The following is a 115343-nucleotide window of genomic DNA, read 5'->3' on the forward strand; positions in this document are numbered from 1 at the left end:
TCTCGCCGGCGACAAAGGCTATGACGACCAATCTCTCCGGGACGCCCTCCGATCAGAGGGCGTCCGACCCCTGCTGCGTCACCGGTTGTTCGCTGCGTACGATCACGCGCACAACGCACGGTTGGACAGCGGGCTATACGGCCAGCGCTGGATGGCCGAGACTGCCTTTTCGGCCATCAAGCGTCGATTCGGCCCCGCTGTCCACCCTCGCGCTTGGTACCGCGAGTTCCGCGAGCTCGTGTTGACCGCCGCAGTCTACAACCTCGAACAGGCTCTCAAACAGTGATCCCCACGCCGTCATCGGATTCAACAAAGCAGTGTGAGACTGTAACCACGTCTATTGTTGAATCGATTGCTGACCACAAAGGCATCGACTCAGGTGAGTTGGATATTGTACTTGCGGATTATATTGAACCGGATGCTGTGAAACAACTCGCAAGACACAGCGACAACAGCTGGAGGCTTCAATTTGAACTATCAACACATCGCGTGACTGTAAGGGGTGATGGTGGAGTCCTCGTCGATGGGCAACTCGAACACAATTGGGTGTCCGATTGAGCCATAGGCAGCTCTCATCGACCGGCTGTTTCAGGCGAAAGTATATCTGAAGAATAGGATTTCAACAGAGCCAACAACCCACAACGGTCACGGATAACTGAGTCCTGACGGCTTCGTCGTTTGAGCGCGTGAGTAATCCGTGGCAAACACCCACACTTACATTGGCGCCGGCCGATCACATGGTTGACGATAATCAAAATGTATCGTTACTCCGCGTACGATCTGCGACTTCGATCTGAGTTCGAGCTACCGGAACTCTCAGAGATCGACTTGGATGAAGCTGAACCGGACGTTGAGATCGTTCGAGGGGCCGTCGAACACGTGCCGGAGAACGTGGAGGGGACCGGTGGACGCCGGATCACCGCTGCTCCGGAGGCCGTCCGATTAACGTACGACTCTATCGGATCGTTCCTGGTCGAAGGGGGAACCCGAATCGTATGTGACCCAGTAGATACGAATGCGGGGGAGAGAGAGTTCTTCCGACGACTGATAGAAAACGAACTACTCGGTCTCGTACTCTACCAGCGCGATCACCTCGTGCTTCACGGGAGCGCCGTCTCGGTAGATGGTCAAGCGGTGATATTCATCGGTCCGAGAGGGGCGGGTAAATCCACCACTGCTGCGGCGTTCGGCGCCGAGGGCCACTCCGTGCTAGAAGATGATGTCGTCGCGATTCGTTTTAACGATAACGGGCCGATAGTGGTTCCCGGAGTTCCACAGCTCCGGTTAAAATCGGACGCGGCAGCAGCCCTCGACGTCCAACAAACGACGAAACCATCGGAAGAGTCGTGGTACGAAAAACATCTCCTTCATGTCGAGACGACCTCGGAACCGGTCCCGTTACGAGGCTGTTATCTCTTGGTAGATGGAGAAACGTGCGCGTTCGACTCGGTCCCGGTTCGTGAGCAGATTCTGAGCCTGATCGCACAGACACACGCTCGCGGACTCCTCTCAGACACCAATCGCTCGCCGATTCATTTCGACCAGTGTTCACGGTTTATCGAAGCCGTTCCAGTCCGCAAGTTGAAACGACCACGCGACCATCGACGATTACAATCAGCCGTTGATTTAGTCGTTAAAGACGTGAAAAATGCTTGAAATATGAGAAAGAGAGACTGAGTCAGCGGCAGACATCAGATGAAAGTTGGTTTCGGAACGATACTTTTGTTGGTCACACTTGACCGGCCTCAAGGGGCGTCTATTACCGACCCCACAATCTGGCCGTTGGTGTCGTCAGTGTACTGGTCTTCGCTTAATCCATCCTTGTTGAGGTCTTGAGTGACAACTTCTACCGACCCGTACTCAGTGACCTCGGGTGAGCCGTATTGTTGCCCAGACATCACGATACATACACTGCTTTGATATTATTTATAATTGTGGGCAAAAGGCGGTAAGTGTAGATTCGCTCCATCGTACAACATGACATCGCAATACACCAAGTTCGCCATCCGTGGCCGCTGATAGAAGGGAGGATTTACATTACCGGTTTCGGGCGCGATCTGTTCCAGTAGATAGGCGCGAAATCGAGTAAAATATACAAAACCGTGTCAGGCCGAGAGACACGGTTTCAGACTGAGTTTCGGAGAACTCCTTACGCCGGGACGATCGACCCGACTAGGGGAGTGGTTTCACTGTACTGGTCCGTCTCGTTACCTTCCTTGTTCGACTGTTCGGTTATCGCTTCAACTGACCCGTACTCCGTAACACGGGGGGAGTCGTAACGATTTGTGGACTGGTTGTCAGCCATCACCAAAGTATGGTACACTGTCATTAACTTAAAAGTGGTGAATATATATCTGACGCCGGTGAGACGATTCTTCAACCTCATTGAGTGTACAACGATGAATAAGGTGAAATATGATAGATATCAGCCATGTGGGGTAACAGGCGGCCCGTGTGAAGTTTTCGAGTCGACATCGCCGAGAGTTTCGAGCCAGTTGGTGAGCGAAAGCATCCGGAACAGCGCCCGAACGTCGTGAGTGTCCGCCTCGTCGGGGAATCTACTGAATGCCGCCTGAAGCTCGGTCGTGTTCAGATACGGTTCCAGTTCGGTCGGATCCGCGATCGCTCGTTCGAGGTCGGCCCGCTCGAGTGACAGCGAGTTTTCGACGGCCTCGCTCATGTCGGTCTTCCACTGACGAGTTCTGATTTTCTCTGGGAGGATATCAGAAAGCGAGCGGCGGACGATCGAGCGCGTCCATCCGTCTGATAGCTGCTGGGACGGTGGCATCGCGAGAGAAAATTCAACGAGCCGCTTATCTGTGAACGGGTAGCGAGGTTCGAGTCCGAAGGCGGCGAACGCGAGGTCGGTCGTCTCCAGACTCGCCGGTATCATTCCGTACAGCAACGACCGACGCTGCCGACGCCGGGCCGTCTCCCTGAGGACGGATCCCTCGTCACCGGCGTCCCGGAGTCGGTCCTGAAGGGCGACTCGATCGACGAATTCGGGATCAAGAGTCGGATTATCAGGCTCGTAAACGCCTCCGTATCCGTGAAATCTCGAATAGACGTGTCGCACCGCGTCCGGAACGAGCGGCTTCACCGCGTGGTGGAAAAGGACCCGGTGCGGAGCCACGTCAAGCATTTCGGCCATCGCGCGCGTCTCGCGACGGAGGTGCCGCCACCGCCCCGTGCGGAGTAACTCCGCGAAGAGCCCGAGTCCGTAGCCGGTCGCGCTGTCTCCGAGCGCACCTTCGAGCAGTACATCGACTCCCTCCCTATCGGCACGCTTGACGCGTTCCCAGATAGCGTGGTGCATCGTGTCATGTGGCGGGAGATCGTAGTGGTCGAACATCTGCTCTCGGTCCTCGAAGAGTCCGACATCGTCGAGGAAAACGTAGTGTGGAGAGAAACCCGGCTTCGTTGTGACCGACTCGATGAACTCCCGCTCGTCGGCCGACGGAATCTCGTCGTACACGTTCGAAAACGTGTGAAGCGGCTCCTGGGTCGAAAGCAGTTCCCGGGTTGTGACCGTGATCGACGAAGAGTCGAGCCCGCCGCTGAGCGAGGTACCAACGGTCCCACTCGACCGGAGGCGGCAGTCGACCGCCTGTTCGAACAGCTCGCGGAACCGGCGTTCGTAGGCCGCGTCCGATTCGAGCGTGACGGTCCGCGTCGGATCGAGGTCCCAGTACTGCCATTCGTCAACGCTGTCTGTACGAACCGTCGTCGCGTGTGCGGGAGGGAGCCGGCGCAGCGACTGGTAGTACGCGCGCTCCTTGTCGTGAAACGTGCCTTCGAGGAAGTCCCCGATCTTCACCTCGTCGACTGCCGGAGAAACGAACGGGAGCGCGAGGAGCGCTTTCATTTCGGAAGCGGCAGCGAACACCTCATCGCCCGGGTAAACGTAGAATGGTTTGACGCCGAACCTGTCGCGCGCACAGAATGCGACTCCGTCGTTTGCGTCCCAGATGACGAAGGCGAACGACCCGATCAGGTGCTCCGAGCAGCGTGTCCCCCACCGCCGGTACGCCGCCAACAACAAGTGGCTGTCCGGGACTTGTCCACGCTCGTCGGTGATGTCGAGCGTCTCGAACAGTTCCGCGCGATTGTCGAGTCGGACGTCACCAGCGACAGTGAGGCTTCCGTCCCTGTACGGTTGGTCGTCGAACCGGGACTCGGGCGTCGACTGAAGTTGCTGGTGGCCGAGTGCAACGCCGTCGTCGTACCAGGCTCCGCTTCCGTCGGGTCCGCGATGACTGATAGTGGACAGCATCGTGCGAAGGTCGTCAGGGGCGTACTCACCGCCGCCGCGATCGAACAGCGCAACAAACCCACTCATACTCGATCCACCATCTCTAACGAGGGAAGCGGCTCGTACCGGGACAGATTCTCTAGGTCACCAATCAACACATCGTCTCGGAGTTCGAGCCAACTGTGTGCCTTCATTTCGGTGTCCGTCGCCTTTGTAACGCCAATCCTGTGTTCCGGCGTGAAGCCGTAGAGCCGAAGCAGGGCTTCTGCGGTCAACGAACGCATCAAACAGGTGCGATCCCCGGGGACTTGACGGTCCGCCGCGTCGACGGCCGAGACGACCCGCTCGGCAGCGGGATTACCGGGAACGAACAGGGAGGCCGGGCCACACAATCGTAATAGGGAGTGTCTAATCCGAGAGAACGACCCGATTATGAACCCGATAGAAACCGAAACGAGCAGTAGGGCCGAGAGAGCTACTCTCAGCTGATCGCCGGGGCGTGACGACAGAAAAGCCCGGAAAGTGCGGTATCGTCTCATATATTATGATGTGTCGAGCCGGACGAGGTCCTTCTCAGCGAGGTCGACGAGCAGATCCTCAACGTCGCTTCGGCAGTGACTGTATTCCACGTCGTAGTTCTCAGCAACTGTCCGGCAGAGCTCCTCGACCGATCGTGGCTCTTCGAGCAGTTCCCAGACGAATGTCGCGACCTCGTTGAGCCCGTAATACTTCCCGATGTCCTGATGGAGGATCACCGTCTCACCGTCGATCGTCGTTGAGAGGGCGCTCTCGACGGCAACTGCCGTTGTCGACGTCGGCAACGTGTTTGAACTCATATTGGACTTGTGAGAGGTATTTCGTGGAGTATAATAAATCCCGAGACCGTCTGTAGGTCGACCGATCAGTTGACGCCGGATTATGTTTAAAACAACCATTTAAGTGATGTTTAACGTTCAACGTCGGACTGATCCACGGGAGATCATCAAATATCACGCGGAAGCGGTGCTATCGACGCGCGATCCGTTTGATCGTGCTGACACAAAGGTGACAAGGTCGAGTGAGATAGTACAGTCGGTGGAATCGAGGGGGGAGCGGGAGCCACTGGTAATCAGCCTTTCGCGGTGCCAGAACTTCGTTGACGGCGTCGGTAACCGATCCCCGCAAGTTGTCGTTCAGGAATGCCGCGGTCGTGATTGGTTCCAAAAACGTCAGGTCCGCCATCGGGTCTGCCCGTAGCATGGCAACGGTTCGGCGCGCGCCCACAGAACACAGTCGCGACGACTCCAGTTCAGATCGGACCGGATCCGGAACTGACAGTCCGGTTAGCTCGGTGACGACGGAGACTCCGTACAGCACTGCGTTCAACCAGTGATACTGCCTTGCTCGCGTCGTCACCGCCTCCCAGTCGATCTCTCGTTCGCCGGCCAGTACCAAGGCGACATCGTACACCCACGAGAGTTGTCGCCAGCCGTGTTTGGTGCCATGAACGAGCAGCAGCAAGGCGCGGTCCTCGGGAGAGAGGGCCGGAACAGTGCGTCCGGCAAGGTCGGTCGGAGTCCGACGGTCCAGGAGGTCTGCGAAGATGCTGTGGTCCGATCTGCGTCCACCGATGAAACCGAACCGAAGCTCGACGGGGAGACCGCCGTCGCGATCGACGAACCGGAATTCTTTCCCCCAGCGGAACACCGTTCCGTTGACGAGCGTCTCGACAGGTATATCGGAGAAGTTTGTCCGTTCGTAACCGTGCCGTTCGAGTAGCTCCGCGGCTGAACGAACATCATCTGGGGCGACGAGTAGGTCAAGATCACCGAACGACCGGTCTCCGATAGACCCGTACGCCGCTTCTGCTAGGATCGGGCCTTTATACGGAGTTGCTTCGATGTCGTTCGATTCGAACAGGTCGATGATGTCACACAGTTGTCTACTATGCCGGAGGTTTTCGATCGAGTTCCGGCGGTGCTGAGCGTCCAGCGTTTCGTCGATAGATCGGGGATGGTCCACCGCCACGCTTTCAAGTGTCCGTCGGAGGGGTGAGTGGAGACGGTGCCGCGAAGCGAGTTCGAGTATTACCTCCCAATCCGGAAGATCGTTGCCGATTTCTCGGAGTCGATCCGCTACCGCGTCCGGGTCGCCGACCCGTTCAAGAAGTCCGAATACGAACTCCGTCTCGGAAGTCGGTGTCTCTGTCATCAGTCTATATTACAGATTCAGTGCGTACGAGCACCCGTGAGCGGTGTCAGAGATGTGAACAAGGAATTTTCCGTTCATTGCTCTTGACCGTGCGCGAACCATACACAGTCGAGGTATCCCGGTGCGAACGTGACAGACATCTCACGTCAGTAGTTGTTTGTACTAATGATAAACGTTCTCCAAGATTGGAACGAACGTGTGGCCGGAGAATACTTCTACCATCCCGTCGTCATATTGAGGTATATGGAGGTTACTGCTCGCAAAAAGTTGTCCGCAGTCCGCGATGCCGCGCAGTTTCGTCCTCGACTCGGGGTTGTAATCGTCGTCTTGAGTCTCATAACGGCGCTTCTCGAAGGTATCGGCCTGGGATTCCTGCTCCCGATCATCGAGATTACGCAGTCATCAACGGCACCGAGTGACACGGAAGGTCTCCTCGGAACGTTCGTGCGTATATATTCGCTCATCGGACTACCGTTCACACTCGAGTATCTCATTCTCGGCGTGGGCGGCGTCATGGGCGTGCGATTCGGATTGAGCTTCCTCACAGCGTGGCTCCGAGCGATCCTCGGACGCGGATATCAGCGTCACCTACGCAAGGAACTGTTCGATGCGCTGATGTACGGACCGATAGAGTACATCGATCGCCACGGGTCAGACGACCTGTTGAACAGCCTAGTCACAGAGACGAACCGGTCTGCCGGGATCGCCATGGCAGTGTTCAACCTCGTCGAAATACTGTTACGAGGAACGATTTACTTACTCGTCGCCGCGGTGCTGGCGCCGATGCTGACGTTGATTGCCGTCGTCGCCCTAGGAACGAGCACACTGGCCGTGAGATACGGGCTCGAACCCGCGTACACGGCCGGGGATGACGTCGCGGATGCCAACGAGCGATTCCAAACGATCGCACAGACGAGCACCCAGGGAATGCGAGACGTTCGCCTGTTCAATATGCGTCCGTCGTTGGTCGATCGAATGCAGAATGTGTTGGATGACTACGTTCGTGACAGCGTCAGGTTACAGCGGAACCAAGCCGGATTAAAAAACCTCAACCAGTTCACGAACGCAGTTGTCGTCTTCGGCCTCGTCTACGTCGGATTTCAGTACACTCCGCTCTCGTTAGGAGAACTCGGCGTCTTCCTTTTTGCCGTCTTTCGACTATCACCGGTCGTTAACCGGATCAATACGATGACCTATCAGCTGGACGGTCAGCTTCCACACTTCCTCCGCGTACAGTCCCGGATACAAGACCTGCGTGAGATGGAAGTTCCGGACGCAGGCGGTGACAAGCCCGTTAGTGCCGTTCAGGAGGTCACGTTTGACACCGTCTCGTTCGCCTACGAAGACGAACGAGTGCTCGACGGTGTTTCATTTAGCGTCAAAAAGGGAGAGAAGATTGCCCTTGTTGGCCCGTCAGGTGCTGGAAAGTCAACAATCGTCTCGTTGTTAGGTCGGCTTCAGACGCCGGACTCAGGTGGAATTCTTGGGGAGGATACTCCGATCAACGAGTTCGACATCGGACAGTGGCGCGAGCGACTCGCAGTCGTCCGCCAAGACCCGTTCCTGTTCGACGACACCCTCATCGAAAACGTGAAAATCGGCAATCAGGACGCGACGCGTCGGGAAGTCGAGCGGGCGTGCGAGATTGCGCAGGTGACCGAGTTCCTCTCGGAACTCCCGGACGGATACGACACGGAACTCGGCGAGGACGGGACGCGGCTCTCGGGGGGCCAGAAACAGCGGGTCGCCATCGCACGAGCCCTGCTCAAGGACGCCGACGTCCTCGTCCTCGACGAGGCGACGAGCGAGCTCGATTCGAACATCGAACGCGACGTGTACGAGGGGATCAGCGACCGAGAAAGCGAGTACGCGACGATCAGTATCGCCCACGATCTGTCGACAATCGACGACGCGGACCGGATATACACACTCGTCGACGGAAGCATCACGGAGGACGGGACCCACGAGCAACTCCTATCTGACGACGGAACATACGCGGAGCTGTACGCCACACAGACGTAGCAAGCGAATCAAAAACAAACAAAAAGTTTGACAAATGTTACACAAAAAATGCGTTTATTCGGTACACTCATCAGACTGTACACAGAGCAACGAGTATGTGTAGTATTACCACAGATCAGAGTATTCCACTCGATGCGATTCCGTTACGGCCAGACAGCGTTCTCACGCTCGTTGACGATGACGGCATAATCAAGTACAGTAACGCCTCAGTGGAACGTGTCCTCGAGTACGACCGAGACGAGTTGGTAGGCGAGCACTTCACGGGACACATACACCCGGACGACTGTGACCGGGTATCTGAGATGCTTCAAGCGCTTACTAAAGAACAGAATCAGAACAATAAGTCAGTCGAGTACCGACATAGGAAGAGGGACGGAACGTACGAGCGGCTCAAATCTGTCGGGTCGCCGCAGCCAGTCGCTGAGGGATGGTACCTGATACGTACGAGCGAGGCCGCAGATCAGGGGAAGACTGACGCGGACATTGAGGCGAGAGAGGAATTCGACAAGTTTGCCAAGGTGGTGAGTCACGACCTCAGAAATCCGCTAAACGTGGCCTCAGGTCACGTCGAGCTGCTGTACAATGACATAGCCGACCAAGACGTAGACTACCGTCAGCGGCTCAAGAAAGTGATGTGTGCTCACGATCGGATGGAAACGCTCATTGAGAACCTCTTGACGCTAGCCCGAAGTGGAAAAGAGATCAATGCCGCACAGTGGATAGCGTTCGATTCGTTGTGTCAGCGGTGTTGGCAGAACGTGTCGACTGCGAACGCACAGCTCGTTATCAAGTTCGACGGAGAAGTCCGAGCCGATCCGTCTCGGCTCCAACAGCTCGTCGAAAACCTCATTCGGAACGCCATCGAACACGGCGGAGAGGATGTAACGGTGACGATCGGCGAGACAGGCGACGGTGACGCATTTTACGTCGCCGACGACGGTACAGGGATTCCAGAAGCGATGGAGGATCAGGTGTTCCAAAACGGTTTCTCAACGGTTTCCGACGGAACCGGATTCGGTCTCGCGATCGTGAGCGAGATCGCTGACGCACACGGGTGGAAGGTTGAGGTGGCGGAGAGTCAGAACGGCGGCGCTAGATTCGATGTCACTAACGTTGACATCCGATAACACGCCTAGCGATACAGCAGAGCTGAACGACAGCCGGAAAACGAGGATAGCGGAGTGTACCGAATGCCGTCGATCGCTCGCTAGGCCGCTGAAACCGTGTCGTCGACCGCGCTCATGAAGAACGCGTTGAACACGGTTTGAACGCCGAGAATCATCACCGTGAGCGCGATAACGTGGCCAGGGGTCGCAGCAAAGAGGGCGATACTGCCCGTGGCCCACTGGATCGCACCCCAAGTGAGATACAGCGCGCCGACCGTGAACGCGGCCAAGCCGACCGTCGAAAGCCGTTCGAGGTTCATCCGGCGGATGACGGTCTCGGTGACGACGTCGTTGGGTCGCTGGATCGGATCGCTCGCCAGGGTGGCGAAGACGCCCATGTTCGCGGCCTGGTACCCGACAAGCACGAGCAACGAGCCGGTGATCGCTGCCGTGGTTCCGAGTGAGACGCCGCCGAGCGTGACACCGGTAGTTCCGGATAGCAACAGCGAGACCCCGGCGAGCCCGAGAACGGCGCCGGGGAGCGAAAACAGATAGTTCGGTGCGTTCAACAGCATGAACCGGACGTGCCGCCACCCGTCGCGGAAGCTCTCTAAGGTGGCTTCGCCCTCGCGTTCGTGATACGTGATCGGGATTTCTTTAATCGTAAGATCTCGCGCGCCCGCGTCCATGATCATCTCAGAAGCGAACTCCATCCCTGTCGTCTCAAGATCGAGGTCGTCGAGGACGTCGGCGTGAAACGCCCGGAATCCGGAGTGTGCGTCGCTTACACCCGCGCCGTAGAACACGTTCAGGAACTTCGTCAACAGCGGGTTCCCGACGTATTCGTGGAGTGCCGGCATAGCGCCGTCCTTGATGTCGCCCTCCAAGCGGCTCCCCATGACCATGTCGGCGTCGCCCTCAACGACTTGTTCCAGTAGTCGCGGGAACTGTTCGAAGTCGTACGTGGTGTCGGCGTCACCGATAATGATGTATTCGCCGCGACAACGCGCGAAGGCGTACCGATAGGCGTAGCCGTAGCCGGGTTCATCGGGCTCGACGACGACTGCGCCCTCTTCTCGCGCAATGTCGGGAGTACGGTCCGTCGAGTCGTCGCTGATAACGACTTCTGTGCGATACCCTGACTGGCGGACCGCAGCTTTGACGAGGTCGATACATTCAGCGACGCCTTCCTCCTCGTTCATTGTTGGCATGACGACGCTGACCGTCGGGTCCACGTCGGCGTCTGGCCCGACAAGAAGCGACTCCGGCTCCCCGGGCTGCTGTACTGGGTCTACTGACTGCGTTCCTCGTGCGTCTGTCGACGTCATTACCTTGGTTTAGTTGCTGCTGCGTTCGTGACACATGGGAGCGGCGCCGTCAGCCGGTATCGGGAGCGTGTCCACCGCCGGTCGGATCGGCTTTTATTGGTCCAATCACAGGCGAACGGGTCACAGTCCATGCGAGTCTATCACTATGGTATCTGCCAAGACTTGTATAAAAATATTTGTAATAAACCAACCAATCTGTTGGTATGTGCCGGATATATAATCTACTAGACTGCTATTTGGACAAATATGGAGTAACTAATCGGTGATGCGACGACGACAGCTGTTGGCCGTGGTTGTCGTGGTCACGATGGGAGCTACGAGAATTGAAGTCATATCTGTCGCTGGATACGGTGCGGGTGGCGGGTACGGAGAAGGCGGGTACGGAGTGTGATACAACCGCGACGAGCGGTTTGTAGTCCAGTCCCGGTCAGCAACGTTATCGGTGAGTAAGAAGGGGACAGTAGAGGCTACTGCGTGACGAGATACGGTTCACAGACGCGGTGGACGCCCTCCTCGAACGGGATCCGGGGCTCCCAGCCCGTTCCCTCGCGGATCCGGGAGATGTCGGCACACGTGTCGTGGACGTAATTGTTCAGCGGGATCGGTTCGTACTCGGGTTCGACAGAAGTACCGAGCACGTCGTTGATCAGCTCGACCATCTCGTTGAACGAGTACGGGTCGCCGGTGCCGAGGTTGTACACGCCCGCGAGGTCGTGGTCCGCGGCCGCCTCGAGCCCGCGAACGATGTCGTCGACGTGGGTGAAATCGCGGGTCTGGGAGCCGTCGCCCCATAGCACCGGTGATTCGCCGGCCGCGATCTTGTCCGCGAACTGCGAGACAGTGTTCGCGTACTCGCCTTTGTGTTCCTCGTTACCATTGTACCCCTGATAGACGGAGAAGAACCGCATACCGGCGAGCGAGAGTCCGTCGTAGAAGTTGTTGTAGTACTCGGCGTATCGCTCGCGGCCGAGCATCGACGCGTCGTAGCCGGTCGCCGCGTCGAGGTCCATATCCTCGGGGCTCGGCTCAGTCCGGCTGCCGTACGCCGATGAGGTCGAGGCGTACACAATCGTCTCACAGCCGTCTTCGTACGCCTGTTCGACGACGTTTACGAACCCCTCGATGTTGACGCGGGCGCCCTCGCGCGGGTTCTCCTCGAGCATCTGCCGGGAGGAGAGTGCGGCGAGATGGAAGACGACATCGACATCCGTCGGTAGTCCCTCGTCGAGCACGTCCGCCTCGACGTACTCGACGCCTTGGTCGAGGTTGGCGGGCGTTCCGAGGTAGCCGTTATCGAGGGCGACGACATCGTTATCTAACGCGAGGGTATTCGCGAGGTTCGAACCGATGAATCCTGCTCCGCCGGTGACGAGAACGCGGTGATTTTCCATACACGTTACGCAGTACGCTACCGGGCATAAAAATCTAGTGCGCTCAACGGCGTTGACCGGCGGTATTGGCGACCGTGAGGGTGACTGAAGATCGTCCATTGCGCCTGCGCGAGTGGTGGGTTCACAATCGTGTTGGCGAACACGTCGGTTTGTACCTCGTTCGTCGGCTGATTATTACGCCAAATAAAAGACCAGATGTTAGAAACATCCGCACATACAAGATAAACAACCATTACAGACATAGTGGCGTAAACTAGTGTGAACCGTTAGCAACTGTTCGCTGTCTAACTGACTCATAGTCATTACGGTTATACCGATGTAAATGTAGGATTGTAAACTGAACGAGATGGGAAAAACGGCGTTCGCTTCGGCCAGTATGGGTAACGACCGAGGGGGCTACCGGTTCAAACGGCGGATCGGACAAGGGACACGGATCCGCTGGAACGGGTCGCGAGTTCGGGGTCAGCTCACGGTCCCGATACGGCCGTTTGTGTGGCCCGACAAGTGTCAACGAGTACGGCACCAATTACTCCACAGAGAGAGGTGTAAGACGGGAGAAGGTCGACCGCTGGCGGGGAGCCAGGTTACATGTAGCCGAGATCGCGCAGCCGCTCCATCAGGTCCTCTTTGTCCTGGGCACGTCCGGCTCGTTCGGTCGTGTTCTGTAGGTCCTGCTTCCATGCGGGGACGCTCTCAGTTTTTTCCGTACTGACTTCGCTGCCGAGCGATCGGAAGCCGGCGAAGTACTTCGGCGAGATGGGAATCTCGGCCTGACTGACGCCGTCCGGAAGGTCGTCGTCGGTGTCGGGGACGTACCCGTCGTCGGGGAACGCTGCGACCGTATCGGGGACGACGTAGCTCCAGAACACGTCCCAGACGTCCGCCTCGTCGAACTGAAGAATCGGCTGGATCCTGTCGTGCGGTGGGTAGATCTCTGGGTCATGCCGCGGCGAGAAGAACGTCTCGTCAGCGCGTGCGTCCTGTTCGTCCCACCGGATCCCCGAAATGACGCCGTCGATGTCGTACTCCTCCAAGGCGTCGTTCAGGGCGACTGTCTTCAGTAGGTGGTTACCGACGTACGTGTCGAGGAGAAACGGGAACGTGTCCTCCTCGTATTCGAGGATGTCTCGAACGTGGTGTTTGTTGTGGTCCGAAAGGGCCGACACCGGAATCTCGTCGCCGGGCGTGAGCCCGTGTTTCTCGGCGTACGCGCCGACGTCCTCGTTGCGCGCGAACACGAGGTCGATATCCCATTCATTGGCCCAGTGTGAGACGAAGTCGATGATCTCGTCGAAGTGCTGGTAGTGGTCGATGAAGACCGCGGTGGGCTTTTCGTAACCGTACTTCTCAGCGACTTGGTTGATGAAGTACAGCGTGAGCGTGGAGTCTTTCCCCCCGGTCCACATCACCGCGGGGTTGTCGTACTCCTCGAGCCCGGTCTTGGTGACCTCGATCGCCTTCTCGATTTTGTGCTGGAGCGACGGATAGTCGGCCGGATCTTCGCCTTCACCGTCGGTGTACGATACGTCGACGTCCGTCGGCGTGTCGGCTGCCATACGACCGGTGATTTCACCGAAATAAAAAGAGTCTTTCCGTGTTTGAACACTCACATGTAACCCCAATTTTTACGCGTTTAGACAGAAGATAGGAACACAATGAATGATCTGTTGATTGGTGGAGTGTTTCTCGCTACGTTTGTTGGAATAAATATCGGGGGATCATCGACTGGTGTGGCGTTCGGACCAGCGATCGGCGCAAACGCGGTGACGCGGGTCGGTGCCGGCGTGTTGATGAGCGTAAGCGCGATCATCGGCGGGTGGACTGTCGGTCGCAACGTCGTGACGACCGTGGGGAACGATATCGTCGCGGCCCCCGTGTTTAGCCTCTCGGCCGGATTCGTCGTGTTAGCGTGTATCGGCATGACGCTGCTCGTCGCGAACGTTCTCGGGATCCCTACGTCAACGTCGATGGTCGCGGTTGGCGCGATGGTCGGGATGGGGATTGGCAGCGTCGGCGTGAAGTGGGAGGTACTCGTTCGGATCGCTCGGTGGTGGATCGTTGCGCCGGTGATCGCGTTCGGGACAGCGGCAGCGATCGGCCGGTGGAAGTATGACGAGATTGCGGCGCGCGTCGGGGTCACCGAGCCGACGACGAGTCCGGTGACGCTGGATTGGACGGACGGGAAGCCGAGGCTCCAAGTCGCTGACGGCGCGACGCGTTCGGACGTCGTCTCGACGGTGCTGCTCCTGGTGATCGCGTGTTACATGGGCTTTTCCGCGGGGGCAAGCAACGTCGCGAACGCCGTGGCGCCGCTCGTCGGTAGCGGGGTGGTCTCACTCGATATCGCACTCCTTGTCGCGGTCGGGGCCATCTCGTTTGGCGCCTTCACGATCGCCCGCCGAACCATGGCGACAGTCGGGAGCGACCTAACCGACTTACCGATGACGGCCGCCGTCGTCGTGGCGGTCATCGGTGCGACGATCACGACCGGCCTATCGTACCTCGGGATTCCGGCCAGTCTCGCGTTATCGACGGTAACGGCGATCATCGGGTTGGGATGGGGGCGGGCGCAACGGGGAAAATCGAGAGTCGCGCCATCGCCGCCGGCCACTCGTGAAGAGACGGTTCGGTGCGAGAAGCCACCCTCCTACGCAGTTCACCCCTCGGCGGTGACGCTGTTCCGCGGCTCGATGGTCGCACGAGTTCTCGCTGTGTGGATGATCGCGCCGCTCGCAGCCGGGACGGCAGCTCTTGCCCTCACGGTCTCGGTATTATAAATCCGTAAGCCGTGCGCGCGGCGGAGTGAAATACCTGACACATACACAAGACTATTTATTACCGGGTCTATGGCTTGCGGTATGGGACTTTTCGATAAACTCGGGGGCGGCTCGGACGAGCGTGTGGTTTTTCTCGGGATCGACGGCGTACCGTACGGGCTTATTGAGGAACATCCCGATGTATTTCCGAACCTCACTGAGATTGCCGAATCTGGGAGCGGCGGACAGATTTCGAGTATCGTCCCGCCCGAATCGAGCGCCTGCTGGCCGACGTTGACCACCGGAACGAACCCTGGGAAGACTGGTGTCTACGGATTTCAAGACCGTAGCTCGGGGAGTTATGACACGTACGTGCCGATGGGAAGCCACGTCAACGGCCCGCGTGTGTGGGACTTGGTGACGGACGAGGGGCGAGACGCGTCTGTGTTTAACGTCCCGGTGACGTTCCCGCCGTCCTCGCGGATTCAGCGACACGTGTCCGGCTTCTTGTCGCCCTCGGTCGAGGAGGCGTCCAGCGACGCCGACATCCAACGGGCTATCGAGGGGTTCGGGTATCAGGTCGACGTGAACGCGAAGCTCGGACATGACGACGACAAGTCGGCGTTCATCGCCGACGCCGAAAAGACGATTTCCGCCCGACACAAGACTTTCCGGCATTTCCTACAAAAAGACGATTGGGACCTCTTTTTCGGGGTGTACATGACCACGGACCGGGTGAACCACTTCCTGTTTGGCGATTACGCGACCGATGGAGAGTACGCCGACGAGTTCCTCGAGTTCTATCAGACCCTCGACGCGTACATCGGCGAGATTCGGCAGCTGATCGACCCAGAGACGACCTTGATCGTCGCGTCCGATCACGGGTTCACTCACCTGACGCACGAAGTGTACCTCAACAAGTGGCTCGAAGAAGATGGCTGGCTCGAATACGCGACCGAAGACCACGAGGAACTGGGAGACATCGACGAAGCGACGCGGGCGTATTCGCTAATTCCCGGCCGTCTCTTCTTGAACATGGAAGGGCGGGAACCAGACGGAGCGGTTCCGAAAACCGAGTACGAGAGCGTCCGTAACGACCTCATCGCCGACCTCGAATCGCTAACGGGGCCAGACGGGCGTCAGGTCTGTCGGAAGATCGTTCGCGGTGAGGACGCGTTCAGTGGTGACAATACGGATATCGCTCCGGATCTGGTTGTGATTCCAGCAGACGGCTACGATCTGAAGGCCGGATTCACCGACAAAGATGAGGTGTTTGCGACGGGGCCTCGAAACGGAATGCACAAGTTTGAGAATGCGTGTCTGTTTTCGACGAGCGCGGATCTTGATCTGACGGACGTCGATCTGCTCGATATCGCCCCGACAATCCTAGACCTGATGGACATCGACGCCGATACTGAGCGATTAGACGGGACATCGTTGGTCGCGTAAGTCGTGAAAATCGCACTCAGACCGCTCAAGAATGAGAGTGATAGCAACAAGATCAGACGGAACATGAGACCTAACAGGTTGTATCGAATACGACGAACGATCAGGGTAACGTTCCGAAACTCGCGAGAGAGATGTTTTGTACCCGAAGTATTATACAATAAGACGAGAGATATGGAGAACATGGCCGAAAAAGCAGATGTCCCGCGTTGTAAATGCGGCAAAGTGCTAGGCCGGGGGATCTCTGCGCGGAGCCTCTGCGCCGAGTGCCGCTTACAGAAGGAGACACCGCGATAAGAGATGTCACACGCGTCGGCCGAGTACCGTCAGTCGGTGTGCCACTCGCCAGTGGCCGCAACCCGACCGTTTCGTGCGACCGAAGTACCGAGCCCCGATGCCGCCGCCAAGGGGACACGTCGCGGCTTCCAGCGTCTGTGTCGGAGTCGACAGACCCTCATACGTCCTCGAGAGTGGTCAAAAAGATGAGTGGAGACGGCAGCGAAAAGCAACTCGGCACCCTTGCTTCGATAACGGCAGGGATCGAGGCGACACGGACGGAGATCAGGAGCGTCGGGATTCAGACCAGCAGCGAGCTGTATGAGGCGCAGGTGCGTCTCGCGATTCCGTTAGATCGGGTAAACAACCTCGACAGGGCTCGTATCGATGCCGACAACGCTGAGTTCGTCGAGAACGAGCTCCAGTGGGAGATGACAATAGAGATCGAAAGTGTTGGCCAAACAAATCTCGAGACATCACGGTCAGTGTCAGGGGTCCGAGGCGGGAGAGAAGACCCTGTAGATGCGGACACAGGGCCGACAGACGGAACCAAAACGCAGGCGCCCACACCTCCGGTTAACAACGAAGGGCAAAACGGCGATACAGAAGACGCCAAGACGCCACCGACAGTAACAGTCGGGTCCCAATCAAAAACTGAGCCGAATGGCGAGAAAGCAGGAGACTCCGAGGTGCACGACGAGATCCCGGAGTATCAGGATCCGGAGCGACTCGCGGCCGTGTATGATGAAAACGCGACGTTTGAGGAAATGCGAAAAAAACTCGGTGTCGACGTGACGGCACAGACAGTCCGTAAGTATATGATAAAACACGGGATCCACGAGCCGGAGCCGCGACCCGATCGGTTGCTTGAGACGATCCGCGCATCCGAACTTGAACTCATGAACAGCGACGAGGACCGGCGGCCGAGTGAGTCGGATGAGGCGACAAATACGGACGGAAAATCGAAATGAAGTAACTTGAGCTCGTGTTGTTGTTGCGGGTGGCGCAGATAGGTCCAAAGCGCAGCAAAATACCAGTATCTGTGGAAAAAACAGATATTCTGCCCATTTGTGTTCATAAAAGCAAAGTTTACTAGTGATACAAAGCACGGGATAGCGTATGCCAAGTGAACTGTTCAGGCAAGTGTTCTTACTACTAATCGGGTTGATCGTTGGGGCCACGCTAGTAAGCTTCTTCAATACACAGACAGATCTGATGGTTAGTTGGTGTCTCATATTAACCGCCCACAGAGACAGTTATCAGCGGCAGAGAGAAGAGTTGGTGGCAGTCAACGTGTTCCGGTAACGCAACTCGCGCTAAGTCATCTCCGAGACGAGTTCTTGAGTCGCACGGCGAACCGACTCGTGGCTCGACAGTGACGGTTCCCAGCCGAGAGCTGAGAGCTTTTCAATCGAGAGCCGCATTTTCGGGACATCACCCGTCCAACCGCGGTCTCCACCCGTGTGCGAGTACGTCGGATCGAGGTCCAACTCGTCGGCGACGATATCCGCGATTTCCGTGACCGAGGTTGTCGCGCGAGTGCCGAGATTATACGTGTTAAGATCACCGGAGGAGGTTTCGATAACATGTTGGATCGCGTCGACGCACTCGGTGACGTGGAGGTAGGATTTCTCCTGCCGGCCGTTACCCAAGATCGTTAGTTCGGACGGGTCGTCAATTAGCTTCTCAATGAAGTCCGGAATCACGTTCCCGCGCTGGTGTGGACCGACGATATTCGCGAACCGAAACACCCAGACCGTGAAATCATATGAGTGCGCGTACGTCGAGAGCAACGCTTCGTCGGCCAGTTTCGATGACCCGTAGATAGAGATGGGTTCCAGCGGCGCGTAGTCTTCCGGCGTCGGTCGAGGAGCCTCTCCGTACACCGTCGAGGACGAGGTGAACGCGATGTTCGAGACGCCGACGTCCTCCATCCGTTCGAGAACGTTGTACGTCATCTCAGTGTTCTCTTCGAACAGCTTCCGGTCTTCGTCGTAGTTCGTATCCGTGTACGCCGCGAAATGAAACACGATATCGATCGCTTCAGTCAGGACCTGCGCGACAGCTTGCGGATCAGTGAGATCTGCTTGGATGAACTCAGCGCCGTCAGGAACTCTCGCTCGGTCACCTTTCGAGAGATCGTCGACAACCCGTACTGACGCCCCGTTCGCTACGAGTTCGGTCGCGAGATGGCTACCAATGAGCCCTGCGCCACCCGTGACAAGCACAGTCGCGTCTGCGAGTTCCATATTATCGAGTCGGAACAAGCCGATAAATAAGTTTGGAGGTTGTCACAAGCAGCGCCGCGGCGGATGCGTAGTTCACATATCCAACACGGGCTTCGTCGTCATTTCCTCACAGGACAGTTGTATCGCCTTGGCTTGTGCACGAGAGAGCTTATGCGCAGCTTCAGACGAGGTCACCCACATGAAATCCGTATGTTCCTGGCTTAGTTTGACGCGTCGTTGGTTAGTGTTAGAAACGTAGTAGACCCCGAATCGGTCGTTGTTCTGATCGTTAATCCAAGAGTTAGCGAGTAGAATGTCTTCAATATCGATTGAGAGTGAGGTTTCTTCGTGAACCTCGCGACGCAGTCCTTCTGAAACGCCTTCGTATGAGCTTAGTCGGCCACCAGGCAGTTCCCAGTTATTATCTGAATTACGTTGAAGTATGAGAATGTCATCAGAAGAATCGAAGATCACACTACGAACACTCACGCTGGGCTTCAGAAGCTGTTCAGTCATAGCTTTTTTCATGGGAACAACCACATATAAAGATTTGTTTTGTATAGCAGTCCACGCGCGACGGTAATCAAATACAACGAGTCATTCAACATCACCGTACATTAGTGATAGTCGCGTCAGTGAGGCGCCTGTGATGGTTATACGAACAGTTATTGAGAAATATGACGACTTCTAGTACATTATTGTATTATTATTTGTTCACGTAAAACGGGTTATCTCGATCGCTGTTATTATGTTCGCTTGGTAATTGAATATTAATATTTTTATTTTTCTGTGGATATGTTAACGTTCTTTTATTTAGAGCGGGTGAAAGTATTGCCTATAGATAAAAACCGACATAAGTATAGAGCCGACGAATACATCTCATCACCAATTCGTAAACTAAACGATCTGTAGAGATATTTTAGCTTTTTTCGAGTCTATCATTATAATTTACAAAATTCAACAAGCTAATACGAAAACACATTATCGTCTTTTCCCTATACATATTAAATACTACATTATATTCTAAAGATATTTAGTTTGATATAATTCGGAGCACAGCTTTGGTGTGAATCGGTGATGGTGCGGTGACAGAGTGGTTCACAGCCATTTTATTAATTGTGTTATTTTACTCATGGCAACTGGATTGGTGTATGAACGATCTAACAGGGTTTCAGCGCGATACGTTATACGTGATCGCCGGGCTTGATGATCCGCATGGACTCGCAATAAAAGACGAACTAGAGGAGTACTACGCGAGCGAGATCAACCCCGGACAACTGTACCCGAACCTCGACGCCCTGATCGAGAAAGGGCTCGTCGAGAAGAGTCAAAAAGATGGTCGAACAAACGAGTATGCGTTAGCTCACAAGGGGACTCGCGAGATAGAGGAACGAACCAAATGGAAGAGTGACTACATTGAAATCGACGGCTAGGTGGTGAATCGAGTGGCGGCAACAGCGAAACAATCGCGACCTCCTCCCTACCCTACTCGCTCGCCGCGTTCATAGCCCGCACCTTGAACAGGGGGCCTTAGCGCCTATTTTCAGGAGAGGGGTAAGGAAGATATCACGGTGGATTTTCTTCGTCATTGGCCCCCTCGAATGCTCTGTAGGTACAGTCGTATCGTCACCGCTGGAGATACGCGCGTCACAAGGCTGGTCTCAGACACAGCAATACATGACAATTCGACGGGACGGCTTGGAGCATCAGTGGTGAATGGGAATGGCGGCGCAGTGCATTAGGTTTCTGATGGCAGTCGAACCGAATATTTCGGTCTCGGTCATCGATGTTGCGGCGTAGTTTCGGGTGAGACTCCATCGGAGGTCAATCCGCGCGGTTGACGCCGCTCCGACCCCGTCCGATAGTTCACCTGAGAGTGTTTGTGAGTTGAGCTGGTTGTTTAATGACGCCGCCTGGACCAGCAACTCAAACCACAAACAGGTCTCGTATTTTCCGTAGGGGCCCGGCATCGATAGGGCCAAATGCCTCAGACTGTTCGTCTGGTTTGATATGGTGAGGGGGTCTCAGTCGTCAGTCAGACGACAATGGATGTATCGCCGGTGCCAACGTCATTTCTGTCCGTGCCTGTAAGGTGACCAGTTTGACTTACCTCACCAATTGCGAGGGGTGCTTGTGCGAGCGCGAGTTTGCGTCGGGTCGTTTGCCATTCTGTGAGGAGCGCCCCGTAGTCGCTGTCAGCGTCGTCGATGTCCAGCTCCCAGGCGAACTCTTCGGATGAATCAACCCCGTTTCCTTCGGGCCACGCCTGAATCTGTGTCTTCATATCAGCGATGCCGGACGCGTCTCCTCGGGTGTCCGTTCCGCGAGTAGCGACTGGGCGTGTTCAGTGACGATAGCCGTTTCCGACCGTCGGTAGTGCGTCGTCTGACCCTCTTGCGTCTCTATCACCTCTCCGGCGCTCTCAGGCGTCAGCAGGTGCTTTCGCGCCGTGGTTGGTGAGACGTGGGCACGCTCCGTATTTGTGCTACAGACAACGGATCGTACACTCGTTCAGATGGCGTCGTCTTCTCAACCCACTCCTCTTCGACGACGTCGGTCACGTCTCGGTGTTCGGCGCCGCCATCCAAGCTCACTCGGTGGAGCGGGGACGGCTCATCGGACATTACCTGCCTGATCCAGGGTATGGAGGACGATCCACAGCAGTTTTAACCAACAGTCATCTGTGAGACGGTCGTTCTGTTGGTTAATACGCTTTCGAGGGTTCAGATAATAAACTCAGAAAGGGCCCTAGAAACAGGGTTGACAGAGCGAATCCGCGAGAGTACGCTGCTTCTGACAAGGCGACCTCAATTTCCCGAAATTCGGAACTGACACGCCGGCGATTATACAGATAGGCTAACTACGTGGGCGACGTCTCGAGCGGCTCGACGCAACTCGATCTCCGGACACCATACTCGACTGTCTTCAAGATGCTATCAGGCGCCTCCATCAGATCGTCGGAGGGAATCGTGTCTCTAAGTCGCTGGAGGGGTATACGCAAAACACCCGGAACGTGAAGCAGTCTCGCGATCAGGGTATCGCTGTCCATCCAGGACAAGAGATCGAGTACGTAGTCGTCGACGACAAGAAGAGCTCACGAGGCCGGGTTGCGTTGGCTCACGAGGAAGTCGAGTCGTACGATGCGTCGTACTACGGACGCGACTCGTCAGAGCTGTCGAGAGTGTGCTGTCACCGCTCGGGCGGGATCGCTCGAAGGTGTGTCGAGAGCGTGTAGACACACGAATACCGGAGCTGACGGTGTTCGCGAATAGCGAGTTGGATTAACCAACAGACCACTACATAATCGAATCTGTTGGTTAATTCTGAGCTGGCGCCCAAAAGACACCGTGAGACCTTGTGAACTGTTGAACGCGAACAGTTTGAGGACCTCATTTGAGAGACACCCCTCTATCGATGTGTTCTGTAGACGATTTCGGTCATAGCTGATGTCCGTTCTTCACTTTTGTTCTGCTGTCTATGTCTCAATGGCACGCCACAAGGTGCGCGACGTGGTCTAATCGCAAAACGGCACACGAAGGACTGTTCACTTCTTTCCGAACAGCGAGGGGACCGTCTTCTAACGGTAGCAGCTCGATGGGACACACACCCCTCTATCGATGTGTTCTAACTGAGGAGGCCGGAAGAGTCAGATAGTCGATTTTATTCTACAAACCACGGTTTTGGTGAATCACACGGATAGAGTCTCTCTATGCCCGGATAACCGAAGTCATACCGATAGATTCTTGACGTTATCTGAAGGACGCAATTGTCGCTCGTCCGAACACATCGAACACATCGATAGAGGGGTGTGTGTGTTTGTGTAAATAGAATAAGAGAAGAGAAGAGAAAGAGGACTCATAATAGACAGAGTAGAAGACAATGAGAACGTTTCTTCTTTGTTCTAAGCCGATACGAGAACTGCTTCGCCGGTTTGGCCCAGACGTTGACCCAACGAACCCCCCACCCCGTGAATACATCGAACACATCGATAGAGGGGTGTGTGTGTTCGAGCGTGTTTTGCGAAACACATCGTCACTGGCTATCGCCGGTTAACCCATTATCATGACTACTACGCAGGTAATACGGTATCACAGGTTTCACACGGCTGATCACACTTCGATAGAGGTGGGGAACCTTTTTGATAGAGGCGGGTATCGATTGACCCATGGGCACTGACGACTCCGATGATCCCGCAGAGAACCCGGGACCGTCGGAGGACGAGTTGACGGCTCAAGCTGAGCTGTCGAATGTGTCGGAGTCAGATTCTTCGCGACAGTCTTCGTCCTCTCACGTCACAAATGGTGACTCACAACCCCAAGACGAGGGCGACTCAGAGGAGTCATCACAGTCGATCGAGGATATGCTCCTCGAGTTCGACGACCAGGATGGGCTGATTCGGGACCGAGCGCTCCTCGATCCGAATTACGTTGTCGAAGAGGACCGGATCGTGGGCCGCGACGAGCAACTGCAAGAAGTCACCAAAATGCTTCGTGTCGCGCTCGGTGATAACCGTCCGCCAAATCTGTTTCTCTATGGGCCTTCTGGGACCGGAAAATCCCTGATTACAAAGGCTGTCTGTCATAATATCAGCCGTATTTGTGAGAGCCGCGACATCCAGTTTGGAACCATCGAGGTGAATTGCCAGGACTTAGACACTCTCGGCATCGCCGTGTATGAGCTCGTTCAGCAAGCTGCTGACGCGGCGGGTGTCCCTGTCGAAGTGCCGAAACACGGCGTGGCGACGAAAGAGAAATGGGATGAACTCTACCGAATCGTCAACGAACACTTCGATTCCGTTGTGTTTGTCCTCGATGAACTGGATATGCTCGTCGGTCGCCGGGACAAACAAGAGCCTGCGTTTTCACGACTGCTGTATCAGCTGTCCCGGGCTGGGGCAAACGACGAGTTGAACGCGTACATCTCGGTCGTTGCGATTTCAAACGACACGAAAATGATGGAGTCTGTCGGGAGTCGTGCCGTCAGTTCGTTTACCCCCGAAGACGTCCATTTTGACGATTACGACGCGAACCAACTCCAAGCAATTCTTCGACGGCGTCAGGATGCGTTCCATGACGACGTCGTCGACGATGACGTGATTCCACTCGCAGCGGCATTCGCAGCACAGACGCATGGTGACGCCCGGAAGGCGATCGATCTCATGCGGGTCGCCGGCGAATTAGCTGAACGCGAGGCCGACACTCGTGTTCGCGAAAAGCACGTCCGTACCGCACAGGAAAAAGTCGAAAAGAACCGGGTATTAGAGGTCGTTCGCGGTATCAGCACACAAAAAAAGCTCTGTCTGTACGCAACCGCGGCAGTTGCGTCTCAAACCGATGGGGGGACCGCCAGGAGTACGACCGGCTATCGTGTGTATCAGTATCTGACCGACGCTATTGGAGCCGATCAGTACCACCAAGAAACGTACGTGAATAAGATGAAAGAGCTCACGACGTATTCGCTGGTCGACTTCGAGCGGCGGAGTCACGGTCCCAGCTCCGGTATGTTCCTCGAGTTCCAATTTGGAGAACGACCCGAGACGATTCTCGAAACCCTACGAGAAGACTCGCGTATTGAAGGGATTTCTGAGGATGAAGTCAGCTCTGTCGTCAAAGCGCAGATTCGGAATCAGACGTAGTTGAGATTTTAGCGATATTACAGGGAGCCGTCCGCTTCATATTCCTTTTTCAAGATACTTTCTGAGTGTATCGCTGCCCCAGCTAATCATCTGTTCCCATTAGTCTCCGCACACCCCTCTATCGATGTGTTCGATGTGTCCGCGATTAAATTACGCTCTCCTTCATTTGACGTTTTCTACGAGTCCCCGTATACACCCCTCTATCGATGTGTATCAGGTGGCTGTTATCAGGTCACAATTGACAACTGAGTAATTTATACCCGATGATCTAATACGTTTCTATCGATCACCGTATACACCCCTCTATCGATGTGTGATCCGCCGTTAGAGGCGTTGAAATGAGCATATTTGAAAGATGAATATCCAGTGCTAATTAGCGTCAGCGGCTCCTGTTGACTCAGGTAACTGACACGCCAACCGCTTGCTCAGCACCCCTATCGATGTGTTCGCGAAGCCTAGATCTCGTCAACACCCCTCTATCGATGTGTTTGATGGAACGGTCGTTTAATCACACTCTCTATCGAAGCATAGCTAATGGACATCAAGGCTAATCGTTCGGGTTGACTGGCCCCTTATATTGAGAGCGGATTTTTTGACCGTCTCGCCACTGCCAGTAGTAGTAGCGGTTGTCATTGATCTCTTTGATTGTTATTGTGGCCTTCGACGGGACGTCGTCCGGAAGATCGTCGCGACGTTCCTCGCTCTCATCGTCATCCGACTCTTCTTCAATGGGGCCCTCGCGTGCCTTGTGCGCTGCCAGCGCCTCAACATAGCGTGCGACGTGCTGGAGTTGTTCAGGCGAGTAACCGTTGAGTGTGTTAACCATCTCCGTCGAGAGGTCAGATGGTGGTGTCGGTGGATTGTGGGACATCAGCGGTCGCCTCGTGTTAACCAACAGGGCATGTATCGACATAGATTTGTTGGTTAATTAGATATCAATCCGCTACGCTAGAGAGTACGAACAGTAATGTATCGCAAGTAGAACGATTCATTAGATAGTGTCGGAACAGAGCACGTTCTCGTACTTGACCATCTCTTCGAACTTATGGGCGATAGTGTCGCAGATCGGCTGGAACGTCTCTTCAACGGCCAGGGGTTGCGTCATTCTAGGAACTTCCGACCCTTTCGGGTCAGACCGTAGAGTTCCTATGGGGAGCCCTGTCGAGGTCCGCCGGTAACTACGCATGAATCTCGATGACGAACTCGCACATCGCGTCACCACGCGCTGCTGAGGCGAGTCCATCGTGACTGTTTCCGTCGGGGAGACGAGGGTCGGACACATTCAACACAATCTAGGCAGCACCAGCGCTGTCTCCACAACTCGTTGGCGGTGGGTCTCAGCTTCGGCGGCGGAGGCTTCACGCCAGGTATCGCGGTCGCCAGCGTTGAGCAGCTGGTAAAGCTCTGAACGAAGCGTGAAAACCTCAGAAATAAGCTGCTCCTGCCGATTAAACAGCGTCTGATTGTCCCCGACGATCTCCCAGACAGTACGGTCCGTCGCCCGTTTTGCGGCCCATAGAGTCGGTTCCCACTTACGATCCCACGTGTCCTCGACTCCGTCCCATTCCGAGACATCAAAATGAACGTCCGCACGGCTGGATTTCTGTTCTATCCTAGTTCGCAGTTCTGCCTCGCTCTCACACTCGGTGAAGACCGAACCACAATCGACTAGCCATTCGTAGTCAGACACCGACTCCTTCGCCACGCAACCTTTCCAGGCAGTAATGACACGGGTTTCATCCCCTTTCGTGTCGATGGCCTCGGCTGGCAGACTCCGCGTGACGATCGCCGAATCGGCTTGGAGGTCTCGACTGAGATTGATTCGTAATTTTTTGTTAACAGCGGCTAGGTCACCAAGTTTCTCGACCAAATCATCGCAGGCCGAACGAACAGAGGGGTCAAACTCTGATCGCTTGGAGTCGGAAAGACTTGTCCAATAGAATTGATTCTCTCCCTCCCATTCACGGATGCTACTATCGAGCCGGTCAAGTTCGCTGATCAGTTCACGCTGGCCCCGGTCGCGTGGTTCGCCGTTGGTGGGCCGGGAATCTGTTGAGAGGAATAGCGGCTGGGACAGAAATTGGATGATTGGTGCCAGAATCGTGAGCAGGCCGCCTGCAAACCCGAGCTGGCCAGAGGTCAGTCCAAGGATACCGCTCACCCCAGATGTCAACGCAATTAAAATAGCGGCCAGGCCAATAATCACGAGGGGAAACACGGACGGTTTTAACCGTGATTGGTCGCCAGTCATTACACTCTCCTATGACAGCCCCATTGTTTGCCGGGTCAAAACTACGATGAACAGAATAATAAACACAATTCCCACGAGCGACTCGAGGCTCGCCAGCAATCGTGCCGTTTGGGTGGTCGCAACCAGCCCGCTCTCCGTTCCCGCGAACGTAGAGAGACTGAAAATGAGCGCATCGAGCGGCTCACCCGTGGTTCCGCCTGCCCCCACCGAAGTCACGGTGGCAGCACTGTCCGCGATCCCGCCAAGCAAGTAGTATACACCTGCGAAGAGGTAGATTACGACGAAGCCGCTATAGAGCACCCGAATTGGCCGTTCGCCATACCCGGTAATCGACCCGCTTAAGAACAGCGCGAAGTACCGGTACATGTGAGTGATGCGTTCCCGTAGTACAGTCGCCTCATGGGCTCGTGTAAATTCGGCTCGCCGTTGGGCGCTTTTTGCCCGAAATCGAAATTCTTGGGCCTCCCGACTCAGCCCGTTGGTTGAAGCGACGTCGGCGAGTTCTCGGAAAACTCGTTCATCACTGCTAGGATCCGCCACATCAGGGCCATAGGTATAAACGGGCTTGATGAGGGTCTGGGCGTCAATTCGAACCTGTCCGAGTTTCACCCGTCCGAACTTCGCCTCGGTGAACTACCCTACCCTACTCGCTCACGGCTGACGCCGTTCGCTCCTTGAGGGTAGGGCTTCCTGCTTCCACGACGCGCTTTGCAGATACCGAGGTATCCACAGGAAGCGCAGTCTCCACAGGCGCTGATTCGGAGTGTCCCACTCCTACGTCTTCGAGGCCGCGAGAAAGAATGTTCCACGCCGCGTTTGCGTCTCTGTCCGCCTCAAACCCGCAGGCGGGACAGCAGTGTTCACGGACCCACAACGGCTTGTCGGTCAAAACGCCGCACGACGCGCACTCCTTGGTCGTCCCTCTCGGATTGACCGCGACGAAGTGCGTCCCCTCTCGCTCACACTTGTATTCGAGCAACGAGAGGAACGTTCGCCACGCGGCAGACGCAGTATCACGGCTGTTCGACGGGCTTTCCATCATCCTCTTCACGTTCAGGTCTTCGACCGCCACGAGGTCGTACTCCCGAGCGTAGTAGTTCGAGAGTTTATGGAGAAAATCACGGCGCTTCCGTCGGAGATCGGCGTGACACTCCGCGACGCGACGCCGTTGCTTCTCGTAGTTGTTCGACCCGTGTTGCTTCCGCGAGAGTTTCCGTTGCTCACGCTCCAAGCGTTCACGCTCGTCGGAGAGATCGAGCGACTCGATCGCCGTGCCGTCGGTGTCGTGGGCGTACTTGAGAATCCCCACGTCAATTCCGACGCACTTCTCGGGATTTTCGGTGGGTTCGGGCGGTTCACGGTCGATTTGGACGCCGAACGTGGCGAACCACTCGCCCGTCGGTTCCTTCTTGACCGTGACCTGCTTGAGGTTGGCGTCGTCGGGGATGTTGCGGTGGAGTCGTATCGGAATGTCCGCGAGTTTCGAGAGTGACAGCACAGTCTGACCGCCCTTCTTGTCGAGCTTGAAGCCAGACTGACTGTACGTGAAACTGCGGAACTCTCGTGGTGGTTTCCAGTTGAGTTTCCCGACGCCGTAGCCGTTCTCCTTGAGTTTGGAGAGGCTGTTGAGGTTATCGAACAGCCGTTCTACGACGGTTTGGAGAACCTTTGAGTATACGTCTGAGAGACCGTCCCACCATTTCTTAAGATCGGGGAGTTCCGACCGTAGCGTGGTCATGGACGGCAGTTCGCCGTGTTCATCTTGGTACTCGTTAAGCCGATAGAGCGTGTGATTGTACAGTTGCCGACAAATATCGCGGTGGCGGTCCAACTCCTTGCGGTGGGCGTCGGACGGCTTGAGACGGTACTTGTAGGCGTAGTACATGACGCTCTACTCGCGTTGGTTCTCAACGTACTGTTTCAGCACATCTAGCGACACCTGCCCCGTCGAGATGAGGCAGTATGAGTCGTTCCAGAACGAGTCGCCCCACAGTTCGGTCTTCAGTTCATCCGCGTATTCGTTGCGGATACGGCGGGCGGTCGCGCCCTTGACCGTGTTGATGAACTTCACGAGGTCTGTGGTTGGTTTCGCTCGGAAGAGGATGTGTACGTGGTCGTCCTCGCCGTCGAAGTTGGTCACTTCGACACCGTAGTTGTCCGTGAACCCGCTGATGACCTCGTGAATGAATTGGGTTCGCTCCCCGGTTAGCACTCCGCGCCGATACTTCGTGGTGAGTATCAGGTGGTAGTGTAGGGAATACGTCGAGTGCGCTCCCGAATCGAGGTCGTACTCCATTAGGTTCAGTCAATACTGTACTACTCTACTGCAAAAACGTTATGATTGCGTGGGCCTGTGGGTCTGGCACCGAATCATGTATGAGAACTGTGCGGCGCTGTATCCCCTCCCTGCTCGCACCTCCCATTAGGTCGGCGCTCGCTGAGGAAGGGGGCTTAGCGCCTACTTTCAGCTAAAATCGCCTGGTGTAAAGTACTCTTTAGCACTCATTTTATAAGGTTCAACAAATACATATATTTCACCCCGTAGAATAACAATTGACGGACTCTACCGACATTTGATACCGTGCCGATGCTGATACAGTGCCGGTGGGTCGTTCCGCGTTAACATACGATAGACCAATGCTCACTCGACGGCACTTCCTCGCTTCCGTTGGGGTAGCCGGTGTCGGTCTCACCGGAAAAGCCCTTGACCAGAGTGAATTGCGTATGACTGACTGGACCGTTATCTTGGACGAAACGTGGGACACGTTCAATACTGACCGGTGGGGTGTCGGCTTCGTCAACCCGGAGGAGTGGATTCCAAACGACGACGCGTCAGTAAGTGCCGAGCACGTGTCAATCACAGACGGCAGTTGCCATCTTCAGATCGAATCCGATGGGACCGGTCCTGACGGCTGTCACCAAGGTGTCCTCAACACGAGCGTCGGCGGCAAAGCGTGGCATCCAAAAAATGGTGTCCCAATCAAACCGTCCCCGCCGGTGTACGTCGAAGCGGACATACAGTTACCGGCACGAGAAGGGATTCTGCCCGCCTTTTGGATGCATCCTGCCGACGGCACGTGGCCACCAGAAATCGATATTGTTGAGCTCATTCAAGACGGATCCGCTGACCGACGGTCCACGCTTCAAACTGATGTCCACTGGAGCCGCTCTGGATCTCCGGGTGACCAGGACACACACCGCCATGATCCCGTAGCATACCAGACAACTGACGACCTGACGAAAACAACAAACACCTACGGGTGCGCATGGTTCCCGGACCGGATCGAGTGGTTCTTTAACGGGAACTTGATCCGAACGCGGGCGCTTGAGGGATCGGTAGCGACGACACTACGCGACGCAACAGCCCAGCCGTTCGGGATTATTTTCTCGAACCACGTTAACAGAATTGGAACGGCCGACCTCTCAACATCATGGGTCGAAACGATGCGAATTGACCGGGTCAGAGTGCTTCAGAAACTCCCCGGTAGCAGATCAACTACGATTGAGTTTTGAAAGCTATCGTGAGGCGTCGCCGTCGAACGAATCTTCTGTAGCTTTCGCAGTTACATCGAAGGTGTCTGGTGGGTCGATGAGTCCCCACAAGGCGCCTACAGAGTGAAGCATGGTTGTCACGGGCGCGAGAACAAGCACAGCGATGGCGAACGGGAGAGACGGTCGGTAGCGATAAATCCCAACGAGGATCCAAATGTACATGAAGGCGAATAATCCGAGTGCGGCAACACGATAGATATCCGCGAAAAACACCGACACTCCCGGGAGAAACCCAATAATCACGAATACAGGAACGATTCCAGTCACCGACCACGAGAGGTCGCGGATACCGTACATCAGCACGCGGTCAAGCGAGAGGATGTGATTATTCTCGCGACTACCCGCGATCCACCGTCGCCGTTGGCTAAACATTTCGCGAATGCTTGGCGGGGCTTGGTTTGAGATTCGGTCGGGAATGTACTCAAACGAGACCTCTCGGTCCAACTCGGTGAACGCTCGCCATAGGAACGCCGTATCCTCAATTACTGTCGGATAATCCCATGTGATCTCATCCTCGACTGACTTTCGAATGGCAAGACCACCTCCCCAAGCATACAATGGAATTTTCACCCGAGAGAACGCCGTCTGTTCGAATTGAAAGCCGATGCGGTTGATCTCACAGAGGTACGTGATGATGCTCGAGGTTCTTCGAGGAAACTCGTTAAATTGGATGATATCAGCATCCGGGAACCCCTCGAATTCGAGCACGTGACTATCCTCGTCAAGGTAGAAGACAAACTCCCGATCACACGAGATCGTCTGCCGAGCCCATTCGATTGCCCGTCCCTTGTTTGTCGCCTCAGACTCGAACTCTTCAGGCACAACGCGGACATGACAATTTGGAACGTCTATCGGTTTCTCAGCGATAACATACGGTTCATCAAACTCGTCTGGAAGACGCGCGACCGTGTTGCGAACAACCGCTTCGTTATCAATCGTCAAAATACGAACTTGAGCGTCGCGTGCACCGTATTCACGCGTAGGCGATGAATAAAATAGGCCGTATCGGATCACTTCATACGTCCAATAAAGGTCACCGGCGAGATAGAGGCTCAGTACGGACCAAAGTAGTATCGTGACGACAATATCGACGACCGGAAATGCACCTAGTTGACTCACCCCCAGTGACGTACTCATCAATCAAATATCACCTCTAGCAGAATTTAATCCTTATTACCTTATTTTATCTGAAATTATCTCGGTCGTAGAATCCAAAATTGGATTGAGGCATACCGATTTGTGGTATGAGTGGGTGCCTTCTTCCGGGACTGTGACGAACTGACGCAGAGCCGTAGAAGTTTAACCAACCTAATACGTCGTAAAAATTAGTTGGTTATTTGTCATTCACAGACGAATCCGCACATATGGGATCCGGTAGCTCAGACGATATCGAATTTAGCTACCCGTCTCACGAGTACCGTCCTCCAATTAGGCTTCTAGGCGGCGTACTCTGGACACTGGCAATCGTTACGGTCAGCGGGATCTGGGTAGCTGCTGATTTTGACGAAGCGTTTGTATCGGCCCCTGCGGCACTGGCAAGTACTGGTCGTGTGTTTATCGGTGTTTTTCTCTTTGTAATTGTCTTTCCGGTGGTATTCCGGATCCGTCGACGTGCCCGTAGGGCGTGACCATCTGTAGTGTTATTGTTACCTCCCGTCAGGAGTAGATTCCCGGGTGGCGGCGTCTACTGAACTCCACCGTCTCAACTCCAATTTAGCGACGTTCCAAGTCTTGGTCACCGCGACAACAAGGTGGATATCCGGCTGTTTAGCCCCGCCGACCAGTCTCTCCACCGGCATCGGATGGGAAGAATTTTTCACTCTCCTCGTGCCTAAGCGACGCGATAGTGGTCTTATCAAGCCGCCGGAGGCGTGTTTTGAGTGAGGAGTCTCGCGCAGCCGATTCGTAGATCCCAGCAGCTTCTGCGAGCGGGTAGGTTGCGGCGAGAAGAAGACACCGTCCCTGTTCCGGATCAAGCAATTCGACCACGAGGAAGACTGTTCCAGCCTCCTGTGCGCGGTGAACGTCGTACTGTGGAAACGACCCCTCAGTAACCCATTCGGCGATCACATCGGCATCACCGTCGGGCATAAGGTGAGTAAACACCGGCTCTCCCTCGTCCGCATCGACCTCCAGAGTCGTCTCTCCCGCTTGGGTAAAGAGAACGTCCCACCCTGCTTTTTCACGGCGTTCGACGAGGTCCTCGGCGTCAGCGAGTGTCTGCTCCCATGCGGCTCGGGCCGCCGTATCGACGCCTGGAGATTCGTCGCGTGTCATGTCAATACGGGAGTGGGCGGTTCTCAAAAGTCTGACCCATCTCTCGGAGCCACGACATGTCCCGCTTCACCAGATGAACAGCGCCTCGATCCCAATTGATACCATCAAGACAATCACCCCTGCGATGAATAATTTCGCAGCCGGCGAGAGCCGCTCGTTTGGTGGAAGGCCGTAACGTCCGAGCGGTGGAAGCCGCTGTACAGCGGCCTGAAAACGAGTCTCTCTGCGGGTGCCGACGGTTTGGGTCCGATCACGACGAGTCACCTCCATCCCCGACTCGGTGTGCTCGACGCCCCACGGCTTCCCCGGCAGGAGACAGTACGTTGCGTAGCCAAGAATGACGATCCCAGCAATAAAACTGAGCAGGACAACGTCGGCTGTGGTCCCGCCGAGGAATCGAAGCGGAATCGCGGCTAGCAACACCGTCGCCGTGACAGCGACTCCGTACACAGTAGCGTCCAGTATCTGCCGTGCGACCACCCAAAGTCGGCTCGGGCCGCCTCCCGAGCCGGTCGATCGCTTCGACGACATCACGGCTCTGGGCCACGCCGATCGACGGCGCCCGGTTCGGCGTACTCCTCTCGGTGACGATGGCAGCGACTCGACCGGGCGCCGTTCGTTTGGTCCGTCGCCAGCAGCGACGGCGCTTCACGGTCACAGACGCTCCCGAGTGCTTCCGTAACGATCTCTCTCGCGCGGCCCTCGTCGCCGTTGTTGGCGGCCTCGATTGACCGACGGATCGGTCGTTGGACGTCCGAGGAGAACGAGCGGTTCGCAAACAGCTCGTCAGCAGCCTCGTCGATGTCCGGGAGCCGCGTCTCGAGGCCCAGTAGGTCACGAGCCCGCTCTGAGAGGGACGGATCCGTCCGGGAGCGCTCGCGGAGCACCTCACGGAACACCTCGATCGCCTCCCAGTCGTCCTCGGAGAGTTCCTCGAACCCTTCGGGGCGGATCTTCGATGGACACCGTGTCGAAAAGACACACCCATCGGGGGGATCGCGCGGGCTCGGTGGTGTCCCACGTAGGACGGTTCGGTCGCGTTCGGCCGTCGGGTCCGGCGTCGGAACGGCCGACAGTAGGGATCTCGTGTATGGATTTTGTGGCTCGCTGAATAACCGCTCAGTCGGCCCGAACTCCATGATTTTACCGAGGTACATGACCGCGACTCGGTCACAGATGTGACGGACGACAGAGAGATCGTGCGCGATGAACAAATACGTCAGACCGAGGTCGTCCTGTAGATCCATCAAGAGATTGAGAATCTGCGCTTGGACGCTTACGTCAAGGGCACTCACCGGTTCATCGAGCACGATAAACTCAGGTTCGACAGCGAGCGCACGCGCGATGCCGACCCGTTGCCGCTGTCCCCCGGAGAACTGGTGCGGGTACCGGTAGTAGTGCTCTTCGCGGAGCCCGACCCGTTCGAGGAGATCTCTGACGCGTTGCCGCCGCTCGTCGGGCGTCTTCCAGTCGTGAACGTCGAGCGGTTCGCGGACAATCTCACCCACAGTAAGCCGGTCATTGAGGCTCGACTCCGGGTCTTGAAACACGATCTGCGCGTCCCGTCGCCAGCGTTTGAGTTCGTCGCCTGTGAGGGTCGTAATATCCGTCTCGTCAATAACCACCTCGCCATCGGTCGCCTCTTCTAACCGGACGAGCGTCCGTCCGAGCGTCGTCTTCCCACAGCCCGACTCACCGACGAGCCCCAGTGTCTCGCCCTCACGGACGTCAAAACTGACGCCGTCAACGGCCCGGACCGGATCGCCGCCAAGCAGCGATTGTTCCTCGTAGTGTGTTTTCAGCCCGCGAACAGACAGGAGTACGTCGTCGCTATCACTGCTGGCTGTGCTACGACTGTCGGGCGAATTGTCCACTGTGTCTCTCGATGTGTGTCGACCGTCGCTCATTGTTTACCTCCGTCACCGGCTGACTCGTGACGTGTGACTGCCTCGTCTGTTGACAACTCGGCGGGATACAACAGGCAGGCGGCATCGTGGTCCGGGTCGTCACCCACGTCTGTCGGGACCGGCGCAAGTTGTGAGCACTCATCGAACGCTTTCGGGCACCGCGGGGCGAACCGACAACTAGTTGCGGGCTCGTTCGGTGTCGGTACCTCGCCCTCAATTGTCTCCAGGCGGTCGCCGCTCGTCTGCATCCCGGGAATACTTCGTAACAATCCCTGGGTGTACGGGTGTTTCGGCTCCGCAAACAGCGGTTCGACCGGTGCCGACTCGACGATCTCACCGGCGTACATCACGTTGACCCGATCGGCTACCTCGGCGATCACTCCCATGTCGTGTGTAATGAACAAGATGCTAAGATCCCGCTCTGCCTGTAAATCTAACAGGAGGTCAATGATCTGTGCCTGAATGGTGACGTCCAGCGCGGTTGTCGGCTCGTCGCAGATCAGTACTTCGGGGGCGCATGCCAGCGCCATCGCGATGACAGCGCGCTGGCGCATCCCGCCGGAAAACTGATGTGGGTACTCTGTGACTCGCCGCGCCGCGTCAGGAATACCGACTTCCTCAAGGAGCTCGATCGCTCGTTCCGTCGCTGCGGCGCCCCGGAGCCCTTGGTGAAGCGACAGTGCCTCTTTGATCTGGTTCCCGACGGTGTACACGGGGTTCAGCGTCGACAGCGGGTCCTGAAACACCATCGCAATCCCGTCCCCTCGGATCGACTCGTACTCCGACTCGGAATACTCCGTGATGTCTTCGCCGTCGAAGCGGATCGATGAACTCGGATCGATCTCACCGGGTGACTCGATGAGTCCGAGTATCGACCGCGCCGTCACCGATTTGCCGCTGCCGGACTCGCCGACGAGTCCGACGGTTTCACCTCGCCTAATTTCGAAGGAGATGCCGTCAACTGCGTGGATCCGTTCGTGTTCCGTGTGGAACACCGTGCGGAGATTCTCAACCGCGAGCGCGGGGTCACGAGCCGACGCGGTGTCGTCAGTTCGAGAGCTAGACTCATCGTTGACGTGACGACTCATCAGGCACCACCCCCAGTTGCGACGCTCTCGTCGCCCCCATCACTGATGTCGCTTTCCGGATCGATCGCGTCTCGGACGCCGTCGCCGAGGGCGTTGAATCCCGTTACGATGATCACGACGAGGATTCCTGGAATGAGTGAGATATGCCACGACTGCGTGGCCACATACGGCTGTCCCGCGCTCACCGCCCGCCCCCACTCCGGCGTCGGGGCCTCGATTCCGAGTCCGAGGAACGAGAGCCCGGCGATGCCGATAATCACGCCACCCAGTGAGAGCGACGCGTAGATGAGGAAGTATCCTACGACGTATGGCAGCATGTGCTTTTGCATCGTGATTCGCGGTCGCTGACCGTAGGACTTGGCGGCATCAATCCATTCCCGTTCAGACACCTGTAAGGCCGGGCCACGAACGGCACGCCATAGTGCCGGCCAGCCGGTGATACCGAATAACAGTGCGAGTACGAGACCGCCGTTGAACACCTCGGCGATCCACGTGTCCGAGAGCACGAAAGACGCCAAAATAATGAACAGCAACTGTGGCATCGCCTGTATCGAGTCCCCGGCGATCACGACGCCGAGGTCGACAAGCCCCTTGTAGTACGCTGTTAGCATCGCGAATACCATCGCGAACCCGCCGGCGATACCGAGGCTCGTGAGGCCGACAATCAGTGATACTCGGGCACCCGCCGCCATGAACGTGAACAGATCCTTCCCGTCCGGAAGCGTTCCGAACGGATGGAACCGGTCGTACTGGTCGTACTCGAGCGGTCCGACGTTGTTGTCACCCTGTCCGCGGGACTCTGACTCGCCGTTAGCGTCCCCGACAAATATCGACTCGACCTCGCCCGTCTCGTCGTCGTAGTACTCGATGCGATTCTCATAGGGGTTCTCGATGTTCTGTTCGACCGTCGTCGGACCGAGCACCGGCGCGAACAGTGCCATGACCACGAACGCGAACACCACTGCCAGGCCAAATTGCCCCCACGAGTGGCGTCGGAACCGGTTCACAACGTCGTCACGCGGTGTCCAGTCGGGGATCCGGTAGTGCCGACGATACAGGGTGTACCCCCACCAACCGACAACGAGCCAGGTGAACGAGTAGCCGTAGATCACACACACGCGGAGGAACCACGCGACGGCTGGCGAAAGGCCGAGCGTTGTGCCTTCCCAGCCGCTTGGCGTCTGGTACCCGCTGTTGTCGATGACGGACCGAGAGGTGAGTGTCGGCAGGTCGGCCGCTCGTTCGGCGGCGCCAGCGAGGGCGGCCGCGACGGGTTCGGCTGCTCCTGGAAGGAGCCCGCCGACCCACCCCCATGGAGGGACCGATGACAGTCCGCCGACGATCGCCCCGAACTCGGCCGCGACGAGCGCGGCAATCACAACCCCCCACGTCGCCGCGGGGCCGGGGTTACGCCGGACTCGTTCACGGAACGGCAGGTCGCGGTCGCTATCTGCCTGCTCGGCGCCTTCCTGAAACTCTCCGGTGCGGGTCGATCCGGTTCCAACGTCGGTGTCGGCCCCCATCAGGCACCTCCGTCGTATCCGACGCGCGGATCAATCACCGTGTACAGGAAGTCCTGAAGGATATTGATGCCGACTGACAGCAGGATGAATAAGAACATAAGTGACCCGACGAGCGGGACGTCGCCGTTGATCGTCGCCTGAAAGAAGAGGTATCCGAGCCCGTTAATCGCGAACACTGTCTCGACGAGTACCGATCCACCGAGGAGCAAAAACGCCTCCCCGGTGATCACCGGCACTAGCGGGATCAGCGCGTTACGGAACATATGCTTCCAGACGACGAGCCTGCCTGGGACTCCCTTTGCCTTCGCCATCTCGACGTAGTTCGCGTTCTTCGTCTCGAGTATGGCCGTGCGACCGATCCGCATCTCGTTCCCCATCGACGCGGACCCGAGCACGAGCGCAGCGGGGAGGATCGCCTTCAGCGCACCGAGGAACTGAGAGGGCTCCCAAAGCCTCGAGAGGTCTGGTGGCGTGACGATTTGCGTCTCGACGAGCCAGCTTCCCCAATTAAACCCGAACAGTGCTTCCGACCGCGTGAGCACGCTGACGAAAATCACAGCGAGCCAGAAGTTAGGCATCGCCCGCCAGACGATTCCGCCGAAGGAGGCGAAGTAATCCGCGAGTGTGTTCGGATTCAGTCCAGCATAGAAACCGAGCGGGAGACCAACGAATATCGGGATGAGGATCGACCAGAAGCCGAGCCACAACGTTCGTGGTCCGTAGATCCCGACGAGGTCCCAAACGGGCCGTCCGCGGACGACGACCCATGATTCCCCTAGCTGGAGGGTTAGGAGATCCCGCATGAATTCGATATACTGGAGCCAAAGGGGCTGATCAAGCCCGAGGCTGTCTCTCACTGCGGCATACGCCTCGGTGTCGCCGCTAGGCCCGATGATCGCAGCTGCGGGATCAATCGGTCCAATCCGGAGGATGAGGAACGTTACAGTCGTGCCGAGAAAGACGATCGGCACCATCAGAAGCAGCCGTTTGAGAAAGTACTCCCATCGACCCATTTAGTAGATGTTCATATTGGGAAACTGAGTAATAATAGTTGTCCTTACAGCGAATAGCCCAATACTCACGTTGTTTTAAATTCCTACGATAGTTGTCACAGTTATGCCGAATTCCGATTCGGAGCGATCAAGACGAACCTTCCTTCGATCGACTGGCGCACTCGCGGCGATGACCGCCGTTGCTGGCTGCTCAGGGGGCAGCGAAGAAGACGTCCCTGACGAGCTGGACGACGGCGAGAACACGAGCGACACTGGAAGCGACGACGAAACCGACGATGAGTCGGACAGCAATACGGAGAAAACGCTGCGCTTACTCAACGCCTCGGTCAACACGTTCGACCCGCCGGCGAACGTCCTTTCGTCTGCTAACGAGGTTATCTTCCAGATTTTCGACGTGCTCATCGGGAAGCCCGAGGGGAAGTCGGGTGTCGTCGAACAGCTCGCGACCGGGTATGAAATCTCCGACGATGGGCTGACGTACACGTTTTCGCTCAGCGAAGACGCCGTCGCACATGATGGCCGGTCGATCGGTGCCGAAGACGTGGTCTACTCGTGGGAGCGGATCGCGGCATCAGAGGACTCTTCGTCGGCGTTCCTGCTGCTTTCAGACCTCGGCATTGCGCACGAGACGAACGACGACGGCGAGTACGTTCCGGGATCGATGGCTGTGGAGGCGGTCGACGACACGACGGTTGAGGTAACACTGTCGTCCCCGTACTACGCGGCACTCGATATCATGGCGGACGCGACGTTTGCGGTGCTCCCTGAAGGCATCGTCGGCGACATCGACGGGTACGACGGTGAAATGGAGTATCAAGAGTTCACCGCTGCGCCGCTCGGCACGGGCCCGTTCGAGTTTGACTCGTGGACCTCCGGTGAGGAGATGGCCGTGACTGCCTTCGACGACTACCACGGGGAGGGAGCGACGGTTGACCGCGTCCACTGGCAGGTGATCGAGGACTCGAACGCTCAGTACAACTACGCGATGAACCGGAACGTGGATGCGTTCTCCATCCCGACTGCTCAATACGACCCCGACCTGGCGACAGTTAATGAGACTCGGGATAACGGCCTTCAAGTCGGCGAATACGGGCCGATACAGAATGGGGATATGGTCGACTACCTCCGGATTTCGGGCTTGAGTACGCAGTTTATGTTGTTCAACAACGATCAAGTAATCAAGCCGGCCCGGAAGGCGGTTGCGTGGGTTATGAATCACGAGGATATCGCCAATAGCGCCTACAAGGGCCGGGTTGAGCCCGGGTACCACATGACTCCCGCGACGCTGTTCCCCGGCGGTCCTGAGGCGGCAGAGGAACACGCCCGCGAGAACTACCCGTACGGCTACAACGAGTCGAGCATCGAGGAAGCCCGGCGGATTATGGAAGACGCCGGCTACAGCGATGACAACCCGTACGAGTTCGAAATACTCAACGTTGAGGACACGACGTACGAGCAAATCTCCAACGATCTCCGGGACCGCCTCTCTGCCGCTCACATCGAAGTCTCGATCAGTACGGCGCCGTTCTCGACGCTGCTCGACCGCGAGTTCGCCGGCAACCGACCTGCCGGACTCGGCGAGTGGGGGATGTCGTGGGCGGACCCGCTCAACGTCCTCGCGCTGCTGTACCCACCGAACACGCGCTCGACGGACAACGAAGGCGTCACGGGGAACCCCTTAGTCGCGCTCAATTGGGTTGACACGGACGCCTCCCAAACCGCCCGCGATGCGTGGGACACGATGCAGGAGAACTCCACCCGGGACGACGAGGCTCGCGAGCGCTGGGAAGAGGCGCTCATCCGGATGGAGGAGGCCAACTGGGAAGACTGTGCGATGATCAACTACGCGTACCCCGCCGCAGAGCGGTTCTCATACGACTGGGTCGACATGCCTGAGTTCGGTGAGTTGGGGGCCCTTAGCGTGTACACCGGTGTTGATATCGACACCGACGCGCAACCGTGAACTACCCCACCCTACTCGCTCACGGCTGACGCCGTTCGCTCCTTGAGGGTGGGGCTTCCTGCTTCCACGACGCGCTTTGCAGACACGGATGTATCCGCAGGGAGCGCAGTCTCCACAGGCGTTGATTCGGAGTGAACCACTCCTACTTCTTCAAGACCGCGAGAAAGAATATTCCAAGCCGCATTCGCGTCCCGATCCGCTTCAAACCCGCAGGAAGGACAAGAGTGTTCACGAACCCACAGCGGTTTCTCGGTTTTCACGCCACAGGACGCACACTCTTTGGTCGTGTCTTTCGGGTCGACCGCCACAAAGTGCGTGCCTTCACGGTCACACTTGTATTCGAGCATCCGCTTGAACGTCCCCCACGCCGCCGACGCTCGGGTTCGAGAGTTGCCCGGTAGTTCAACCAACCCTTTCGCGTCCAAGTCCTCGACGGCCACTAAGTCGTACTCGGTGGCGTAGTAGTTCGACAGCTTGTGTAGGAAATCACGTCGCTTCCGTTTTAGATCGGCATGGCGTTGAGCAACGACTTTCCGTTGTTTCTCCCAGTTGTTCGACCCATGTTCTTTCCGTGAGAGGTCGCGCTGGGCGCGTTCCAACCGTTCGCGTTCGTCGGACAGGTCAAGCGACCCGACAGCAGTTCCATCGGTATCGTGGGCGTATTTGAGTATCCCAACGTCGATCCCAACACACCGCTCGGAGTCGGTTGGTTTCTCCGGTGTCTGTTTGCCGTCGACAGCGAATGAGGCGAACCACTCACCGGTCGGCTCCTTCTTGATCGTGACCTCTTTGATCGTCACGTCGTCGGGGATCTCTCGGTGGTTCACGATTGGAATATCCGCGAGTTTCGACAGTGACAGTACAGGCTGGCCGTTCTTACTATCGAACTCGAAACCAGACTGTACGTAAGTGAAACTACGGAAGTCCTGTGGGGCTTTCCAGTTGAGACTGCCGACGTTGTAGCCCCGCTCCTTCAGTTCGGAGAGAGCTTTGATACTGTCTTCAATTCGCATGACAGCTGCCTGTGCAACTGTCGAGTACAGATCGTTCAGCTCATTCCACCACTCTTTGAGGTCGGTGAGTTGATCCCGAACCTGCCGCACTCGCTGGTTGAGTGTCCCCGCCGAGTCTGGGATTTGCTCAAATTTGTTGAGTGCGTGGTTGTAGAGTTGCCTACAGGTGTCACGGTGGTAACCCAGTTGCTCACGCTGTTCGGGCGTGGGATTGAGTCGGAACCTATAGGCGTAGTGCATTGGGAGTAGCTATTCGTCGGGGTCAGACGTTCGGACGATTTTCACGTCTGCGCCACGCCACTGTTTCGGAACGAGGACGTGTGCGCCGTTTCCGGTGGCTTTCACCTCGCCTTCGATGACTTCGTGGCCTTCGATTTCGTGTCTATCCATCACCTGTATTTATACATTGTTTCAACGTAAGTGTGCCGGTACGTGGGGCGTGGAGTAGTGATAAAGAGCAGTGTATGTGAGGCGATGACGGCGGTGTATCCCCTCCCTACTGCGCTACTCGGCCTCCGGCCTGTGTTGCTCCTTGAGGAAGGGGGCTTACCGCCTGTATTCAGCTAACTCTCGGCGCTCTACCGCTTTTTCGACTTATTTTTCCGGTACGACTGCCCTCACCGAGGAGCCAAACGTCACGCGATCAGACGCGTCCCCCGTAATCGGATAGCAGAACGAGGACGTCACTCAATGGGGAAACGCCATACACGCCACAGATCCGCCTGCCTTCATAAATTCGTCAGTCGATACGCAAAGCGTGTCGTACCCACGTGACTCGAGCGCCGTGATCGTCTCCCGGTTCGACTGTTCGATGACGACCACATCGCCCGCTATCGAGTGACAGTTACAGGCGAAGTGTTCTTGCGCCGCTTCTGGTGTCACCGTAATTAACGTCTCGAACATCCGGTCGAGTTTCTCGCGGCCGGTCTCGGTAAACGCGTCAGGGCACACGACGGCAGTGTGTTCGTCGATGGCCGAAAAACACACGTCCAGGTGATAGTATGCCTCGTCGGTGAGCTCGAGCGGGACGATTGGGATATCAAACCGATCGGCGATCTCTCGATACGCCGCAAGATCGGTCCGTGGCCCGTACCCGCCCCAGAGCAGCTGTCGGCCCGGGTGCCACCGTGCATCGCCGCACCCCTCAAAAGTAACGTCCGATTGGAGCGTCTCAGTCGTTATCTCACGATTCTCACACCACTGCCGAAAGTAGGCAGGCTCGTCACGCCGCTCTTCAGTGGCCATCTCTGCGAGCAGGAAGCCGTCGCCGTTCGGGAGCGACAGCGCATGATTCGAACAAAACGTTATATCTGGGAGTTCCGACGGCGGAGCAACCTCCCCTGAATCCTTGAGGTCATTCCAGACGGCTTCGACGTCCATCACGGTCACATCCGCGATTTCTTCGTACCGATCGACGAGATCATGCCATTGGTCGCTCGCAGCGTCCGTGTCCACCCCAGACACCATGTACGGGTTGATCCGGTAGTCTACGGAGAAATGGGTAGGGGTCGCAAACAGTACCGAATTGTCTTGGGATCGTCCCGAGAGCGAATCGAGTGGCGGGAGCGTGTCGGGTTCCATGTAGAGCCGATTATCCATCGTGAACAGTTGTATAAGCTCATTTACTGGACATAAAAATTAGGTGTGTGGTGTTTATATCTGAAGTATCTATTATATGTAGACACTATAGAGTCATAAAACTACAAATAAACAAGATATAGTGGCATATTTGACAGCGGGGAACTACTAGCTCTCAAATACTTGCTATAGACTGTCTAACTAGTGTTGAATATTGTACACTTTCTCTGTCAACTCTTCTATTTGCTGGCTTTATCGGTAGAGAGGGGCATGCGGTCGGCGTGTCACGTCACACTCCGTCTGTTGTACCGGACAAAAAGCGTCGAGAAGTGGGGTTGCGACGCCTTCTTGCCCTTCTTTCACCGGGTCATAACGCCTTTGATCGCCTCGGTGGCACGGGGCTTCGGCTCGACGACCGGCGACAGTCGATCCTCGCCGGCGAGGTGGCTGTCGATGGCATCTCTCTCGAGGCCATCGGTCAGTTCCGCCAGCAGTTGTTTCGCCCACTTGGAGCCGGTGTCGTCGCCACCGAACGGCGACTCAGCCGAGATTCCGTGTTTGAGCTTCAGGCTCGCTGCGCCACAATGGCTGTAGTGGAGCGTGTGCTGTCCGTCTATGCGTTCATACGAAATAGGTGCGCGGTGTCCCACCGAGCAATCACTTTACGGGGCGATCCATGACTGGATCGCCCCGCACCCCTCTGGGGGGACGAACAACCCTACTTGTCGATCGACCCGGGGGAACTGAGATCTGCGTGAAGAATCTCGTTGTCACCCGTGGCCGACCAGTTCACGCTCCCATCTCGGTCTGACACCCGTCGATCAAACTTTCCATCATCCCGGCCGGTGGGCAGCAACGAGCTAGAGTGGAACCTCGGTCCCATCGCCTGCCTCGACCGCCAGCCGGTAGATTGCCTCGCTCGCCGCGGCGTCTAGCGTTGCGGACCCGACGCTCTTGACCACCAGGATCCCATCAGATGATTCTCGGACGTATCCGTCTGCGAGGGGCACACCGAGTTCGATCAGATCGTCCCCGTCGAGAGGGCTCGCGAGGAGGTCACCGGTCTCGGCGGCTTCCTCGGGGACGTCGGCGAACGTCTGCTCCGCACGTTCGAGGACACGAGGATCAAGCTCCTGCATGTCCGCTGTGAACGCGCCGACAGCGATAACGAGGCTCCCCGCCCCGAGTGCATCGGGCGGGAAGACGGGCTCGGTCGCCGTTGTCGCGGTCACGACTACATCGGCCCCCTCGACGGCTTTTCTGGCCGTGTCAACTGCCTGTGCCGGGATCCCCTCTTCGCTCAGGTCGGCCGCACACACGCCTCGCGAGTCACTTGGCGAGTAGATCCGTACATCCGAGAGCGTCGCAACGGCCCCGATCGCGCGAGTCTGCCACCGTGCTTGCGCACCCGCGCCTATGACTCCGAGTGTGAGGTCCTCCCGGTCCGGCTCCGGAGCCAACGCTCGGACCGAAACCGCTCCGATACAGCCAGTCCGGGCGTTCGTGATCGCCGTCCCCGCCATGAACGCCGTCGAGAGGCCCGTCCGGGCGTCCGTGAGCACGACCTGAGCGTTGATCGTCGGGAGACCTCGCTCCGCGTTCCCTTCGTGGACGCCGACGAGTTTCGTCGCGTAGTGGTCCGCACCGTGGATGTACGCCGGCATCGCGATCCCAGTTCCGGTTGGCTCGTCGCCATCGAGGCCCGCGCCGACTGGAAAATGCGGCCGTTGGGGCCGTTCGACTTCGCCGGCAGCCTGTTTGACTAACGCGTTCTCCACCACGTCGACGAGCCCCGCTAGATCGAGGTTTCGCTCAACCTCCTCCGCAGAGAGTAGGAGCACCATGTCCGAGGCGTCGCTATCCGGTAACTTAGCCTGATCGTCGGGCCGACCGATCAGCGTGACCATCTCTCTAGTCGGTCACCTTGATCGACAGGGTATCCGATCGGCGTCGAATGTTAATGTACTCGGGGGCGATTGGGACCCATGAACACACTCGTCGTGGGTGGGGGGATCGTCGGGCTTGCAGCCGCGTGCTCGTTAGCCAACCGTGGCGCGAACGTGACGCTCGTCGAGAAGGGATCGCTCGGAGCCGGGAGCACCGCACGTTCGGCCGGTGGAATCCGATCACAGTTCTCTACGCAGGTGAACGTCGAACTCTCACTCGCCAGCAAGGACGTGTGGAACACCTTCGAGGAACGGTTCGGCGTGGACATCGGCCTTCGAAAGAACGGCTACCTGTTTCTCGCCCGGACGGAGGACACCGCCGAGCAGTTTCGCGAGAACGTCGACATGCAACGCGAACTCGGCGCGGAAAGCGAGTTGCTCACCCCTGCGGAGGCGACCGAACACTGTCCGGGACTGGCCTCCGAGCCATTCGTCGCGGCGACGTACAACCCCGACGACGGGTTCGCCGATCCGAACCTTGCCGTGCAGGGGTACGCTGAGGTCGCCCGCGAGCGAGGCGTCGACATTCAGACGAAGACGGCAGTCACAGATCTCCACCGCGAGGGGGATCGTGTCGTCGGCGCGGATATCCAAGCCGTTGACGCTGCGGAGTCCGAGCGGTATGCGGTTGACCATGTCATCAACGCTACGGGCGCGTGGGCCGCGACGATCGGCGCGATGGTGGGCGTCGATCTCCCGATCGAGCCCCGACGTCGGCAGATCGCTGTGGTGGACCCGACGCCGCCTGTCCCCGAGTCGATCCCACTAACAATCGACCTTGATACGGGATCGTACTTCCGACCCGAGCGGGACGGGGTAGCGCTTGTCGGCGGTCACTTCGAGGAAACCGACGATCCGGACCAAGACCCGGACGCTTACGACGAGGGCATGGATGTCGCGTGGTCGGCGCAAGCAGTCGAGACCGCCGCTGAGTACACTGAGTACTTTGGACCGGACACCCGGATCAAACGCGGCTGGGCCGGATTGTACGCGGTTACACCCGATCGGCACCCGATTATCGAAGAGACGGTTCCCGGTCTCGTGACCGTCGCCGGCTTCTCAGGACACGGGTTCCAGCACGCACCCGCTGCCGGGCAGATAGTCGCCGATCTCGTCGTCGACGGGGAAACGGACCTCCTCGATATCCTGCTGCTTTCAGGTGAGCGGTTTGAACACGGCGAGACGTTCACTGAACGAAGCGTTGCTTGAATAATTGTGACACACCTACACGGCAGCCGCAGGGCGTCGCCGACCGCCGGTGGAGACAGCTCGCTTGATGTGTACGATACGCTGTGATCTCCGTCTCCACTTCTTATTCTCCCCGCGTCAGATTGATTGTCTAAGACAACCCTCTAAGATCCTAATCGAAGATACAGTAAGTTCCGTTCACGGCACCGCGATACGCTGACGTGCTCGTGTGGCTTCGAGGGACACGCCGACCTCACCGCATCGAAGACATTCCTGAAGCGACAGACAACGGTAGCACGGCCGATGGCACGGCCTGTATGCCTCAAGTGGGACGACCACGAGTGGTCAGAGTCACCACGCTCAGTTCTCAACGAGGAGCATACGAACCCGCAAGTTGCCTCCGTGGATCGGTAAGCGATACCCCCAGCTTCGTTTGAGACTCCCGATAATGCCTCGATTTTCAACAGCCACTGCGAAAATGAAAAACAGGAATGAGGCTGCGAAGAATAGTCCGGGGACCAGCAAGAACACAGAGCCTATCATAACGACGACGCTCACGAAGGCGCCACCGACCAGCGCATTTACTGTCGCACGCCCGAGTCGGTCTGTCACTGCTGTGGGGAATGAGGACCGTTCGGTGAGCGGTTGTGCGAAGGTTCGAGAAGTCACGACAACAAACGCGGCGGTCAAAATACCAAGGATACCGAACAGTGCCAGCCCGACCTGTCCGGTAACGGGAATTGTGAGCCCCGCATTGCTACTGAATTGCTCTGCCGCCGCTGGTGGAAGATACCCCAAGACGGTGCTATTGACTGCTGTCTGAATTCCAAACTGGAGTACGAGGAATCCCACAAAGAGGAGTCCACCAGTACGGGATACTGTCCGTCGAAGACCGTCACTAACCGCATGGCTGAGTTGGAGGGCCATACAGCGCGTATTCGACAACACAATCAGATAAAATTCCCGAAACCAATTGAAAGAGACTGTTGCGCCGGGAAAGTCGATTTTTAACCAACGGCCTCTCGATTCTTTGTTCTTGTTGGTTAATTCTGTATTGTTGTGGGCTGCCGATATGCGGAGACTACAACACCGTATTGATTTATCGACCGTTTTTATAGGTCGTGTCAGTATGTCTACGTATGGTACGGCCTCCAGTCGCCGCTTCCTCGGAGGAAGCGCCCTGACGCTCGCAGCGCTAACAGGTGCTATCGCCGCCGAGACCGCCGCACGTGTTGCTGATCGGCCGAGAGATCTCGACGTCGATATTTCGGCTCCGTTCGCCGACGCATTCTTTCCTGTACCGGCAGGCGACGCCCTGTCAACGACGTACGCATTAGTCATTGCGGAGCGCGTCGACGCCGACACACAAGAGGACCTGAGCTATCGTGCCCAGTCTGTGGCCGAACGGCTCGACATCGATGTCGACGAGTTAGCAGCGACCGTCGCAATCACCCCGTCCGAAGGGGGAACCCAACTAGTGACGGCAGCCGGTAGGTTCGATCGCCCCGACCTCGGGGAGACGATCGCGGTCGGCGAAAGAGACGCTGAGTCGAACGACGATCTCCCCGACGAAGTCGAGACGACGGACGACCTCCCTGCTGGCTGGCAACTTACCGAAACAGATGAGGCCGCGTTGTTCACCGATGAGGGCGTGGCGGCTGCCGCGACTGACGGTGGGTATTCGCCGACTCCTCGCGGTCGTTCTGATTAGTCGTCCGACGACAGCAGTGAGCGACGGATCGAAGCTGCTCGCGTTGCTGGCCGTGCGGCCGCCGACGAGATCGACCGATTTGCGGAATCGTCGCTGGGGACGACCGCCCTCCCCCGGCTTGGTGGATTCGAAACAGTACTTCTGGCCCCGGACGCTGCTGGCGGTCCGTTTCCGCTGTCGGTTCCCGATGACGTGGCCGCGTTTGCTGCTGGCTTCGAGACCAACCCGAACGAGCTCCGAGACATCGACGGAACGGCGGATAACGCATACGTAATCCGTCCGGCTGCTGACACCGACGAGCTCGACGACGAGACTGTCAGACGACTTGTCCGGACCATCGATCCCGTCGATCCTGTCGAGATGGACATTACGCGCACTGACGGAGTTGTGCTCGTCGACGCTGTCGTCGAGGCCCCGCCGGAAATCGATCGTGAGGCGTCGCCGGATGCCCAAATCCGCTCGAAATTCGACCGCTACGCCGGTACCGTGACGTTTGAACACGTTGAAGGTGAGGCGGTGCTGCTCGACGAGCTGGAGGTGTGGCACGACGGCGAAGAGGTGACCGGTACGCTCTTTGATGGCGATGAATTCGCGCCAGGCGATGAGATCACTGTCGAGACCGGACTGATTGCCACCGTCATGGTGCGGTGGTTTGACCCGGACGCCAACGTCTACGACACGTACGCTCGCGAACAGGTCGACCGCGAGGCGTTCGCCGTCGACTACGACATGAGTGCCGAGACGTTGGAAATCAGCTACGAGGCCGAGCGCCCCGCCGACGCAAGCAATCTTCGGTTAGTCCACCGTGGCGAGGAGGGCGTTCAGACAGTCGGTGAGGAGTTCACCGACGGAACGTTCGACCCCGGTAACGCAGTTACCGTCACGGACGTGTCCATTGGCGACAGTGTCCAGCTAGCGTTCGACGGTGAGGAACCGATGGGTGGTGGCTCGTTCATCCATTATCGTGCCCGCCCCCCGCGTGTTTGGATCCACTCGCATGCCGAGGACCACGATCAGGTACGACGGCGAGGAGTCTCGTCCAGCTGACGCGTTCGTGACCCTCGTCGACGGAGAGGCAGCCGAGACGCAGTTCGCCGATGAGTACGACACGCTCTCTGGCGACGAAGAGCTGGTTCTCGGTGAACTTCCACTGGGGAGGTCGGTCATAATTGAGTGGCGTGAGCCGGACGAACCAGTTGTTATCGCCGAACACGAGGTCGTTCCGAGCACGCGAGCCTCCATCGAGTACGACCCGGACGCCGGCGAGATTACGGTCCAGCACAGAAACGGCCGGACGCCCCCCGCGTCAGAGTTGGAACTCCAGGTCGGTCGCACCCCGGCTGATGTTCAGCCTGCGGACAAACTCGATGAATTTGGTCCGAATGACTCGTTTACGGCCTCAGTGCCGCCGCTCTCGCGGGTCCGACTCGTCTGGACCGGCGGCGACCACAAACACCACCTTGGCGGTACAACCACGGCACGTGACGCGGTCGCGGCGACCTACGATGTTGACTCCGAAGCCATGACGATCGAGTATGTCGGCGAACAGCCTGCCGACCCCGAGCGACTGCGCGTGTCGGTGAACGGTACCGGCGACTTGCGGGGGCGAGAAGACGACCAAGAGTCGGCGTTCGCGGCCGAACACGACGAACTAACCATGGGGGACACGATCACGGTCGACGACATCGGGCTCGACGACACCGTGGTCGTCAGCGTTCACACCGAGTTCGAGAACGGCGCGGCGACCAGCTCCGTCGCCCACTTCTCGGGGGTACCACGCCGCGGATTCGTCGTTGACGAGGGAGCCGGAGACAGCGACGGGTCGGGGACGACGCTCCGTTACATCGGCGACGTCCGCCGCGACGCCGATGCCTTCGAGGTGCTGATCGACGGAGAGCCCGCATCGACACAGCCCGCCGATGAGATGGACCGACTAACTGGTGAGGAGACGCTATCACTCGGCGATCTGTCCGCCGGCACAACGGTCACTGTTGAGTGGAGTGCCGGTGATGAGACTCAAATTGTGACCGAGAACGTGATTCCCCCGGAGGCGACGTTCGAGGTCGCGTACAAATCGAATGAGGACGGTGAAGGGGGCGTCGTGACGTTCACCCACGCGGGCGGTGACGCACTCGGCGCAGACCGGGTTGACGTGGTCGTCGAACCCGCGACCGACGGATTGCGCCCTTGGGATTCCGACGACGAGGTGACCGACGGCGACGAGACGAGCGTCACGGTCGACACGGAGCCGGGGGTGGCCATCGTCGTTTTCAACGAAAGCGAGGTGCTCCACCGCGAACCGCTTAACTAGGACGGGTAGGGGAGTATCGTAACTCGGTACTCCTCAGTGAGAGAGTACCGGTCCGTTGATGCGTTTTGTTTTAAGAGGCTTTGTTGAAATCCTCAGAAGTTGATAGTTTCACCCCCTCCAACCGCTCAGTACAGGGGACTCACAGATCGCTCAGTACAGGGCCGACATCGATCAGTCCCAAACGATGGAACCTGTCAGGGTTCAGTTGCCTGCCCGGTGGGGGTCTCCTCAAGCCAGCGTTCAAGCTCTTCTTCGTGTGCTTGCCAGTCGGCGAGCAGCCGCTGATACTCGTCACGGGCGGCCTCTGCACCCCGGTAGGCGGCGATGGATTTTAATCGGTTTTTCAGCGCTTTCTGGCACATCGCTGTCTCATCATACCAGTCGTATCCACATTGTACTAACATATCGTGGATGGCTGCCCAGAATCCAACTTGCTTCGGATTCTCATCGTGGCCATCGCCGACTATCGGGAGTGCCTCCTCGAATTCGCGGTAGTAGGCGAGCGAAAACTGCGTGATGAGCTGTTTCAGCCGGTACTCCCACTCACCACCGATTTCCCCCTTCGCGTCGGTTTGCTGGTCCAAGAGGCTGTCATACCCTTCGTCTTCGTATCGCTGGAGGTGCCACGAGGTGAGGCCACTGAACTCGTCCCATCGACCGGATTCAGCCTCGACGAGCTCACCCGGAGCGCCCTCAAACACCAGCCGCACTAATCCCCCATCCGGTCCGGTATCGTACTGAGCAAACTGTCTATAGGATCAAAACCAACCGGTTGTCCAGTACTCGTTCGTCTCGAAGCGGTCCCACGCGTCTGTGAGGTACGTCCGGACGAATCGTTCCTCGGATACGGGCGAATCGAAATGGAATTGGACAGTTGCGCCGACCATGGGTCAGCCTCATGTAGGATTTTGATATACTTTTTGTGTGTCAAATATGAACTGCGTTCAAGAAATTCAGAGCCGGTAGATACGCAGTTCTCATCGAACGGCTGTTTCAGGCGAGAATATATCTGAAAAATAGGATTTCAATAAAGCGGTTTAAGAAAGAACTTTGATTCGGGTGACATGGCTGTGTTGAATCGTTGTAAGGCGTAGAGATTCACTGTTTGACGAAGCGCTTGATGTTATAGACGACACACATCAGCGCGATTTCGCGGAACTCACGGAACCACGAGCGCGCTCGCACGGCGAAGCCGAGCGAGAGCTTCACAGCCGAGTTCACAGTTTCAGTCATAGAGCACTAATTGTAGCGGGAATCGTCGATTCTCGCGTTGTGTGCGTGGTCGTACGGAGCGAAGATGCGGTGCTTGATCAGCGGTCTGATCCCGAACTCCCGCAATCCTTCACGAAGCGATTGCTTGTCATAGCCTTTATCGGCGGCGAGAGCCCGCAGATTGCCCGCGTTTCGGCGGGCGATCTGCTCAGCAAGGTCTGCGTCGCTTCCTTCTCGGTTCGTTGAGCAGTGAACGTCAAGGACAGCCTGAGAAGCTGTATCGACGAGTTTCGTGACTTTGATCTTCTGAACGCGGTAGCTGATTCGCTGGCAGTAGTGGCGGCTCGCTGGTGAGCGGTCGTAGAACGTGGCGTCGATCGCGGCGTGTTCAGAGAGGTCGTGCAGCTGCGCCGACTGGCGCAGCAGCACTCGACAGACGCTCATACTGATCCGGTCGAACGCCTTACACAACGTGGACGGCGCGAGAAGATCGGCCGCGTTGAGGCCGATCTCCCCGGTTATTTGAGGCATCTCTTTGAGCAGGTCGATCGTCATGCGGTACGATGAATCGAGGTAAATCCGCAGACAGTGAAGGGAAACGAGTGTATAGTCGGCGAATCCGCCGCCACCTTCCGGGGTGGCAGATTCGCCTCCATGGCGGTGTTCAGATAAGGATTGAAACGTGAGGCGGTGCGTTTTCAAAGTATCTATGCCCGAAAACGACCGCCTTATGGGCTGTTTAGACGAGATCAACTTAGAGTTTGTGGAGCGAGAGCGACACCGCGGCTATTGATGACGCTCAGTATTCAGCTTCATTTAGCAGGATTATCGCTTTCGAATACTGTTTCGTTTCTTGAGGTATTCGGTGTTGAACGAGTGCGATCCACCGTTCACAACTGGGTTCACAAAGCCGATCTACAGCCGGAATCTGGTCGGAGCCCGAATCACGTTGCGGTCGATGAGACGGTGATTCGGCTTGACAATGAACAATATTGGCTGTACGCTGCTGTCGATCCGGAAAACGAACGATATGCTTCATACACAGCTTGAGCCGACGACAAATAACGCTCTCGCAGATCGGTTTTTCGCTGATCTCCGTGACAAACACGACGTGGATGACGCAACTGTTCTCATCGATGGATCAGCTTCACTTCAGCGAGCCTGTCGCAAACACGACCTCGATTTCAGATACGAACGACATGGAAATCGGAACAGCGTCGAAACGTGTCTTTCGTGAAATAAAACCCAGAACTACCAGTTTTTCCAAACTGTTTTAGCAACGCCAAAGCAGAAACTGCTGACGAGTGGCTCAGATCATTCGCTTTCGCATGGAATCAGCTTATCTGAACACTACCGTTGTATCGGCCGTTCAAGAATATCGAATACATCGATAGCTTTGTACTCACGATTTCGCTGCTGCCCAGTCGCTTCGATAACGAGGCCATCCGATTCGAGCTCTTCAATCGCATTATAGGCAGTCTGTCGACTTACGTCGAACCGGTCCGTGATGTCATCTGCGGTGAAGTACGGTAATTCAAACAGTTCGCGGGCGAGTTTGTGACTTGTCTTTTGATTCGGATATTGCGCTTCGTACTCTCGCCGGAGTTCGAGTAATTCGAATGTTCGCTCGTAGGAGTCCTTCGCTTGCTCTTCAATGCCTTCAATAAAGAACGCAATCCAATCGCGCCATCGGCCTTCTTCGCTAACCGCACGCATTGTCTCGACGTACTCCTGCTTGTTTCGATTAAAGTAGGCACTCGGATAGAGGTACGGCTCAGACAGATAGCCAGCCTTGTGTAACTGGAGGACGGTCAGGATCCGCCCGAGACGACCGTTGCCATCTGAGCAGGGGTGAATTGTCTCAAACTGATAATGAGTGATAGCAAGGTCAATCAGTGGATGATATTCACCGTCCATTTGTATATATGCTTCAAGCGAGTCCATTAGCTCCGGAACGCGGTCCGCCGGTGGTGGAACAAACGGAGACTCTCCGCGACGTGGCGACGGTATATGTACATCACCATCTCGCCACTCACCAACAATGTCGCCCTTGTTCCGAACTCCTTTGAGTAGTATTTCGTGGAGCGATTTGAGCAACGCGACCGAAATTGGCTCACCCCCTTTAATTGCGTCAAATCCATCCCTGAGTGCGCGCTCGGCGTTGAGAACTTCCTGTAAGTCGCGGCTCACACGCCCAGAACTGCCTGATTTCTGTCGTGTGTGATATGCGTAGACTTCGTCCATCTCGACGTCTGCGCCCTCAATTTCTGCTGTTTCGACTGCTTCGAGCCGAAGGAGCGACGTATACAGTACCGGCGAGAAATCGACAGTCGGACTAATCCCGTCGATACGTCCGAGTTGGAACATCGCATCCGATATCGTCGCCGTGAGGTCCTCGTCAATCTCAACCCGCGATGAGAGGGGCAACTTCTCTGGAATATAGTAGGGGTGCGGATGCGACTGTTGGTAGTGCCCCGGCGCATCTGGTGGTAAATCCTCTGTTCTCATTTTGAATTAGTAAGTTTCTAGCGCGTCTTAATCATATTAGATATAAATACATTTGGATAAGGTGAGTCAAATCCGTTCCAAATCAAATTCCACCCATCTCGTTGTGTCACAACTGCTTCCGCCCGAACTGAGCTGATATCCATGATTGTACTGTCGAACGTCCGTGTAAAGGTCAGCGTCTTTGAGTCGGATATGCGATGTCACACTGTCGACGACCTCGCCGCCGAGGGCGGCATTCAGAATCTGATGGCCGAAACAGATGCTAAGCGTTGGGCCCCCTCAGTGACGAGTTAACACACAAACTGCTTCTAGGAGGATCCATGGCTAATCGGGTTCATCGTACATGCCGGTCTCGTTGCCCCCAATGAGGACACCATCTACGTCTTCGGGTGACGGGTCACCGTCCTCATTCGGATTCACGATCACGCGCCAATGCCATCAAAAGTGGTTGAACCGTTTCCGGCATCGTGGTCGGGTCACCAGCTCGTCCGTGAGTTCCATAATATCACGGTTGTCGGCTTAGGGTGCGAACGACGCTCGCTCTCGCCAGCAATCGACCAGTGTGCGTTTCCCGCAATTGATCCACGAGAAGCCCCAAAGGGCGATCGACGGTACGCCACCGATCAGACCGCAAACGAGCTTGAAGCAGCATGTCTAGATGTTGTTCGGGACATGTCGACGCCGAAAAAGGCCGGTCGATCGCTGAGCATCGAGGACGACAACCCCCAGCGTTCGTGGGTGACGTTGAGCGTGTCGAAACTCGGTATAACCAGCTCACAGGGTTGCTGAAATCCCTGACAGACGTATGCCTCGTCACGCACGTTCTGCCGTTCAACACGTCGTTCGGTGGCCACCACGCCGTCGGGACCCGAGAGGCGGACCGAGAGTTCCTCCACGTGGGTCGGTAGCGACGAAACTCGCCATTCGGGAACACGATGTGTTTGCCACGGACTCAGCGGCAAGTTTGATGTGGCTTCTCAATGTACGTAACTGCGTACCAAGGTGACCGGAAAACCGCGAATTCGGTCCGCACGCCACTATACCTCAACCCACGCTCAGAATGAGACGTAAAGACACACTCGAAGGGTCACTAGAGATGTATAGTATTGATGTCGGACAGGGAGACGCGACGCTAATTATCGGACCGGACGGTGAGACGACACTTGTCGATGCCGGGACCGGCACTGAGGCGAAACAGAACATTCGAGAGAACATCGACCGGCGATTCGCTACACGCGATGATGTCGATGGCCTCGACAACGTTGTCGTGACCCACTTCGATCAAGATCACGCTGACCAAGCGGCAGACATGGTCGAGGAATACGATGTAGACGAGGTCTATACTCCGAATCCGAATGCGTATGACACGGGAGATAGGATAACGAACACGAGTGGGTTACAGAACGAAGCACTGAGCAAGGTTGATGTCTCCGAAGAAACCGATACTACTGTACACTCGGTCGACACTGATGGGACACAGCGTGCGGTCGGGGCTCACGACTTAGGTGGAGAGGGACAGCAGGATCTCGATATCTTCAGTGATGGTGCTGTCGACGTGTCAGTGTTGAACCCGGAACCAACCGAGGATATTGACGGAATCGATCGGAACAGCGGGAGTCTCTCGTTTAGCGTCGAATATGGCGACTCGACTGCTGTCATCACCAGCGATACGTCGGAACTCGCGGCGCCTGAGAAGCTTGATGACACAGAGGTCGACTACGCGACCGGGTTCGAACACGGAAGCGAAACGAGTCTCACAACGCTAAATCAAGTAGACCCGGAGCACGTCAATTTCTCGTGTGACCCATCGGCATTTGGCCACCCGGATACTGCGATGACCGATGTAGCTGCCGAGAGAGGGCTTACGGTCACCGCGACGAACGAGCATGGTACAGTCTCGTTCATGAGCGACGGTGACTCCGACGAGGTACTCACACAACGCGGGGAACCCATCGACGGTAGCCAAACCGACGGCGAGGCAATACAAGACGAACTCACCGATTCACAGTCGAACCCGGAACCGGGGTTCGCCGACGAGATTGCCAAGGTAGACGACGCCACATCGCAGACCGAACTGACTACCGAGACCGGTGAACGGACCGATATGGACCTCATCACCGAAGAGGGAGAGCAGATCGAGCCAGACGCGTACATCGAGGAAGACCTCGACATCCCCGAGAATACCGAAGACATTGACATGTTTCCGGAGCGTGGTAACGCATTGGATGTCGACGAGTTAGAGTCGGCAGGAGTCGGAGTTTACAATGAGGAGACCGGGAGGTTCGAAACGCCGAACGAGGAATCTCTCACGGACATCGACGGTGTCGGAACTGACAAAACAGAACGTCTGGAACAGAACGGAATCGATATTGATTCGACCCCCACTCCTGAGGAGGTCTCGAAGACCGACGGATTCAATGATAAACTATCGAACCGCGTGTCGGACCGGCTTGAGCAACGAAACAGCAACGGTGCCAATCAAGCCAAGAACCAAGCTGTCACAAGTGAGGAGTCACGAGAGTCGACGCAATCCGATGGGTCCGACAAAGGACACTCCGAGCGCGACTCACAGGGCACGGAGTCAGAGGAACTGGAGCCCGGAGATGACCCTCGAAATGTGGACGAGACAGACGATGAAACATTAACAAACGAAAACGAGGATGCGGCGACAAGCGACAACAATGTGAACGCGAGCGACGACAACCCTGGGGCCGAGTCAGCGGAGGCCAGTACGAAGGGCAGCCATGCCGACGGCACTGGTACCGAACCTGAGCAGAACGCGGATCCAGACACACAGCGGAATTCCAATGAAGATGTACTCTCTGAGGACGAACTCGCTAAGGAGGGTCAAGACGACCAGTTCACGGAGGAGGCGTCTTCCTCGGACGGCGATGTGATGGACGTTGAGGAAATTAAGAACAACCCGGACACGGCTGATGACGGCGTTGACGTAGGCGACGCCACTGCTGATGGCGATCAGATGGACTCCGAACGTAAGTACAGCAGGTGAGTAATTGGACCAGTTATATTTGATCGGCTGTCGCTCCCCACGACTCTCTGCTATCGGTATTCAATAGTATTGCTCCCAGTATATGTGCGGTGTTAACAAGATTTTAGAAAGAGTAAGTGGTCACGTTAAGTTTGGCGTGAGTTGTGGTAGACGGCGACGGCTTCGAGCCAATTTTGAGCTGTCTCGAGCGCGACATTGCTGAAACTATTTGCAAACGATGATGTTCGTCGTTCTATTTCCCAAAAAACACGTTTGATGGCATTCCGATTTCCATGACGAATGACTTGAAATCGATAGCCGTCCTCAGCGAGAACTGATCCGAGATAGTCTGCGTCATCGACGAGAAATTCCACGTTATCGAGCTGATAGCGCCGGTGAAGCTCGGTGAGAAACCATCGCGTCGTCTGTTTTTCGTCAACCGCAAGCTGATCCTCGGAGACGGTTGAGATCGGCTGTAGATCGGCTTTATGAACCCAGTTGTGAATGGCAACGTGACTCCGATCGATCCCAAACAGTTCAAGATGCTTACTTACCTCACGTAGTGACATACCGGCTAAATGACAGCGGATCCCTACTTCAATCACCCAACGCGGAGTTCGATCTCGCTCCACAAACGACAAGTCGATCCACGCTATACGTTCGCTGAGGCGGTCGAATTCTGGCATAGACACTCAGAAATTGTCCGCCTCATTCTCTAACTTTACGCGACCCAATATACTACCCCACAGATTATTATACCGCTCTCCCGTTGGTTGGCACATAATGTCCGAAGAGCCGTCCCCACCCCACCGAGTGAGTTCGGATGGCGGCACCGAACACCGTGACGTGAACGACGTCGTCGAAGAGGAATGGATCGAGGAGACGACGCCCTTCGAACGAGTGTACGAAGTCATCTCTCGTGTGTACGATCCGCTGTCTGCAGCACAGATCGCCGAGCGTGCCCGCGTCTCACCGACCACGGCGCGAAAGCACCTGCGAACGCTTGAGAGCGCTGGTGAGGTAACGACGTCACAGGACGGTCAGACGACGCACTACCGACGGTCGGAAACCGCTATCGTCACTGAACACGCCCAGTCGCTCCTCGCGGAACGGACGCCCGAAGAGATCGCGTCCGGCATCGCCGATATCAAGGCGCAGATCCAGGCGTGGCGCGAGGAATACGGTGTTGATTCACCCGAGGAATTCGCCCGAGAACTGGATATCGGGGACGCCGACAGCGATCATGGTGCGCTCCTCACAGAATGGCAAACGACGCGACGCAACCTCGCGCTCGCACAGGCAACACTCGCGATCGGTGAGGTGAGCCAAACTGGTCACCTCACTGGCACGGACACGGATGACGATGGTAACGGCGATACATCCATCGTGGTATGACCGACGACGGAGACCCCGCTCGCTATATTCCGCCAGACGAGCAGTCTGAGGTATTTGGTCCTATCGACGCTGGGGCATTACGGGAAATCCGAGACCTGTTCGTGGACCTTGAGCCGCTGGTCCAGACCGCGTCAGTAGACGACCCGCTGAATCCACAAACACTCTCGGTTGAACTATCTGACGGCGTCGGATCGGCGTCAACCGCGCAGATAGACATCCGGTGGAGTCTCACCGGGAACTACGCCGCACACTACACAGATGACCGTGATCGAAACTTTCGGTTCGACTGCCACCCGAAACCCGACGCACCGAGACGGCACTTCCATCCACCACCCGATGCACCGAGCCGTCCTGTCGACCCGTCCTGTATATCTGTGTCCGAGACAAGCCTTGTGACGCGAGCGATTCTCCAACGGTGGCGATACGCCTACACGAATGGAACATTTGAGGGAGTCAACGACGCAGAAAATCCACCGTGAGAGCTACAAATATACAAAGATAGCCCACGGGGAGAGCCGTGGAAGGATGTCAAGACTCGAACGATACCCCGACGTGGTCCGCAATTGCTTGGAGATCTGCCTTCCGGAAAGTGGAGTCGTCGGCCGCCGCTGGCGATTCTGCGATGCCGACGTGCGCTCAGATGAGTCGTCGCATCTGTGACGTCGACGGTCGGCCCGCCGCGTTGACACTGACTCCTAATGTCTCACAAACTGCTTGGAGCTCTTCTTTAGTGAACGACGACTTGACATCCCGTTCGAAGCGACCCGTTCTCACGCGAATTGCGTTTCGAAGCTCTTGGACGGTAGGACTCATGGATCCTCACTCTCTGCTTGTCTCCCTCAAAGTTCCTATCCAGCGTTAACATCAGCGGAGTTCGGTGTCTGCGTCCGTGTGTTCTGCCAGGTGACGGTGGCAGCGACTCTCTCGGCCATTCTCTCCGATCGGATATGATTCGACCGCATCAGTCTCACAAACTGAGCCGAACTCCGCAGCGAGCAGCTCAACCGCAGCGGATGGTGAAGACTCAGCGCGTTCCGTCGCCTTATCGACTATCTCTGTGGCGGCTGGCGGGAGTTCGATATCCGCGAATACATCGGCGGCAACGCTTTGTGGGCCTTGCTTGTCATCGATCAACCCCAGCCGGCGTTTTGCCGCCCGAACGAGTGACGAGTCCGCACGCTCACGCTGGCGTAACACCTCTTGGAACGTCCCGAGAGCCTCCCACGCATCCGGCGAGAGCGAGTCCCACTCGGGCGGTCGAATTCGGACTGGACACCGGGTCGCAAACGGACAGCCGTCAGGTGGATATCGAGGGTTTGGTGGGGACCCGCGCAGCGTGACGCGGTCGAGGTCGTCTGGAGCTGGTGTTGACGAACCCGGAATCGCCGACAGCAACGATAGCGTGTACGGGTTCGCCGGGGAATTAAACACCTCTTCAGTTGGGCCAATCTCAAGGATGTTTCCGAGATACATCACCGCAACCCGATCAGTTATTTTCCGCACTACTGAGAGATCGTGCGCAATAAAAAGCAGCGTAATATCAAGCGTCTCTCGCAGTTCTTCGAGCAGATTTATTACTCGTGCTTGGACGGAGACGTCGAGGGCACTGACCGGCTCGTCCAACACGAGGAACTCCGGTTCCAAGGCGAGCGCACGGGCGATACCGATACGTTGGCGCTGCCCGCCAGAGAACTGGTGGGGGTAGCGGTAGAAGTGCTCCTCAAGCAGGCCGACACGGTCGAGCAGCTTGAAGACCCGCTCGTCGCGCTCGTCGGGGGTTCCCCAGTCGTGGGCCTCAAGCGGCTCCTTGATTATTTGTCCGACGGTCATTCTGTCGTTGAGGCTTTCTTCAGGGTCTTGGAACACGACGCCCACCTCGCGTTGCCACTCGCGAAGGTCGCTGCCAGAAAGGTCTGTCACGTCGCGCCCGTTGGCCATAACTGACCCGCTCGTCGCGGCTTCCAAGCCGGCAAGCGTTCGGCCGAGCGTCGTCTTCCCGCAGCCGGACTCGCCGACGAGCCCGAGTATCTCTCCACGGCGAATGTCGAACGACACGCCGTCGACAGCCTTCACCGGCGGCAACCTGTCGAGCGGCGAGTCACTCTCGTAGTACGTCTGAAGGTCCTCGACTGAAATGAACGTTTCTCCGGCGCCGGTGGGGCTTTCGTCGGGCATCTCTGCGGACGAGTCGGCATTTGGTTCGGTACCCGCCGGTTTGGTGGCCTTCCTGGATGACGCGTCGGTTTGGCCGGCAGTCGAGGACGCGCTCGCCTTTTGTTCCTCGTTGCTTAGAGACACCTCCTGTGTCACCTCTGGATGGGAAGAATCGTGGATTAGACAGGCCGCAGTGTGATCCGTAGATCCTCTGATCGGCATCGGTTCGGGGTGAGTCGTCGTACAGGCTTCCGTGGCCGCCGGACACCGCGGGGCGAATCGGCAGCTATCCGCTGGCTTAGTCGGTGTCGGGACCTCGCCGTCGATTGTCGGCAGTGTGTCGTCCGCGTCGCTCCGTCCGGGGACGCTCTTGAGCAGGGCACGCGTGTATGGGTGTTCTGGTCGCTCAAAGAGTTCTGCCGTCGGCGCACGCTCCACGATTTCGCCCGCGTAGATGACGTTAACCCGGTCTGCGGTCTCTTCGATGACACCCATATCGTGGGTAATGAATAGGATCGCGAGGTCTTCCCGTTCTTGGAGGTCATCGAGCAGCTCCAGTATCTGCGCTTGGATCGTCACGTCGAGCGCGGTCGTCGGCTCGTCACACACGAGCAGGTCCGGGTCACAGGCCAGCGCGATCGCAATGATCGCACGCTGTTGCATCCCGCCCGAGAACTGGTGGGGATACTCGCCGAGCCGCCGCGGCGCGTCGGGAATACCTACATCTTCCAGCAGTTCGATCGCCTTCGACCGGGCCGCCTCGCCGGTCAGTCCCCGGTGGATACGGAGCGCCTCGCGGATCTGATTGCCAACCGTGTACACCGGGTTGATCGAGTTCAGCGGGTCCTGGAATACGATGGCGATGTCACCACGGTGGCCGTCCCACCCGGCCTCGACGAGATCGACACCGTTGAACCGGATTTCGCCGCCCTCGATGGCTCCCGGTCGGTCGATCAATCCCAGGATCGAGCGCGCCGTGACCGATTTTCCGGAGCCGGACTCGCCGACGAGGCCGACGGTCTCTCCGGCGTGGACATCGAACGAGATCCCGTCAACCGCGTGGATCGTCTCCTTACCGGTCCGAAACACCGTCCGGAGGTCTCGCACCTCTAGGAGCGCGTCCGACCGCTGGTCCGAGGCAGTCGCCGATCCCTGGCGCGGGACCGCAGATTCGTGGGCAGTCATTCGACCCCCGCGAGGAATGGTGCTCGGTCATCATGTGCTAACTCTAGTGCGACCATGTCGGAGATCGACCGGACCTTCGTTCGTGCCGGTCCCGATGTGTTCGCATACGCCTCGAGCGACCGCTGTCGGATCCCGCCCGCCACCAGCGTGACGACATCATCGTCCGGCTGGTGGACCTCTAGCAGGTACAACCGGTAGCCACCGGTGTCGACGTACCGGACGTCGGTCCGACGGATCGCGCTCGCGATCGTCTGCTCGCTGAGCGCAGTCGCCGTCTCGCCGGAGACCGTGAAGATGAACGTGAGGGGTCCGTCGTCGGGCGCCCTCACCGTCCCGTGGTCCGCGTACGCTTCGACGACCGTGCGTCCGGCCGCGCGGTGATCTGCCGCCACCGTCGCAACCGTCTCTCGAAGGCGATTCCACGCCGCCGTAGGTGGAGTGTCTGCCGACATCTGTTATCCTCCGGCACCGCTGGCCGCCGCACTTGTCTCCTCTTCACTGCTCAGGTCGGTCTCGGCGTCGATCGCGTCCCTGACCCCGTCCCCGAGCGCATTGAATCCGGTCACGACGATGACGATCAGCGTCCCCGGAAGGACGGCGATATGCCACGACATCGTCGTCAGCAGGGGCTGTCCGACGTCGACGAGCCGGCCCCACTCCGGCGTCGGGGGCGAGATTCCGAGCCCGAGGAACGAGAGCCCGGAGACGCCGATGATGATACCGCCGAGACTCATCGACGCGTACACCATTAGGTAGCCGACGATGTACGGGAGAATGTGGCGACGCATCGTCGTCCTCGGGGCCAGTCCGTAACTGTCGGCAGCATCGACCCATGTCCGCTCGGAGACCTGAAGCGCTGGTCCCCGAACGGCGCGCCACAGCGACGGCCAGCCCGTCAGAGCAAAGATGAGCGCCAACAGCACTCCCCCACTATACAGCCCAGCGAGCCACGTCTGTGAGAGTACCACTGATAAGAGAATCACAACAAGCAGCTGGGGTAGCGACTGTGTCGCGTCGCTCACAAGGACGATCGCTAAGTCGACGATTCCGCCGTAGTACGCGCTGATCAGGGCTAAGCTGGTGGCGATGACTCCGCTTATAGTGATCGCGAGAAGCCCAATGAAAAGCGACACTCGCGCCCCAAGCGCGACCTGTGTAAAGAGGTCCTGTCCCGACGGCAACGTCCCGAACGGATGGAAGCGGTCATACTGATCGTAGGTGAGTGGGCCAACGTTTCGGCCGTCGATACCCTGCGAAGTTGTGTCCGTGTTCGCTGCCCCGACGGTGATCGTTTCGACGTCGCCGGTGTCCTCGTCGTAGTAGTCGAGCTCGTAACTGTACGGGTCGATGGCGTTCTGCTCGAGCGTCGTTGGGCCAAGCGCCGGCGCGAAGACGGCGAGAATCAGGAACGCCAACACGACGAGAAGACCGAACTGTCCCCAGCGATGGCCGCGGAAGCGACTGACGACATCGTCGAACGGCGTCCAGCCTGCCGTCCGGTAGCGGTTACGGTACAGCAGGTAGCCGCGCCAGATCCAGTACAGACACAGGGCGCCGTAGAGGTATATTAGCCCGACGCGCAGCCCCCACGCCCTCGCGGGCGACAGTCCGAGAAACGTTCCCTGCCAGCCTTCGCCGGGGACGAGCGTCCCTTGGTTCGGAATCGTCTCCCGACTCAACAGGACTGGGATACGGTCAGCGACCGCGACAGCGGTCTCCCCGAGCGGAAGTGCACTCAGCGTGAACTGAATGAGCGCCCCCACCTCGGGGAGTATCAGCAACACCGCGCCTACAAGCCACGCACGGGTTGCTGAAGTCGGAATGCGGTCGAGTCTGGTTCGGACGGTCACGTTCGCGTCGGACGGAGATGGTGTGTCTGTCATCGTCGTTCAGCGTACCCGATTCGCGGGTCGATAAGGGTGTATAGTAGGTCTTGTGCGATGTTGATCGAGACGGTCAGCAGGATGAAGACGAACATGAGTGAGCCGGCCAGCGGAAGGTCACCGCTCGTCATGGCGTCGAAAAACAGCGTCCCGATCCCGTTGATCCCGAAGACAACTTCGACGAGGACGGAGCCACCAACGAGCAGGTACGCCTCGCTCGTGACGACGGGAATCAGTGGAATCAGCGCGTTTCGAAGCACGTGTTTGCCGATCAGCTGCCAGCGCGAGACGCCGACAGCTCGTGCCGTATCAATGAAGTCCTCGTTGATAATCTCGAGGACGGCCGTCCGCGAGAGCCGTAGTTCGTTCCCCATCGAGGCGGAAGCAAGAACGAATGCCGCGGGAAGAATCTGCTTCGTGGCAATAATGAACCCCTCGGGCGTCCCCAGCGCGGACAGATCTGGGGCACCGATCAGGTCGGTCTCAACGATAAACGACTCCCAACCGCTGCCGAAAAAGAGCGCGTCGGTCCGCGACAGTAGCGCCAACAGGATCACTGCTAGCCAGAAGTTCGGCATCGCACGCCACACGATACCCGTAATAGAGGCCAAGTAATCGCGGTTTGTATTGACGTTCAGTCCAGCGTATATCCCTAGCGGAATGCCGATGAAGATCGGAATCAACACCGCCCACAGCCCGAGCCAGATCGTCCGGGGACCGAACTGCGCCAGTAGCGCCACGGTATCTTGGCCGGGATACAACACCCACGACTGGCCGAGGTCGAAGGTGACGAGATCGACGAGATACTCGCCGTACTGGATGTGTATCGGGTCGTTCAGTCCGAGCTGTTCTTCGATGCGGTCGAGCCGCTCACGGGCCTGGGCGCTGTTCACTGGCCCAACGATAGCTGCGGCCGGATTCAACGGACCGACCCGGATGATCAGAAACGTTGCGGTGACGCCGAGCCACACGACCGGGATCGACATCAGCAGCCGACGGAACAGGTAGACCAAGCGGTTCATACCCGCCAGCGATCCCGGAAGGTACTCGGCCGCGACAATGTTGGTTCCATTGGCTGCTGCGGGACCGTCATTCGAACGTGACGCCGTCGTAGAGACGATCGTGGAAGCCGCTCGGCTGGATAGGTGCGTCCACTGAGTCGTACCACCACTGCCGGCCGCGCGGGTGGTAATTCGTCAGGTAGATCGCGTCCTCCCAGATGGCTTCTTCCATCTGGATGAATGCCTCGTTGCGGGCCTCCTCTTCGGCGTCGGTCGGGCCGAGGTTGTTCTGGACTTGCTCCCAGGCCGCCGCAGCACGCTCGGAAGCATCGGACGGATCTTCCCGCCACCGAACGAGGTTGCCTTCGTACGGCCGTCCGAACTTCAGCATGTCTGCCGGCGACGGATACTCAAGTCCGTTCCCGAGCGTGTACATATCGAGGTTCCCGCTGACGGCCTCATCGATGATCGTATTGAACGGCGCCCGCTCGATCGACAGGTCGACGTATACCGACTGCGCTTTCGACCGGATTAGGTTGGAAATGCGAGAGTACGCGTCCGGGTTGCGATCGTTGTATAGGGTGAGCGTGATCGACGCTCGGTTGTTCTCGCCATAGCCCGCGTCCTCCATGACGCTTCGGGCCTCATCGATCTGTGCCTCACGGTAACCGTACGGGAAGTTCTCCTCTGCGTGCTGGTCGTACGCCTCCTTTCCACCCGGGTACACCGACGGCGGCGCCTGATGGTACGCCGGCTCTCCGACTCCTCTGAACCCCTGCTCGACGAAATTCTCTTGATTGACCGCGTAGTTGAGCGCCTGCCGGATCGGCTTTTCGACCCGCGAGCAGTCGAAAATGAAGTACGCAGTGTACGCCTCGTCCCAGGTCGAGTAGTTTACCGTTTCGTCATTCTCGAGCGGCCCGTAGGTCCCGACCTCTTGGCCGAGGTTCCGCGTCTCCTCGATAGACACTTTGCTCGGGTCAAACCGAGAGTTCGGAAGCCGGAAGATCTGGACGCTCCGGTTCATCGCCCGCTGATGGATCGCGTCGGAGTTCTGGACGACCTGCATCGCGATCCGGTCTGGTCCGGGCTCGTCGCCGTGGTAGTCGTCCGCCGCTGACAGGACGACTTCCGTTCCCGTCTCGACTGACTCTGCTTGGAAGGGGCCGGTCCCGACCGGTGACTGCGAGGAGAATTCAGAGTACTCCATTTCGCCCTCGTACCCCTCAATGTCGCCGACAATTCCTTCTGGAACCGGACTCAGCGAGCCATACGCGAACCAGAACAGCGCGTCGAAGAACGGCTGTTCGAGCGTCACTTCAAGTGTGTAGTCGTCGACGGCTTCGACCGCAAGGCTCCCTGGCTGGTACACCTCCTGTTCTTCGCCGTCGACGCTCTCTGTCGTCGTCTCGTGAGCGATTCGGAAGCTGCCTTCGAGGATGTTTTCTCCTTCTTGGCTGTTCTCGGAGGCGGCGAGTCGCTCCCACGAATACACCACGTCGTCGGCCGTGAGCTCGTCGCCGTTGTGGAACGTGACGTCTTCACGCAGCGTGAACGTGTACGTCTGACCGTCCTCGGAGACGGAGTAGTCGGAGACGAGCTGTGCCGTTGGCTCCAAGCCGTCTGACGGTAGTGTCAACAGCTCACTGAACACATGGTCGGAGACGATCTGCGACCCGTCACCTTTGATCTGTACCGGGTCAAAGTTCGCAGCCTCCGGGATCGAAAGTGACAGTGTGTCACCGCTGAAATCCTCTGTCGACGTGTCCGACCCTCCGTCCCCGCCGTTTGTCCCATTCGTTCCGCCTTCCGTGTTCGACTCGTCACCGCCCGCACACCCTGCTATTCCGACGGTTGCGACACCGCCGGCAGTTTTCAGAAAGGTTCGTCGCAGCTGCCCATTTGCCGTGGTATCTTCGGGCACGTCAACAAAACGAATATCGGAGTATAATATGTAGTGACTCAACAAATACTGAAACATACCCAGATTATTTTACTTTGGATGACATTATACGTTGATCTATTGAGTACTATTGTTCCGCGCTCAAAACTACCGCTACTGGCGCCTCTGTCCTTTTATTCGCACGTTTCGGTAAGCGGTGACACTCAGATTCAGAGCTGATGGCGACAGTCCGACTACGTTGCGAGGACAGCAGTCGAGAGCCGGTGACTGTGTCGCCGATGACGAACAGTTTTCTAGATGTGGTCTCCCGTTTCGGTCACCGGGACGCTGAGCCGGAGCGCCGACAGCTCGCTCGCCGACACCGGATCGGCACCGGTCTCCAGACAGTACCAGAGCTCTCTCTCGAGAAGTCGACGTTGAAACAGGCGAGATCCCCGACTGGATACTCCGACAGCTGGTGTGCCTGCCGGGCGAGTGGGGTGACGCGGTCGATGTGGGTGACATCGACCGCGAGGACTGTCTCCTCGTCCCGTCGAAAGCCGGGGCGTCGCGCAACCGTCTCGGTCGCGACGACGTCTGGGTGGTGGTCATACACTGACTGGAGGGTTGTGAGGTCGATGTCGGCATCAGGGTCGCGAGCGGCGACGTAGAATCGCGGGGTGTACTTGTCTCGTTCTGTTACGACGGCACCCTCGGTGGTCGCCTCCCACTCTAGGACGCGGCGGTCGTCCAAGAAGTCGATTGTGAACGGCATTCCTGTAGACCCAATAGTTGGTATTCCGGATAACCGATGGCGTGTCACTTCCGGATTTCAGAGAACGATGTTCTTTCTCGCAACCTCCTCGGTCGTGGCGACGACGGATGCTGGTCGTACACCGACTGGAGGATCGTAGGGTCGAGGTCGGCCTCTGGGGAGTGAGGGAAGACGTAGAAGCGTGGAGTTTGACATCCTCCGCGCCTTCTAGGGCGCGGTTTCCTCTGTGGAGTTTTCGGCTATGCCGGTTCCCTGAGGGCAACATTCCCGTGGTGAACGGTACTCGGGTCTGTGCGCTGTTCTTTAGGACTTTCTTGAGAGCGTGGTGACTCCGACCAGGTGTGGTCGTCCCACTGGAACCGCACGGGCCGTGCCATCGGCCTGACTGCCTGTTTTGTGTGCCGCTCGAGAAACGTCTCTGACGCGGTTAGGTCGGCGTGCCCTTGGAACCCACACGGACAGGTGAGCGTGTCTTGATGCCGCGTCGTTCGGTCAGTCGATCCACACCGTGGACATTCCTGACTCGTCCACGCTTCCGATCGAACCTCGACCGAAATCCCGTATTCCTCTGCGGTACACGCTAATCGCTCTGTGAACTTCTTGAACGCCCAGAAGTTGTGGGTCTTGGCGTTGGTTTTGACCGACCAGTGTGTGTCCAGCACGTCGGTCAACCCGCCGATATACACCGTATCCACGCCCTCGGCGTACAGTCGGTCCAACAGGTCACGACACAGTGCTTCTTGAGCGTGGTCGCGGCGGCGGGTGCGTTTGCGGTACAGTCGCCGGATACGCTCGCTACTGTACCGGCCTTCCGGGAGCTTGGACTGCAACCGGGCAATCTCTCGTGTCGTCTCACGGAACCGCTGGAACAATTCGCGGCCTTCGTACAGGTATTGCTCGCCGGTCGTGGTGGTACAGGCGACGAGATTGTTCGCACCGATGTCCAGAGCGGCCGTTTCATTGGCCAGTGGAGTTGCCCGTGCACTATCAGACACAGTCACGGGTTGGGAAGCTCGGAAGGTGCTTTCAGTCTCGTCGTACCATAGCTCCAACCGGCCCTGTTTTTCGTAGTCGGGCCAATTCGGGTTACCAGCGATTTCGAGTCGGAGGCGGCCGGTGTGATCGTATCGGTCCTTCAGCTCCCTGCCGACCAGAATCTCAAGCCGAGACCGGTCGCCCCACTCAGTCGTGTATGCGTCGTTACGAATGACGGTTCTGAGTTGGCGTCCGTCGTCCTCGTTGCCACGGAATCCCGGCGGGTTGGGGTGTTCCGTAACCGATGTGTTCGACTCGTCGTGGTACTGGTCTTTCAGATGCAAGAAACTGCGCCACGCTTCGCTGTTTTTGCGTATCACCTGTTGAACTGTAGACGCCCCGAGCACGCCTTTGTATCGACCTTCGAGTCGGCCGGTATCGGCGTCCCATATGCCGCCTTCGAAGCCGTCCTCGTCGTTGTACCGCATAAGGCGTTGGTAGTTAACTTCGTTCCAGAGAGCGGCAGAAGCGTCCAACAGGTCCCGTAACAGTTGCTCTCCGGTCTCGGAGAGCGGTCGCACGGCGAACGTGTTGGTGCGCTTCATCTACCACCTATTGATCTATTCCGTCGCAAGGTAAACACTGTCCAGCCAGAGTGAAAGTGAAACTGGGGTCACTACGTTGGAGACTTGTGACTGGAAGGAATACGGCGGTATCTCAGCAGATCCGCCGCGATTCTCGTCTACCCTCTTCGGACCTTGGTTCTGAGAGGCGACGGCGTATCGCTTCTAATTTTCAGCAAATTGGTTCGAAAAGCGTTCTCAACGCTATGTTCTGGCTTATTGGTCGTTATCATGGGGCTTCTGGAACGATTTCCGGAATTCATCTGTGTGGATTCAGCCGGTGTACTCACCACCGGGGAGGGAATATAGGAATCTGCCAAAGAACTATGTTCCTCTGAACCGTGCGTTTCCATATGAACGACCGAAGTCCACCGGAGGAGTTTGCTGACGTCAACGAGGCGGTCGGCGAGGAATGGGAGGCCGAAACGACACCCTACGAGCGCATTCGACACGTCGTTTCACATACGTACAGTCCCGTCTCAGCTGATGCCGTAGCTGACGATGCACGGACGGCTCCAAAGACCGCTCGAAAGCACCTGAACACACTCGCAGACGAGGGGTTTATCGAGACGACACCCGGCGAACAGGGTGGCACGCTCTATCGGCGCTCACCTGAATCACTCGTCGTCGAACAGGCTGCCGACATCCTTGAGCACGTCTCGACCGATGAACTCGTCACCCGAATTCAGGAGATGCGCGAGCAGCTCATCGAATATCGGTCCGAATTCGGTGTTGATTCCCCCGAAGAATTGGCGGTCAACCAGACGAACCAGGCCCTCAGCGAGACCGGGTCACAGGACGAGATCGACCCAGAGACGATTCGTGAGTGGAAGACGCTCCGACGGAATCTCGCGTTCGCGAACGCTGCCCTCTCGATCGGCAACGCCGAGCAGTTCGTCGATAGTGACCGTCGGTCGACTGACGACAGCGTCCCTGCCTGAGCAATGCGGGATTCGCCTGACCAAGCAGAAACCCATACTCTCCGGGGAGCTACGGATCGGCCGGCGCTACTGACGATTCGTGATGTCGTCGAGGAGATGGAACCGCTCGCAACACCTGAACTCGACGACTACCTCCATCCATCAGTCCTCGAAGTCATGCTTGACGAGGGACTGTGTGGGGCCGCGGACGCCCGGATCGATATCCAGTGGACGACACGAGATGATTACAAGTTCCATTACACGGACACGGAAGGGGTGAATCTGCGCTGGGGGAAGCACCTACACGCAGGAGACTATATCCACGTCCCCGGATTAGAACACTATCATCCACCGCCGAACGCGGGTTCTGACCCAGACGAGGTCGAAGCGTCCTGTATTTCACAATCTCCTGAAGAATTGGTCACCCGCGCGGTACTTAAACTCTGGCGGGTCGCCTACCACACGGACTCGTATGAACCACTCAACGCAGGTCGTAACCCACCGTAGGAACCATCCGGGTGCTTTCCTTTACGAACCCCCACTGAGAAGCGAGTTCTTCAGGCGATAGGCTCCAGCGACTTCATAGAGAAATCTGACTTTGAACAATACCGTTCTGCAAGCTCCATCAACGCTCGAGTCCGTCGGATATCCGCGACATTGTGGATGATGAGTGGCTCGTAGGCTCCCTCCTCCCATGCGGTGACTGCCTCGCTACTGTCGGTGAATGGATCCAGGTCGTTCAATCCGGCGCCGATCAGTTCCTCGTAGACGCCACTCAGTGTGTCTTCACTCGTATTGAAGCGTGTCTCGAAGACATCCATCACGTCGACGTATGGCAACGTGCCAAACGGCCACTCGAGCCCGTGCGTACAGAGCCGTGTGCGAAGGAACGGGAGGTCGAACCCTCCGTTCCATCGCTCACCGTTGTACGCAACGAGCTTTGCATCACGTTGGGTAAGTGTGGACGTGACGAACGTCGCCAGTTCGTTCAGGAGTTCCTGTTCGCTGTCATGGAGTGAGAGCTGTACCGGTGTCTGGAGGGCGTCGCTGAGCCGATCTGCGAGGCCTGTTTGTGGTGCTGTTCCGGTATGGAGAAACACTCGCAACGAGACCGCCGAGTCGAACCCAACTACTGTGAGTTCATCACCGGTCTGAAATCCCGTCGTTTCGATATCGAAGGCAATCGTCGTCAAATCCGTCATTCTACACCTCCAGTGTTACCTTCGGAGGACGATTGCTGCTGTTCGACCACAGTTTCAGAAAGCCGTTGCTCAAGCTCTGTTAGACGTTCCTCGTGGTCGTCGAGGTGGGCCTCCTGTTCGAGATCGATACTGAATAGCGCCGGCACCAGTGGATTCTGATGGTTCAACAGCCCGCTCGCGTCAGCGTGTTCGCGAGCGTACTCGAACAGTTGGTCGAAGCGTGGTTGGTCGCGACGACGGAGCGCCCGTCGGAAGTCCGCCCAGCGGTCTTCGACAGCCCGCAGCGCATCCCGATATGTCGGGTTCGTGCGTCCCATTGCTATCGCCCTCCAGGTGCTGTCCACGCATCGAGGAGCGGACTCGCGGTGAGCGACGTCGTCTCGCCGTCAGCAGTCACGCCTATTCTGTCACCTGCCGGAGTCGACGTCGACGACGAGGGTGTCGCGGGTTCGAGTCCGACCTGCGTCGCCCGCGCAGCGAGTAGCTGTCGCCAGTAGGCGAACGTGGTCTGGTAGTACGAACCGTCGTCGACGGAATAGACGAGTGTCTCGAACTCGTCACCGACGAGTCGCGGCCCCATCCGGGTTTGCTCACACTCAAGATGGTGCTTGGCGGCCGTCGCGACCGATGCTGTGAACTCATCGATCGTACTCCGAGTCACGAGTATCGGGACGTCGTAGCTGTCGGCGTACGTCGCTAGCCGAGCGAGGGTTCTCGCTTGGAGTGTTTCTGCGTGCTGCTCGCTGAGCGTCTCGTCGCTGCGGTACTGGGCGTCGACGGCCGGCGCGACGATGAGCGATGGGGTGTGTGTAGACGAGTCTTCGCTATGAGTCGATGACTGTCGACCGGATGTGCTGGTGACGGTGGTCGATTTCTGGATGGCGTGGTTTACTGCCGTCGGGAGATTGTCGACAGCGCCGTAGTGCTGATACGCGGTGAACCCGCGTGCGACGTGGATCCGGTCGAGCAACCGCTGGCTCGGTGTGACCTGAGCCAGCGTCGTCGTCGTCGCGTGACCGTTCGCATCAACCCAGAAGGCGGGCCCATCGTGTACCAGGAGATGGTCAAGCACGAGCGACTGGAGGATTGGGACGCCACGGCCGCGGTCAACGTCGAGCAGCGTGATGCCGTCGTCGAGTGACGGTAGGAGCATCTCTTCTGTGGCTGGGTCGGCTTGATCGGCCAAGGTCCGATTGCGGTCAGCCCCCCGTGTCGGTTTGTCGGCCGCCATTCGGTTCGATGGTGGGTGATCTCCCATACTCGATAACTCGTCACGCTCTCAATAAGCGACGGCGCGGCGCTTCCGGACTTCCAGAAAGGACTTTACAAAACGTCAATTCGAACTCTGTCACCGGATCTTGAGGAGTGGTAAACTGTTTCCAGGACTCTTTCCGAGGTGGCCGTCGCCTTTGATCGCCGAATTAACCAACATTTCGGTATGTCCCGGCAATTTGTTGGTTAATCTGGTTAACATCGTTGTACCGCACTCGCCGATGATATCTGTAGATATGATATTCCAGAATATGATTATTCAGAATATTTTTATTTCATCCGCACTAATTCAGCGCCATGACAGACTTCGTGAACCGCTCGGAGGAGTTAGATCGGCTTCACGGCCTGTTTGACTCGGAAAACGCGGATCTCGCCGTCGTATACGGGCGGCGACGGCTTGGAAAGACGAGACTCGTTAAGAAGGCGCTTGAGGGACGAGAGAACGCGGTCTTCTATCAGGCACGACAGAAGACGCAGGAGCTCCAACTGGAACAGTTCGTCGAGGCTGCGGCTGACACGGTTCCTGGTATCGAAGACATTCGTCCCGATTGGGAGCGGCTGTTCCGATATCTGGGCGACCAGAATGCGATCGTCGTCCTTGACGAGTTTCCGTATCTGATTGAACAGGACGAGAGCCTCCCGTCGGTGTTACAGGCCCTGTTCGACCACGAGTTCGACGAGTCGGAGACGACGTTCGTGCTTGTCGGGTCGTCGATCAGCATGATGGAGGAAGCGACGCTGCTCGGAGACAGCCCGCTGTACGGACGGACATCCTTGACACTCGACATCCGTGAACTCCCGTTCGACGCCGCGACGGAGTTTTTCGCGGATGATGCGACGGCGGACGAGGCCGTGCGTACGTGGAGCGTGTTCGGTGGTGTTCCCTACTACCTCGAGGAACTCGACGCGGTTCGGTCCCTCGGCGAGAACATTCAGCAGACGGTGTTAACTCGCCACGGATCGCTCCGTAACGAGCCGGAGTACGTTCTCCGGATGGAACTAACGGAGCCGACGCGCTACTTCTCGATCCTCGAAGCGATCGCTGGCGGGGCGACAGGCCGCAACGAGATTGCTGGCGTGACAGGTATCGACTACAACCAGCTGTCGATGTATCTGGATCGGCTCTCTCGGCTCCGGCTCATCGAACGACATGTGCCGGTGACTGAGAAACCTGAACGATCCAAGCGGAGTCAGTACCGACTTCGGGATCCCCTGTTCCGATTCTGGTTCCGATTCTTGTACGGGAGTGCGGATCGCTACGATCAGTTCGGTGAGGAGGCCTACGACCGACTCGTCGACCCCGTGCTGGCCGATTTTGTCGCTCCCGCTTTCGAGCAACTGTGCTGTGAGGCGCTATGGACACTGTACGACGAGACGCCGATTGTCGATGTTGGGCAGTGGTGGTATCAGGACCACGAGATCGACGTTGTCGGACTTACCGACGAGGACACGCTCGTCGTCGGCGAGTGTAAGTATCAGGAATCGCCGCTCGACTACGGCGCGCTGGCATCGCTGGAGACGCACGTCGAGGAACTCCGGTGGCAGCCGTCGGGCGGTGGCTCGCGAACCGTCGAATACGCGCTGTTCTCCCGGAGTGGATTTACCGACAGCATCCGCGACGCCGCCCGCGAGCGCGACGATGTCCGTCTCTATACAATCGACGATGTCGTCGCCGCGCTTGGAGAGTAATCCGATCCGGACGCTTTCTGAGGATTCAACAGAGCAGATCAGCGCAAAGAATTGTGGCGAACCCACCCGCTCATCACTCGGCCTTCACGTCGGTCAAGTACCACGCAATAAGCCGAGCCTGCGCCCGGCGTACGATCCCGCTCGCGGTCGATTTGTCCACGCCGACCACGTCGGCGAGATCCGCCAGCGTACACCCTCTCGGGACCTCGAAGTACCCCTCTCTGAGGCCGGCGGCGAGGAGCTCTTCCTGTCGGCGTGTGAGGAGTCGGTCCGATCGCCTCTTGTTCACCTTCGAGAGGAGTTCGTACTCGGTTCCGCTCGCTTCCAGCGTCTTTCGGAGCTGGTCGAACTCCCCGCGCGTGCCGGTCAGGTCAAACTCGTAGAACCCGTTCCGCACTTCGATCGGAAATTCGGGTGGGAACCCCTCGGCTTCGACGAAGTCGTAGAGGTCGACGTCGGTCGTCTCGTACGTCGCGAGGAGCCGGTCGTCGGTGCGTTCCAACAACTCGTATGCGTCGACCGCCTCGTGTTCGCGAAACGCCGCCGCGATCGACCCGGGGGCCCGAGTCAGAACCTCACCGAGTTCCTTGGCGGTGGCGCCGCTGCGGACGCCGGACAGCAGGCGAAAGGTCGCGTCGGGGAACGCCTCCGACAGATCGGCGATGTACAGGTCCGGCGGGAGTCGAATGCGGAACCGGGCGTCGATCATGCTGGTCACTGCCGCTTTGGGCAGATACCAACATGTTAGGGTCACGCCCACATGAATCGCCCGGCAACACTATGGTATGAACTCCGAGTCGGCCGCTGTGGCCACAAGCGGACGGACGACGCTGCGGGCAATCGCGCAAACGATCGCCACGTCGATCGGAGAGCTGCGGCGCCGTGACCCGGTTTTGTCCGCCGTGGCCGCGATCAACACCGTCCTCTTCGGTGCCTTCGCCGTCGGCATCGTCTTGGATCCAATGGTCGTCAACGGGGAACCGGCGTGGCTCAAGCCGGCGAAGTTCGCTGGCTCGATCGCGCTCGTGTGCGCGACGCTCGGCTGGCTCGGTGTCCACCTCCCGGTCGACCCGGACTTTCGCCGCCGCGTCTCCCAGGTCGTCGGCGTCGGTCTCCTCCTTGAAATCGTCCTTATCGGCGGACAGGCCGCGCGCGGCGTCGGGTCTCACTTCAATCGGGCGACGGTCCTCGACGGGGCGATCGGGGGGGTCATGGGTGTCACAATCGTCATCGTCACCGTCGCGATCGCTGCCCTGGCGGTTCGAGCGCGCAACAACGAGTTCGACGTCCACCCAGCGTTCGCCGCGGGCATTCTCCTCGGCATCGGCTGGTTCGTCGTTGGCGCGTTCGAAGGAGCGGCGATGATCGCGATCCAATCTCGGGTCGTCGAGACGGCGGAGCCGACGGTCCCGGTCGTCGGCTGGCAGCTTGTCGGAGACTTCCGCCTAGCGCACTTCGTCGGCCTCCACGCCTTCCAGCTGTTGCCGCTGACTGGCTACCTCGCGGCAGTTGGACACCGTCGGGGCCTCATCGACCACCCGCGACGCGTGGTATTCCTCGTCGCTACCGGATACGTCGCGGTCCTTTTCGCGACCGCCGCCCTCGGCGTCGCTCCAGCCCTCGTGTAAACCGCCTCACCCAACTCCCTCGGCACAAATGGGGCACGGTCCGAGAGTGGGGGTTTGATGCGGACTCCCAGAAATCCGTCGTTAACGGCTCTGTTGAGATCATTTGGAACTGATAGGATCGGTGTGCGAGATACAGAGGATGTAGTCAGCATCTGAACGATGTTATTTTCTCCGTCTATCTCCTGAATCAGCGGTAGAATTCGCTTGCCCATTGTTCGGTTCTCGTCCGACGATTCAGCATTCGCGTTTGTCGAAGGGGAACTACGTGGCAATCAGGATGACCGCGACGCCACCGAAGGCGATGCCGAGTACCTTCCTCACTGTCACTGCTTCTCCTAGGACGAGGATGCCGAGGAGTGCTCCGCCGACGAGGAACATCCCGAAAACCGGAACGACGATGCTCACTGGGCCGGTCGAGAGTGCGCGGAAGTATCCGACCATCGCGCCGGTGAGACAGAGCCCAGCCAACAGTGCGAACGGGACAGACCGACTCGTCAGTGATTGAGCTGACCAGTCACCAAATAGCGCTGCCACGGTCGTCGCGCCGACGGCTAGTGTGATAACCGCGATCGGCATGACGGTAAACGCTGGCAACTCCTGCATTGCGATTTTCATGAACAGAAACGCGAACGAATAGCAGACCATCGCTAGTAGGGCCCACAGGACGTAACTCACAAGTACCACTCTCCTGAGTCTGTGACGCTTCGGTGCCGAGAACTCATAAATCCTGAACGAACATTAGCGGGGTTCGACTAAAAGACCAGTACTAGCACGGGACAGTTGAAGACGAGAGCACTCGCTACTTCACCTGTATTGAGCGATCCGGCCTGACCGAATCCGAGAGGAGCTTAGTACGAGACTCGCGCGTTGTATTCAGCATAGCCCTCCAAACTATCAGAATCTAAGTATTTCAACAGAGCCGCCACGGTCGATGTCGACTGTGACGAGTGTTCTAGAGGTATTGATAAAGAGCAAGACAGCTGATCACCCGCCGAAATCGGTGGCTATAGTAGCTGCTCAACACCGTCGTAATTCCTTATGTAACTCTTGCTTCCCGGTGTTATATATATGTTACATAATGAATTGATATCGGACATCGTGTGAACGAAACCGAAAAACGCCCGTTGCGGGTTTATCGTGCTACCAAGTGGGAGGAATTAGCGCAATAATCACGACCAAATTTTAGTACCCCGCCGCTGTCGGTGAAGCACGAATGCTGTAACCGCCTCACGACGGGGCTTTTCAGGGGTAGAGGCACCGAGACCGGGCTCGCAGGACGGTGGAGGGCCGGTGGATGCCTGACAGGGCCCTATCGACGACGCTCGACGACAGCTTCGAGCGCTACCTCCAGGAGCAAGCTGAGTACTATGCTGTAGTTGCGGAGATTCTGACGACGATTGCGATGGCGTACGTCCAGGATCATCGGAGACGATGAAACTCAGACGTCGAGATCGAGCGTTTTCTCGCGGAGGGTCGCCTTGGTCTCCGGCGTCAGCTCAAACATGAAGTGATCACCACCGCCATCGAACTCGATGCGGTCGATCGTCACTCCCGCGGGAATCTCCGTACTGATCATGACGACGTTCTGCGTTTGGCCATGCGAGAGATCGATACTGGAGCGCCATGACCCTGGCATCGAAAACCGGAGGCCGCCCGTGGATTCCGGTGATACCTTGTAGTCGTAGCCGTCGGTGCTTTTGAACGTGAAACTCCGGTGGCCCTTCAGCTTGATATGGCCACCAAGATTTTGGATGTTGAAGAAGGCAGCAATCCGGTTGGCATTCGGGTTGTCGTGCGTCTCCGTGTAGACGCCATCCGTGTAGCGGTCTATCTCTGCCTCACTTCGGAGTGCAACGAGCTCGATTGAGAACTGACTCCCTGCTGCCTGGGTGGCGGGCTCGGGGTTGGGACGCTCGGTCGCACCGGGTGCCGCGTCGGCGTGGTCTCCCGAGGCGTATTCGTCGACAAGCGATTCCAGCTCGTTGGAGTCGATGATCTCTACGAGTCGGTCGCCGTCTATGAGGTTCAGTCCGTGTTGCTCGGCGAGCTCTGCTGCTTGGGTTGTGAAGCTACTTGTCGTCACAATCACGGCGGCGTTGGCAGCGTCCTGTTGGTGAACTAAGGATGCATACTGTTGTACTTCGGGGCTCCCGACTGTGTTGGATTCGGCGTAGCGTTTCGCTTGGATCAACAAGCGCTCACTGACCAGATTATCGCGTTCAGCGACGACGTCAATCCCGCGATCTCCAGAGCCACCCTTGACGGTTGTGTTGTACCCGTCGTGCTCCCAGATCTCAGCGACGAACGCTTCGAAGTCGTCTGGGTGAAGGCTCCGTAACTGTTGGAGGATCGATGCCGAGGGGGAGTCCATATGTGGCGAGTAAATAGCAGTGTTTGTTAGCTTTGTCCCTCGTCTCTGTAAGGATGCGAGGTCGGTGCGGGAACTGTGATACGCTCGCTACAGCGTCGCCTGATACGTCTCGGCCAAATCCGCTGGCACCGGCAGGTCGGGCAAAACGCGACTCTGTAACCGGAGATACCCGTTCAAAGCTTCTGACGGTTCGCCTCGGGCCAGACGCGAACTTGCGGGCTGTTGAGATACTCCAACAACTGATCGAGCCCAAGACCCTCGTTGGGGATTATATGGCTCTGTTGAAATCCTTAAGAACTGATAGGATCGGCGTGCGAGATACAGAGCGCGCATACACCACGCTACAAACCGAGAACCAGAGTCGTTTGATTCGGTCAATACAGTTACTATACTAATCCGAGGAAGTCAGTATGTCTCTTTGTGAGTATTTCAACAAAGCTCCTCCTTCAAAAGTTAATTATACCACTGGTAAGATTCTTGCCAATATGAACTCTCGAACTAAAAATATCTACTTCCAACCCCGCTACGAGAGCGATGCCCAGTACGAGCAAAACGTGGTTAAGAATCTTATCACCGTACTCAATCGAGTGGACAACACGATTACTGAATCTTTCCTCAAAGATCTTCTACCTGTGTCTTGGATAGAACAAGGGGAACAGATCACGCGATACGAGTATGATGTCGAGGTCAAACCCAATGAAAATCCCGAGTACGATGACGCCTACGTAGTCGGGTTATCGAATTACCGTACCGAACTTGACGAAGTAGAAGACGATGACAAAGATAGCCGGGCAGACGGCCAAATCACTGTAGTAAACCAAGACGGTGAGAAAGTTTTCTCTGTTATCATTGAGGCTAAGACTGGTACGGATACGCTTAGTGCTGAGCAACTAAGCCGGTACAAGAAACACTTCGATGCCTCTGATTTTACCACTGCTGAATGGGCTGCAATTCACGGCATGTTCAAAGATTTTGAGGCAGGAGATACCGTGGACGATTTTCTCATCAAGCAATATACTGAGTTTCTGAAGAACGAGGAAATGGATGGTGTCGTAGCTGAGTCTACCCACTACGATGACAGCGGAAACTCAACACAGGTGAATCAAATTCTGATTCGTTACGAGGCAGGCCAGGATGGGAATCCCTACGCCCTCCGGTTCCTCTCTTGGTATAGAGAGACGGCGGACGAAGACTTCGAACTAAACTACTCGGCCTGGTTCTCAGCAGAGGATTTTCAACGCCTATTCAGACAGATAGAGGAGGACACCCGCCGCCAGGCCTTCGTAGGGGTGGAGAACAGCGACGGAGATCTTGAGCCATCACTTGATCCTCTTATCGAGTGGGCTGAGAACGGAGGATACGGTCCTTCAGAAAAACAGAGTGAGTTCAAGGGCAGTCACCGTCGTGTAGTTGCCGAGATTGAGGACAGGAATGGGAACTATCCAGAGCTTCGCCTGCATGATAGGGAGTCTCTGCGGTTCAGTCGATTAACAGAGAATAATTCACCGAACATTCGGAAGCCGACCCATTACGAGGAAAACGAGTTCAAACGCCTTCTATCACAGCTTGACCCAGAACTACGCGAGGACTTGTTCGTGGATTTCGAGCTTCAACCACTTTGGGATCACTATATTCGCCGATCACTCAACAATACGGAGACCCCTCAGAAGGCGTCAAAATCGGTTTGAACTTATCGTACTGCGAGGCCTCTTGGCTTTGTTTAAAAAGCCTGGCTACTGATAGGGGGGAGTGTTATAGGTACGCACTCTTCAGCGACCGCCTGTTTCAGGCGAGAATATTTCTGAAGGATGGGGTTTTAACAGAACCACTTCGTGCTATGGTCCGCTTGAATTCTAACATAAATCTCTGGCAACTTAGGGAGAGAACCGCGGGGTATTATATCCTGTCAACAGGGAATAGAAGACAATGGGTCGGTTCATCAATTCGTTTGAGATCGACGTGCCGTCAGTAACTGCGGACCTCTATGATATCGATCCCCAGCCCAACGATAACTACCCTCTCCTCAATGCCCACGCCACAATCCTCGAAAGGAATGTAGGTGGGAGGGCACGTTGGTACAACCAAGGCGGTCGCCATTATATCGCAGTAATCGGCGCCGAGCGAGATTACGGAACGATTCAATCTGCGGACGGAGCGGAGCTAGAATTCGCACATGAATCCGAACTCGATTTCTCTGTGTGGAGCGATTTCAAGGTTCTACAGGAAGCGATAATCGAGGAACTGAAAGATGATCTCGAAGCGGACGATTACTGGTACGACTCTACGAGGAACACGTTCTATCATGAGGACCGAGAAGCGCGTATCGAAGGATACGACGTCCACCCCGGCCTCGAAGTACGAATTAGTCATCACGACCGGCCTCTCATCACATTAGATCCGACGTTAGGTGTATTCGGATCACGGACGCTAGCAGACTATCTAGATGACCCCGACTGGGGAATAGATCGAGTCAACGACGAACTCGTCGGGCGTACATTCATTTACCAAACCTCGGATCGGTCTTCTTGCACTGTCACGGGAGTCTTTGAGAACACGACAGTCTCCGAGATTCCACCCGGCCAGTTCGACAACGAGACACTAGATGAGATCGAGAGCCGGCATGGGAAGCGATATACTGACAGCATAGATCCATCTGAACCAACCGTCAAAATCCAGTACGGGAATAGTGATTGGTATCCAGCTGCTCCGTCGTTACTCCTGTTTGCACCGTCTGAGGATCGCCCGGACGAAATCAGCCAACGGGCAACCTTCGGGCCTCAGGAGCGATGGCAAAGAGTCGAAGACTTCCGTGAACTGATCGGGGACATCAGTATCGGCTCTATCCAGACCGACATTAGCCCATCATCGGTACGCGACGGGATCAGCGCTTACGGTTATCCGGTGCTGACGTTTGGCGACGACCCTTCAACCGAAATGGCGATTGGGCGACCGAACATCAGCTTTGACGGCAGTGAGCTCACCCAAGAATACTGGAACCCAGCAAAGCAGGGGTATCTCGAGGAAGTCGGCCCTCGACGCACGTTTGACCAGGATTTCAGTGTGGCTGTCCTCTTCTCAGAGGGGACGGAAGACGAAGCGCTCAGCGCCTATCAGCAGGTGCGAGAATATGTTGAGGAACACCTTGGACTCATCCTCTCAGAGCGGCCTGGAAGAGTCAACTACGAGGACCCGCGAGAGGTCGAAGAATGGCAGCGTTCTCTTGAAGACGTCGACGCCGGCTTTGGCTATCTACCCCAATACGACGAAGACGTCTACCACAAACTGATCGAGATACTGGACGGGAAGCCACTCCAATCGTTAACCGCAACGAAGCTGCGTGGCGCCCAGCGGTCAGGGAACGAGGACGATGTCATTTCGAACACGGCAGTCGGGTTAGGCGTAAAGCTAGGCGTGATTCCGTTCAGCATCGAGAATCAGCTCGATACAGATGCCTACCTCGGACTCAGTGTGACAGGTCGTGACCGAACCGTTGCTAGTGGAGTAGTAGTCTCAGGCACTGACAACCAGATTCTCTATCAAACAGAGGAGCCGAATCCGACCGGCCGAAGTACAGTGACGGATCAGGGTTTGGCGAAGCAGATTCTGATTCGGGCCGTTCAGGGTGCGGTCAGCAATCCTCGCTCTGGGTTCGATCAACTGGGTTCCCTCACAATTCACCGAAACGGATATCTCGGCGATGATGAGATTTCAGGCCTCAAAGAGGGAGTAGAGCACCTGAAATCACATGACTACGTGACTGAGTCATTCGAATGGGTGGGCGTCGATGTCCAACACTCCCCCACATATCGAATCTACGACGATGACGGAATGCCGGATATGGGTTCGTATGCTCAGCTGGATGACGAGACCGTTTTGATTGTCACGACCGATGCCCCCCGACTGGGCGAGGGGACCCCGCAGCCGATTCTCTGTGATATTTCCGTTGAGGAGGGAGACTTCGACATTTACTCAGTCGGACGGGATGTGTTCTTCCTTTCGGAACTGAACTGGGGCGCACCTTCTAAGGGGATCAAGGATCCTCTGACGGTGTACCTCACTCGGAGAATGAATAGTCGTCTCAGTCACGACCGTGTCTCACGCCTCACCTATCCGCCATTCTAAGGTGGATAGGTGTCCAACCAATATTGGTTTGCGGCTAACCGGTGAGACCGCTCCGGCTGGTCATCGGGAGTCACACCCGCTGTGATGTCGTCGACGAGTGCCTCGAGATCATGATCGACCGATAGCGGGACTTCTTGGGTGATGAACGTCCTGAGCTCACCGTAGTCGTAGGTGTCGTAGATTCGCGGTCGACTGTGTTCTAGTGCATCGAGGTGGCGCTCGAACGCGATACGGTCATCTCGAATCCCGTTCAGAAGATTCGGGAAGTACTCGTCAGAGAGATCCATCACAAGATCGAATCGAAGTGCAGGTGGTGGATGGAGGTCTCCATCTGGATCCTCCTCAATATAATACGGATTGGAATGATGAAGGTGACTAACAAGCGAAGCGAGATAAGACGGCCCGAAAGTTAATACTCCACAGACATCACAAAACAGTTCCTCAAACCAAGCCCGCCACGACCGTGCAAACTGAGCCTCATCATCAATCTCTTGCCGGGTTCGTCCCTGGATTTCTCTTACGGCATTATTGAAGTCCGTCCTTAGTTCGTCGTGTCGGTCCAAGACCGCATGCGCGATTTCATGGGCGAATATCGGGGCATAGACCTCTGGGTCACTCTGGGTTCTAGGGAGAATGAGCGCGTAAATTTGGCTCAGATCACCAGTCGCAGGAATATTCTCATCGAGAGGATCGATCGCAAATCCATTCCAGATCACCGGGAGGACTGTAATATCGATTCCAAATACATCCTCGAGCTCAGATGAGATCGACGATGCATGGTCAAGCCGGCCAGATGTAGCCGAATTGCGTTGATACTGATGTAGATCTAAGTAAACAAGTTCCGTCTCCAGAACTTGGAGCTCTAGGGCAACAGTATCGATGGCTCCTAGATACTCCTCATACAGTTCGTGAGTCGCTTCTGCATCCGGTTCCTGGTCGTACGCTCGCTCGTAGAGAAAACGCGTTTCCTCGATATTATCGAATCCATCCTCCACGGAGCTGTAAATCGAATCTGTCACAGGAATCCGAGTATCGAGAGAATCCAAGACCTCGCGGGCGGCCTGGAATTTGCCCCGAAGAAACGCAACTTGGGACTCAGCGAGTTCCGTCGGCAAGAGTACCCCGCATACGATTGATACTATCTCGAGATGTGCGGTTCGCAGTCTCCGAGATCTCCTTCAACTTTTCACGGACGTCATCAAGACCCTGTTGATAGGTGAGGGTCTCTTCAACGGCTTCCATGACCTCAATCAGGTCATCGAAATCGCCGACCAACCGGGAGCGTGCAGTAATCGCGTTCTCCTGCATCTGCTCAGCGATGGCCAATTCATACGGGTCAGCGTTCGGATCTTCATCGAGCGCGTCGCGAATTTGCTCAAGTAGGTGGTGGCCTGATTCAAGTTTCGCTCGCAAGTCGTCCTCACTCTGCTCGAGATCGATGCCGTCACGCTTAGCTTTGAGGATAGAGATGGCTACGAGCGCCTCATCTGCACGCTCGCCGAACCGCCGGTTTGCCTCGTACCGGCGCTTCGCTCGCCATCGAGTCATACGCTATTACGTGTTTACGCCTTGTCGAGTGATATAAGTTTTCGCTTTAAATTCCGAGGGTTGAGAATAGGAATTGGGGGTAGAGGAGTTCCAGAGCAGGAATTGCGTTGGTGAGCCTAGAATAGCTCAGAAATTGCTCGATTCTCCTCGGACTGCGGCGCCGTCGGACTGCGTTAACTCCTCAAGTTGTGTGTTCAGGTCATCACCAAGAATATCCAACGAAAGCATATCGTGGGTCGTGGTCCGATGCTCATCAGCGTCGGCAAAGTACAGCGTGGTGTGAACGATTCGGGAATCGTCGTTCTGGTAGAGGGCAGCTGCATACACTTCGAGTTGTGGCCAGTACTTCTCTGCGAGGTCGTCGACCGACCGTTGAGAGGTATCGTTCGTCTTGTAGTCGATAACGTGGTAGCTGTCTGGAGTGACCAGAAGCAGGTCGATATCGCCGACGATTCGGCCGGCTTCCAATCGCGTCACAACCGAGAGTTCCTCGTGGATGGTTGTCGGCAACTCGTCGTCGGCGACGCCGTCACGGAACTGTAGGCAGCGCTCAGTATACTCTTCGATCCGATCCAAATCCCCTTCAGTCACCGTATCATCCAAAGTAGAACCCAGCCGAGCCGCGATGGAGCGCCACCGGTCTCGAGCAGGTCGTAGCTCACAGAGTTTGTGGACGATCGTTCCCAGATGGTTGGCCTGAAGGCCATCCGTTTCGAGGCTCGCGGCGTCCTCCTCGAGTTCGTCAGTGTAGATGGCTGTATCATCCGGAGAGAGTGCTTTCGCAAAATTCGTGGCCGTGATCGACGTCGGGGGAGTGGACAGTTCTGGAGCAGGAATGTCGATCTGGGGGTAGTCGCGCTCAGTTGCCGCTGACGCGTCCCAATCGTGAACAGGAGCGGTTGGAATTCGAACTGTGTATTCGCTCCCACGGATAGTGGTCGTATGCTCTGCTCCGACGGAGAGCTGTCTCAAGATATGTCCTGCATCACCGTCCTCGTCTTCCAAGAGAATCGGTCGGAGCCAATCACGCCAGTATCGCGCATCCGCGGCGTCATTCGGGTCACCTAACCCCAAGCCATCCTCCTCATCAGCGTCGGTAGAATGAACGCCGCTGAAGAGCAGGTGGTCCCGGGCCCGCGTCGCTGCGACGTAGAGGAGACGCTTCAGTTCGGCTCGTTCCTGCATTCGGACCTCCTCCTGAAGCCGCGTCCGAGCGAGCGTGTTCTGGTGTTCATAGGGATCGTCGGCTGACGGAGCTTTCAGACCGAGCACGGGTTCTGACTCGCCATCCCCGACGTCAAGCTCGTCGAGGTAGACTTTCCCGTATTCGTCGACATCCCCCTGAAAGTTGAACTCGGTGCCCACTTCTGGAATTGCGACGATAGGGAACTCAAGCCCCTTCGCCGAGTGGATTGTTCGAATCTGGACGCCGTCGGCATCTTCCGGAATAGTCGCTTCGTCAGCGTGGGATTCGATTTCCTTCCGACGGTCGATTCGGGTGAGGAGTTCCGAGACCGTCTTGACGCCACCCTCCTCCCAGGCGCGAACCTGTTCGCGGAACTTGTTGATATTCACTGCCGCCTGTCGCGGGCGTTCATCTGCCCCGACACTGGCGATATATCCGGTATCGTCGATAATCCGGGAAAGCAACGTTCCCCACGGAACAGTCGTGTCAGCCGTTACATCGTCGTTGACAGCAGCGATCTGCCGCCACTCGTCTAGGAGACGGGCAGCGTCGCCGAGATCATCCTCAGCTGTCTGGAGAGCAGTCCAGAGTGGCTGATCCTCGGAGTGGAGTCGGGCGAGATCCTCATCGGGGAAACCAAACAGTGGCGACCGGAGGACACCGTAGAGAGCGATGTCGTCGTCCGGGTTCTCGAAGAACGTGAACAGATTGACCAAGGCTGTGATCTCGGGGGCGTCCCAGAACCCAGTACCCGACACGACAGTATACGGAATTCCGTATGCATCCAGCGCTCGTTCGTGCTCCTTGAGCCGGGTGCGAGCGCGCAACAGGATGGTGATGTCTTCGGGTTTCGCAGGTCGAAGGCATTCCTCGTCGTCATCGTAGACTTCCGGAGGATCGTCCAGTAACGAGGTGAGACGGCTGGCAAGCGCGTGAGATTCTCGTTCGCCGTGCCCAGCGAATCGAGGAGTTTGATTCAAGTAATCGGTACCGTGGAGTTCCGGGACGTCATCGTCAGGCACGAGCAGGTACTCGACCGATCCGGTGACATCACGTCCCTGCCGGCGTTCATCCGTAAGTGCCTGAGGCTTGGCTTCGTAGTCGCGGTACTCGTCGTCCATCGGCTCGAATACCTCGTCGAAGAGCGCGTTCAGGAACTCTCGCGTCTCCTGAATTGTGCGGAAATTGCCTCTGAGCTGCTTGGTGGTCTCGACATCGTCCGGGTTAGCCGCAGCGAGGTCCTCACGAGCTGAACCGAAGGTGGTCACATCGGCGCCGCGGAATCGGTAGATGCTCTGCTTCTCGTCGCCGACCAGGAAGACGTTCTGAGCATCAAAATCATCGGTGTCACCGGCAGTCAATAGTTTGATTAACTCCCACTGGAGCTGGTCAGTATCCTGCATCTCGTCGACCATAACGTACTCGAACTGTGACTGAACTTGCTCGCAGAGACGGTCGTCCGCGTTCAAGAAGTCGATGCAGGTCTGGATGAGGTCGTGATAGTCGAGAGCATTCTGTTCCGATTTCGTCTGTGTATATTCGTCCAGAACGGTGGAGTAGAGCCGAGCAAGGCTCAGGACGTAATGACTACTGTTCCACTCGGTATCGAGACCGCCGATGAAGTCCCTCTCCTCGGGGTTGAGGCCATCAAGTAGAGCGGAGACAGCAGCATCAAGCTGCTCTTGCTCTTCCTCGTGAGCGCTCCAATTGCTCTTGGATCCTCTGTAGCGGAACCGTTGTCGTCCAGTGTATCGTTCACCACTGTTAGAAGTCAGGTGATCGCAGAGAGAGTCGAGTGCCCGTTGCCAATGGTATCCGTCAGCATCATTGGTATGAACACTCGTGTCTCGCACCACACGAGTCACATCCTTCATAAACTGCATTCCCTTGTCGTCAGGATCAATCTCGAACTCTTCATCGTGAAGTCCGCAGATCGTATGGATAGCCTCCTGTACGGATTCTTCTTTGAGTAGTTCTTCCGCAGTACCCCTGTCTATTGGATAGAAGGTCGACCAGATGTGATCGAGGTATTCATCTATCGTCGACCCCTCCCAACGAGTCGCCCATTCGGTACTCCTCGGCCGGCTCTCAAGCAGACCGACGAGGACCTGTTCGAGCGAATCCCGACTCCAGAGACGAGCAAGACGACGAATGTCCTCATTCGCCTCCCAACGGGCGTCGATAGTCTTCCGGACCACCTCCTGCATCAACACCTTGGCATCAGCCTCGTCCAGCGTGTCAAACTCGGGTTGCACCGGGGCTTCAACGACGTACTCACGGAGCAGTCGAGAACAGAACCCGTGGATGGTGTGAATATATCCGTTTTCTAATTCGTCCTTGATGCTGCGCCATCGACTGTAGTCGTACTCGTCAGATTCCGGGGCCGCACTGAGACGCTCAGCTACTTCTTCCCGGATACGCTCCTGCATCTCATTCGCGGCATCGTTCGTAAAAGTGATCGTCGCGATGTTCTCGGGCCCGATGTCGGGATCGGACTCGAGCATCTCGAGGTAACGGAGAGTCAAGGTCGTAGTCTTTCCAGTCCCTGCCCCAGCGGTAATCGCGATATTCTGATCGAGTTCCAGAGCCTCCTCCTGTTCAGTTGTTGGGGAGAGCTCCTCCTCATCTTCGTCGTCCGTCGACGCCGACGTATCGTCGATCCCCGTCATTCGTCCGCACCCCCGAGCGTATCCAGGAAGGACCCATCTCGCGCCCTCTGTGGGATATAACCGGACGAACCGGAGCGGTCCATCTCTTGGATTATCTCTTGACGTTGGTGGTGTCGAACATCGCAGATGTCTCGATAGTCACAGTAGCGACAGCCGGCTTCTTTCGGCGAAAGCGTGGTCGTTTGGAAGGCACCATTCTCGATACCTTCAGCTATCTCGCCAACCCGCGATGGGACGGTTTCTGTGAGGAACCGCTCGTAGTCCTCGTCGGTTCCATCGTTCCGTTCAAGGTAGTATCGAAGACTCCACTTCCGAGTAATCTCTGTCGGGGGCTCCGTTACATAGAATTCCCCGTCCACATCGGCAAGTGTATCCTCGTATCGGGCTGCTAGTTCAGCTCGTGTGGCAAGTGTATAGAGCGGAAGCTGAAATTCGATACCGTCGATTGTCTGAATGGTTTCTGGATCGCTCGTCTTGTAGTCGTGAACTAATCCTTCGATAGTACCATCGTCCTGTTCGCGAAGACTCACGCGGTCGATGAATCCACCGACGGATATCTCTCTTCCATCCGGTGTCGTCACTGTGATTTCGCCCTCTTCTGAATCGGAGAAGTCCATCGGCACCTCAAACCATGCCGGAACATCATCGTTTTCGTCGTGCTCCGCATCAAGGAACCGGACGAAGAGCCCCCGATCGATTCCCTGATGAGGTTGCCCGTCACCGAAGTACTCGTTAACGTCGGGCGTCGCGAGCCCAGCAAGGAGCTGCTCCAGCCACCGTTTATAGAACACGTCGTCGAAGTCGATATCGGAGTCCGCAAGGCTATCTCGTGTCTGCTCTAACAGCTGTTCTTCGAGCAATTCCCGGTCATATTCACTGAGGTCAACTGGATCACCGTGGTCATCCTGGAGCCCGCAATAGAACTCCTCGAAGATATCGTGGACGAGGCTCCCGAGGTCGACTTTCTGAGGCTCGAGATGGAACTCGTCGGGCGCTTCGATGCCCAGTATCCGTTTCATATAGTAGGCGTGCCCACACTGAGCGTAATCTTTCAGCTGCGTCGGGCTGTACGGCCCACGTTCACCGTGGAGCTCCGAGACCAATTCGGGATCCAGCTGTGCATCGTGGGCGGTTAGTCCGGCGTCAGCCCGACTTTCAGCGCACCTCGCACCCGCCATGACGCGCTCGGCCTGCTGTCGCGAGAATACTCCGGAGTCAGCAGCGTACATAACGGCTTCCTCCCGTGCCTCCCTATCTCGGTGATGACGAAGGGCACGCTGGACGTCTTCGGGAACGGCATTCCCAAGATCATCAGGCGTTGGCTCAAGGCCAGTTACTCGAGCGAGTTCATCGAGAATCGACGACTCAAGCAGGTCATCGTCATCAAATGATGTCTCGGGGGTCGTAATGTAGACGCTCTCCGCACCTGAGAGCAAGGTAGCAAACTGGTAACGGGCCTCGGCTCGATCATCGGTGAACGAGAGGTTAGGAACGTCGTCGAACAATCGCTCGAAAAAGAGCGGTCGATCATTCTCGACGGGGAAGTCCTGCTCGGTCAACCCGACGAAATACAGGTGTGAATAGGACTGCATGTAGGCATCGCGTGGACCAACTATCTCGACGACCTCCTGTGTAGATTGACTCGGTGGGGGGACCCGCACCTTCTCAAGTGCATCGGCCACCTCTTCGATTGGCTCGTCCATCCCAAAGCGCTCAGCCACGAATTCGACGGCGTCAAGCACCCTCTCGACTCGATTGTAGGACGCAACTTCCATTCGGGCATCGAATGACGCCGCATCTTCTTCGATAGAGTCGACGTTTTCAGAGAGGTCGACGGTTTCGAACACAGTTCGCACGGCCTCAACGACGTCGTCGGCCTCCGCGACCTCAGCATCGTCGGCGACCTGGAAAAGGTTCTCCAACACCTCAGCGGAGGCATCGTCGAGTTCCTCGAGAAGTCGGTCAGTATCGACTGTCGGAAGGCGGCGGGCGAGGTCAGCAACAGCGGACCGATCAACGTCGTCGGTGGCACCTCCAAGAGTCACGAGCGGGTTCGTCGCGAGACGGGCTACTGTATCTGTGCGTGGGTCGTCGACACAGAGATCAGCCAGATCGAGCATTGCCCGGCCAGCATACGTCTGATACAGCAGTTTGTTTGCAAACCCGACCGACTGGATACCAGCGGCCTCGAATACGTCGGCGACTTGCTCCTGATACGAGATTAGACCCGGAATGACAACTAGGATGTCGTTAGGGTCGGCGCCGTCCGCGAGCTGTTTCCGCACCCTTCGAGCAACTTGTCTAACCTCTCGATCTGGTGTGGGGGCGCTGTACCATTGAAGCTGATCGGGAGGAGCCGTGCCCTCGTCAACTCCTGGAGTTGGCGTATAGAGCTTACCAGCAGCGTCGATGAGTGAACTCGGAGAATCGGGAGTGACAGCGGTCGGTGGGCCAGCAATTGCCTGGTACGTCTCCATCGCGTCAGCAGTAATCTGGTTTGCGCCGTCGGCCGGCGTTTCCGTATCGGCCAGAGGGAGCGAGATACAGACGTGGAACGCGGTGGCTAGTCGCTGAAGAAAACCCTTCTCGTGGTGGGACAGGTCGTAGAATCCAGAAATTACGACGACGTCGACGTGAGGGAAGATCTCCGTAAGGGAAGCTCCGCTATCGAGGACCGTCCGGTACGCCTCACTAAGGGTATACACGTCATCCCCGACGCCTTCACGTCGGAGCTCGTAGAACTCCTCATACACGCTGGCGACCAAATCAGCGGTTCCAGAAGATAACTGGGAGTCCTCGACGAGGGTTCGAACTGATTCAGGGGAGTGGTAGCCCTCTCCCTCCAGTTCTGTGATGAGATCGGTGAAGTGGTCTCGGTAGAGGTGCGCATCGTCCAAGAGACCACGGTCAGCGACAGTTCGAAGCGCTCGGTCGATTAACCGGCGCCGGGTCAACGCATCCAGAAGAGAACTCGGGTCAGCAATTTGCTCGTAGCATTCACCGATGACAGTATTGAAATCGGTTACTCGAAGTCGGAGCGGTTCGTAATTCTCGGCCCACGCGTCGGCGACCTCATCCGTTCGATGGTCGTTGTTCTCGATATAGAGGATGCTGCCGGGGTCGTCGCTAGCTTGTTCAGCAACCCGTTCAAACACCTCAGATTGGAGCGTGTCGAAGGAGGGACTGGTGAGAAAATCACAGCCATTTGCCATACAACAAGTAAACTAATTCCCATGACATAATTCTATCCCAACCGGAGACAGACCTTCAGTTTGACTCAAGATCTAACTCCTCTATACACGCCTCTATCGTCTCATACACACGCAAAAGTGGTGAGAATCTGCCCACCATTGGTGTTTTTCCAGTATTCCCGATTAGGAGGTTCGAGTGGATAATTCTGTATACTCCTCGGCTAAAGAGTTCTTAGGTTCAATTGATACGGCGATGAAGGGGCTTCACCGGGTCGTGACAACTGAGATTCACTACGTAATTCACGGGATTGTGTCAACTGGGCTTCGAGCTCCAGAGGAGTTCGTGACGTATCTCACGTCCATGGCGACGCAGACGCTCGCGTTACTCTGGGAGTTCACTGACCTGGGAGTTAGAGAGATTCGTGGGAAAGCCGAGGAGATCGTCACTGAGTATCGGGCCTTTGTCAGAGAGTCGTATGAGGTCGTGACTGCTGATGTAGATGTTGATGCGGTCAATAAGAATGTCGTCGCACAATTCAGAGGAGAAATCGATCTCTTCAGATTGGTATCTCCGAATACAGATTTGATACTATGTGTCGAGAGACTTCGCTCCGAAGTCCTCTGCCGATATATGGACAATCATCTGAAGACACTACTTTCGTGCTACAGCATGAGTCGGTGACAACCGTTTCGGCTCCTCAACAAATAATTCCCCAACGTCGAGATACACAGCGTCTCCCCGATACTCCACACGAATCCGAAAGTATGCATCCTCAACTAACCGTCCATCAATAACAAACTGAACAGCATCCATCGAATCTAATGACCGCGACTGCCGCAACACACCCCGCAACTCCGCCAACACCTCATCACGTTCATCCGCTATCGTATCGACCAACAACCGATCAAGATGAGTGACCGTAACTGGCGCATCAACCTCTTTATCCTGCTTTAGTGCCCGGAAAAACTCGAATACCGTCAACTCCGACCCTGTCTCAGCAACCGGCTCTGTCACCACATTAAATCCAGGTTGTATTGACATTCATTTCACCTCTTAGAACTGTCCCAGGTTCAATTCCATCACCTTCTCGAACCGGTCATCACCAGTTACGTCGGCCATGAAATCAGCGAGATCTTCCAAGTCCTCGGTTTTCCACTCCTTCAGGTACTCTGACGTACTCTGATCAGTGACGAACAAATGATGTAGGTAATGTATCTTATCAATATCTAATAAGTTATCTGCTTCACCAGGACTCATCCCATTCAATTTCTGCTCAATGAAATTCACTCTCTCCTCTGCACTCACCGGGCGCTTCTCATCACGCCCGCCCGCAATCAACTCTTCATCCTCCAGGTCGGAGACGTTCAGGTTTTTCGCCATCAAGTGCTTATTCAGGTCGTCGTGCTCCTCGGCCCCACGCTTTACAAACGCAGCGTAGGATTCTGAAATAGTATCGATACTCGCTGGCAGATTCGCCGACCCCTCCAATATCTGCTCAATAACATCGTCAACCGTCTCCAGAGCGTCATTTACACCAACCCGCTCACCGTCAGAGTACACCTCTGGATAGTGCTTCGAGTAATAAAACATACACTTCCCACGAAGAATCACACCAAGATCCGCTGTCGAGAGCTCCTGATGACGTTCACGCTCCTCCTCAATCATATCCTGTAACTCGAAGAATAGATCCTGACGAAGCTGATCCAACGTTGTCTCCTCTGACACACTCTCTTTGTTCGCGAAAATCACAATATCGTACTCCGCATTTTCAAGCGAGGAAATCGTCATACTACTCGGCATTTCCGACTGCACAGGATAGGCACCCGTGATTGTGAACCCACTCTCAACGAGTGCCTGTAAGATCACACCCCACGCTTCATTCTCATTGTGGTGATAGGTGAACATCAGCTCACCATCGTCCTTCAACACCCGGTGGGACTCCTTAAACACATTCGTGAGACTCTCGATAAAGAAGTCCTCATCCTTCCCGGTTCGGGAGTTCGCAACAATCTCCCGAGCACTTGGAACATGCTCAGGCTCAAATTCCTCGTACTCATCCCCGAGAACATGGTGAAGCCATGAGTAAAAGTACCCAGAGAGTTCGCTGTACTGAACGTTATCGTAGTACGGCGGATCAGTAATGACGAAATCGACACTCTCGTCATCAAGGTCGAGACGCTCAGATGTTTTGCACTTCAAGGCTTTCCGCCGCGACTCCTTCACCGACTCATCTTGAATGAAGTACTTATTGACATCCCCATCCTCTTTCAGCTTCTCAAATGGACGGTTACAATAGTCCTTAGCTTCCACAACGTTGTCGAGGAAGTTCTCGACCGCGACAATATTCCCATCCGTATTCAACGGATTGCCCTCCACAGGCTGTGCTCGCGGGATGTACGACTGCCTCGGGAACACACTACTTCCCTTGTTGTTGGTGTAGTCCCATCGAATCAGCAAACTCCCACGCTTCAACGCATTCGAAATCCCGGTAATCAGGAACTCACCGAGGTTCTCATCGTCGAACTTCTGCGCCTCCCGAAACAGCGTTCCGTACGTCAGTAAGTGACGGTCAGAAAATACCTCATGATACTGTTCATAATTTCGTGCCGTTAGACGCGACGTCTTATCTCCACTCGGTATTTTCTGCGTGGGAATCGGGAGTTCATCGAACCGTTCTTCAAGCAACTCTCTCGCTCTCTCCGCCTTCCGTTCGTCCTCCTCGTCGAAACTCTTGATGCGTCGGTCTCCCCCCGGAGCCGAATACTGAAGCGCATAGTACTCAAACTCCGGTTTCGCATCTAAACGGTCAAGCGTCTCCTTGATATCGTGCTTGTGACCGTTACTGCACGTATATTTCGCGCGAGTCGTATTCCCATCCGACGGATCAAATACTGTCCCGCAACACGGGCAGTCGAGCTCATCCGGGATCTCCTGGTCTAACTCGATAATTCGGTCGTCACACTCCCGGTTCGGACAGCAAACAAACGCCGAATGCGTCTTCCCCTTCCGAACCAGCGTTCGACTCTTCATCAACTGAACTTCCTCGTCACACGTCAGACACGGCAACACCTGCGTTTGGAACGCGTACAGTATCTCGCACTTCTGCCCCGTTTTCGGGTCGGTAGTGGTGTATAATTCACCAATATCCTCACGAACACTACTCAACAACGCATCTCTCGCCTGCTTGAGTGAATCAACATCAACCTGGTCGATGTTCTTCTTGTTAATCCACCACGCGACAGGATTCAGCTCGTACCCAACTGTCTGTGCACCCAACCGATTCAACTCGAACAACGTCGTTCCGCCACCAGCAAACGGATCTAAAATTGTCTTCCCACTAACATCCTCCTTCAACGACTCAAGATACTTCCCCTCATACTTCGTCTCCATTGTATTCATACGAAGGATATCATCTTTCGTCGTATTGCTATCCGTCAACGCTGCAAGACCCAGAATACGGAATGTCGAACCAGGCCGTCGAGCCCACCACTTATGCATCGAATAGATCGGTCGATACACGTCAACGCGATACTTTTCACTCTCCGCGAGATTATCCATCAACCCAAGCGGTAATTTATCCCACGTTTCTAGTTCCAAATCTTCCTCGTCGTGTTGTGTCTCACTCATCGTTAAGCAGTCTCCGTGTTAATCCGCAAAACCGGAGTCATGCACTCAGGCAAACTCAACCCACCGTGCATAATACGCTTTGTACCGCCTCGCTGCGTCCAACTGTAATGCCCTGCCACCATATAATGGTCATTCGCTCGCTTGATCACACCTGCCTCTTCTAACTGCTGATACACGTACCCATTCGCAACCTCTCTCGACCGCCCACTGAACTTCCCCGACAACCCTTCCTCAAGGTCATCGCGCAGCGAATACGGATTATTCCCGAGATGATTAATGTATCCGTGATCACTCGACACCAAGAACTCTGAGTGAACGCTCTCCGTAATAATCTCCTCCAGTAACGCCTTCACATCCGCGTAAATATCCGAAACATTCTCCGTCGAGTAATTACCCTTCATTGCCGACTCCAACCGCTTATCAGGGTATCGAGTCCACACATACTCCGGGGATGTCCCCGGTAGCTGCGGGACATTCATATCCCCAACAAACCGGAAATCATCTCTGTTCACCGCTGACGGAGCATGACTATCGAACCACGCTTGCGTGATGAAATTTGTCTCACTGGGCAACCGCTCAACCGGCGCCCAATCCAGTTCAACCTCCCAGTCCGTCTCCTCTTGGAACTCACGCTCCAACTGGAACCCTTCCCGCAAACTCAACGCATCCATAATCACGACCGACCCCGACTCAGCCGACGCCACCGGATGCCCGCCCATCTGACCAATAAGATCGTCATAAAGCGGTGAATAGAGCTTCTCGAGCTCTCGCTCCAACTGCCGAGCCCGGTACTCTGAACTCGACAACTGACGAGCCTCCAACGCTTTCGGATCACTCCAAATCCGACGCAAACACTTGAACGCACCATCGAATACGTTCTCCCGAGACATCACCTCACTCACTTCATCCGCCGTGAACACATCACGACTCGCCATCTTTCACCACCTTGAGCGACAACTCAACTGATGCATTCTCCGGCACAACCAAATCCATCAAGAAATTCGTTAAATCCGTTTTCCGCATCGGCTCATCCGGCTCTACACTAAATGTCTCATCAATCTCGACCGAATCAGCATACTCCTCACTCAGCCCGAACTGACCCACGTCATCTCCACCTAACGACCCAGTCACCACAAGGTCAACCGAATGAATCGACCAGTCCAACTTGATCTCACGGTCAACCCGGTCAATCAAGTCCGGAATTGTACGCTCCGCCATCGTTCCCATCGGCGGATGCGGACGAACGTTCGGGCCACTATCCTCACCACCTTCCGTTTCATCGCCCAGCTGGGTCAACAAGTCTTCCGTAGACGCTCCCTCAACCGTTACGCTCCCATCTTCAACCTCACTAGCCGAAACCTCGAACCCACAATTATCACATTCAGAGCCCGACAACTCCTCACCACACTGCGGGCACTCAAATACCGACACCTCCCGCGAAACACTACCCGAGCTGCCCGATTCATCTTCCTCTACTGCTGAGGTCGAACCCGACTCAGACGCCGACTGGCTAGTAACACCCGAACTGACACTCTTCGTTTTCGTGCCGACCGCCGTAATCGTCCTCGGCTCCTCACCCTCTTCTTCTTCGATGAACGACTCGTGCACCAATTCGGTATCACTCCCGATCGTCCGCGGAGTCTCCTCGAAGTAAGACCCAACCTGAATCTCCCCATCACGACACAACGACTTGATGGCATCCTGAAGATCTCCCTCCTCAGTAAGCGTCGTGTACGACATCGTGCGGTAGAAATCATTCCGAAGGTACTGATACTGAATCCCACTCTCGCCTGCATTTTCAACCGCCTCAGACACCTCATTACGCAGCTGACTACTATCAGGACGAACCACCTCAAGCGTTGCAGAATAGAAGTCCGCATTACCACTCACCGACAGATCCTGCGGGAACAACCCACGGTCTGTCGAGGTGTGCACCGTTCCGAACTTGTCGCGCACACGGTCACGCAAATTCTGGAAGTTCTGCTCGTGAATATCGTCAAAATCAGCAGGAAGTGTTGATTCCTCTCGTTTCAATTGCTCACCCGACACGACCTTCCGAGCAAGCTCGATAATTCCCGTGTTCGAGTCGATACTTGACCGCTTCTCCGGCGTCACCAACACCAACGTGTTATTCCATTCTCGCTCAGCCTCCGTCGTGAGCATCTTGAAATCATCATCGTAATTCCGCTTTGCAGCAAGCGAAACAACGATTTTCAGGTTCTTATTATCTGGAATGTCACGCTCGGTGTTCACTGGGTCAAGAATAAAGACGCTGTTGTGACCGTCGAACAGGTCGTCTTTCACCAGCGACTCAATCCGATGAATCGCGTCGTGTTTGTGGATATCCTCGGCCTTCTTATTGATCCGAGCAGTCGGATTCTCATCCGTATCAAAGGCATACTCCCCGTTAAGTCGATGAATATGCCACGCCGTTCCATAGACTTTCTCTTGGAACGTTTGAATGATCTCGTGGGCATTCATCTCTTTCCGCATCGACCCCATCAACATCTGGCGCTTGTTTGCTCCAGATTCACCACCACGAGCCAGACTGTACAACAGGGTGATGTTCAACAGTTCCTCAACATGGTCATCGAACGAGTCGTCAGCATTCTGAACCCGATAGTAGTCGTTCGTGTATTTCCCAACAAGCTCACTGTCAATATATTGAAATCGGTTCACATAGCTGTGAACGTTAACGTCTCCAGTCAGAACCAAATTCACCGACTCAAAGTTATCCTTCAGTATCTCCGTGAGGAACTTCAGTAGTCCGCGAGCGTCAGAGGAAATACGCTGCTCGGAGTATTTGTCCATCAGCAACGTCAACATCGCCGGATGGAACGGGTAGAAATCATCGATGCGCTGCTGCATATCGTGATAGTCGTCCAGCTGAATCTGGTCGTTCTGCCGGTAGACATCCGTGTATTCTCGCGCCAGATCACTGATTCCCTCCGCATCGAGGCGCTCCCCAACAAGACGGTGCAGAATAAACTCGATTTTCTCATCTCGCCGTGAACTCAAGTCGTACGTGAACGGATTCGTGCGTTGCGTAATCGCCTGCACGTCATCACTCTCGTACAACAACGACACGAACACACACAGCTGTGTGTCGTCCCGACCAGCCGCTTCAAGGAGATTTTGTAGAAATGCGAGGTTGTCGTCCTTGTACTCCGACCGATTCGCCATCCCAAACCATCGCTCAAACTCATCAATCAACACTACAGTCGGCTTCCCGTCAAGCGTATCTCGAATATCGTGAACTGTCGGCAGATCCGAATCGTCTGCCCACTCATCCACTCCGAGGTAGTCCCCTACTGCTTCAGATAATCTGTCATACTCTTGTTCAAGATTGAACATCTGAAGCGCAGCCGTCCTCGTTTCGTCTGGGAGCGTAACATCAATACCGCAACTATTGAGCCATTTCTGCCCCAGTTTGGGAGAATTCAAGAGATGGTAGACAACAAGCTCAATGTGACTTTTCCCGCTCCCGAACTCCCCACCAATCACGTGCGTTCCTTCGGTGAGGTCAGATGATGAATCGAGTTTGTTTACCGCATTCTGGATGATAGCCTTCAGCGTTTCAGTTGGATACGTGATGTCGAGAATCCGCTCAGCGTCCTGCTCAGGCGAATCCCGCTCATCATAGAGGTTATACAAACTAACTTCGTCTAGAAGCCCATCAGCACTAATTGACCCATCCTCTGCCTGGATCTCATCACTCGGCTCGACGAAATCACTGATTGTTTTCGTCATAGGGAATCACCGGACGAGAGTATCATTGAGTCACCTTGACTCAGGGATTGATAGTCTCCTCCATAAACCTATCTTCCCAGATATTAATCCTGGTCTTGGTGCTTCTAGAGAGCGAGAGAGCTAAGACCGATGTGCTCGGCGATACAGGCTCCGGCGAGCTCGACCCGGCCCGCTCGACCCTACCATCGCGTTCACTGCCATCGAACATTTTAGCGCACTCAATACCGACACCATCGACGCATTCGCATGAATTCTCGATACGCAAACGTAGTGCTATACACGGAACCGCAGTAACCCCCACTTGTTTAAAATAACAGCACGTCCTCGAAAACGTGAGCGAAAACGGACCCTCAGACGCAGCAATCTACGCCCGAGTTTCGACATCGGATCAGGATGTCTCTCGGCAACTCGATGAAGCCCACGAACATCTGGAGCGTCTCGGTGTCAAAGACATCGAAGAGTATCCCGAAATCGTCTCGGGTGCTGCCGACACCGACACCCGCGAGGTGTACAACCAGCTCCTCGACGACGTCGAGACGGGACGGTTCGATCTCGTGGTCGTTCACGAAATCAGTCGGCTCTCTCGCCTCGGCCCGACTGAGATTCACGAATTCATCCAGCACTGCTTGGAACACGACACCGGCGTCGAAGCCCTCGACGTCGGCCTGAAGATCCACGTCGACGACGGTGAGCTCCAGCAGACGATATACAGCATGGTCGCTCGATTGATGGGCGACCTCGCCCAGATAGAACACCAACAAAAGCTCCAGCGGATACGGTCTGGTGTCCGCGCTGCACAGTCTGCCGGAAAGTGGACTGGAAGACCGCCTGCGGGGTTCGTTGTCGAGGATGGCTATCTCCGCGTTGATCCGGCCGAGTTCCTACACGTCCGCGAGGCCCTGGCCCGTGTCGATTGCGGTGAGTCGTTCGCGACTGTTGCCGGCGACACCGGCATCGCCGAGTCGACGCTCCGGAGTCTCCACCAAGATCGGCGCGACCTCTACCTCGGCGGCGAAGCTGAAGACGACCGCGTCGACGAGGCACTCACCGACGTCCGTCCGCTACAGGATGCGCGTGCCGAGGATCCCAACCTCGAAGAGCTGCGCAAACGCGTCGAGCGATTAGAGGAGGCTACGGACATCAACAACCGCTAGCGCTTCTACCCCCTCAATCTCCGACACACAAGCGATCGTAGACCTGCCTGACGGCAGGCTCAACGGTTTATTTTTCTATCATACCGAGATATCTACTTCTCTACTTTCCCACTTCTCTTCTACTTCATTTACTGACTTCTCGTTGTCAACCACGTCGGCTAAGTCGCGGAGGTACTCCACGATATCATCGTTGTCTACATCCCATCGCTGGTCAGATATCGATTTGAGACTCGTCGCTAGCTCACGGGCTTCATCAGCCGTGTAAGCTGCGTCAGTCTCACCAATGTCAACGATGACAGCAAACTCGTTGTCGGTGATGCTGAGGTTCAACGACGATACATCGCCGTCAATAATGCTGCTCGATACCCCGTCTTGAAGATCTGACTCATACATTATGTAGTCGATCTTGTCGGTCCCATTTAAAATCGGGAGCACCGTCAGGGTCGGAGCGGTCAACTTTCGACCGGGGGCATGGTACTCCTTTGACCCGAGCTATTCTACTGATAGAGATCTTTCGGCTACCTAATATATTCTGCTCAACGACCCGTGTCAGACACGTTTCCCAACAGATTATTATTCAGGACCAGAAGGGGTGTCCTGGATTCTTCCCCCAAGACACCGAACCGGCCGATTATCGGCCGATAAGGGTGGTTTACGGAAATGTTGTGGCAGGGCGACAGAACGGTTCGCTTGCCGCCGGCGGCTCAGCCGCGCGTGTACTGTATCACCCACATGATGAATACCACGAGCGCGGCGAAGACTGTGTGCGGTCCAAACATACCGATGAACGCGTCGATGAGCATGTTCATGCTCCAATCGCAGAGACGCCTGCGAGTTCCATATAAACCCACGCGCCGGTTACCGACGTCGAGCGCGTCAGAGGTCCGGGATCTCATGGCCGATGTAGTCAAGCCCGATAGCGAGGCCGATGAGAACTCTCGGCGTGGCGTGTACCTCACCTACTACCGGGTCGAAATGGAACGCGCCGGTTGTACCCCACACGACGCCAGCGAAGATAGTCCACGCACCGATGTGGAGGTTTGGCTGCTAACCAGTTATAAACGTCTGCTCCTGTGAACACTTACACCGCGGTCTGGCTACTCTTTTTATCAATAGTCATTAGATAGTCATATGCCGATTGAAACAAGCTCAGATGCTTGGCAGAGCGCGACTGAACCGCCAACTGCGGAAGAAATTGTGACGGATTTCCTGCGAAACAACCCCCATAAGGCATTCACGCTACGGGAACTCGCTAATAAAACCGATATGGCGGACTGGGACAGCGCATTAGAACGTTTTGAGGATAAGGAGAAGATGGATTCAGAGGATTTCTATGATAGGTACCCAATTGATGAAGACCATCCAACAGTCATCTCGGAATCGGGTACAACGAACGATTTCTATCTGAAAATCAGGCATTTGAGTCAGGTGGGAATTATCGATGTTCGTGAGGTAGATGCCACAGAGATAGAGACACCGTTTGAGGTTTACAGTAATCCTGAGGATCCCGGGACAGTCTTGGCGATCGCGTATACTGCTGATAGTTAGGTACTATGTGGCGGTAAATGTGATTTGAATTATGTTCGGACCCGGCAAGCCTAAGCCTCGGTTTCAGACCGACCAAGAGCTTGCTCAGCGTGTCCGTAACGTAGTTCCTGACCGAATTAATAGTGCCCTCGAAGAGCAATCTGATCGGGACTGTCCCACTCAATGCCTGTGTCACGACGTCGATCAGAGAAGGACTGCTGAACTGGTGAAGGAGTTCTCAAATGGTTTGGTCGATAAGACTGAGGCAGTGTATGTTCTCGAGTGCCAATGGAAAACTGTTTCTCAGAGAGTAGCCCGCGAAGAACTCCGTCTACAGAATGACGTGTCGTGGGTCGGCGAGGCTCAGAAAAACCAGCGGTTGGTCTATGTCGGCGTCTCAACGGATGTTCCGAGCCGTCTCTTGAAACACTCTCTTGGTAGGGGAGCTGGCGCGAATTTCACGCAGATGTTTCCTCCGACCAGGCTACTCTCAATTCAGTGGTTCAAACACGAGTCAGACGCGTACCGAGCTGAAGAACTAACCGCAGATATCCTCAGAGAAGAGACGCACAGTGGAGTCTACATCTCTCAGCCGGGATAGTCGACCGGGCGGAGTCCGATCCAAAATACGAGATATAAACCATGGTAACTGATAGTCCGGAGAAGTCGTTGGTTCAGATACTAATCGACCGCTCCGATACTGGCTTTGATGGGTTCCCAGTAGACCAGAGTGTCGTAGACCACCATCGCGAGAGTACTACTCACGATGTCTACGAAGATGAGTATGGACAGTATTTTGCTCACCCTCACGACTTCATCTCCACGAGAGCAGTAAACGGAAACCCAGCTGGGATTCTTGTTGGAGACGTCGACGGGCGGAATTGTATGGATCACCCGCATTCGGATCTGCCACATCCGATTGGGCTGTTCGTGAGGGAAGAGTATCGCTCACAGGGGATAGCAACGGAGTTGATTCATGGATATATGGACTTCGTTGAGTCGAACAGGTGCGTCATCGACTGCGATACGGCGCTTGTTTCACTCTACGAACGGTTCGAATACGATATGATCTACCTCCAAAGCTATAAACGTGGGATGGACCCGACCACGGTCCCGTGGCCGCCTGAATCAAGACAAGTCGACGTCGACGCCTCCAACTCACCGAAACACGATATTCCATTCGCCAAGCAGGATAAATTGGGATCTGTTCCTGAGAAGCGCTTAGAGTCAGGTGTACAGATTCGGATTCGGCAGGATCAAAGCGTGGCTCAACAGTGTGCTATCGACATCCAGATGCCGTACAGAGACGAGGGAGGTAGTGGATATACTTCTTATGTGCTTACGGCTGAAGCGATCTCGAAGATAGATGACGTAGTAAGCGGTTACACGAGTCAATCGATAGGGAGTGGTGATTTTAGCTCTATTGGGTGGTTGATGCCGGATGACGCGAGAACAATAGCAGATGAGATTTATCCAATTCTAGCTGACGGGTCCAACCTAGAACTCGATGATCGGCTGTGAGCGTTGCTCTGATTAGTCGGCGTGCTCGGCTGAACACTGCCCGCGCCGATAACTGACCTGTGTACCGCGATTTTGCCGATCTAGTGGCACAGAATGGCTAAATATAGTGTTGCGTATGTCTGGGAATCGTGTTCGGAGCCCTCTATAATATCAGATTACAACCAATAGTGTTTCAAAACTCGAATGAGCAAATTGCGACATGTACGATCTCACTGGCTTTCAGCGCGATCTGCTGTACGTAGTTGCCGGACTTGATGACCCCCACGGACTCGCGATCAAAGACGAGCTCGAGGACTACTATGAAAAAGAAATCCATCATGGTCGGCTCTATCCCAACCTCGACACGCTCGTTGAGAAGGGACTCATCGAAAAAAGTCAGCGGGACCGACGGACCAACGAGTACAGCACTACTCGCCGGGGTACTAGAGAGATCGAAGCTCGGACTGAATGGGAAGCCGGGTATATTGACCACGACAGGTGAGCGAACCGCTGTGTTCGAGGACTGTTTGACTCTAGTATTTCGCGCTCTTCTCGCGAGAGATCCACTTAGCATCACTAGGCATCGTAGAAAGAGTGTTTTAGATTAATATTATGGAAGTTACAAGGCTAAAACCCCGCCCTTCAGGGCGGGGATACAGCCGACAATCCCTCCAGTAACTACGTTCGATGGCACTTCCGGATATTCCACGTCTCAGTCGTTACTTTTAATATTAAATTTTTCATAAGTCCTTAAGAACACAGTCCGATGCTGGAGACAACCCGCACCTATCTAGCAAAAATCGTCAACCACCAACAGGTGAGTGACGACCTCGATGACTGCGGGCACTCAGCATCCAAACTGTGGAACGTCGCCCGCTACCACATCCAACAAGAATGGGATGACACGGGAGAGATTCCGTCCGAAGCTGACCTCAAGCGCGAATTAAAAGACCACGAACGATACAGTGACCTCCATTCTCAGTCAAGTCAGCGCGTTCTTGAAGAACTCGCTGAGTCGTTCAACGGTTGGTTCAAAAAACGCAAGAACGGTGATACAGACGCGAATCCTCCCGGTTATCGGAAGCGAGGCGACAACCATCCACGCTCCACCGTGACGTGGAAGCAGAACGGCATCAAACACGATTCCAAGCACAACCAACTCCGTCTGAGCAAAGGGTTCAACCTGAAGAACCACCGTTCTGACTTCATCCTCGCAGCGTACAAGACTCGACCGGACGTGACTGTGGAGAACATCCAGCAGGTTCGAGCCGTGTGGAACGGCGACCGCTGGGAACTTCACCTCGTCTGTAAAGTCGAAATTCCCGTCGGGGACGCACCCGGCGACAACACGGCTGGAATCGACCTCGGTATCAGCAACTACCTCGCCATCGCCTACGACGACGGTGACGCCGAGTTGTATCCGGGGAACGTCTTGAAGCAGGACAAGCACTACTTCACCCGCGACGAGTACGACACGGAGGGCGATAACGGGCCATCGAAGCGTGCGCTCCGTGCCCGACAGAGACTCTCGCGTCGGAAAGACCACTTCTTACACGCCCTCGCCAAACACATCGTTGAGCAGTGTATCGACCACGAAGTCGGTCGCATCGCCATCGGTGACTTGAGCAGGATTCGTGAGGACAAAAACGGTGACTCGCGGAACTGGGGGAAGCGCGGGAACAAGAAACTCCACGGATGGGAGTTCGACCGCTTCACCACGTTGCTCGAATACAAGGCTGAGGAACACGGTATTCTCGTTGACCGCACGAGCGAGCGAGACACGAGCAAGACGTGTTCGTGTTGTGGTCGGAAGCGTGATGCGAATCGCGTGGAGCGTGGGTTGTACGTCTGTGAGTCGTGCGGAGCGACGATGAACGCAGACGTGAATGGCGCAGTGAACATTCACAGAAAGATAACTCAGAGTCCTCCCACTGAGGATATGAGTAACGGTCGTTTGGCACGGCCAGTAGCCTACCTGTTCAACCAAACCTCGGGGCGTTTCGCACCGAGCGAACAGGTGGGTTGCGAATCTTAATATCCCAACGCTCGGGAATCCTCGCCCTTCAGGGCGGGGAGGATGTCAAAGTTAAGGTTAAGATTAACTCATATCGTTCCAATTGCCGAGCTATACTTGGAATCTGTTCGAGAAGGGCATCAGCCGGGCAGTAGCTCAGACAGGCAACGGACAGTTTTCTAGGTCTCGTCGATGACGACTCCGACGACGAGTAGTACGGCACTAGCCACATCTGAGTATAGCCTCACCGCTGACAGAGCGATCGCTCGATGTTGCCGTCATGGATACTATCTGTTGCTTTGCTATTGTTAGGGTTTTCCCTAACACTTATCGGAACAGGGTGCGTCTACACGTGTGTGGATGAGCGATGATGTCACCGTACTTGAAGACGAGATTGAAGCCTACGCCGACGGCACCGTTGCGCGGGTACGCGTGCTTTCAGTCCCGACCTCAGACCGGTTCGAGGACGGGATCAAGTACGCCTACCACTACGGCGAAGCCGGCGCAGATGATCCGATCATCCGGTTCGACAACCACCACGGCGTCCACGAACTCCACCTCGGCGGTGAGACCTTCGAGATCGACTACCCCGGCCTTGCGGAGATCTTCCGCGCCTGGCGGGCGGCGCTCCCAGAAGAGAAGCGCAACGACTGGTAGCCCGTTCAAGTACGTGACCGACGTACAGACCCGCGACTAATTCCGACCCACAACCCCACACTCACCCATGACCCAGACACTCCACGTTCAGATCAAGTCCGCCGACCGTAGCGACCTCGAAGAGCGCCTCGAAGCGATCGACGCCGGCAAAGATGTCGACCCCAGCGAGCCGACGCTGTCAATCGAGAATCTCGAAACATTCGGGCGCGTCTTCCGCTCAACCAATCTTGAGCTCTTGGAGGCGATCGTCGAACACGAGCCAGAGAGCATCCGCGAGCTCGCTCGCCTCGTTGATCGGAACCCACCAGAGGTCCTCGACAATGTAAACGAGCTGGCTGACTACGGCCTCGTCGAACTCGAGGAAAATGGCCGAGCAAAGCGCCCAGTTGTGTGGTACGACGAGATCGACGCGGACCTCCCGCTCACGACTAAGTCCGGACAGGGCCCGAAGGCGAACGCCTGACCCAACGAGGGCACACAATGGGCGACGACGTCGATCCCGAGGATCCGCGCCCCAATGGTCACTAACACATGGAGCGTATCAGCGACGAAGACTAACTCTCTGATTGACCAGCTGAAGGCAACCGAACTGCCCGATGTCGACTACGTGGTTGAGGCCTCGGCGATCGTGAGAAGAGATCCAAGCAGAGTTCGAGAGAACACGGAGCCGGGTGCGAACGAACTGCTGTCGGAAGTGGAGGTTGTGAGCGAGTTCTCACCACGACGACGGCCCCTCACGGTCGAGGTACTCAAGGGTGCGCGATTGTCCTCGCTGACCATCCAGTTCGCAGATTTTTCATTTCACACCTGTGCGCTCTTGTCTCCGTTCGAGGATTGGTCGTTGAGCTGTTCAGCGTTGAGTTCTCCATCTAGGTAGCGTTCACCCTCGGTGGTGATCGAGTAGACTCCGTTACCAAGCTCCGTCACAAGCCCGTGGTCCTTCATCCGGTTCAGGCGCTTGGAAACTCCTGACTTACCGATATGAATATACTGGTGATCGGAAAGGGGTGTAGGGGACGTAGGCCCTTCATCACGGATAATCTCAAGAATTCGGTCATCCCAGATGGTCATCCAGTCAGCGCTCTTCCTCATAGACACAAGGTTTCCTTGAGGAAACTTCGTTCCACGCAAAAGCAACGATCGGAAACTTAGGTGCCAAATAGAAACGTCGTTAACTTTAAGACACGCTGTTTCTTACCGTGGACTACGGGGCCCGAGTGACGAACCCTCGGCTCGCGATGAAATGTAGGAATCCCGGTCGCGGTGCTACAACACCCGGCCGGGTCGGGTTCTGTGCTGCGACACAGAACCATGCTGACAATAGCAACTATGGGGCTTAAGCCCTACGCGACGACCGGAGATGTAGCACTCCAGAAATCGACAAGCGGTTGTATAATCCAGGTCCCCACACTTGAACACGGTAATTCAGGTCGTATTAGTGTAAGAGACTTCAAAGGGAATCCTGGAGGAGCCGCATGAGCGCGACGACCGACGTCGATGTCGTCGCCGGGCTCACCGCCTTCCAACGAGACCTCCTGCGTGCGCTCGCGAAGACTGACGAGCAGAGTGGGCTCTCACTGAAAACGGATCTCAGAACCTACTACGGCGAGGAGATCAACCACAGCCGCCTGTACCAGAACCTCGACGAACTCGTCGCACACGGACTCATCAATAAACGCCGACGCGACGGACGCACCAACAGCTACAGCCTTACTGCGGCGGCAACTACCGCGCTCGAAGAACGCGACGCATGGGTGAGGGGTGAGACAGCGTGAATCGCACCCAGCCACCGTATCTCCGCTTTGACGCCCGCGAGACCCTCACCGGCGACCTCGACGAGATCACCGTTCAACAAGCGGTCGAGGTTCACGCATGATGAAGAAGCTCTGGCGGTGCCGCCAGTGCGACCGGCTCGTCAACCGATTTGTGAACGGGTGGGTCTGCCCGCAGTGTGGGTGGTACTGTGGCCAATCGATCGCCAGCGTGAATCGGGGGCCATGAGGCGGGACAGTCAGCAGCCCGCCGACGCACCCGTAGGTCCCCTCACGGACGAGACCATCGTAAGCCTCGATCAGCTGTCGCTTGCGTCCACGTCGGGGGCGTGTCAACACTGCGGGCGCACGTTCACCGAGGGCGACGACGTCGTCGCATACGTCCACAAGCCGGCCGAAAAGCGCACCCACGAGGTCGGCCACTGCGTGTGCGCACATACCGAACACCGCCAGCAGGAGGTGTTCACGCTCGGCGTCCACGAACTCCTCGTCGCCGGGCGTATCGGGATGGCCTCAGACGCCGCGACCCAATCCACGTGGCCGATTCTCGTCGAGCCAGTCCCGCTAGGCATGAGCGTACCAGCGACGACGACGATCCGCTGGCTCCCGCCCGAGACACCCCTCGCCGAACGGGTCACGCCGACAGCGACTCAACGGCAGCGACGGCGCGAGGCGCGGGCGCAGGTGACGGTCAGTAACCCAGCGGCAACGGAGGGTGATGACTAATGCGGTCACCACCCCGCACTGAGCTCCCTCAACACGGGAGGACTGGCTGCCACCAAACGCGTCAGTCCAAACAGCCAACGGTAGATCCGGACGCCATCCACGCGACGATCGTACACCTTCGTCGGGCGCTCACCGCGAGCACCACTAGTGACGCGGCCGGCGTGAGGGCCGCCCTCCTACGAGCCACGCGGACTATCGACGAGACACGCCATCCAGATATCGCGGCCGCAATCCGGACTGCCCGCGGTGTCGATCCAGTCTCGCGAACGGTCCGCCAGTACATCCGGCAACTCCTCCGGCGGCTTGTCGCGGTGGTCAACTGCTGGGAGCCAACAAAGTAATGCCGGCTCCCAATCAGGCCCAGAGCGGGCGCTTCCAGCCCGCCGGCCAGGGCCACGAGCGTGGCGTCCATCTTGTGGGCCCAACCACACAGAATGACGCCGCCGGGATCCACTGTGGAAGCGTCTCGCCCCGGCTGACCGAGTGGATACCCGAACTCCTCGACCAGCTTCGTGAGGCGACCACAGAAAGAGTCCGAACCCAGACACCCCACACCAACCCGTGGCGGGCGAGTACGTCACTCCTCGATACCACCCTTCCGGAGTGGAATTCTCTCGAGAACACGTGGGACGATGCGACCGCCGAGGCCGTCGCGTACACGCAGGCGATTACCGAGTTGGCGCTCGTCGACGGCGACACCGTGTCGTCATATCACACGCAACGCCGTGACGAGTTGCGTGACACAGTTCATACAGTCGGCACCGGCCGCGGCGCGGTCAACGCCGGGCTTGGCGCACTCGCAAAGGGCCCAGTCGCGCTCCACCGCGAATTCGACGCTACTCCCCGAGCGATCACCCTCGCACTCGATGGGGCGGCGTGGACCGATCTCACCGACCGCCGAACTGGCGTCCGCGCGCTCGCAGCCATCGCGGTGCTCGCAGCCGGGTTCGACGTTCGAGTTGTCGTCTCTCCCGCGCTCCAGCGGCACCTCACCAGACGGTACCCACAGTGGTGTGAAATCCACCTCGATCTTACGCAGAGCCGGGATGGGTCCCACCCTCATCCCCACCGCGTTCAGTCCCACGAGCCGACCACCGACGAGCGCCACCCCGCCTGGCAAGCGCTCGATGGGCTCGAACGCACACCGGGGAAACGACGCCTCCTCACCAATCTCGACGCCACCACCGGGCGAACCTACCAGGATCTCGAAAACGACGACGCGATCGACATTGAGGCAGGGACGGTCAGCCGGTACATCCTTGATCTCGAGACGCGTGGGCTCGTCGACGTCGACCGTCGAGGCACCCACCACAGCGTCACACTCTCTGAACGCGGTCAAACGGCCGTGGCTGGGTATCTCGACGCCGCCGACGACCTCGTCCATCCCGAACAACGCCGACTGACTGACGATCTTACTGCGACCACTCACGATGTCACAAGTACAGTGTCGCCCCGCCGGGGGGACCCCACAGGTGACACCCCACCCTCACTCGAGGAGTGGCTGGCGGCGACGGGTGACCCCGACGCCGACGGGGAGTTCGTCCAGTGGCTCAGGGGGCCCGACACCGTCGATGAAACCCACCTACACGACCGGTTCACAATCCCCGCCCAGGACGATAGCGTCACGCTCGTCGATGACACCCCAACCCCGTTCGATGACGGCCGGGTTGGGTATCTGAGCCACATCTCCGGCGAGGCGCAGGTCGTCCTCCAGTGGGGTGGGCCCTTAGCAACCCTGGGACGTCTCGCGGCTGTCTTACTCAGCGATAAGGCGCTCTCGAAGATCCTGACGCCGTCGCGATTTGGCCGCGCATTCGAAGCAATCCACCGCGGTGATCTCGAACAAGACGCCCCACGAGTGCTGTGTCGTGGCCACCAAGTTGGCTGGTACAGCGAAGACGAACACACCTACGAGGCGTGGCGTGAGCGCATTACGACCGTCCGCGATACGCTCCTCGCTCGTGTCGCCAAACACACGAACAGTACCAATACCGCCGCCCGCAGCGAACTCTTCGAAGATCTCCACGGGCTGGTCGCCTCGGCTACCCACCTGTATCACGCAATCGATGTTGATCTCACGACCACGATCAGACTCCCGGACACCGAGGCGCTCACCAGAAACTCGACGCAACGCCGGCAGCTCTGCACGTTCCTCGCGAAGACGGTGCCCAAACAATCGGTGTATGGCGTTCACTCGGGCTACCGCATGTTGTTCGAAGACCGCCCGCCCAAACTGCGGCGGCGGCTCCCATACGACGTCGGGCCCGACGCGACGATGGATCTGACGATGTCGTGGGTGCTTGCGGGTCCGACAATCACCGACCTCCGCGATTCGATCCAAGAGGCGCTCACGTCAGAGCTCACCGCGGTGCGAGAGGCGATCGCGGAGGGCACCGAAACCGTACCCACACTCTCGATTCCGGTCGTCGACGGGACGACCTACCCCGCCATCCGGCGGGTGATCGACGAGATTGTGATGACCCACGACGCCCAGTGGACATCCCGCGAGCGACAGCGGCTCGTGCGGCTCTGTCTACGCTCGTTCGGCCCGGCGGACACCACGCGACGTGCGTGTCCGTACGACGTCGTGGTGAGCCTGCTACGCGCGCTGAACGAGTCCCAATCACCGACGGTGGCTGCGGTTGAACGGGCGGCGGCGACGCTCTCTGGAGAGCGATTCCGCCCAGATCTCGTGCCAACGGCGACGGCGTTGTATGCGACCCTGCTTCGAGCCGACGAGCCGCTTGGTCGCTCAGAGTTACTCGAGCGGGCTGGCATTGCGGCCAGCAGCTATGACCGCCGGATTGGTGCTGTCCAAGCGCTCACACGCGTCCAGGCCGTCCAGGTGGATGGCCACCGACGCTGGGTCACCACCGACGAGCCCGGTCACGCCTCACCGCAGCCGTCGCCGTACCCCGGTCACCCCCATTCCTGGCTCCCGCTGTTGACGCATCGCTCACGAACACATTCAGTCGGTTTCGCCCCCACCCTGTGGGTTCCACTTCGAGTCGGCTGGCGACACCCACATCGAATCCTCACGCGGGATCAACAGGCCCCGACTGTCACTTGCTTTGACACCGCCCTTCCGGTGAACCAGTGGCGACTGCGCTGGGAGGACTACACCGCAACCACTGACGCACAAACTCACCACAGCCATCGACCGGCCGCACTGCTTGAAACCACTACCCATGAACCACGCATGACACCACAATACTACGCACCGACCGCATCGCTTCTCGACCACCGACGTCCCCTCTCACCGCGGGGTACGTCACAGTGAGGCGCCCAGCAACCGATCGTACAACCGACGCCATCCGCGAGCGCCCGCTCACCAAAGAGGAGACACAAATCTGCGTCGCCCTTTGTGAAGAGGGCCGTTCAGAACTCACACCCAGCGTCGAACAGCGGAATAAGCGCCTGTGTCTCGCCGTGTCCAATAACGATGAGTAACGCCACAAGTACACGACTGAAGGTGGTTAGAGTAATCGACAAATACGACCTCAACGGCATTGGCGACCAAATGGTTGCGGAGTGGACAAAGCCCGAGAGTACCCGACGCTCTTGTCGTGAACTCGCGGAATTCTTCAACATCCGTGTGCTCGATGCAGCACTCCGCGAAGCGGGTATCATCTGGGATAGATCACTTGTGGAGGAGTGTGCCGCGATCATCAAAGACAAGGAGAAACCGCTGACAGGATTTGATCTCGATAGTAGGGGAGTAGACACCGACGAAGTCGGCGGAGACATGGTGTCGTATCAATCAATACACACGTATCTGACAGAGTATCGTGATACTGAGTATGAGCGTGAGATCGATGATATCCACTCGCGAGTTGCGAGTTTACAACAGATCGAGACAAAGACAGAGACGATTGCTACTAGGATTATCTCACAATCTGTATCCCACAACCAAGTACACGGAACAGAGCCTGAAATAGAGGTCACGACGGAATGTATTTGTAAAACATGCGGGACCAACACCGAGATGTCGGTGTATCTGCGAAACGGCGGCTGTCCTGCCTGTAGCCGGTCGCGTTAATTTCGCTCATTCTTCTTTGTCAATTTTATTGAAATACTCAGTGAGTGGTGGTTTCTCGGAGAATTACTGAATTCAACGCGGGGGGTGTCAAGGTGATGACGGCCCTGTGTCCCCTCCCTACTCGAACCCTCCGGTCGCTCCTTGAGGAAGGGGACTTAGCGCCTACAAACTGTTAATCACAGTACCCGGGTCAGTTCGTGTATACCGTCTGTAACTATAGTCATGGTTGAGTCGTCGACCTCCGCCACACGCTTGGTGATCTCTTGGTGGGGAAAGACATGCAGCGACCACGGACTCACGTAACTCGGATACGTCTTCAGTTCGCCTTCGGTGAGCGAATCTGCCGTCAGTTTAACTGCTGTCTCCCGCTCGGTCGACGTGATGACCGCAACCGTATACCGATCGCCGAAGAACGGTCGGTTTCGATTCGAGACGACGAGATACGGTCGGACCCCGCTTTTGAACGTTGCTGGCGCGAGGGTGACACTACTTTGTGCGTAGGCCATCCTACGCGTTCTCTCCTAAGTCCGGCGCGGCGTCGGCCCACTCGTCATCGTCGCCGTAGGCGTCATCGCCGTACTCGGCCTCGATCTGCTGGAGGCTCACTACGTTCGCAATCTCCGAGGCGGCGACGTCCTCGGCAGCCGCCCAGTAGGAATCAACCTTCTGAACGAGGTCCTTCTCTCGGAGCCGGGAGAGGGTCTTGTGGACGCTGGAATACGGAACGTCGGTCAGTTCCGTCAGTTCCGTGGGGCTGAAGCCCATCTCGGGATGGTTAAGCAATACTGTGAGCAGTTCGTGGGCGTTCGTCCCCGGCTTAACTGGGGGCGTGTCCCCTCCGCTGGAATCGATTCTGATCGGCATTAGTGTCTGTCTATGTCAGTATTTGTCTGAAAACGTCATAAAGCTGCTGCCGTCGGAATACACACGTGATCAAAATCTGTACCAAGCGAGGTAAACTACCCCTGCCTACTCGCCGCCTTCGGCGGCTCATTGAGGAAGGGGGCTTACCGCCTACATTCAGCTAAATTTCTGTTCCTGCTGAACAATTAAGCCGTTGCGGGCGACTCTGAGCCTTCGTCGCGGCCCAAACCGAATTCGACCTCAGGACGGACCGTATCATACGGAACGTACGGCTTCTTTGCGCGGCCGTCCTTCTCGAAGTAGGTGATGTCGTACTCTGCCAGTAGGTGGAGATCGTCATGGACATCGTGAACGTCGCGATCGAGGCGGGCAGCCAAGGCTCGGATGCTTTCGGGTAGGTTCTCGATAGCCTGTTCGAGCAGTTCCATCCGTCGGTCGGTGAGCAACTGCCGAAGACGACCACGGTCTTCGAAGTTGACGACGTTCGGGACCTCCTCTCCGTCCTCCCACCGCTCGGCGCGCTTGATAGCCGCCGCCTGCGCCTTCTCGGCCGGGAGCGACGTGATGCGGAGGGTCTCCATAGCGGTCGCAATCTCCATCTGGGCGGATTCGGGGCGGCACCCTCTTCAGGAGCCAGGGATCGACTCATCCGACCCAACGAGGGTGCGGACACGACGCGCAAGAACCGTGGGCGGGAACTGTCCAGACACCGACCTTCGGACACACCCGAACGTTTCGACACTGGCGTGAATTGTCGCTGCCGATCCGAGTTCCTGCTGGAGGATGTGCTCGTAGGCGGCGATCTGGAGTTCGTATCGCGGTTTTGTTGCGTCGACGTCGTCAGTCAGCGCAATCTTGAGATCGGCCAACTGCCACTCGCCTCCACCCAGATTGATGAGGATATCAGCTTCACCATGAACTTCAACCTCAATATCGCCAGCAGTCACGAGTCCGCTCAGGTCGTGGTCGACGTAGACCGCCTCCGCCGCTTGGATCTGGGCCCACAGGTCGGACGCTAAGAAGTCTGGGACGACCGACGTGTGGAAGAAGCTGACGAGGCCACCACGCTCAGTATCTGGCAACATCTCGATCGACTGCGGCGTCACCTGTTCCATCGCGTCCCGAAGTGCGGTATAAATCAGCGTACTCCACGCATCGATCTCGGTGTCCGGCACGTCCATCTCGATGAGGGTGAGTAATGCGTCGTGGAGACAGGTCCCGACGGCCTCTGGCCCAAGCGTCTCGAACGTGATCGGGAGGCTGTCGGCCACCGTCTCAGTTTCGGTATGAATGGCCTCGTCGAGGAGGTGGGCACCCATGGTGGCGTCGACGTCGTCAGTCAACGGATAGGCCGTACTCGGGTCGAGAAAGCGTGGGACCCACAACTCCAACTGGTCGCGTCGAGGCGGGACGGCACCCGTCACCGATAGCGGCGTGTCGTACATCTCGCGTGTTACACTGCCGTCGACGTCATTTACACCGATCGTGAGATCGCCGGCACTGGACGGTTCGTCGATCGCATACGTGGCTGTCCGTCCAGGCGAAAACCCGAGTGTCTCAGACAGGGTATCGAGCCAGCGATCACGCGGCTGTGCCGTGCCGGGCAACGTCTTCGGAAGCGGGATGACGAGATGGTCACGTGCCCGAGAGAGTGCCACATACAGGAGCCGCCACGCCTCCGCACGCTCGTTGGCTGCGACTGACTGGAACTGGTCAGGACCAAGCAGGTGCGGGGCCCCACCGGCGGCGTCGTCGAGCCAGTGCTCGGTCGCCCACCGCAACCCGATATCGCGTGGTGCAGCACCCTGTCTATCTCGACCGTCACCGCCTGGCGTGTAGAGTCCCCCATCGAATGGTGGCAGTTCGATATCGGGTGCTGTCTTGACGTTCGTCGGCGGGGCCAACGCCGCAACGCCACCCTGCGTCATGAACCGCTGAGAGAACGGGCCAGTGTCCCAGAGCTTGAAGCCCGGCGTTGCGAGCACAATCACGTCGTCTTGATCGCCTTTGAGCCGATGAACTGTGCTAAAGACGACATCGGGATCAGTGGTCACACTCGGGATATCTGGCCCCTTGCGTGGGGCCGCCCGAAACGGCGCAAGCAGGTCACCGAGGGCGGCTGGTGGGTACTGCGTGTCAGCTTCCCAGTCGGCGACGGTGCTCGTGAGCGCGTCGAGCGCGGCTACTCGTTGTGCTGCCGGCAGCTCGGTGAACTGGTCGCCCGGGTCGGCTCGAAGCGCGAGTTGCTCGATGATGTCTTCCAGATACACCGACGCTGGAACGCGACGGAACCGGCCCAGCTGATCGCGAAGATCGCGCAGGCCACAGAGGATGTCTCGGGTTTCGGCGTCGAGGTCGTCGGCCGCACAGATGACGTCAAGGTCGTACCCAGCCCGCTCGAAGCAGTCGTGGGCTGCTGTGAAATCGAACGGCGAGTCAGTCAACAACGCGCGTGTCTGGGCCCGATCGGTCGGCGCAGTGAGCCAGTCACAGACGGCGAGGACCGCCTTGACCACGGGACACGCAAAGAGTCTCGAACTCGCGTTTTGTACGGTCAAGCCCGCGGCCTCGAACGCGTCTTTGTACGCGGCCATCCGCGTTCGCTTTCTGAAGACGACGGTTATCGACTGTGGCGACCCGGTCTCGTCAGTTAACGTCCCATCAGCGAGGCCCTGTGCGATGTACGTTGCAAGGATGTTCGCCTCGCCAGTACGGCCGTCGGGGTTGACCCACCGTGCCGTGTCGGGCGCTGCCCCACCGGTGAACGCGGCGATGTGGATGCTCGGGTCGGCGGTTGGATCCCGAGATGCGTCGAGGCCGGGGTAAGTCGCCGCAAAATCACTGAGCCCCCCGCGAGTTGGATCGTCAAAGACGGGCCGCATGATGGTGTTGATGCCGGCGGCGATGTCCGGGGTTCCACGATAGGTTGTTGCGGCTGTCACCGTCGCATGGGTGTCCCAGTCGATACCGAGATACTGGCCCTCGCGACAGGCGGTCGTGAACAGCGACGGATCGGCGTGCCGCCAGCGGTAGATGCTTTGGAGTGTATCGCCACACGCGAGGACGCGCATCGAGGGAGTAACAAGCTGTGACAGCGCTGCGTGCTGGATAGTGGAGACATCCTGTGCTTCATCGATGATCACGCTATCGAGCCGCGCGTGGTACCGCTGACGAAGGGCTGTGTCCTGGTCGGTGGTTGGCCCATCGCCATCGACTGGCCAGTCACGCTTGAACACACTGGTAATGAAGAAGGCGACATCGGTGTGAGAGACCACGCTATACTCGCGGATCAGGGCTCGGTACTGCTCGCGGTACGCTTCAAGCACATCCCCAAACGCTGTCAGCGTCGTGTCCCATGCGTCATAGAGGCGCTGGTCAGCA

96 protein-coding genes and 8 pseudogenes (1 of these 104 running past the window's edge) are annotated in these 115343 nt (G+C 56.8%); 40 read left to right on the forward strand and 64 right to left on the reverse strand.

Annotated elements, in window-relative coordinates; all coding sequences use genetic code 11:
- The 3 genes from ABDZ89_RS07375 to ABDZ89_RS07385 form a co-directional block, all read left to right on the forward strand.
- The coding region (locus tag ABDZ89_RS07375) for a transposase (protein ID WP_343777901.1) at window positions 1–286 on the forward strand (286 nt) is incomplete at its 5' end.
- Window positions 283–558: a HalOD1 output domain-containing protein gene (locus ABDZ89_RS07380; protein ID WP_343777903.1), complete on the forward strand. Its 276-nt coding sequence runs from the start codon at window positions 283–285 to the stop codon at window positions 556–558. The genes ABDZ89_RS07375 and ABDZ89_RS07380, both read left to right, overlap by 4 nt.
- A 183-nt stretch (window positions 559–741) precedes the next feature.
- Window positions 742–1656 carry a hypothetical protein gene (locus ABDZ89_RS07385; protein ID WP_343777905.1) on the forward strand — a complete coding sequence of 305 codons (915 nt, stop codon included), beginning with the start codon at window positions 742–744 and terminating at the stop codon, window positions 1654–1656.
- Window positions 1657–1745: 89 nt separating this feature from the next.
- Here ABDZ89_RS07385 and ABDZ89_RS07390 read toward each other — a convergent pair whose 3' ends face one another.
- The 6 genes from ABDZ89_RS07390 to ABDZ89_RS07415 form a co-directional block, all read right to left on the reverse strand.
- On the reverse strand, window positions 1746–1898 hold the full coding sequence (locus tag ABDZ89_RS07390) for a putative RiPP precursor (protein WP_343777906.1): 153 nt from the start codon (window positions 1896–1898) through the stop codon (window positions 1746–1748).
- Window positions 1899–2149: 251 nt separating this feature from the next.
- Window positions 2150–2305, reverse strand: a complete 156-nt coding sequence (locus ABDZ89_RS07395; RefSeq protein ID WP_343777907.1) for a putative RiPP precursor — start codon at window positions 2303–2305, stop codon at window positions 2150–2152.
- A 120-nt stretch (window positions 2306–2425) separates the two neighbouring features.
- On the reverse strand, window positions 2426–4339 hold the full coding sequence (locus ABDZ89_RS07400) for an asparagine synthase-related protein (protein ID WP_343777909.1): 1914 nt from the start codon (window positions 4337–4339) through the stop codon (window positions 2426–2428).
- On the reverse strand, window positions 4336–4791 hold the full coding sequence (locus ABDZ89_RS07405) for a lasso peptide biosynthesis B2 protein (RefSeq protein ID WP_343777910.1): 456 nt from the start codon (window positions 4789–4791) through the stop codon (window positions 4336–4338). The genes ABDZ89_RS07400 and ABDZ89_RS07405 overlap by 4 nt, the downstream gene beginning before the upstream one ends.
- Window positions 4792–4794: 3 nt before the next feature.
- On the reverse strand, window positions 4795–5088 hold the full coding sequence (locus ABDZ89_RS07410) for a PqqD family protein (RefSeq protein ID WP_343777912.1): 294 nt from the start codon (window positions 5086–5088) through the stop codon (window positions 4795–4797).
- Window positions 5089–5257: 169 nt separating this feature from the next.
- Window positions 5258–6442 carry a nucleotidyltransferase domain-containing protein gene (locus ABDZ89_RS07415; RefSeq protein ID WP_343777913.1) on the reverse strand — a complete coding sequence of 395 codons (1185 nt, stop codon included), beginning with the start codon at window positions 6440–6442 and terminating at the stop codon, window positions 5258–5260.
- A gap of 165 nt (window positions 6443–6607) precedes the next feature.
- Between ABDZ89_RS07415 and ABDZ89_RS07420 the strand changes: the two genes are divergently transcribed.
- Both ABDZ89_RS07420 and ABDZ89_RS07425 read left to right on the forward strand, forming a co-directional pair.
- The gene (locus ABDZ89_RS07420) at window positions 6608–8464 is read left to right on the forward strand and encodes an ABC transporter ATP-binding protein (protein WP_343777915.1); all 1857 of its coding nucleotides are present in this window, start codon (window positions 6608–6610) and stop codon (window positions 8462–8464) included.
- 95 nt (window positions 8465–8559) lie between these two features.
- Window positions 8560–9591 (forward strand): sensor histidine kinase, encoded by a 1032-nt coding sequence (locus ABDZ89_RS07425; RefSeq protein WP_343777917.1) that lies wholly within the window; start codon window positions 8560–8562, stop codon window positions 9589–9591.
- 80 nt (window positions 9592–9671) lie between these two features.
- Here ABDZ89_RS07425 and ABDZ89_RS07430 read toward each other — a convergent pair whose 3' ends face one another.
- The 3 genes from ABDZ89_RS07430 to ABDZ89_RS07440 all read right to left on the reverse strand — a co-directional run bounded on the left by ABDZ89_RS07430 (window position 9672) and on the right by ABDZ89_RS07440 (window position 13845).
- Window positions 9672–10898, reverse strand: coding sequence for a glycosyltransferase family 2 protein (locus tag ABDZ89_RS07430; protein WP_343777919.1), 1227 nt, complete (start codon window positions 10896–10898; stop codon window positions 9672–9674).
- Window positions 10899–11365: 467 nt separating this feature from the next.
- The gene (locus ABDZ89_RS07435) at window positions 11366–12289 is read right to left on the reverse strand and encodes an NAD-dependent epimerase/dehydratase family protein (protein ID WP_343777921.1); all 924 of its coding nucleotides are present in this window, start codon (window positions 12287–12289) and stop codon (window positions 11366–11368) included.
- 584 nt (window positions 12290–12873) lie between these two features.
- Window positions 12874–13845 carry a phosphoadenosine phosphosulfate reductase family protein gene (locus tag ABDZ89_RS07440; protein WP_343777922.1) on the reverse strand — a complete coding sequence of 324 codons (972 nt, stop codon included), beginning with the start codon at window positions 13843–13845 and terminating at the stop codon, window positions 12874–12876.
- 99 nt (window positions 13846–13944) lie between these two features.
- Here ABDZ89_RS07440 and ABDZ89_RS07445 point away from each other — a divergent pair, with 99 nt between their 5' ends.
- The 3 genes from ABDZ89_RS07445 (at window position 13945) to ABDZ89_RS07455 (ending at window position 17738) form a co-directional block, all read left to right on the forward strand.
- Complete coding sequence (locus ABDZ89_RS07445; RefSeq protein ID WP_343777924.1) at window positions 13945–15066, forward strand: inorganic phosphate transporter; 1122 nt, start codon at window positions 13945–13947, stop codon at window positions 15064–15066.
- 81 nt (window positions 15067–15147) lie between these two features.
- Entirely contained in the window at window positions 15148–16494 is a 1347-nt protein-coding gene (locus tag ABDZ89_RS07450) for an alkaline phosphatase family protein (RefSeq protein WP_343777926.1), read from the forward strand.
- A 479-nt stretch (window positions 16495–16973) separates the two neighbouring features.
- Window positions 16974–17738 (forward strand): DUF8073 domain-containing protein, encoded by a 765-nt coding sequence (locus tag ABDZ89_RS07455; protein ID WP_343777928.1) that lies wholly within the window; start codon window positions 16974–16976, stop codon window positions 17736–17738.
- Between the two features lie 345 nt (window positions 17739–18083).
- On the opposite strand, the gene ABDZ89_RS07460 is transcribed toward ABDZ89_RS07455, so the two are convergent.
- Together ABDZ89_RS07460 and ABDZ89_RS07465 are read right to left on the reverse strand one after the other, a co-directional pair.
- Window positions 18084–19016 (reverse strand): SDR family NAD(P)-dependent oxidoreductase, encoded by a 933-nt coding sequence (locus tag ABDZ89_RS07460; protein ID WP_343777930.1) that lies wholly within the window; start codon window positions 19014–19016, stop codon window positions 18084–18086.
- Window positions 19017–19088: 72 nt separating this feature from the next.
- Entirely contained in the window at window positions 19089–19511 is a 423-nt protein-coding gene (locus tag ABDZ89_RS07465) for an NUDIX domain-containing protein (RefSeq protein ID WP_343777931.1), read from the reverse strand.
- 635 nt (window positions 19512–20146) lie between these two features.
- On the opposite strand from ABDZ89_RS07465, the gene ABDZ89_RS07470 reads away from it, so the two are divergent.
- Window positions 20147–20428, forward strand: coding sequence for a helix-turn-helix transcriptional regulator (locus ABDZ89_RS07470; protein ID WP_343777932.1), 282 nt, complete (start codon window positions 20147–20149; stop codon window positions 20426–20428).
- A 602-nt stretch (window positions 20429–21030) separates the two neighbouring features.
- Here the strand turns inward: ABDZ89_RS07470 and ABDZ89_RS07475 are convergent.
- Both ABDZ89_RS07475 and ABDZ89_RS17090 read right to left on the reverse strand, forming a co-directional pair.
- A complete protein-coding gene (locus ABDZ89_RS07475) occupies window positions 21031–21279 on the reverse strand; it encodes a hypothetical protein (RefSeq protein ID WP_343777934.1) in 249 nt (82 codons plus the stop codon).
- Window positions 21276–21431, reverse strand: coding sequence for a hypothetical protein (locus ABDZ89_RS17090; RefSeq protein WP_425544605.1), 156 nt, complete (start codon window positions 21429–21431; stop codon window positions 21276–21278). Before ABDZ89_RS17090 ends, ABDZ89_RS07475 begins: the two co-directional genes overlap by 4 nt.
- 439 nt (window positions 21432–21870) lie before the next feature.
- Between ABDZ89_RS17090 and ABDZ89_RS07480 the strand changes: the two are divergent.
- Window positions 21871–22280 (forward strand): annotated as a pseudogene (locus tag ABDZ89_RS07480) (type B DNA-directed DNA polymerase); the annotation flags it as partial.
- A gap of 880 nt (window positions 22281–23160) precedes the next feature.
- Window positions 23161–24630, forward strand: a complete 1470-nt coding sequence (locus tag ABDZ89_RS07485) for an orc1/cdc6 family replication initiation protein (RefSeq protein ID WP_343777935.1) — start codon at window positions 23161–23163, stop codon at window positions 24628–24630.
- Between the two features lie 547 nt (window positions 24631–25177).
- Here ABDZ89_RS07485 and ABDZ89_RS07490 read toward each other — a convergent pair.
- The 5 genes from ABDZ89_RS07490 to tnpA form a co-directional block, all read right to left on the reverse strand.
- Window positions 25178–25501 carry a DUF6788 family protein gene (locus ABDZ89_RS07490; RefSeq protein ID WP_343777937.1) on the reverse strand — a complete coding sequence of 108 codons (324 nt, stop codon included), beginning with the start codon at window positions 25499–25501 and terminating at the stop codon, window positions 25178–25180.
- Between the two features lie 411 nt (window positions 25502–25912).
- Window positions 25913–26881, reverse strand: a complete 969-nt coding sequence (locus tag ABDZ89_RS07495) for a hypothetical protein (protein WP_343777938.1) — start codon at window positions 26879–26881, stop codon at window positions 25913–25915.
- Between the two features lie 9 nt (window positions 26882–26890).
- A complete protein-coding gene (locus ABDZ89_RS07500; protein WP_343777939.1) occupies window positions 26891–27490 on the reverse strand; it encodes a hypothetical protein in 600 nt (199 codons plus the stop codon).
- 34 nt (window positions 27491–27524) lie between these two features.
- Window positions 27525–28766 carry an RNA-guided endonuclease InsQ/TnpB family protein gene (locus ABDZ89_RS07505; protein WP_343777940.1) on the reverse strand — a complete coding sequence of 414 codons (1242 nt, stop codon included), beginning with the start codon at window positions 28764–28766 and terminating at the stop codon, window positions 27525–27527.
- A 6-nt stretch (window positions 28767–28772) separates the two neighbouring features.
- Window positions 28773–29177, reverse strand: coding sequence for an IS200/IS605 family transposase (gene tnpA / locus ABDZ89_RS07510; protein WP_343777941.1), 405 nt, complete (start codon window positions 29175–29177; stop codon window positions 28773–28775).
- A 428-nt stretch (window positions 29178–29605) separates the two neighbouring features.
- On the opposite strand from tnpA, the gene ABDZ89_RS07515 reads away from it, so the two are divergent.
- Entirely contained in the window at window positions 29606–30394 is a 789-nt protein-coding gene (locus tag ABDZ89_RS07515) for a glycoside hydrolase family 16 protein (protein WP_343777942.1), read from the forward strand.
- A 3-nt stretch (window positions 30395–30397) separates the two neighbouring features.
- Here the strand turns inward: ABDZ89_RS07515 and ABDZ89_RS07520 are convergent, their stop codons facing one another.
- The 7 genes from ABDZ89_RS07520 to ABDZ89_RS07550 all read right to left on the reverse strand — a co-directional run bounded on the left by ABDZ89_RS07520 (window position 30398) and on the right by ABDZ89_RS07550 (window position 38241).
- Entirely contained in the window at window positions 30398–31570 is a 1173-nt protein-coding gene (locus ABDZ89_RS07520; protein ID WP_343777943.1) for a glycosyltransferase family 2 protein, read from the reverse strand.
- A gap of 630 nt (window positions 31571–32200) precedes the next feature.
- On the reverse strand, window positions 32201–32710 hold the full coding sequence (locus tag ABDZ89_RS07525) for a DUF7529 family protein (protein ID WP_343777945.1): 510 nt from the start codon (window positions 32708–32710) through the stop codon (window positions 32201–32203).
- A gap of 66 nt (window positions 32711–32776) precedes the next feature.
- Entirely contained in the window at window positions 32777–33190 is a 414-nt protein-coding gene (locus ABDZ89_RS07530; protein WP_343777947.1) for a DUF7555 family protein, read from the reverse strand.
- Window positions 33191–33240: 50 nt separating this feature from the next.
- Window positions 33241–34617 carry an ABC transporter ATP-binding protein gene (locus ABDZ89_RS07535; RefSeq protein WP_343777950.1) on the reverse strand — a complete coding sequence of 459 codons (1377 nt, stop codon included), beginning with the start codon at window positions 34615–34617 and terminating at the stop codon, window positions 33241–33243.
- Window positions 34614–35705 carry an ABC transporter ATP-binding protein gene (locus tag ABDZ89_RS07540; RefSeq protein WP_343777952.1) on the reverse strand — a complete coding sequence of 364 codons (1092 nt, stop codon included), beginning with the start codon at window positions 35703–35705 and terminating at the stop codon, window positions 34614–34616. The genes ABDZ89_RS07535 and ABDZ89_RS07540 overlap by 4 nt, the downstream gene beginning before the upstream one ends.
- A complete protein-coding gene (locus ABDZ89_RS07545; protein ID WP_343777954.1) occupies window positions 35705–37228 on the reverse strand; it encodes an ABC transporter permease in 1524 nt (507 codons plus the stop codon). Before ABDZ89_RS07545 ends, ABDZ89_RS07540 begins: the two co-directional genes overlap by 1 nt.
- Window positions 37228–38241, reverse strand: a complete 1014-nt coding sequence (locus ABDZ89_RS07550) for an ABC transporter permease (protein ID WP_343777956.1) — start codon at window positions 38239–38241, stop codon at window positions 37228–37230. The genes ABDZ89_RS07545 and ABDZ89_RS07550 overlap by 1 nt, the downstream gene beginning before the upstream one ends.
- 169 nt (window positions 38242–38410) lie before the next feature.
- Here ABDZ89_RS07550 and ABDZ89_RS07555 point away from each other — a divergent pair, with 169 nt between their 5' ends.
- Window positions 38411–40204, forward strand: a complete 1794-nt coding sequence (locus ABDZ89_RS07555) for an ABC transporter substrate-binding protein (RefSeq protein ID WP_343777958.1) — start codon at window positions 38411–38413, stop codon at window positions 40202–40204.
- 11 nt (window positions 40205–40215) lie between these two features.
- Here ABDZ89_RS07555 and ABDZ89_RS07560 read toward each other — a convergent pair whose 3' ends face one another.
- The 5 genes and pseudogenes from ABDZ89_RS07560 to ABDZ89_RS07580 all read right to left on the reverse strand — a co-directional run bounded on the left by ABDZ89_RS07560 (window position 40216) and on the right by ABDZ89_RS07580 (window position 44639).
- On the reverse strand, window positions 40216–41457 hold the full coding sequence (locus ABDZ89_RS07560) for an RNA-guided endonuclease InsQ/TnpB family protein (RefSeq protein WP_343777960.1): 1242 nt from the start codon (window positions 41455–41457) through the stop codon (window positions 40216–40218).
- 9 nt (window positions 41458–41466) lie between these two features.
- Entirely contained in the window at window positions 41467–41607 is a 141-nt protein-coding gene (locus ABDZ89_RS07565; RefSeq protein ID WP_121600587.1) for a DUF2080 family transposase-associated protein, read from the reverse strand.
- Window positions 41608–41904: 297 nt separating this feature from the next.
- Entirely contained in the window at window positions 41905–42798 is an 894-nt protein-coding gene (locus tag ABDZ89_RS07570; RefSeq protein ID WP_343777963.1) for a dimethylarginine dimethylaminohydrolase family protein, read from the reverse strand.
- 386 nt (window positions 42799–43184) lie between these two features.
- Window positions 43185–43445 (reverse strand): annotated as a pseudogene (locus ABDZ89_RS07575) (DUF6735 family protein); the annotation flags it as partial.
- Window positions 43446–43655: 210 nt separating this feature from the next.
- Complete coding sequence (locus ABDZ89_RS07580; RefSeq protein ID WP_343778094.1) at window positions 43656–44639, reverse strand: ornithine cyclodeaminase family protein; 984 nt, start codon at window positions 44637–44639, stop codon at window positions 43656–43658.
- A gap of 141 nt (window positions 44640–44780) precedes the next feature.
- Between ABDZ89_RS07580 and ABDZ89_RS07585 the strand changes: the two genes are divergently transcribed.
- Complete coding sequence (locus ABDZ89_RS07585) at window positions 44781–45950, forward strand: NAD(P)/FAD-dependent oxidoreductase (protein WP_343777965.1); 1170 nt, start codon at window positions 44781–44783, stop codon at window positions 45948–45950.
- 177 nt (window positions 45951–46127) lie between these two features.
- Window positions 46128–46343 (forward strand): annotated as a pseudogene (locus ABDZ89_RS07590) (transposase family protein); the annotation flags it as partial.
- Here the strand turns inward: ABDZ89_RS07590 and ABDZ89_RS07595 are convergent.
- Window positions 46290–46856 (reverse strand): DUF7847 domain-containing protein, encoded by a 567-nt coding sequence (locus ABDZ89_RS07595; protein WP_343777967.1) that lies wholly within the window; start codon window positions 46854–46856, stop codon window positions 46290–46292. The pseudogene ABDZ89_RS07590 and the gene ABDZ89_RS07595 sit on opposite strands and share 54 nt — an antisense overlap.
- Before the next feature lie 202 nt (window positions 46857–47058).
- On the opposite strand from ABDZ89_RS07595, the pseudogene ABDZ89_RS07600 reads away from it, so the two are divergent.
- Window positions 47059–49951: pseudogene (locus tag ABDZ89_RS07600) on the forward strand (hypothetical protein).
- 194 nt (window positions 49952–50145) lie between these two features.
- On the opposite strand, the gene ABDZ89_RS07605 reads toward ABDZ89_RS07600, so the two are convergent.
- The gene (locus ABDZ89_RS07605) at window positions 50146–50661 is read right to left on the reverse strand and encodes a hypothetical protein (RefSeq protein ID WP_343777969.1); all 516 of its coding nucleotides are present in this window, start codon (window positions 50659–50661) and stop codon (window positions 50146–50148) included.
- A 388-nt stretch (window positions 50662–51049) separates the two neighbouring features.
- Window positions 51050–51865, reverse strand: a pseudogene (locus tag ABDZ89_RS07610) (IS5 family transposase).
- 7 nt (window positions 51866–51872) lie between these two features.
- Between ABDZ89_RS07610 and ABDZ89_RS07615 the strand changes: the two are divergent.
- Window positions 51873–52510 (forward strand): annotated as a pseudogene (locus ABDZ89_RS07615) (IS6 family transposase).
- A gap of 3 nt (window positions 52511–52513) precedes the next feature.
- On the opposite strand, the gene ABDZ89_RS07620 reads toward ABDZ89_RS07615, so the two are convergent.
- From ABDZ89_RS07620 to ABDZ89_RS07630, 3 genes and pseudogenes are all read right to left on the reverse strand, one after another.
- Entirely contained in the window at window positions 52514–53671 is a 1158-nt protein-coding gene (locus ABDZ89_RS07620) for a Fic family protein (protein WP_343777971.1), read from the reverse strand.
- A 66-nt stretch (window positions 53672–53737) separates the two neighbouring features.
- Window positions 53738–53938: pseudogene (locus tag ABDZ89_RS07625) on the reverse strand (gamma-glutamyl-gamma-aminobutyrate hydrolase family protein); the annotation flags it as partial.
- Between the two features lie 356 nt (window positions 53939–54294).
- Window positions 54295–54567 carry a hypothetical protein gene (locus tag ABDZ89_RS07630; RefSeq protein ID WP_343777972.1) on the reverse strand — a complete coding sequence of 91 codons (273 nt, stop codon included), beginning with the start codon at window positions 54565–54567 and terminating at the stop codon, window positions 54295–54297.
- A gap of 200 nt (window positions 54568–54767) precedes the next feature.
- On the opposite strand from ABDZ89_RS07630, the gene ABDZ89_RS07635 reads away from it, so the two are divergent.
- Window positions 54768–56681 carry an MBL fold metallo-hydrolase gene (locus ABDZ89_RS07635; RefSeq protein ID WP_343777973.1) on the forward strand — a complete coding sequence of 638 codons (1914 nt, stop codon included), beginning with the start codon at window positions 54768–54770 and terminating at the stop codon, window positions 56679–56681.
- 125 nt (window positions 56682–56806) lie between these two features.
- On the opposite strand, the gene ABDZ89_RS07640 is transcribed toward ABDZ89_RS07635, so the two are convergent.
- Window positions 56807–57346, reverse strand: a complete 540-nt coding sequence (locus ABDZ89_RS07640) for an IS6 family transposase (protein WP_343777975.1) — start codon at window positions 57344–57346, stop codon at window positions 56807–56809.
- Window positions 57347–57506: 160 nt separating this feature from the next.
- Between ABDZ89_RS07640 and ABDZ89_RS07645 the strand changes: the two genes are divergently transcribed.
- The gene (locus tag ABDZ89_RS07645; RefSeq protein WP_343778097.1) at window positions 57507–58055 is read left to right on the forward strand and encodes a DUF7342 family protein; all 549 of its coding nucleotides are present in this window, start codon (window positions 57507–57509) and stop codon (window positions 58053–58055) included.
- Window positions 58052–58534: a toxin-antitoxin system TumE family protein gene (locus ABDZ89_RS07650; protein ID WP_343777977.1), complete on the forward strand. Its 483-nt coding sequence runs from the start codon at window positions 58052–58054 to the stop codon at window positions 58532–58534. Before ABDZ89_RS07645 ends, ABDZ89_RS07650 begins: the two co-directional genes overlap by 4 nt.
- Window positions 58535–58919: 385 nt before the next feature.
- Here the strand turns inward: ABDZ89_RS07650 and ABDZ89_RS07655 are convergent, their stop codons facing one another.
- The 7 genes and pseudogenes from ABDZ89_RS07655 to ABDZ89_RS07685 form a co-directional block, all read right to left on the reverse strand.
- Window positions 58920–61394, reverse strand: coding sequence for an ABC transporter ATP-binding protein (locus ABDZ89_RS07655; RefSeq protein WP_343777978.1), 2475 nt, complete (start codon window positions 61392–61394; stop codon window positions 58920–58922).
- Window positions 61391–61846, reverse strand: a complete 456-nt coding sequence (locus ABDZ89_RS07660) for a DUF7529 family protein (protein WP_343777980.1) — start codon at window positions 61844–61846, stop codon at window positions 61391–61393. The genes ABDZ89_RS07655 and ABDZ89_RS07660 overlap by 4 nt, the downstream gene beginning before the upstream one ends.
- A gap of 3 nt (window positions 61847–61849) precedes the next feature.
- A complete protein-coding gene (locus tag ABDZ89_RS07665; protein ID WP_343777982.1) occupies window positions 61850–63277 on the reverse strand; it encodes an ABC transporter permease in 1428 nt (475 codons plus the stop codon).
- Window positions 63274–64299, reverse strand: a complete 1026-nt coding sequence (locus tag ABDZ89_RS07670; RefSeq protein WP_343777984.1) for an ABC transporter permease — start codon at window positions 64297–64299, stop codon at window positions 63274–63276. Before ABDZ89_RS07670 ends, ABDZ89_RS07665 begins: the two co-directional genes overlap by 4 nt.
- A 67-nt stretch (window positions 64300–64366) precedes the next feature.
- Window positions 64367–66202, reverse strand: coding sequence for an ABC transporter substrate-binding protein (locus ABDZ89_RS07675; RefSeq protein ID WP_343777986.1), 1836 nt, complete (start codon window positions 66200–66202; stop codon window positions 64367–64369).
- Between the two features lie 235 nt (window positions 66203–66437).
- Window positions 66438–66935: pseudogene (locus tag ABDZ89_RS07680) on the reverse strand (type B DNA-directed DNA polymerase); the annotation flags it as partial.
- A 239-nt stretch (window positions 66936–67174) separates the two neighbouring features.
- A complete protein-coding gene (locus tag ABDZ89_RS07685; protein WP_343777988.1) occupies window positions 67175–68515 on the reverse strand; it encodes an RNA-guided endonuclease InsQ/TnpB family protein in 1341 nt (446 codons plus the stop codon).
- A 371-nt stretch (window positions 68516–68886) separates the two neighbouring features.
- On the opposite strand from ABDZ89_RS07685, the gene ABDZ89_RS07690 reads away from it, so the two are divergent.
- Window positions 68887–69474, forward strand: a complete 588-nt coding sequence (locus ABDZ89_RS07690) for a DUF7342 family protein (protein ID WP_343777989.1) — start codon at window positions 68887–68889, stop codon at window positions 69472–69474.
- 3 nt (window positions 69475–69477) lie between these two features.
- Window positions 69478–69960, forward strand: a complete 483-nt coding sequence (locus tag ABDZ89_RS07695) for a toxin-antitoxin system TumE family protein (protein WP_343777990.1) — start codon at window positions 69478–69480, stop codon at window positions 69958–69960.
- 50 nt (window positions 69961–70010) lie between these two features.
- On the opposite strand, the gene ABDZ89_RS07700 is transcribed toward ABDZ89_RS07695, so the two are convergent.
- Genes ABDZ89_RS07700 through ABDZ89_RS07710 form a run of 3 tightly spaced genes read right to left on the reverse strand, consistent with a single transcriptional unit; the run spans window position 70011 to window position 71913 of the window.
- Window positions 70011–70655, reverse strand: a complete 645-nt coding sequence (locus ABDZ89_RS07700) for a ribonuclease H-like domain-containing protein (RefSeq protein WP_343777992.1) — start codon at window positions 70653–70655, stop codon at window positions 70011–70013.
- The gene (locus ABDZ89_RS07705; RefSeq protein ID WP_343777994.1) at window positions 70652–70972 is read right to left on the reverse strand and encodes a DUF8156 family protein; all 321 of its coding nucleotides are present in this window, start codon (window positions 70970–70972) and stop codon (window positions 70652–70654) included. Before ABDZ89_RS07705 ends, ABDZ89_RS07700 begins: the two co-directional genes overlap by 4 nt.
- A gap of 2 nt (window positions 70973–70974) precedes the next feature.
- Window positions 70975–71913 carry a hypothetical protein gene (locus tag ABDZ89_RS07710; protein WP_343777996.1) on the reverse strand — a complete coding sequence of 313 codons (939 nt, stop codon included), beginning with the start codon at window positions 71911–71913 and terminating at the stop codon, window positions 70975–70977.
- Window positions 71914–72224: 311 nt separating this feature from the next.
- Between ABDZ89_RS07710 and ABDZ89_RS07715 the strand changes: the two genes are divergently transcribed.
- Window positions 72225–73616, forward strand: a complete 1392-nt coding sequence (locus tag ABDZ89_RS07715; protein ID WP_343777998.1) for an ATP-binding protein — start codon at window positions 72225–72227, stop codon at window positions 73614–73616.
- A 73-nt stretch (window positions 73617–73689) separates the two neighbouring features.
- On the opposite strand, the gene ABDZ89_RS07720 is transcribed toward ABDZ89_RS07715, so the two are convergent.
- Entirely contained in the window at window positions 73690–74325 is a 636-nt protein-coding gene (locus ABDZ89_RS07720) for a helix-turn-helix domain-containing protein (RefSeq protein ID WP_343777999.1), read from the reverse strand.
- 76 nt (window positions 74326–74401) lie between these two features.
- Between ABDZ89_RS07720 and ABDZ89_RS07725 the strand changes: the two genes are divergently transcribed.
- On the forward strand, window positions 74402–75244 hold the full coding sequence (locus ABDZ89_RS07725) for a hypothetical protein (protein ID WP_343778001.1): 843 nt from the start codon (window positions 74402–74404) through the stop codon (window positions 75242–75244).
- A gap of 261 nt (window positions 75245–75505) precedes the next feature.
- On the opposite strand, the gene ABDZ89_RS07730 is transcribed toward ABDZ89_RS07725, so the two are convergent.
- The gene (locus ABDZ89_RS07730; RefSeq protein WP_343778002.1) at window positions 75506–75919 is read right to left on the reverse strand and encodes an EamA family transporter; all 414 of its coding nucleotides are present in this window, start codon (window positions 75917–75919) and stop codon (window positions 75506–75508) included.
- Window positions 75920–76538: 619 nt separating this feature from the next.
- On the opposite strand from ABDZ89_RS07730, the gene ABDZ89_RS07735 reads away from it, so the two are divergent.
- Complete coding sequence (locus ABDZ89_RS07735) at window positions 76539–76679, forward strand: hypothetical protein (protein ID WP_338756463.1); 141 nt, start codon at window positions 76539–76541, stop codon at window positions 76677–76679.
- A gap of 3 nt (window positions 76680–76682) precedes the next feature.
- Here the strand turns inward: ABDZ89_RS07735 and ABDZ89_RS07740 are convergent, their stop codons facing one another.
- Complete coding sequence (locus tag ABDZ89_RS07740) at window positions 76683–77615, reverse strand: restriction endonuclease (protein ID WP_343778004.1); 933 nt, start codon at window positions 77613–77615, stop codon at window positions 76683–76685.
- A gap of 410 nt (window positions 77616–78025) precedes the next feature.
- Between ABDZ89_RS07740 and ABDZ89_RS07745 the strand changes: the two genes are divergently transcribed.
- Together ABDZ89_RS07745 and ABDZ89_RS07750 are read left to right on the forward strand one after the other, a co-directional pair.
- Entirely contained in the window at window positions 78026–79303 is a 1278-nt protein-coding gene (locus tag ABDZ89_RS07745; RefSeq protein WP_343778006.1) for a hypothetical protein, read from the forward strand.
- Between the two features lie 238 nt (window positions 79304–79541).
- Window positions 79542–81737, forward strand: a complete 2196-nt coding sequence (locus tag ABDZ89_RS07750; protein ID WP_343778008.1) for an argonaute/piwi family protein — start codon at window positions 79542–79544, stop codon at window positions 81735–81737.
- On the opposite strand, the gene ABDZ89_RS07755 is transcribed toward ABDZ89_RS07750, so the two are convergent.
- From ABDZ89_RS07755 to ABDZ89_RS07770, 4 genes are all read right to left on the reverse strand, one after another.
- Window positions 81734–82756: a hypothetical protein gene (locus ABDZ89_RS07755; RefSeq protein WP_343778010.1), complete on the reverse strand. Its 1023-nt coding sequence runs from the start codon at window positions 82754–82756 to the stop codon at window positions 81734–81736. The genes ABDZ89_RS07750 and ABDZ89_RS07755 overlap by 4 nt on opposite strands.
- A 76-nt stretch (window positions 82757–82832) precedes the next feature.
- Entirely contained in the window at window positions 82833–83285 is a 453-nt protein-coding gene (locus ABDZ89_RS07760; RefSeq protein WP_343778011.1) for a hypothetical protein, read from the reverse strand.
- 126 nt (window positions 83286–83411) lie between these two features.
- The gene (locus ABDZ89_RS07765) at window positions 83412–87140 is read right to left on the reverse strand and encodes a UvrD-helicase domain-containing protein (protein ID WP_343778013.1); all 3729 of its coding nucleotides are present in this window, start codon (window positions 87138–87140) and stop codon (window positions 83412–83414) included.
- Window positions 87137–90352 carry a PD-(D/E)XK nuclease family protein gene (locus ABDZ89_RS07770; RefSeq protein WP_343778015.1) on the reverse strand — a complete coding sequence of 1072 codons (3216 nt, stop codon included), beginning with the start codon at window positions 90350–90352 and terminating at the stop codon, window positions 87137–87139. Before ABDZ89_RS07770 ends, ABDZ89_RS07765 begins: the two co-directional genes overlap by 4 nt.
- A gap of 175 nt (window positions 90353–90527) precedes the next feature.
- On the opposite strand from ABDZ89_RS07770, the gene ABDZ89_RS07775 reads away from it, so the two are divergent.
- Window positions 90528–91013, forward strand: coding sequence for a hypothetical protein (locus ABDZ89_RS07775; protein ID WP_343778017.1), 486 nt, complete (start codon window positions 90528–90530; stop codon window positions 91011–91013).
- On the opposite strand, the gene ABDZ89_RS07780 is transcribed toward ABDZ89_RS07775, so the two are convergent.
- From ABDZ89_RS07780 to ABDZ89_RS07795, 4 genes are read right to left on the reverse strand one after another with little or no spacing between them, the layout of a single operon-like run.
- Window positions 90984–91373, reverse strand: coding sequence for a DUF8076 family protein (locus ABDZ89_RS07780; RefSeq protein ID WP_338756452.1), 390 nt, complete (start codon window positions 91371–91373; stop codon window positions 90984–90986). The genes ABDZ89_RS07775 and ABDZ89_RS07780 overlap by 30 nt on opposite strands.
- A 12-nt stretch (window positions 91374–91385) precedes the next feature.
- On the reverse strand, window positions 91386–93959 hold the full coding sequence (locus ABDZ89_RS07785) for a DUF1156 domain-containing protein (RefSeq protein ID WP_343778018.1): 2574 nt from the start codon (window positions 93957–93959) through the stop codon (window positions 91386–91388).
- A 2-nt stretch (window positions 93960–93961) separates the two neighbouring features.
- Window positions 93962–94894, reverse strand: coding sequence for a hypothetical protein (locus ABDZ89_RS07790; RefSeq protein WP_343778019.1), 933 nt, complete (start codon window positions 94892–94894; stop codon window positions 93962–93964).
- Window positions 94881–97709 (reverse strand): DUF499 family protein, encoded by a 2829-nt coding sequence (locus ABDZ89_RS07795; protein ID WP_343778020.1) that lies wholly within the window; start codon window positions 97707–97709, stop codon window positions 94881–94883. Before ABDZ89_RS07795 ends, ABDZ89_RS07790 begins: the two co-directional genes overlap by 14 nt.
- A 332-nt stretch (window positions 97710–98041) precedes the next feature.
- Here ABDZ89_RS07795 and ABDZ89_RS07800 point away from each other — a divergent pair, with 332 nt between their 5' ends.
- Entirely contained in the window at window positions 98042–98863 is an 822-nt protein-coding gene (locus tag ABDZ89_RS07800) for a recombinase family protein (RefSeq protein ID WP_343778021.1), read from the forward strand.
- A 78-nt stretch (window positions 98864–98941) separates the two neighbouring features.
- Here ABDZ89_RS07800 and ABDZ89_RS07805 read toward each other — a convergent pair whose 3' ends face one another.
- A complete protein-coding gene (locus ABDZ89_RS07805; protein WP_343778023.1) occupies window positions 98942–99256 on the reverse strand; it encodes a hypothetical protein in 315 nt (104 codons plus the stop codon).
- 738 nt (window positions 99257–99994) lie between these two features.
- On the opposite strand from ABDZ89_RS07805, the gene ABDZ89_RS07810 reads away from it, so the two are divergent.
- The 7 genes from ABDZ89_RS07810 to ABDZ89_RS07840 all read left to right on the forward strand — a co-directional run bounded on the left by ABDZ89_RS07810 (window position 99995) and on the right by ABDZ89_RS07840 (window position 105024).
- Window positions 99995–100411, forward strand: a complete 417-nt coding sequence (locus ABDZ89_RS07810; protein WP_343778024.1) for a hypothetical protein — start codon at window positions 99995–99997, stop codon at window positions 100409–100411.
- A 205-nt stretch (window positions 100412–100616) separates the two neighbouring features.
- Window positions 100617–100991 carry a GIY-YIG nuclease family protein gene (locus ABDZ89_RS07815; RefSeq protein ID WP_343778025.1) on the forward strand — a complete coding sequence of 125 codons (375 nt, stop codon included), beginning with the start codon at window positions 100617–100619 and terminating at the stop codon, window positions 100989–100991.
- Window positions 100992–101032: 41 nt separating this feature from the next.
- Window positions 101033–101911: a GNAT family N-acetyltransferase gene (locus ABDZ89_RS07820; RefSeq protein WP_343778027.1), complete on the forward strand. Its 879-nt coding sequence runs from the start codon at window positions 101033–101035 to the stop codon at window positions 101909–101911.
- Between the two features lie 199 nt (window positions 101912–102110).
- A complete protein-coding gene (locus ABDZ89_RS07825) occupies window positions 102111–102392 on the forward strand; it encodes a helix-turn-helix transcriptional regulator (protein WP_271955471.1) in 282 nt (93 codons plus the stop codon).
- Window positions 102393–102656: 264 nt separating this feature from the next.
- On the forward strand, window positions 102657–103925 hold the full coding sequence (locus tag ABDZ89_RS07830) for an RNA-guided endonuclease InsQ/TnpB family protein (RefSeq protein ID WP_343778029.1): 1269 nt from the start codon (window positions 102657–102659) through the stop codon (window positions 103923–103925).
- Window positions 103926–104264: 339 nt separating this feature from the next.
- Window positions 104265–104561: a toxin-antitoxin system TumE family protein gene (locus ABDZ89_RS07835; RefSeq protein ID WP_343778032.1), complete on the forward strand. Its 297-nt coding sequence runs from the start codon at window positions 104265–104267 to the stop codon at window positions 104559–104561.
- A 67-nt stretch (window positions 104562–104628) separates the two neighbouring features.
- Window positions 104629–105024, forward strand: a complete 396-nt coding sequence (locus ABDZ89_RS07840; RefSeq protein WP_343778034.1) for an HVO_A0114 family putative DNA-binding protein — start codon at window positions 104629–104631, stop codon at window positions 105022–105024.
- A gap of 338 nt (window positions 105025–105362) precedes the next feature.
- Here the strand turns inward: ABDZ89_RS07840 and ABDZ89_RS07845 are convergent, their stop codons facing one another.
- A complete protein-coding gene (locus ABDZ89_RS07845) occupies window positions 105363–105632 on the reverse strand; it encodes a helix-turn-helix domain-containing protein (RefSeq protein WP_343778035.1) in 270 nt (89 codons plus the stop codon).
- Window positions 105633–106036: 404 nt separating this feature from the next.
- On the opposite strand from ABDZ89_RS07845, the gene ABDZ89_RS07850 reads away from it, so the two are divergent.
- From ABDZ89_RS07850 to rdfA, 4 genes are all read left to right on the forward strand, one after another.
- Complete coding sequence (locus ABDZ89_RS07850) at window positions 106037–106336, forward strand: helix-turn-helix transcriptional regulator (protein WP_343778036.1); 300 nt, start codon at window positions 106037–106039, stop codon at window positions 106334–106336.
- Window positions 106337–106558: 222 nt separating this feature from the next.
- Window positions 106559–107059 carry a DUF8112 family protein gene (locus ABDZ89_RS07855; RefSeq protein ID WP_343778037.1) on the forward strand — a complete coding sequence of 167 codons (501 nt, stop codon included), beginning with the start codon at window positions 106559–106561 and terminating at the stop codon, window positions 107057–107059.
- 340 nt (window positions 107060–107399) lie between these two features.
- Entirely contained in the window at window positions 107400–110339 is a 2940-nt protein-coding gene (locus tag ABDZ89_RS07860) for a plasmid replication protein RepH (RefSeq protein WP_343778038.1), read from the forward strand.
- 162 nt (window positions 110340–110501) lie between these two features.
- A complete protein-coding gene (rdfA, locus tag ABDZ89_RS07865) occupies window positions 110502–111098 on the forward strand; it encodes a rod-determining factor RdfA (protein WP_343778040.1) in 597 nt (198 codons plus the stop codon).
- A gap of 176 nt (window positions 111099–111274) precedes the next feature.
- On the opposite strand, the gene ABDZ89_RS07870 is transcribed toward rdfA, so the two are convergent.
- The 4 genes from ABDZ89_RS07870 to ABDZ89_RS07885 all read right to left on the reverse strand — a co-directional run.
- A complete protein-coding gene (locus ABDZ89_RS07870) occupies window positions 111275–111604 on the reverse strand; it encodes a type II toxin-antitoxin system PemK/MazF family toxin (protein ID WP_343778042.1) in 330 nt (109 codons plus the stop codon).
- A gap of 1 nt (window position 111605) precedes the next feature.
- Window positions 111606–111962, reverse strand: a complete 357-nt coding sequence (locus tag ABDZ89_RS07875; protein ID WP_343778043.1) for a MarR family transcriptional regulator — start codon at window positions 111960–111962, stop codon at window positions 111606–111608.
- Window positions 111963–112147: 185 nt separating this feature from the next.
- Window positions 112148–112543 (reverse strand): HVO_A0114 family putative DNA-binding protein, encoded by a 396-nt coding sequence (locus ABDZ89_RS07880; RefSeq protein WP_343778044.1) that lies wholly within the window; start codon window positions 112541–112543, stop codon window positions 112148–112150.
- A 45-nt stretch (window positions 112544–112588) separates the two neighbouring features.
- A protein-coding gene (locus ABDZ89_RS07885; protein ID WP_343778046.1) for a UvrD-helicase domain-containing protein crosses the window boundary here: on the reverse strand, window positions 112589–115343 show its 3' portion. The gene runs 788 nt beyond the window's last position; 2755 of the gene's 3543 nt are visible here — the last part of the coding sequence; its start codon lies beyond the right edge, outside the window — the gene reads right to left on this strand; its stop codon occupies window positions 112589–112591.

The organism is Halorubrum ejinorense, from assembly GCF_039522565.1.
GTDB lineage: Archaea > Halobacteriota > Halobacteria > Halobacteriales > Haloferacaceae > Halorubrum > Halorubrum ejinorense.

Excerpts from the sequence above, each read along its gene's own strand:
- ABDZ89_RS07665 (WP_343777982.1), bottom strand. The coding sequence starts at position 63,277 with ATGACAGACACACCATCTCCGTCCGACGCGAACGTGACCGTCCGAACC.
- ABDZ89_RS07710 (WP_343777996.1), bottom strand. The coding sequence starts at position 71,913 with ATGGGAGATCACCCACCATCGAACCGAATGGCGGCCGACAAACCGACA.
- ABDZ89_RS07465 (WP_343777931.1), bottom strand. The coding sequence starts at position 19,511 with ATGACTGAACAGCTTCTGAAGCCCAGCGTGAGTGTTCGTAGTGTGATC.
- ABDZ89_RS07695 (WP_343777990.1), top strand. The coding sequence starts at position 69,478 with ATGCGGGATTCGCCTGACCAAGCAGAAACCCATACTCTCCGGGGAGCT.
- ABDZ89_RS07810 (WP_343778024.1), top strand. The coding sequence starts at position 99,995 with ATGCCGATTGAAACAAGCTCAGATGCTTGGCAGAGCGCGACTGAACCG.
- ABDZ89_RS07740 (WP_343778004.1), bottom strand. The coding sequence starts at position 77,615 with ATGGACTCCCCCTCGGCATCGATCCTCCAACAGTTACGGAGCCTTCAC.
- ABDZ89_RS07770 (WP_343778015.1), bottom strand. The coding sequence starts at position 90,352 with ATGGCAAATGGCTGTGATTTTCTCACCAGTCCCTCCTTCGACACGCTC.
- ABDZ89_RS07390 (WP_343777906.1), bottom strand. The coding sequence starts at position 1,898 with ATGTCTGGGCAACAATACGGCTCACCCGAGGTCACTGAGTACGGGTCG.
- ABDZ89_RS07750 (WP_343778008.1), top strand. The coding sequence starts at position 79,542 with ATGGGTCGGTTCATCAATTCGTTTGAGATCGACGTGCCGTCAGTAACT.
- ABDZ89_RS07725 (WP_343778001.1), top strand. The coding sequence starts at position 74,402 with ATGAACTCCGAGTCGGCCGCTGTGGCCACAAGCGGACGGACGACGCTG.
- ABDZ89_RS07430 (WP_343777919.1), bottom strand. The coding sequence starts at position 10,898 with ATGACGTCGACAGACGCACGAGGAACGCAGTCAGTAGACCCAGTACAG.
- ABDZ89_RS07595 (WP_343777967.1), bottom strand. The coding sequence starts at position 46,856 with ATGGCCCTCCAACTCAGCCATGCGGTTAGTGACGGTCTTCGACGGACA.
- ABDZ89_RS07560 (WP_343777960.1), bottom strand. The coding sequence starts at position 41,457 with ATGCACTACGCCTATAGGTTCCGACTCAATCCCACGCCCGAACAGCGT.
- ABDZ89_RS07655 (WP_343777978.1), bottom strand. The coding sequence starts at position 61,394 with ATGACTGCCCACGAATCTGCGGTCCCGCGCCAGGGATCGGCGACTGCC.
- ABDZ89_RS07400 (WP_343777909.1), bottom strand. The coding sequence starts at position 4,339 with ATGAGTGGGTTTGTTGCGCTGTTCGATCGCGGCGGCGGTGAGTACGCC.
- ABDZ89_RS07700 (WP_343777992.1), bottom strand. The coding sequence starts at position 70,655 with ATGACGGATTTGACGACGATTGCCTTCGATATCGAAACGACGGGATTT.
- ABDZ89_RS07745 (WP_343778006.1), top strand. The coding sequence starts at position 78,026 with ATGTCTCTTTGTGAGTATTTCAACAAAGCTCCTCCTTCAAAAGTTAAT.
- ABDZ89_RS07550 (WP_343777956.1), bottom strand. The coding sequence starts at position 38,241 with ATGGGTCGATGGGAGTACTTTCTCAAACGGCTGCTTCTGATGGTGCCG.
- ABDZ89_RS07415 (WP_343777913.1), bottom strand. The coding sequence starts at position 6,442 with ATGACAGAGACACCGACTTCCGAGACGGAGTTCGTATTCGGACTTCTT.
- ABDZ89_RS07765 (WP_343778013.1), bottom strand. The coding sequence starts at position 87,140 with ATGACGGGGATCGACGATACGTCGGCGTCGACGGACGACGAAGATGAG.
- ABDZ89_RS07850 (WP_343778036.1), top strand. The coding sequence starts at position 106,037 with ATGAGCGCGACGACCGACGTCGATGTCGTCGCCGGGCTCACCGCCTTC.
- ABDZ89_RS07395 (WP_343777907.1), bottom strand. The coding sequence starts at position 2,305 with ATGGCTGACAACCAGTCCACAAATCGTTACGACTCCCCCCGTGTTACG.
- ABDZ89_RS07425 (WP_343777917.1), top strand. The coding sequence starts at position 8,560 with ATGTGTAGTATTACCACAGATCAGAGTATTCCACTCGATGCGATTCCG.
- ABDZ89_RS07440 (WP_343777922.1), bottom strand. The coding sequence starts at position 13,845 with ATGGCAGCCGACACGCCGACGGACGTCGACGTATCGTACACCGACGGT.
- ABDZ89_RS07580 (WP_343778094.1), bottom strand. The coding sequence starts at position 44,639 with ATGGTGCTCCTACTCTCTGCGGAGGAGGTTGAGCGAAACCTCGATCTA.
- ABDZ89_RS07670 (WP_343777984.1), bottom strand. The coding sequence starts at position 64,299 with ATGAACCGCTTGGTCTACCTGTTCCGTCGGCTGCTGATGTCGATCCCG.
- ABDZ89_RS07635 (WP_343777973.1), top strand. The coding sequence starts at position 54,768 with ATGTATAGTATTGATGTCGGACAGGGAGACGCGACGCTAATTATCGGA.
- ABDZ89_RS07875 (WP_343778043.1), bottom strand. The coding sequence starts at position 111,962 with ATGCCGATCAGAATCGATTCCAGCGGAGGGGACACGCCCCCAGTTAAG.
- ABDZ89_RS07535 (WP_343777950.1), bottom strand. The coding sequence starts at position 34,617 with ATGAGCGACGGTCGACACACATCGAGAGACACAGTGGACAATTCGCCC.
- ABDZ89_RS07660 (WP_343777980.1), bottom strand. The coding sequence starts at position 61,846 with ATGTCGGCAGACACTCCACCTACGGCGGCGTGGAATCGCCTTCGAGAG.
- ABDZ89_RS07450 (WP_343777926.1), top strand. The coding sequence starts at position 15,148 with ATGGGACTTTTCGATAAACTCGGGGGCGGCTCGGACGAGCGTGTGGTT.
- ABDZ89_RS07475 (WP_343777934.1), bottom strand. The coding sequence starts at position 21,279 with ATGAAGACACAGATTCAGGCGTGGCCCGAAGGAAACGGGGTTGATTCA.
- ABDZ89_RS07490 (WP_343777937.1), bottom strand. The coding sequence starts at position 25,501 with ATGTCCCACAATCCACCGACACCACCATCTGACCTCTCGACGGAGATG.
- ABDZ89_RS07455 (WP_343777928.1), top strand. The coding sequence starts at position 16,974 with ATGAGTGGAGACGGCAGCGAAAAGCAACTCGGCACCCTTGCTTCGATA.
- ABDZ89_RS07780 (WP_338756452.1), bottom strand. The coding sequence starts at position 91,373 with ATGTCAATACAACCTGGATTTAATGTGGTGACAGAGCCGGTTGCTGAG.
- ABDZ89_RS07485 (WP_343777935.1), top strand. The coding sequence starts at position 23,161 with ATGGGCACTGACGACTCCGATGATCCCGCAGAGAACCCGGGACCGTCG.
- ABDZ89_RS07825 (WP_271955471.1), top strand. The coding sequence starts at position 102,111 with ATGTACGATCTCACTGGCTTTCAGCGCGATCTGCTGTACGTAGTTGCC.
- ABDZ89_RS07820 (WP_343778027.1), top strand. The coding sequence starts at position 101,033 with ATGGTAACTGATAGTCCGGAGAAGTCGTTGGTTCAGATACTAATCGAC.
- ABDZ89_RS07545 (WP_343777954.1), bottom strand. The coding sequence starts at position 37,228 with ATGGGGGCCGACACCGACGTTGGAACCGGATCGACCCGCACCGGAGAG.
- ABDZ89_RS07735 (WP_338756463.1), top strand. The coding sequence starts at position 76,539 with ATGCCTGACAGGGCCCTATCGACGACGCTCGACGACAGCTTCGAGCGC.
- ABDZ89_RS07835 (WP_343778032.1), top strand. The coding sequence starts at position 104,265 with ATGAGCGATGATGTCACCGTACTTGAAGACGAGATTGAAGCCTACGCC.
- ABDZ89_RS07880 (WP_343778044.1), bottom strand. The coding sequence starts at position 112,543 with ATGGAGACCCTCCGCATCACGTCGCTCCCGGCCGAGAAGGCGCAGGCG.
- ABDZ89_RS07640 (WP_343777975.1), bottom strand. The coding sequence starts at position 57,346 with ATGCCAGAATTCGACCGCCTCAGCGAACGTATAGCGTGGATCGACTTG.
- ABDZ89_RS07845 (WP_343778035.1), bottom strand. The coding sequence starts at position 105,632 with ATGACCATCTGGGATGACCGAATTCTTGAGATTATCCGTGATGAAGGG.
- ABDZ89_RS07790 (WP_343778019.1), bottom strand. The coding sequence starts at position 94,894 with ATGGCGAGTCGTGATGTGTTCACGGCGGATGAAGTGAGTGAGGTGATG.
- ABDZ89_RS07445 (WP_343777924.1), top strand. The coding sequence starts at position 13,945 with ATGAATGATCTGTTGATTGGTGGAGTGTTTCTCGCTACGTTTGTTGGA.
- ABDZ89_RS07690 (WP_343777989.1), top strand. The coding sequence starts at position 68,887 with ATGAACGACCGAAGTCCACCGGAGGAGTTTGCTGACGTCAACGAGGCG.
- ABDZ89_RS07565 (WP_121600587.1), bottom strand. The coding sequence starts at position 41,607 with ATGGATAGACACGAAATCGAAGGCCACGAAGTCATCGAAGGCGAGGTG.
- ABDZ89_RS07855 (WP_343778037.1), top strand. The coding sequence starts at position 106,559 with ATGAGGCGGGACAGTCAGCAGCCCGCCGACGCACCCGTAGGTCCCCTC.
- ABDZ89_RS07540 (WP_343777952.1), bottom strand. The coding sequence starts at position 35,705 with ATGAGTCGTCACGTCAACGATGAGTCTAGCTCTCGAACTGACGACACC.
- ABDZ89_RS07830 (WP_343778029.1), top strand. The coding sequence starts at position 102,657 with ATGCTGGAGACAACCCGCACCTATCTAGCAAAAATCGTCAACCACCAA.
- ABDZ89_RS07805 (WP_343778023.1), bottom strand. The coding sequence starts at position 99,256 with ATGTATGAGTCAGATCTTCAAGACGGGGTATCGAGCAGCATTATTGAC.
- ABDZ89_RS07420 (WP_343777915.1), top strand. The coding sequence starts at position 6,608 with ATGATAAACGTTCTCCAAGATTGGAACGAACGTGTGGCCGGAGAATAC.
- tnpA (WP_343777941.1), bottom strand. The coding sequence starts at position 29,177 with ATGGAGTACGACCTCGATTCGGGAGCGCACTCGACGTATTCCCTACAC.
- ABDZ89_RS07620 (WP_343777971.1), bottom strand. The coding sequence starts at position 53,671 with ATGAGAACAGAGGATTTACCACCAGATGCGCCGGGGCACTACCAACAG.
- ABDZ89_RS07505 (WP_343777940.1), bottom strand. The coding sequence starts at position 28,766 with ATGTACTACGCCTACAAGTACCGTCTCAAGCCGTCCGACGCCCACCGC.
- ABDZ89_RS07795 (WP_343778020.1), bottom strand. The coding sequence starts at position 97,709 with ATGACGAAAACAATCAGTGATTTCGTCGAGCCGAGTGATGAGATCCAG.
- ABDZ89_RS07585 (WP_343777965.1), top strand. The coding sequence starts at position 44,781 with ATGAACACACTCGTCGTGGGTGGGGGGATCGTCGGGCTTGCAGCCGCG.
- ABDZ89_RS07570 (WP_343777963.1), bottom strand. The coding sequence starts at position 42,798 with ATGGAACCCGACACGCTCCCGCCACTCGATTCGCTCTCGGGACGATCC.
- ABDZ89_RS07410 (WP_343777912.1), bottom strand. The coding sequence starts at position 5,088 with ATGAGTTCAAACACGTTGCCGACGTCGACAACGGCAGTTGCCGTCGAG.
- ABDZ89_RS07405 (WP_343777910.1), bottom strand. The coding sequence starts at position 4,791 with ATGAGACGATACCGCACTTTCCGGGCTTTTCTGTCGTCACGCCCCGGC.
- ABDZ89_RS07685 (WP_343777988.1), bottom strand. The coding sequence starts at position 68,515 with ATGAAGCGCACCAACACGTTCGCCGTGCGACCGCTCTCCGAGACCGGA.
- ABDZ89_RS07870 (WP_343778042.1), bottom strand. The coding sequence starts at position 111,604 with ATGGCCTACGCACAAAGTAGTGTCACCCTCGCGCCAGCAACGTTCAAA.
- ABDZ89_RS07785 (WP_343778018.1), bottom strand. The coding sequence starts at position 93,959 with ATGAGTGAGACACAACACGACGAGGAAGATTTGGAACTAGAAACGTGG.
- ABDZ89_RS07495 (WP_343777938.1), bottom strand. The coding sequence starts at position 26,881 with ATGACTGGCGACCAATCACGGTTAAAACCGTCCGTGTTTCCCCTCGTG.
- ABDZ89_RS07720 (WP_343777999.1), bottom strand. The coding sequence starts at position 74,325 with ATGATCGACGCCCGGTTCCGCATTCGACTCCCGCCGGACCTGTACATC.
- ABDZ89_RS07460 (WP_343777930.1), bottom strand. The coding sequence starts at position 19,016 with ATGGAACTCGCAGACGCGACTGTGCTTGTCACGGGTGGCGCAGGGCTC.
- ABDZ89_RS07555 (WP_343777958.1), top strand. The coding sequence starts at position 38,411 with ATGACCGCCGTTGCTGGCTGCTCAGGGGGCAGCGAAGAAGACGTCCCT.
- ABDZ89_RS07705 (WP_343777994.1), bottom strand. The coding sequence starts at position 70,972 with ATGGGACGCACGAACCCGACATATCGGGATGCGCTGCGGGCTGTCGAA.
- ABDZ89_RS07715 (WP_343777998.1), top strand. The coding sequence starts at position 72,225 with ATGACAGACTTCGTGAACCGCTCGGAGGAGTTAGATCGGCTTCACGGC.
- ABDZ89_RS07760 (WP_343778011.1), bottom strand. The coding sequence starts at position 83,285 with ATGACTCGATGGCGAGCGAAGCGCCGGTACGAGGCAAACCGGCGGTTC.
- ABDZ89_RS07435 (WP_343777921.1), bottom strand. The coding sequence starts at position 12,289 with ATGGAAAATCACCGCGTTCTCGTCACCGGCGGAGCAGGATTCATCGGT.
- ABDZ89_RS07650 (WP_343777977.1), top strand. The coding sequence starts at position 58,052 with ATGACCGACGACGGAGACCCCGCTCGCTATATTCCGCCAGACGAGCAG.
- ABDZ89_RS07520 (WP_343777943.1), bottom strand. The coding sequence starts at position 31,570 with ATGAGTACGTCACTGGGGGTGAGTCAACTAGGTGCATTTCCGGTCGTC.
- ABDZ89_RS07860 (WP_343778038.1), top strand. The coding sequence starts at position 107,400 with ATGCCGGCTCCCAATCAGGCCCAGAGCGGGCGCTTCCAGCCCGCCGGC.
- ABDZ89_RS07525 (WP_343777945.1), bottom strand. The coding sequence starts at position 32,710 with ATGACACGCGACGAATCTCCAGGCGTCGATACGGCGGCCCGAGCCGCA.
- ABDZ89_RS07840 (WP_343778034.1), top strand. The coding sequence starts at position 104,629 with ATGACCCAGACACTCCACGTTCAGATCAAGTCCGCCGACCGTAGCGAC.
- ABDZ89_RS07470 (WP_343777932.1), top strand. The coding sequence starts at position 20,147 with ATGAACGATCTAACAGGGTTTCAGCGCGATACGTTATACGTGATCGCC.
- ABDZ89_RS07515 (WP_343777942.1), top strand. The coding sequence starts at position 29,606 with ATGACTGACTGGACCGTTATCTTGGACGAAACGTGGGACACGTTCAAT.
- rdfA (WP_343778040.1), top strand. The coding sequence starts at position 110,502 with ATGAGTAACGCCACAAGTACACGACTGAAGGTGGTTAGAGTAATCGAC.